The sequence below is a fragment of the Neorhizobium sp. IRS_2294 genome, from assembly GCF_050500145.1.
In the GTDB taxonomy this organism is placed as follows: Bacteria; Pseudomonadota; Alphaproteobacteria; order Rhizobiales; family Rhizobiaceae; genus Neorhizobium; species Neorhizobium soli.
Genome location: NZ_CP191440.1, coordinates 1211592 through 1324686, shown reverse-complemented (window position 1 = coordinate 1324686; position 113095 = coordinate 1211592). Strand labels below are relative to the sequence as shown.

The 113095-nt window shown below is 59.9% G+C and carries 101 protein-coding genes, 5 pseudogenes and 1 other annotated feature (2 of these 107 only partly in view); of the genes and pseudogenes, 45 read left to right on the top strand and 61 right to left on the bottom strand.

What is annotated here, in order from left to right; all coding sequences use genetic code 11:
* From ACQY1K_RS23215 to ACQY1K_RS23170, 10 genes are all read left to right on the top strand, one after another.
* Positions 1-2862: the 3' portion of a tape measure protein gene (locus ACQY1K_RS23215; RefSeq protein WP_430259782.1), read on the top strand. It extends 381 nt beyond the left edge of the window; 2862 of the gene's 3243 nt are visible here — the last part of the coding sequence; its start codon lies beyond the left edge, outside the window; it ends in the stop codon at positions 2860-2862.
* A complete protein-coding gene (locus ACQY1K_RS23210) occupies positions 2859-3497 on the top strand; it encodes a hypothetical protein (RefSeq protein WP_430259780.1) in 639 nt (212 codons plus the stop codon). The genes ACQY1K_RS23215 and ACQY1K_RS23210 overlap by 4 nt, the downstream gene beginning before the upstream one ends.
* A gap of 2 nt (positions 3498-3499) precedes the next feature.
* Positions 3500-4126 carry a hypothetical protein gene (locus ACQY1K_RS23205; RefSeq protein ID WP_430259778.1) on the top strand — a complete coding sequence of 209 codons (627 nt, stop codon included), beginning with the start codon at positions 3500-3502 and terminating at the stop codon, positions 4124-4126.
* Entirely contained in the window at positions 4123-4551 is a 429-nt protein-coding gene (locus tag ACQY1K_RS23200) for a DUF6950 family protein (RefSeq protein WP_430259776.1), read from the top strand. The genes ACQY1K_RS23205 and ACQY1K_RS23200 overlap by 4 nt, the downstream gene beginning before the upstream one ends.
* Positions 4552-4554: 3 nt before the next feature.
* Positions 4555-9993, top strand: coding sequence for a hypothetical protein (locus ACQY1K_RS23195; RefSeq protein ID WP_430259774.1), 5439 nt, complete (start codon positions 4555-4557; stop codon positions 9991-9993).
* Positions 9994-10003: 10 nt separating this feature from the next.
* On the top strand, positions 10004-10207 hold the full coding sequence (locus tag ACQY1K_RS23190) for a hypothetical protein (protein WP_430259772.1): 204 nt from the start codon (positions 10004-10006) through the stop codon (positions 10205-10207).
* Complete coding sequence (locus ACQY1K_RS23185) at positions 10207-11463, top strand: pyocin knob domain-containing protein (RefSeq protein ID WP_430259770.1); 1257 nt, start codon at positions 10207-10209, stop codon at positions 11461-11463. The genes ACQY1K_RS23190 and ACQY1K_RS23185 overlap by 1 nt, the downstream gene beginning before the upstream one ends.
* 23 nt (positions 11464-11486) lie before the next feature.
* Positions 11487-11972, top strand: coding sequence for a hypothetical protein (locus ACQY1K_RS23180; protein ID WP_430259768.1), 486 nt, complete (start codon positions 11487-11489; stop codon positions 11970-11972).
* A 715-nt stretch (positions 11973-12687) separates the two neighbouring features.
* Complete coding sequence (locus tag ACQY1K_RS23175; protein WP_430259766.1) at positions 12688-13419, top strand: peptidoglycan recognition protein family protein; 732 nt, start codon at positions 12688-12690, stop codon at positions 13417-13419.
* 31 nt (positions 13420-13450) lie between these two features.
* The gene (locus ACQY1K_RS23170) at positions 13451-13975 is read left to right on the top strand and encodes a hypothetical protein (protein WP_430259764.1); all 525 of its coding nucleotides are present in this window, start codon (positions 13451-13453) and stop codon (positions 13973-13975) included.
* A 10-nt stretch (positions 13976-13985) separates the two neighbouring features.
* Here the strand turns inward: ACQY1K_RS23170 and ACQY1K_RS23165 are convergent, their stop codons facing one another.
* Positions 13986-14291 carry a hypothetical protein gene (locus ACQY1K_RS23165; protein ID WP_430259762.1) on the bottom strand — a complete coding sequence of 102 codons (306 nt, stop codon included), beginning with the start codon at positions 14289-14291 and terminating at the stop codon, positions 13986-13988.
* A gap of 672 nt (positions 14292-14963) precedes the next feature.
* On the opposite strand from ACQY1K_RS23165, the gene ACQY1K_RS23160 reads away from it, so the two are divergent.
* From ACQY1K_RS23160 to ACQY1K_RS23150, 3 genes are all read left to right on the top strand, one after another.
* Positions 14964-15245: a hypothetical protein gene (locus ACQY1K_RS23160; protein ID WP_430259760.1), complete on the top strand. Its 282-nt coding sequence runs from the start codon at positions 14964-14966 to the stop codon at positions 15243-15245.
* Complete coding sequence (locus ACQY1K_RS23155) at positions 15226-15696, top strand: hypothetical protein (RefSeq protein ID WP_430259758.1); 471 nt, start codon at positions 15226-15228, stop codon at positions 15694-15696. The genes ACQY1K_RS23160 and ACQY1K_RS23155 overlap by 20 nt, the downstream gene beginning before the upstream one ends.
* A 125-nt stretch (positions 15697-15821) precedes the next feature.
* A complete protein-coding gene (locus ACQY1K_RS23150; protein ID WP_430259756.1) occupies positions 15822-16544 on the top strand; it encodes a hypothetical protein in 723 nt (240 codons plus the stop codon).
* Positions 16545-16840: 296 nt separating this feature from the next.
* On the opposite strand, the gene ACQY1K_RS23145 is transcribed toward ACQY1K_RS23150, so the two are convergent.
* Entirely contained in the window at positions 16841-17134 is a 294-nt protein-coding gene (locus tag ACQY1K_RS23145; RefSeq protein ID WP_430259754.1) for a hypothetical protein, read from the bottom strand.
* A 378-nt stretch (positions 17135-17512) separates the two neighbouring features.
* Between ACQY1K_RS23145 and ACQY1K_RS23140 the strand changes: the two genes are divergently transcribed.
* A complete protein-coding gene (locus ACQY1K_RS23140) occupies positions 17513-18247 on the top strand; it encodes a hypothetical protein (RefSeq protein WP_430259752.1) in 735 nt (244 codons plus the stop codon).
* 25 nt (positions 18248-18272) lie between these two features.
* On the opposite strand, the gene ACQY1K_RS23135 is transcribed toward ACQY1K_RS23140, so the two are convergent.
* The 6 genes from ACQY1K_RS23135 to ACQY1K_RS23110 all read right to left on the bottom strand — a co-directional run bounded on the left by ACQY1K_RS23135 (position 18273) and on the right by ACQY1K_RS23110 (position 22545).
* Complete coding sequence (locus ACQY1K_RS23135) at positions 18273-19139, bottom strand: tyrosine-type recombinase/integrase (RefSeq protein WP_430259750.1); 867 nt, start codon at positions 19137-19139, stop codon at positions 18273-18275.
* Positions 19140-19534: 395 nt separating this feature from the next.
* On the bottom strand, positions 19535-19720 hold the full coding sequence (locus ACQY1K_RS23130) for a Flp family type IVb pilin (RefSeq protein WP_062581247.1): 186 nt from the start codon (positions 19718-19720) through the stop codon (positions 19535-19537).
* 154 nt (positions 19721-19874) lie between these two features.
* Positions 19875-20132, bottom strand: coding sequence for a hypothetical protein (locus ACQY1K_RS23125; protein WP_430244924.1), 258 nt, complete (start codon positions 20130-20132; stop codon positions 19875-19877).
* 208 nt (positions 20133-20340) lie between these two features.
* Positions 20341-20571, bottom strand: coding sequence for a hypothetical protein (locus ACQY1K_RS23120; protein WP_430259748.1), 231 nt, complete (start codon positions 20569-20571; stop codon positions 20341-20343).
* Positions 20572-20946: 375 nt separating this feature from the next.
* Positions 20947-21198 (bottom strand): hypothetical protein, encoded by a 252-nt coding sequence (locus ACQY1K_RS23115; RefSeq protein ID WP_245341396.1) that lies wholly within the window; start codon positions 21196-21198, stop codon positions 20947-20949.
* Positions 21199-21777: 579 nt separating this feature from the next.
* Positions 21778-22545: an EAL domain-containing protein gene (locus ACQY1K_RS23110; RefSeq protein WP_325264173.1), complete on the bottom strand. Its 768-nt coding sequence runs from the start codon at positions 22543-22545 to the stop codon at positions 21778-21780.
* Between the two features lie 251 nt (positions 22546-22796).
* Here ACQY1K_RS23110 and ACQY1K_RS23105 point away from each other — a divergent pair, with 251 nt between their 5' ends.
* Entirely contained in the window at positions 22797-23195 is a 399-nt protein-coding gene (locus ACQY1K_RS23105) for a hypothetical protein (protein ID WP_325264175.1), read from the top strand.
* Positions 23196-23250: 55 nt separating this feature from the next.
* Here ACQY1K_RS23105 and paoC read toward each other — a convergent pair whose 3' ends face one another.
* Genes paoC through paoA form a run of 3 tightly spaced genes read right to left on the bottom strand, consistent with a single transcriptional unit; the run spans position 23251 to position 27056 of the window.
* Positions 23251-25458, bottom strand: coding sequence for an aldehyde oxidoreductase molybdenum-binding subunit PaoC (paoC, locus tag ACQY1K_RS23100; RefSeq protein ID WP_430259745.1), 2208 nt, complete (start codon positions 25456-25458; stop codon positions 23251-23253).
* A gap of 3 nt (positions 25459-25461) precedes the next feature.
* Positions 25462-26412 carry an FAD binding domain-containing protein gene (locus ACQY1K_RS23095; RefSeq protein ID WP_062577460.1) on the bottom strand — a complete coding sequence of 317 codons (951 nt, stop codon included), beginning with the start codon at positions 26410-26412 and terminating at the stop codon, positions 25462-25464.
* The gene (gene paoA / locus ACQY1K_RS23090) at positions 26409-27056 is read right to left on the bottom strand and encodes an aldehyde dehydrogenase iron-sulfur subunit PaoA (RefSeq protein ID WP_062454375.1); all 648 of its coding nucleotides are present in this window, start codon (positions 27054-27056) and stop codon (positions 26409-26411) included. Before paoA ends, ACQY1K_RS23095 begins: the two co-directional genes overlap by 4 nt.
* Positions 27057-27418: 362 nt before the next feature.
* On the opposite strand from paoA, the gene ACQY1K_RS23085 reads away from it, so the two are divergent.
* Positions 27419-29962: a DNA translocase FtsK gene (locus ACQY1K_RS23085; protein ID WP_430260643.1), complete on the top strand. Its 2544-nt coding sequence runs from the start codon at positions 27419-27421 to the stop codon at positions 29960-29962.
* A gap of 50 nt (positions 29963-30012) precedes the next feature.
* Here the strand turns inward: ACQY1K_RS23085 and ACQY1K_RS23080 are convergent, their stop codons facing one another.
* Genes ACQY1K_RS23080 through ACQY1K_RS23060 form a run of 5 tightly spaced genes read right to left on the bottom strand, consistent with a single transcriptional unit; the run spans position 30013 to position 34232 of the window.
* On the bottom strand, positions 30013-30429 hold the full coding sequence (locus ACQY1K_RS23080; RefSeq protein WP_062454982.1) for a DUF2177 family protein: 417 nt from the start codon (positions 30427-30429) through the stop codon (positions 30013-30015).
* Positions 30430-30466: 37 nt separating this feature from the next.
* Complete coding sequence (locus tag ACQY1K_RS23075; RefSeq protein WP_062454379.1) at positions 30467-30847, bottom strand: DUF2147 domain-containing protein; 381 nt, start codon at positions 30845-30847, stop codon at positions 30467-30469.
* Positions 30840-32072: an SAM-dependent methyltransferase gene (locus tag ACQY1K_RS23070; RefSeq protein ID WP_062454382.1), complete on the bottom strand. Its 1233-nt coding sequence runs from the start codon at positions 32070-32072 to the stop codon at positions 30840-30842. The genes ACQY1K_RS23075 and ACQY1K_RS23070 overlap by 8 nt, the downstream gene beginning before the upstream one ends.
* Positions 32059-32874, bottom strand: coding sequence for a DUF1365 domain-containing protein (locus ACQY1K_RS23065; protein WP_430259743.1), 816 nt, complete (start codon positions 32872-32874; stop codon positions 32059-32061). Before ACQY1K_RS23065 ends, ACQY1K_RS23070 begins: the two co-directional genes overlap by 14 nt.
* Positions 32871-34232, bottom strand: coding sequence for an NAD(P)/FAD-dependent oxidoreductase (locus tag ACQY1K_RS23060; protein WP_430259741.1), 1362 nt, complete (start codon positions 34230-34232; stop codon positions 32871-32873). Before ACQY1K_RS23060 ends, ACQY1K_RS23065 begins: the two co-directional genes overlap by 4 nt.
* A 197-nt stretch (positions 34233-34429) precedes the next feature.
* Between ACQY1K_RS23060 and ACQY1K_RS23055 the strand changes: the two genes are divergently transcribed.
* Genes ACQY1K_RS23055 through ACQY1K_RS23045 form a run of 3 tightly spaced genes read left to right on the top strand, consistent with a single transcriptional unit; the run spans position 34430 to position 37320 of the window.
* A complete protein-coding gene (locus tag ACQY1K_RS23055) occupies positions 34430-35224 on the top strand; it encodes a DUF1295 domain-containing protein (protein ID WP_430259739.1) in 795 nt (264 codons plus the stop codon).
* A 12-nt stretch (positions 35225-35236) separates the two neighbouring features.
* Positions 35237-36265: an SAM-dependent methyltransferase gene (locus ACQY1K_RS23050; RefSeq protein ID WP_430259737.1), complete on the top strand. Its 1029-nt coding sequence runs from the start codon at positions 35237-35239 to the stop codon at positions 36263-36265.
* Between the two features lie 20 nt (positions 36266-36285).
* A complete protein-coding gene (locus ACQY1K_RS23045) occupies positions 36286-37320 on the top strand; it encodes a trans-3-hydroxy-L-proline dehydratase (RefSeq protein WP_430259735.1) in 1035 nt (344 codons plus the stop codon).
* Positions 37321-37327: 7 nt separating this feature from the next.
* On the opposite strand, the gene ACQY1K_RS23040 is transcribed toward ACQY1K_RS23045, so the two are convergent.
* Genes ACQY1K_RS23040 through cyoA form a run of 6 tightly spaced genes read right to left on the bottom strand, consistent with a single transcriptional unit; the run spans position 37328 to position 44153 of the window.
* Positions 37328-39196 carry an adenine deaminase gene (locus ACQY1K_RS23040; protein WP_430259733.1) on the bottom strand — a complete coding sequence of 623 codons (1869 nt, stop codon included), beginning with the start codon at positions 39194-39196 and terminating at the stop codon, positions 37328-37330.
* Between the two features lie 33 nt (positions 39197-39229).
* A complete protein-coding gene (locus ACQY1K_RS23035) occupies positions 39230-39985 on the bottom strand; it encodes an SURF1 family protein (RefSeq protein ID WP_430259731.1) in 756 nt (251 codons plus the stop codon).
* 7 nt (positions 39986-39992) lie between these two features.
* Positions 39993-40394: a cytochrome o ubiquinol oxidase subunit IV gene (cyoD, locus tag ACQY1K_RS23030; protein WP_062454400.1), complete on the bottom strand. Its 402-nt coding sequence runs from the start codon at positions 40392-40394 to the stop codon at positions 39993-39995.
* Entirely contained in the window at positions 40391-41011 is a 621-nt protein-coding gene (gene cyoC, locus ACQY1K_RS23025; protein WP_062454402.1) for a cytochrome o ubiquinol oxidase subunit III, read from the bottom strand. Before cyoC ends, cyoD begins: the two co-directional genes overlap by 4 nt.
* A 5-nt stretch (positions 41012-41016) precedes the next feature.
* A complete protein-coding gene (gene cyoB, locus ACQY1K_RS23020) occupies positions 41017-43020 on the bottom strand; it encodes a cytochrome o ubiquinol oxidase subunit I (RefSeq protein WP_062454404.1) in 2004 nt (667 codons plus the stop codon).
* 11 nt (positions 43021-43031) lie between these two features.
* Complete coding sequence (gene cyoA / locus ACQY1K_RS23015; RefSeq protein ID WP_244473942.1) at positions 43032-44153, bottom strand: ubiquinol oxidase subunit II; 1122 nt, start codon at positions 44151-44153, stop codon at positions 43032-43034.
* 304 nt (positions 44154-44457) lie between these two features.
* On the opposite strand from cyoA, the gene ACQY1K_RS23010 reads away from it, so the two are divergent.
* Positions 44458-45807 carry an MFS transporter gene (locus ACQY1K_RS23010; RefSeq protein ID WP_062454408.1) on the top strand — a complete coding sequence of 450 codons (1350 nt, stop codon included), beginning with the start codon at positions 44458-44460 and terminating at the stop codon, positions 45805-45807.
* Positions 45808-45891: 84 nt separating this feature from the next.
* Here the strand turns inward: ACQY1K_RS23010 and modC are convergent, their stop codons facing one another.
* Genes modC through modA form a run of 3 tightly spaced genes read right to left on the bottom strand, consistent with a single transcriptional unit; the run spans position 45892 to position 48494 of the window.
* Positions 45892-46962 carry a molybdenum ABC transporter ATP-binding protein gene (gene modC / locus ACQY1K_RS23005; RefSeq protein ID WP_325264198.1) on the bottom strand — a complete coding sequence of 357 codons (1071 nt, stop codon included), beginning with the start codon at positions 46960-46962 and terminating at the stop codon, positions 45892-45894.
* Positions 46959-47660, bottom strand: a complete 702-nt coding sequence (modB, locus tag ACQY1K_RS23000) for a molybdate ABC transporter permease subunit (RefSeq protein WP_430259729.1) — start codon at positions 47658-47660, stop codon at positions 46959-46961. The genes modC and modB overlap by 4 nt, the downstream gene beginning before the upstream one ends.
* A 48-nt stretch (positions 47661-47708) precedes the next feature.
* A complete protein-coding gene (modA, locus tag ACQY1K_RS22995) occupies positions 47709-48494 on the bottom strand; it encodes a molybdate ABC transporter substrate-binding protein (protein ID WP_113166555.1) in 786 nt (261 codons plus the stop codon).
* A gap of 464 nt (positions 48495-48958) precedes the next feature.
* Between modA and ACQY1K_RS22990 the strand changes: the two genes are divergently transcribed.
* Positions 48959-49303 (top strand): hypothetical protein, encoded by a 345-nt coding sequence (locus ACQY1K_RS22990; RefSeq protein WP_430259727.1) that lies wholly within the window; start codon positions 48959-48961, stop codon positions 49301-49303.
* Positions 49304-50465: 1162 nt separating this feature from the next.
* Here ACQY1K_RS22990 and ACQY1K_RS22985 read toward each other — a convergent pair.
* A protein-coding gene (locus tag ACQY1K_RS22985) for an IS3 family transposase (RefSeq protein WP_430259725.1) occupies positions 50466-51694 on the bottom strand; the annotation gives its coding sequence in 2 pieces (ribosomal slippage) (positions 50466-51400 and positions 51400-51694; 1230 coding nt in all).
* Positions 51297-51413 (bottom strand) — a sequence feature (AL1L pseudoknot). Its footprint overlaps the gene before it by 117 nt.
* Positions 51695-51744: 50 nt before the next feature.
* Here ACQY1K_RS22985 and ACQY1K_RS22980 point away from each other — a divergent pair.
* From ACQY1K_RS22980 to ACQY1K_RS22965, 4 genes and pseudogenes are all read left to right on the top strand, one after another.
* A pseudogene (locus ACQY1K_RS22980) lies at positions 51745-52029 on the top strand (ISNCY family transposase); the annotation flags it as partial.
* Between the two features lie 229 nt (positions 52030-52258).
* Positions 52259-52563: pseudogene (locus tag ACQY1K_RS22975) on the top strand (helix-turn-helix domain-containing protein); the annotation flags it as partial.
* Positions 52475-52657 (top strand): hypothetical protein, encoded by a 183-nt coding sequence (locus ACQY1K_RS22970; RefSeq protein ID WP_430260647.1) that lies wholly within the window; start codon positions 52475-52477, stop codon positions 52655-52657. The pseudogene ACQY1K_RS22975 and the gene ACQY1K_RS22970, both read left to right, overlap by 89 nt.
* Before the next feature lie 523 nt (positions 52658-53180).
* The gene (locus tag ACQY1K_RS22965; protein ID WP_430259723.1) at positions 53181-53966 is read left to right on the top strand and encodes an ABC transporter permease; all 786 of its coding nucleotides are present in this window, start codon (positions 53181-53183) and stop codon (positions 53964-53966) included.
* A gap of 654 nt (positions 53967-54620) precedes the next feature.
* Here ACQY1K_RS22965 and ACQY1K_RS22960 read toward each other — a convergent pair.
* Both ACQY1K_RS22960 and ACQY1K_RS22955 read right to left on the bottom strand, forming a co-directional pair.
* Positions 54621-54923 (bottom strand): annotated as a pseudogene (locus ACQY1K_RS22960) (integrase core domain-containing protein); the annotation flags it as partial.
* Between the two features lie 4 nt (positions 54924-54927).
* Positions 54928-55978 (bottom strand): annotated as a pseudogene (locus tag ACQY1K_RS22955) (IS30 family transposase); the annotation flags it as partial.
* 81 nt (positions 55979-56059) lie between these two features.
* Between ACQY1K_RS22955 and ACQY1K_RS22950 the strand changes: the two are divergent.
* Positions 56060-57198 (top strand): IS3 family transposase gene (locus tag ACQY1K_RS22950; RefSeq protein WP_430257338.1). Its coding sequence is split into 2 segments (ribosomal slippage): positions 56060-56327 and positions 56327-57198, totalling 1140 coding nucleotides; the frame shifts between segments, so codons are not numbered across the junction.
* Positions 57199-57259: 61 nt separating this feature from the next.
* Here the strand turns inward: ACQY1K_RS22950 and ACQY1K_RS22945 are convergent.
* Genes ACQY1K_RS22945 through ACQY1K_RS22885 form a run of 13 tightly spaced genes read right to left on the bottom strand, consistent with a single transcriptional unit; the run spans position 57260 to position 72085 of the window.
* Positions 57260-58681, bottom strand: a complete 1422-nt coding sequence (locus ACQY1K_RS22945; protein WP_430245366.1) for an FAD-binding oxidoreductase — start codon at positions 58679-58681, stop codon at positions 57260-57262.
* A 3-nt stretch (positions 58682-58684) separates the two neighbouring features.
* Entirely contained in the window at positions 58685-59470 is a 786-nt protein-coding gene (locus ACQY1K_RS22940; protein ID WP_430259721.1) for an enoyl-CoA hydratase, read from the bottom strand.
* Between the two features lies 1 nt (position 59471).
* On the bottom strand, positions 59472-61109 hold the full coding sequence (locus ACQY1K_RS22935; protein WP_430259719.1) for an acyl-CoA synthetase: 1638 nt from the start codon (positions 61107-61109) through the stop codon (positions 59472-59474).
* A gap of 43 nt (positions 61110-61152) precedes the next feature.
* Positions 61153-62145: an MDR family oxidoreductase gene (locus ACQY1K_RS22930; RefSeq protein WP_430245359.1), complete on the bottom strand. Its 993-nt coding sequence runs from the start codon at positions 62143-62145 to the stop codon at positions 61153-61155.
* A gap of 39 nt (positions 62146-62184) precedes the next feature.
* Positions 62185-62574 carry a rhodanese-like domain-containing protein gene (locus tag ACQY1K_RS22925; protein ID WP_430245357.1) on the bottom strand — a complete coding sequence of 130 codons (390 nt, stop codon included), beginning with the start codon at positions 62572-62574 and terminating at the stop codon, positions 62185-62187.
* 3 nt (positions 62575-62577) lie between these two features.
* On the bottom strand, positions 62578-63147 hold the full coding sequence (locus ACQY1K_RS22920) for a peroxidase-related enzyme (protein WP_430245355.1): 570 nt from the start codon (positions 63145-63147) through the stop codon (positions 62578-62580).
* A 29-nt stretch (positions 63148-63176) separates the two neighbouring features.
* Complete coding sequence (locus ACQY1K_RS22915; protein ID WP_430259717.1) at positions 63177-65489, bottom strand: molybdopterin-dependent oxidoreductase; 2313 nt, start codon at positions 65487-65489, stop codon at positions 63177-63179.
* Positions 65490-65525: 36 nt separating this feature from the next.
* Positions 65526-67076, bottom strand: a complete 1551-nt coding sequence (locus ACQY1K_RS22910; RefSeq protein WP_430259715.1) for an acetolactate synthase large subunit — start codon at positions 67074-67076, stop codon at positions 65526-65528.
* Complete coding sequence (locus ACQY1K_RS22905; RefSeq protein WP_430259713.1) at positions 67076-68590, bottom strand: FGGY family carbohydrate kinase; 1515 nt, start codon at positions 68588-68590, stop codon at positions 67076-67078. Before ACQY1K_RS22905 ends, ACQY1K_RS22910 begins: the two co-directional genes overlap by 1 nt.
* Positions 68591-68608: 18 nt before the next feature.
* A complete protein-coding gene (locus ACQY1K_RS22900; protein ID WP_430245347.1) occupies positions 68609-69283 on the bottom strand; it encodes a class II aldolase/adducin family protein in 675 nt (224 codons plus the stop codon).
* Positions 69280-70494, bottom strand: a complete 1215-nt coding sequence (locus ACQY1K_RS22895; protein WP_430259711.1) for a CaiB/BaiF CoA transferase family protein — start codon at positions 70492-70494, stop codon at positions 69280-69282. Before ACQY1K_RS22895 ends, ACQY1K_RS22900 begins: the two co-directional genes overlap by 4 nt.
* The gene (locus tag ACQY1K_RS22890) at positions 70491-71279 is read right to left on the bottom strand and encodes a CoA-transferase (RefSeq protein ID WP_430259709.1); all 789 of its coding nucleotides are present in this window, start codon (positions 71277-71279) and stop codon (positions 70491-70493) included. The genes ACQY1K_RS22895 and ACQY1K_RS22890 overlap by 4 nt, the downstream gene beginning before the upstream one ends.
* A complete protein-coding gene (locus ACQY1K_RS22885) occupies positions 71276-72085 on the bottom strand; it encodes a CoA transferase subunit A (RefSeq protein WP_430259707.1) in 810 nt (269 codons plus the stop codon). The genes ACQY1K_RS22890 and ACQY1K_RS22885 overlap by 4 nt, the downstream gene beginning before the upstream one ends.
* Before the next feature lie 295 nt (positions 72086-72380).
* On the opposite strand from ACQY1K_RS22885, the gene ACQY1K_RS22880 reads away from it, so the two are divergent.
* The 5 genes from ACQY1K_RS22880 to ACQY1K_RS22860 all read left to right on the top strand — a co-directional run bounded on the left by ACQY1K_RS22880 (position 72381) and on the right by ACQY1K_RS22860 (position 78849).
* The gene (locus ACQY1K_RS22880) at positions 72381-73550 is read left to right on the top strand and encodes an ABC transporter ATP-binding protein (protein WP_430259705.1); all 1170 of its coding nucleotides are present in this window, start codon (positions 72381-72383) and stop codon (positions 73548-73550) included.
* Positions 73547-75337, top strand: coding sequence for an ABC transporter permease subunit (locus ACQY1K_RS22875; RefSeq protein WP_430245340.1), 1791 nt, complete (start codon positions 73547-73549; stop codon positions 75335-75337). Before ACQY1K_RS22880 ends, ACQY1K_RS22875 begins: the two co-directional genes overlap by 4 nt.
* Positions 75338-75388: 51 nt before the next feature.
* On the top strand, positions 75389-76474 hold the full coding sequence (locus ACQY1K_RS22870) for an extracellular solute-binding protein (RefSeq protein WP_430259703.1): 1086 nt from the start codon (positions 75389-75391) through the stop codon (positions 76472-76474).
* 74 nt (positions 76475-76548) lie between these two features.
* The gene (locus ACQY1K_RS22865) at positions 76549-77985 is read left to right on the top strand and encodes an NAD-dependent succinate-semialdehyde dehydrogenase (RefSeq protein WP_430245336.1); all 1437 of its coding nucleotides are present in this window, start codon (positions 76549-76551) and stop codon (positions 77983-77985) included.
* Between the two features lie 120 nt (positions 77986-78105).
* Entirely contained in the window at positions 78106-78849 is a 744-nt protein-coding gene (locus ACQY1K_RS22860) for an IclR family transcriptional regulator (RefSeq protein WP_430245334.1), read from the top strand.
* 204 nt (positions 78850-79053) lie between these two features.
* On the opposite strand, the gene ACQY1K_RS22855 is transcribed toward ACQY1K_RS22860, so the two are convergent.
* The gene (locus tag ACQY1K_RS22855; RefSeq protein ID WP_430245332.1) at positions 79054-79785 is read right to left on the bottom strand and encodes an enoyl-CoA hydratase/isomerase family protein; all 732 of its coding nucleotides are present in this window, start codon (positions 79783-79785) and stop codon (positions 79054-79056) included.
* A 31-nt stretch (positions 79786-79816) separates the two neighbouring features.
* Complete coding sequence (locus tag ACQY1K_RS22850) at positions 79817-80569, bottom strand: IclR family transcriptional regulator (RefSeq protein ID WP_430245330.1); 753 nt, start codon at positions 80567-80569, stop codon at positions 79817-79819.
* Positions 80570-80818: 249 nt separating this feature from the next.
* Between ACQY1K_RS22850 and ACQY1K_RS22845 the strand changes: the two genes are divergently transcribed.
* Entirely contained in the window at positions 80819-81997 is a 1179-nt protein-coding gene (locus tag ACQY1K_RS22845; RefSeq protein ID WP_430245328.1) for a CaiB/BaiF CoA transferase family protein, read from the top strand.
* Complete coding sequence (locus tag ACQY1K_RS22840; protein WP_430245327.1) at positions 81997-82578, top strand: cysteine dioxygenase; 582 nt, start codon at positions 81997-81999, stop codon at positions 82576-82578. Before ACQY1K_RS22845 ends, ACQY1K_RS22840 begins: the two co-directional genes overlap by 1 nt.
* Positions 82579-82632: 54 nt before the next feature.
* On the opposite strand, the gene glpD is transcribed toward ACQY1K_RS22840, so the two are convergent.
* The 9 genes from glpD to ACQY1K_RS22795 form a co-directional block, all read right to left on the bottom strand.
* Positions 82633-84156, bottom strand: coding sequence for a glycerol-3-phosphate dehydrogenase (gene glpD / locus ACQY1K_RS22835; RefSeq protein ID WP_430259701.1), 1524 nt, complete (start codon positions 84154-84156; stop codon positions 82633-82635).
* 67 nt (positions 84157-84223) lie between these two features.
* Positions 84224-85282: a 2-hydroxyacid dehydrogenase gene (locus ACQY1K_RS22830; protein WP_430245323.1), complete on the bottom strand. Its 1059-nt coding sequence runs from the start codon at positions 85280-85282 to the stop codon at positions 84224-84226.
* 47 nt (positions 85283-85329) lie between these two features.
* Positions 85330-86349, bottom strand: coding sequence for an ABC transporter ATP-binding protein (locus ACQY1K_RS22825; RefSeq protein ID WP_430245321.1), 1020 nt, complete (start codon positions 86347-86349; stop codon positions 85330-85332).
* Positions 86346-87401 carry an ABC transporter ATP-binding protein gene (locus tag ACQY1K_RS22820; RefSeq protein ID WP_430245319.1) on the bottom strand — a complete coding sequence of 352 codons (1056 nt, stop codon included), beginning with the start codon at positions 87399-87401 and terminating at the stop codon, positions 86346-86348. The genes ACQY1K_RS22825 and ACQY1K_RS22820 overlap by 4 nt, the downstream gene beginning before the upstream one ends.
* A 9-nt stretch (positions 87402-87410) precedes the next feature.
* Positions 87411-88280 carry an ABC transporter permease gene (locus tag ACQY1K_RS22815; protein ID WP_430245317.1) on the bottom strand — a complete coding sequence of 290 codons (870 nt, stop codon included), beginning with the start codon at positions 88278-88280 and terminating at the stop codon, positions 87411-87413.
* Positions 88277-89236 carry an ABC transporter permease gene (locus ACQY1K_RS22810; protein ID WP_430259699.1) on the bottom strand — a complete coding sequence of 320 codons (960 nt, stop codon included), beginning with the start codon at positions 89234-89236 and terminating at the stop codon, positions 88277-88279. Before ACQY1K_RS22810 ends, ACQY1K_RS22815 begins: the two co-directional genes overlap by 4 nt.
* A 60-nt stretch (positions 89237-89296) precedes the next feature.
* Positions 89297-90862, bottom strand: coding sequence for an ABC transporter substrate-binding protein (locus ACQY1K_RS22805; RefSeq protein WP_430260641.1), 1566 nt, complete (start codon positions 90860-90862; stop codon positions 89297-89299).
* Positions 90863-90970: 108 nt separating this feature from the next.
* Positions 90971-92152, bottom strand: a complete 1182-nt coding sequence (locus tag ACQY1K_RS22800; RefSeq protein WP_430245313.1) for a mandelate racemase/muconate lactonizing enzyme family protein — start codon at positions 92150-92152, stop codon at positions 90971-90973.
* A gap of 6 nt (positions 92153-92158) precedes the next feature.
* Entirely contained in the window at positions 92159-92884 is a 726-nt protein-coding gene (locus ACQY1K_RS22795; protein ID WP_430245311.1) for a GntR family transcriptional regulator, read from the bottom strand.
* A gap of 159 nt (positions 92885-93043) precedes the next feature.
* Between ACQY1K_RS22795 and ACQY1K_RS22790 the strand changes: the two genes are divergently transcribed.
* On the top strand, positions 93044-93979 hold the full coding sequence (locus ACQY1K_RS22790) for an NAD(P)-dependent oxidoreductase (protein WP_430259697.1): 936 nt from the start codon (positions 93044-93046) through the stop codon (positions 93977-93979).
* Positions 93980-94055: 76 nt separating this feature from the next.
* Here ACQY1K_RS22790 and ACQY1K_RS22785 read toward each other — a convergent pair whose 3' ends face one another.
* Both ACQY1K_RS22785 and ACQY1K_RS22780 read right to left on the bottom strand, forming a co-directional pair.
* The gene (locus ACQY1K_RS22785; RefSeq protein ID WP_430259695.1) at positions 94056-94781 is read right to left on the bottom strand and encodes an isochorismatase family protein; all 726 of its coding nucleotides are present in this window, start codon (positions 94779-94781) and stop codon (positions 94056-94058) included.
* A gap of 70 nt (positions 94782-94851) precedes the next feature.
* Entirely contained in the window at positions 94852-95457 is a 606-nt protein-coding gene (locus tag ACQY1K_RS22780) for a VOC family protein (protein WP_430260639.1), read from the bottom strand.
* Positions 95458-95860: 403 nt separating this feature from the next.
* Between ACQY1K_RS22780 and ACQY1K_RS22775 the strand changes: the two are divergent.
* Positions 95861-96247 (top strand): annotated as a pseudogene (locus tag ACQY1K_RS22775) (transporter); the annotation flags it as partial.
* A 22-nt stretch (positions 96248-96269) separates the two neighbouring features.
* Here the strand turns inward: ACQY1K_RS22775 and ACQY1K_RS22770 are convergent.
* Positions 96270-97052, bottom strand: a complete 783-nt coding sequence (locus ACQY1K_RS22770) for an NAD(P)H-dependent oxidoreductase (RefSeq protein WP_430259693.1) — start codon at positions 97050-97052, stop codon at positions 96270-96272.
* A 219-nt stretch (positions 97053-97271) separates the two neighbouring features.
* On the opposite strand from ACQY1K_RS22770, the gene ACQY1K_RS22765 reads away from it, so the two are divergent.
* Positions 97272-98171, top strand: a complete 900-nt coding sequence (locus ACQY1K_RS22765; RefSeq protein ID WP_430259691.1) for a LysR family transcriptional regulator — start codon at positions 97272-97274, stop codon at positions 98169-98171.
* Between the two features lie 416 nt (positions 98172-98587).
* Here the strand turns inward: ACQY1K_RS22765 and ACQY1K_RS22760 are convergent, their stop codons facing one another.
* The 5 genes from ACQY1K_RS22760 to ACQY1K_RS22740 all read right to left on the bottom strand — a co-directional run bounded on the left by ACQY1K_RS22760 (position 98588) and on the right by ACQY1K_RS22740 (position 101988).
* Positions 98588-99220 carry a class I SAM-dependent methyltransferase gene (locus ACQY1K_RS22760; RefSeq protein ID WP_430259689.1) on the bottom strand — a complete coding sequence of 211 codons (633 nt, stop codon included), beginning with the start codon at positions 99218-99220 and terminating at the stop codon, positions 98588-98590.
* A gap of 107 nt (positions 99221-99327) precedes the next feature.
* Positions 99328-99741, bottom strand: a complete 414-nt coding sequence (locus ACQY1K_RS22755; RefSeq protein WP_430259687.1) for a nuclear transport factor 2 family protein — start codon at positions 99739-99741, stop codon at positions 99328-99330.
* Between the two features lie 81 nt (positions 99742-99822).
* Positions 99823-100425 carry an NADPH-dependent F420 reductase gene (locus tag ACQY1K_RS22750; RefSeq protein ID WP_430259685.1) on the bottom strand — a complete coding sequence of 201 codons (603 nt, stop codon included), beginning with the start codon at positions 100423-100425 and terminating at the stop codon, positions 99823-99825.
* 29 nt (positions 100426-100454) lie between these two features.
* Positions 100455-101207 carry an SDR family NAD(P)-dependent oxidoreductase gene (locus ACQY1K_RS22745; protein ID WP_430259683.1) on the bottom strand — a complete coding sequence of 251 codons (753 nt, stop codon included), beginning with the start codon at positions 101205-101207 and terminating at the stop codon, positions 100455-100457.
* A 46-nt stretch (positions 101208-101253) separates the two neighbouring features.
* Positions 101254-101988 carry an SDR family NAD(P)-dependent oxidoreductase gene (locus tag ACQY1K_RS22740; protein ID WP_430259681.1) on the bottom strand — a complete coding sequence of 245 codons (735 nt, stop codon included), beginning with the start codon at positions 101986-101988 and terminating at the stop codon, positions 101254-101256.
* 191 nt (positions 101989-102179) lie between these two features.
* On the opposite strand from ACQY1K_RS22740, the gene ACQY1K_RS22735 reads away from it, so the two are divergent.
* Positions 102180-103076, top strand: coding sequence for a LysR family transcriptional regulator (locus tag ACQY1K_RS22735; RefSeq protein ID WP_430245290.1), 897 nt, complete (start codon positions 102180-102182; stop codon positions 103074-103076).
* Positions 103077-103788: 712 nt separating this feature from the next.
* On the opposite strand, the gene ACQY1K_RS22730 is transcribed toward ACQY1K_RS22735, so the two are convergent.
* Positions 103789-104799 (bottom strand): YeiH family protein, encoded by a 1011-nt coding sequence (locus ACQY1K_RS22730; RefSeq protein WP_430245271.1) that lies wholly within the window; start codon positions 104797-104799, stop codon positions 103789-103791.
* 108 nt (positions 104800-104907) lie between these two features.
* On the opposite strand from ACQY1K_RS22730, the gene ACQY1K_RS22725 reads away from it, so the two are divergent.
* From ACQY1K_RS22725 to ACQY1K_RS22690, 8 genes are all read left to right on the top strand, one after another.
* Complete coding sequence (locus ACQY1K_RS22725; RefSeq protein WP_430259679.1) at positions 104908-105795, top strand: LysR substrate-binding domain-containing protein; 888 nt, start codon at positions 104908-104910, stop codon at positions 105793-105795.
* Positions 105796-106084: 289 nt separating this feature from the next.
* On the top strand, positions 106085-107635 hold the full coding sequence (locus ACQY1K_RS22720; protein ID WP_430259677.1) for an acyl CoA:acetate/3-ketoacid CoA transferase: 1551 nt from the start codon (positions 106085-106087) through the stop codon (positions 107633-107635).
* Positions 107632-108432 carry an SDR family NAD(P)-dependent oxidoreductase gene (locus ACQY1K_RS22715; protein ID WP_430259675.1) on the top strand — a complete coding sequence of 267 codons (801 nt, stop codon included), beginning with the start codon at positions 107632-107634 and terminating at the stop codon, positions 108430-108432. Before ACQY1K_RS22720 ends, ACQY1K_RS22715 begins: the two co-directional genes overlap by 4 nt.
* 3 nt (positions 108433-108435) lie before the next feature.
* Positions 108436-109287: a MaoC/PaaZ C-terminal domain-containing protein gene (locus ACQY1K_RS22710; RefSeq protein WP_430245264.1), complete on the top strand. Its 852-nt coding sequence runs from the start codon at positions 108436-108438 to the stop codon at positions 109285-109287.
* Positions 109284-110054, top strand: coding sequence for a histidine utilization repressor (hutC, locus tag ACQY1K_RS22705; RefSeq protein ID WP_430259673.1), 771 nt, complete (start codon positions 109284-109286; stop codon positions 110052-110054). The genes ACQY1K_RS22710 and hutC overlap by 4 nt, the downstream gene beginning before the upstream one ends.
* Entirely contained in the window at positions 110051-111550 is a 1500-nt protein-coding gene (locus ACQY1K_RS22700; protein ID WP_430245260.1) for an HAL/PAL/TAL family ammonia-lyase, read from the top strand. Before hutC ends, ACQY1K_RS22700 begins: the two co-directional genes overlap by 4 nt.
* A gap of 100 nt (positions 111551-111650) precedes the next feature.
* Positions 111651-112544, top strand: coding sequence for a glycine betaine ABC transporter substrate-binding protein (locus tag ACQY1K_RS22695; protein WP_430259671.1), 894 nt, complete (start codon positions 111651-111653; stop codon positions 112542-112544).
* Positions 112545-112703: 159 nt separating this feature from the next.
* Positions 112704-113095: the 5' portion of an ornithine cyclodeaminase family protein gene (locus ACQY1K_RS22690; RefSeq protein ID WP_430259669.1), read on the top strand. It continues 613 nt past the right edge of the window; the window shows 392 of its 1005 coding nt (coding positions 1-392); its start codon is at positions 112704-112706; its stop codon lies off the right edge, out of view.

The following is a 113095-nucleotide window of genomic DNA, read 5'->3' as shown; positions in this document are numbered from 1 at the left end:
GCGCAAGCCTCCGATAACTTGGGCGCGTCTCAAGACGATCTGATCAAGTTCTCTGATGGCGTGGCTACAGCTCTTCGCGTAGCAGGAACGAGTGCACCTGCTGCGTCGGGAGCTTTACAGCAGCTTGGCCAGCTTCTTGGTTCTGCCCGCGTGCAGGCGGAAGAGTTCAATTCCGTCAATGACGGTGCGCGCCCCATCCTTATTGCCGTCGCAAACGGTCTTGATGCAGCTGGCGGATCTGTCAGCAGGCTAAAGGAGCTTGTCAACGACGGCGCAGTTTCTGGCCGGCAATTCTTTGAAGCCTTTTTCAAAGGTTTGCCAACCATCCAAGGCATGGCGGCGAACGCGACGCAGACGATCGAACAGGGTTTTACCAAGGTCGACAACGCCTTCACACGTTACATTGGCTCGACCGACGAGAGCTTGGGTGCGACGCAGCGACTAGTCCAAGGTCTCAGTCTCCTTGCCGATAACTTCGACACGGTCGCGGATACGACGCTCACCGTTGCAAGTGTTATTGCCGGCGTTCTTGTCGGCCGCTCAATTGTCAAGATGATCAGCGGCCTTAAGGACGGGGCGACAGCCGCTCGCGCTCTGGTGGGGGCGTTGTCTCTCCTGAAATATGTCCGAAACGTACGTGATCTGGGGGCCGCCTTCTCTTTGCTTGGCCTCGCTGCTGGTCCGATTGGTGCTCTGGTGGGTGTCGCGGCGGTGGGCGCTGTGACCTATTTTGGCGGGAAAGCTGTAGAGACTACCGCTCGGACCGAGAGGCTCAAGCAGGAAATGGAGGCACTCGGGCTCAACGCGGAAAAGCTAGGTCCGTCCGTTGAGAGCGCCGCTACAGCTCTCGATAAGCTCGCGCCAGATCAGCTTCGGGCTCGTCTTGCTGACGTGAACGCCGAACTAGATCGAATGAACGACCGTAGCTGGTCGAACATGTTGGGGTTTGGCGATGCTGATACGCTTGGTGATATCAAAGCTCAGATCACAGCTATAACCCGAGGTCGGGTGAATGACTTCGATCGCGACGCCGCAAAGCAATTGCGCACGTTGATCTCGCAGGCGGAAAACGGAGAGCTCACGCTCGAACAAGTCCGGACGCGACTGAACGAGATAGGCAAAGTCGACGTAAGTGCAGGTGTCGCAACGCTCATTGATAAGCTGAGAGAAGTTTTCCCGTACATGCGTAGCCTCCGGACAATGGCCGGCCAGCTCGGTGACGGCATTGCAAACGGGGCTGCTGGGCGCACTGTATATCCCGCGGCCGACTATCAGGACCGCTTGGCCCAGGCAGAGACCACGCGCAGAGAAGGCGTTGGCAAGACGCTGCTCGACGAGGAAAAGCGTCGCGCCGCTCTGACAGATAGTCAGCGTGACCTTGAAGATGAGATGAAGCGCCTACGTGAGGCGATCGAGAAACAGGGCGGTATCGCAACGGATGCAGCCGTCCGAGCGCAGGCAGAGGCGAACCTTGCGTCAAAGGCATCGGCTACGGGCGGCGGAAGCCTCAACTTGCATCGGTTCCTCGCTGGCGGGAAAGACGCATCGCACATCAGCGGCCTGTCGTCGACGTTCGAAGGCAAGCTCGAAAGCCTTTTCGCGGCCCTGCCGAAAGAGCTGGCTGGACAGCTGAAGATCAACTCAGGCTACCGGTCGGTCGAGCGACAGCAGCAGCTGTGGCAGGACGCGCTGAAGAAATACGGGTCCGTGGCAGAGGCTCGCCGTTGGGTGGCGCCTCCTGGCAACAGCCAGCACAACAAGGGGAACGCCGCTGACCTCGGGTATAGTTCCGACGCGGCTCGCCAGTGGGCGCATTCTAATGCTAGCAAGTTCGGCTTGTCGTTCCCGCTGTCGAATGAGAACTGGCATATCGAAGACGCCGATGCTCGCGCTGGTGTCGTGGCCGACAAGACCAAGCAGCTCGAAGAGCAAGGGCAGGCGTATGACGACGTCATCGCGCGAGCCCGTGAGTTCGTCGCGGAGCAAGGCTTGGAGGGTACTGCTCTCGGCATGACAACTCAGGCGGCAAACCGTCTGCGGTACGAACAGGAGCTGCTCAACCAGGCCAAGCAGGCGGGACTCGAGCTTTCCCCAGCGCAGATCGATAGCATCAAGCAGCTTGCTGGCGAGATGGCGATTGCCGAAGAAAAAACGCGCCTCCTCACACAGAGCCAAGACGAAATGCGCCGAGCTGCCGAAGAGTGGGCTTCGGTCGGCAAGGATGTCACGAAGGGCTTCATCACCGATCTGATGAACGGTGCCACTGCAGCGGACGCGCTCAAGAACGCACTCTCACGGGTTGCCGACGTGCTGCTTGACCAGGTGCTGGACGCTATTTTTCAAGTCAACGGGGCCGGCGGTAGCGGCGGTGGGCTTGGTGGTCTCGGTGGCCTCATCTCGTCGATCTTCCGTGGCGGGAAAAGCTCCTCGTTCCCGGCCGCTCCGGGCGGGTCGCTCTGGTCCGACGGTGGCTATACAGGTCCAGGCGGTAAGTATCAGCCTGCAGGTGTCGTCCATAAAGGCGAAGTCGTTTGGAGCAAGCGTGACGTGAGCAAGGCCGGCGGCGTGGCAGCCGTTGAAGCAATGCGTCTTGGTCAGAGAGGCTATGACGGTGGCGGACCTGTGGCACTTCGTGCACCGACGATGCCCGTGATCCGCAACGGTGGACGAGGCGGGAACTTCAACGTCCGAAGTCAGGTCGATGTCAGCGTCAGCGACCAGGGCGAGCTTCGCGCCTTCGTGAAGGAGACATCAGTTGAAACTGTCGATGCGCGTACACCGCGTCATGTGGATGCCTTCAGCCGCAACGCCCTGCCGCAGCGGATGGCTGAGATCAATTCCAATCCTAGGAAGCGCGGATGACACAGTCTATCGACTATCTGTCGTTCTACCGGTGGGCGCCTTTCAAGTGGGAGATCAAGCGGAACGATCAGCTGAGCGGTTTGGGATCGGGCAGGACAATCGGCGCCGAACTGGCGCCGCCGCTCTGGATGGCCCAGATTTCCGCGCTGCAGATGCGCAACACGATTGCCGAAGAGATCGACGCAAAGATCAGAGCGCTGCGCGGGCCGCAGGATCTGTTCCTGATGACCAGCTCGCTGTTTCGCGGACCTCGGCTCGATCCTGCCGGCGTGGTGCTTGGCAACGCTTACGTATCGGTCGCGAGCATCGTCGAAGGTGGGACAGCCGTCGCACTGAAGGGTCTGCCCGCTGGCTACATTTTGTCAATCGGCGACAAGGTGCAGATCCAATACGGTGGCGAGCCAGAGCGATACGCGTTCTTCGAGTTCTCGCAGGCGGGTGTGGCGAGCGGTGCAGGTGTGACGCCGCAGATCCCCGTTTTCCCAGCGTTGCCGGCAGGCGTGGCCGTCGACATGGCCGTCACGCTCATCAAGCCCGCTTGCCGCGTCTTCGTCGTCCCTGAAAGCTATAAGGTCGGGCAGGTGACAGGCGGCATCACATACGGCTGCAGCTTCCAGATTATGCAGAAGAAGTAGCCATGCGCAATGTAGATCCTGATTTCATGGCCGCATTAGCCGACGCGCCAGAGCGAGGCATTGTTCCGCGTAAGCTGGTGAGCATCACCGCCCGCGAATTCGGCCACCCGACAGTCTTAGAGACAGTCTCGTTTTGGACTGGTGATGAGAACGTCGACATCACAGTCACGTCCGGCGTCGACAGCCAGCCATCAACGCGGCTGTTCTACGGCGGCGTTAACCTAGAGATCGGTTCGATCCCGCGTGTTTCCAACCTGACTATCCAGACAGTCCCTGTCAGCATCAGCCAGCTTGCCGATCCCGTTCAACAGCTCGTGCGCGGCTACGATGTACGGCTGGGCAAGGTCGAGATCTGGGACATGCTTCTTGATCCCGCAACGCGCTTGCCGGTTGGAACGCCACAGCTCGTGTTCTTCGGTGAGGTGGACGGCTCGCCGATCGACACGCCTTCGGTTGGTGGGGAAGGCTTGGTGACCATCCGCTGCGTCTCGGATGCGATCTCGATGCTGACCCGCAAGAACTACACAAAGTCGTCCTACGAGGCGCAGAAGCTGCGCGGCGGTGACGAGTGGGGCAAGTACGCCAACACCGTGAAGACCTGGCGCATTCCGTGGGGGCAGAAGCTATGATCGAGCTGCAGCGTAAGCCGCTCTGGATCTCAGAGTTCCATGCTCTCATTGATGAAATCAGGCGTCAGCCGTTCGACTGGCAAGGCCATGACTGCGTGCTGGGTCTCGGCGCCCGCACCGTGCAGGCTCTTACAGGTGTACGCTTCGGCGAAGAGTATGCCGACCAGTTCAGTGATGCCGCATCTGCTTACCGGCTTATCCGAAAACTCGGCTTCGACGATATCGCGGATCTCCTGGCAAACTATCTCCCGGAATACAATCATCCGTCTGAATCGCAGATGGGCGATATCGTCACCATCCCGGTCGATACACAGTTCAAGCACAGCCTCGGCGTGGTCAACGGCGAGCGCGTCATCACCATGACAGAGACCGGGATCGGAACTGTCGATCGCCTTTCTGCAGACCGGGCGTTCCGGGTCGGGTAATCCATGAAAATCTTCGTTCTTCTTTTGAACGTCACAAGTTTCTGGCTTTTGGCGGAGCCGGCGCATGCCGGCCCGGTGCTGGCCGCGATCCCGGCGCTGTTGTCGTCGCTCGGCGCGGTCGGATCACTGATCGCCAAGGTTCTTCTGACGGTCGCGCTCAATCTCGCGTCGACGCTTCTGCAGCGGATGACAGCGAAGAAGCAGAAGCAGCAGGCCGTTGGCGTCAAGCTGGAAATCCAGATGGGCGACGACCTGCCTGTCTCGACGACGATCGGTCGATACGCGACGGCCGGAAAGCGAAAGTATGCCGGCACTTATGGCAGTATCGGTGGAACGCCGAATGCGATGTTCGTCGACGTTATCGAGCTAGGCAACATGCCCGTGTCGGGTCTCCAAGGCCTGTGGATCGACGACGAAAAGTGCACAATCATGTGGGACGAAGAAACGTCCCGCGGCTTTCCAATCTATCAGTTCCAGGGCGCGATCAGCAAAGATCACCACGCGTGGATCAAGTTCTACGACGGCACGCAGACGCAGCCGAACGCGTATCTGCGCGCGCGTTTTGGCGACCATCCGAACCGGCCGTTCCTCGATACGATGATCGGCCGTGGCTGCCCGTATGCAGTCATGACCTTCCGTTTCAACCGGGACATGTTCGGGGGTGCGCCGACCTGCGTTTTCGAGCTGGGGCCGCTCAAACTCTATGACATCAGGAAGGATTCGAGCGCAGGCGGAAATGGCCCGCACCGGTGGAATGCTCCGTCGACCTGGGAGCCATCCACCAACCTGCCGGTGATGATCTACAACATCATCCGCGGCCTGAAATACAACGACCAGTGGATGTTCGGGGGTCAGGATCTGGCAGCGTCGAGGCTTCCTGCGTCCAACTGGATTGCAGCGGCGCAAGAAGCGTCGCGCCTCATCCGCATTACGGACCAGCCGAGCGAGCCACAGTTCCGTGGCGGATACGAGGTCACCGGCGATATGGAACCGCTCGATGTGATCGACGACCTGCGCGCCGGCTGCGCTGCCCGCATTGCCGAGAACGGCGGCTCGTTCAAGATCCATGTGGGTGCATTTGCGGCTGCGGTCTTTGCAATTTCTGACGACGATATCATTGTGACGGAAGATCAGAGCTTCGAGCCGTTCCCCGGTCTCGATGCCACGGTCAATGCAATCAAGGCCAGCTATCCGGAGCCCGACGAAAAGTGGGCATCGAAGGATGCGCCGACGCTTTACCGTCCGTCTCTTGAAATCGAAGACGGCAACCGCGTGCTGCCGGCAGACGTCCAGTTTCCGGCTGTGCCCTACAAGCGCCAGGTCCAGCGCCTGATGCGTATGATGATCGAGGAAGAGCGTCGCTTCCGCACGCATCAGTTCTACCTGCCCCCGCAGGCATGGGTGCTGGAGCCGAACGACGTCATCTCGTGGACGTCGGAACGCAACGGCTACGAGAACAAGAAATTCGTCATCCTCGCAATCGAAGGCGAGATGACGCTCAATCAGCTTGTGACGATCAAGGAAATCGACCCGGCCGATTATGACTGGTCGCCTGAATTCGAAATGCCGACCTCTGAAGGCTGGATGGGCCGTATCGAGGCGCCGGTTCAGGAGATGGACGGTTGGTCAGTTGCGCCCGCATCGATCGACGACAACGACGGCAATCCGCGTCGTGTCGCCATCAAGGTCGAATGCGCCGACGGTCTCGACGACGTCATGAAGGTGTGGGTTCAGGTCCGCAACAGCGTGACCGGCGACGTCGTGTTCGACAGCGACCAGACCCCGTATGCAGATCCTTATGAGTGGTTGCTGTCGGGCGACTGGTGCCTGCCGATCACCGACTATGAGGCCCGCGGAAAGTACGTTCCGTTCACGGCCCGCAAGACGAACTGGTCCGCCTGGCTTCCGGTCATCACGTTCGACACCCGCCTGACGCTCGAAGATCTTGAGGCGGAGATCGTCGACAGCCTGCAGACGCTCAAGATGTGGATCGACGAGGATCTCTTCTCCACGGTTGGCGACCAAGGTGAGAGCCTTCGAAAGGAGATCGAGGAACGGATTGCCGCCGTCCAGGCGCAGGCCGCAGCGTTAGCAGCCGAAGCCTCGGCACGTGCCGAGGCGATCGCCGAGCAGGCCACAGCGCTTACGGCTGAAGCATCGACGCGCGCAAACGCGATCGCCGAGCAAGCAGACGCGATCGCTGAGCAAGCCGACGCGATCGAGCAGGAGCAGCAGGCCCGGATCTCCGCCATCATTGAGCAGGCATCGCGGTTTCGCGGTGTGGCCGCTGAGATTGACGCTCTGCGTGACTATATCGCTGAGAATGACTTCGCTCAATTCGACAAGGTTGAGAAGCTCCGGACGCTGCTGACGACCCGGATAGGCCAGGTCGTTGCGACCTACGACGAGCAGATCACGCTCGCCGTGTCGCAGACAGCAGCCCTCGCTCAGCGCACGACGACCTTGGAGGTGACGTCAACGGGACTGACCGCTCAGGTTTTGTCAGTCGAGAGCGCGAGTGTCGGTCGCGACGCCGCTCTAGCTGATCGCGTCAACGCGCTGTCGGCTGGCACGGATAATCAGTTTGATCCGCTACGCATGTGGGCGTTCGACACCGATCTGATGGGCTGGACGGGCGACGTCGCGCCCGTCGTCTCGAACGGCTATCTTCGTCCCGGCGATAGCGCGGCCCCATATTCTGTCTCTCCGATCGCACTTGGCGTCGACACCAATACCTACCGGCAGATCCGGGCGCGCATTCGCAAGACCGGCAACCCGGTCTGGGAAGGTCAGGCTTGGTGGAACGGTATTGCCGACTTCGCATGGAGTGATGGCCGGCGCGTCACGATCACAGCACCTTCCTTCGATGCAAACGGCTTGTCGAACATCACCTTCGATATGCCGTGGACAGGAACGGTCGACCAGGTCCGTATTGATCTGTCGGTTGCGCAGTCCGCCACGGACTATTTTCAGTTCGACTGGATCTCGATCGGGTCGCCCAGCCCGGGCGCGTCCAGGGCGGAACTGTATGAAGAGCAGTCGGCGCGCGCATCTGGCGATAGTGCCAATGCCTCATCGATCACAGCCCTGCAGGCGCTCTTCCTTGACGTCAACGGCGATGTGACTGCGCTTGCCTCCGGTCTATCGACGATCACCACAACCGTCGAAAATCTTGAGGACAGCGTTGCTGCTCAATCGCAGTCGCTAACGGCGCTGAACACTCAGCTTGGCCAAAAAGCCAACGCCACGGCGCTTGCGCTTCTGTCTGCTCAGGTCGATGCCATGAATGGTGGCGGTGGCATTGTCATCCAGGGACAGTCAACGACGGCGCTGCGCAATGAGCTGACCGACCTTCTGGCTGAAACAACGGATGCGGCCTTTGCTGCCTTCCTGGGCCAGCAGAACGTTCGCAACGCCCTCACGACCGCGTCGCAGACGCTGACGACGCGCATCGACGCGACCAACGACAGCGTCGATATAGTTGCCAAGGCAGTTACGTTGGTACAGGCGGCGCTGCCGGGGAAAGCAGAGGCCTTGGCGCTGCAGTCGCTTGAAGCCCGCGTTACCGCAACGGAGGGCTCGATCACAAGCAGCTCGACCGCGATCACGTCGTTGCAGAGCGCGGTTGCTGGAAAAGCAGATGCAAGTGCGCTGCAGTCGCTTCAGACCGTTGTCATTGCACAGGGAGACGACCTCGAAGCTCAGGCGCAGTCGATAGGCGAGATACAGGTATCGCTGGATGGCAAAGCGGCTGCTTCAGCGCTGTCCAGCCTGCAAACGACGGTCAGCCAGCAGGGCACGACGCTCTCTTCCCAGAGTACGGCCATCACGTCGCTGCAGAACGGGCTCAATGGGAAGGCCTCGGCATCTGCAGTCAGCAGCCTCCAGCAGACGGTCAGCAACCAAGGCGATGCCCTATCGTCGCAGGGGTCGGCGATTACCAGTCTGCAAAACGCGCTGCCTGGCAAGGCCGACGCGTCTGCACTTCAGACGCTGGCAAGCACGGTTGGTCAGCAGGGTAACGCGATCAGCTCTCAGGGCAGTGCGATCACGTCGGTGCAGAATGCTTTAAGCGGCAAAGCAAACGCCTCGGCAGTTCAGTCGCTGTCGAACATGGTCACTCAGCAGGGCGACGTGATTGATGCCCACAGCCAGTCAATCGTTTCACTTCAGGTAGCGCTGCCTGGCAAGGCCGACGCGTCTGCAATTCAGACACTGGCAAGCACGGTTGGTCAGCAGGGCGACGTCATTGATGCCCACAGCCAGTCAATCATCTCACTTCAGGTAGCGCTGCCTGGCAAGGCCGACGCGTCCGCACTTCAGACGCTGGCAAGCACGGTTGGTCAGCAAGGCAACGCGATCAGCTCTCAGGGCAGTGCGATCACGTCGGTGCAGAATGCTTTAAGCGGCAAAGCAGACGCCTCAGCAGTTCAGTCGCTGTCGAACACGGTCACGCAGCAGGGCGACGTGATCGATGCCCACAGCCAGTCAATCATTTCACTTCAGGTAGCGCTCCCTGGCAAGGCCGACGCGTCCGCACTTCAGACGCTGGCAAGCACGGTTGGTCAGCAGGGTAACTCGATTAGCTCTCAGGGCTCGGCGATCACCTCGCTGCAAAACGCTCTTGGTGACAAAGCGAGCGTGTTCGCTCTCAGCAGCCTGTCAACGGTTGTGTCCGAGCACGGCGGGCAGATCACGGCTCAGGCAACGTCGCTTCAGGGCCTGAGTGCAACGGTCGGTTCGAATTCGGCTGACGCTCGGTTCAAGATGGAAGTCCAAGCCGGACCTGGGGGCTATGCCCGCATTGGCGCGCGAGCGCGGGTGGATGCCGGCAGCGACTATCGCGAGGCAGGCTTCTTCATCGACGTCCCCTACGACGGGGCAAATCCAACCCAATTCCTGGTCGACGCCCAGCGCTTTGCCTTGATCGCCAACGGCGGAAAGAACGTGCCGTTCGCAGTCGACCAGAACGGCGCCTATCTCCAGTCTGCCTATATCCGCAAGATCACGACGGATCAGATCACCTTCAAGGACGGATCTGTCCAGGACACTGCGGTCGCGCAGAACGCGGTTGCAGAGCGGCGCTTCTATGCTTCGGCTTCCACTGAAGACATCTCGTCAGTCTACACAAGCATCGGATCGGTCACGATCGACAAGTCCGGCGTCGACTACCTCGAAGTCGACGCGGTGATCCGGTGCCAGGGGCAAGCAGGCAGCGTGATCGACATCCGCCTTCGCGAGGGCACCGACAACAACGGCGTCGATGCCGATAGCTGGACGTTCACAACCAACAACGAGTTCAGGGCCATTCGTCTCAAGTACATGGTCGATAGCGGAAGCGGCATCCGAACTTACTCAATCATCGCAAGGGTTCTCAGCGGCTCGGTCATTGCCGGCCGTCGTACCCTTGCGGCCAAACGGGACAAGAAATCCAATGCCTGACGAGGGACCGATGAACACCATTACCATCACGACAGAGGTGCAGCTACAGGAAGCGAAAGCGATGATTGACCATCTGTCCCAGCGCAATTTGTTTCTCGCACAATCGCTCAAACAGTCGTTCCAGATCGGCTTCAATTACGAGAAAGAGCTCGCGGAACTCAAGGCGCGTCTCGGAGCGACTGATACGCCGGCGACGGCTGAGGAGACGGAATAATGGCCCTTCAAACGACCTACAGTACCGGTACCGCCACGATCAATGCTGGCGAGACCGTTGTGACAGGCGTCGGTACCGGCTGGCTGAACTTCGATCTTCGCCCCGGCGACCTGTTCTGGGCGGCCGGTCTTTCGGTTAGGATCGCGAGCGTTGACAGCAACACGCAGTTGACGCTTGCCTATCCTTGGCCGGGGGCATCCCGGAATGCGCAAAACTACGAGGCACGCGTCACGCCTGATGTCACACGTGTGCTCGCGTCGGCGCGTGCTGTCCTCGATGCTCTCACGAACGGAGTCCTCTACGCTTTCTCTGGCCTAGTCGGTGCGGCGGATCGGCTTCCATACTTCACGGGTGCGGGCACAGCGGCGCTTGCGACGTTCACTTCATTCGGACGGTCTGTCGTTGGCGCCGCAAACCAGGCCGCAGGGCGCACAGCCCTTGGACTTGCGAATGTCGCAGCGTCAGGCTCTGCTGCCGATCTTCTTCTGGGGCTACTGCCAGACGGACGTTTGCGTCCGGGCTTGCAGGAAATTGCACCGCTGGTGCCAAATCTCAACGTCCTCAACCAAACAGGAGTATATAAAGCTTCTGCCTCGGCAACCGGATCGCCCGGCGTTTCGGGAACGTGCCTGCATCTGCAGTATGACGCGAGCTACTCGATCCAGGTCTTCTATAACGCGGCCAACGGCGCTTCGTTCATTCGCGTCAATATCGCTGGCGCTCCTGGCGCATGGGATCCTGTCTACAACACTGCGGCACAGCTGAATGTCGCCTATGCGCAGGTTGCAGGTCCAGTCACAGACAAGGCGCAATCGATCGGATCTTCTAGCCGGCGATATTCCTCCCTTTGGGCAGCGAAAGCGAACATCGGCGGGGATACTGAAAGCAGCAGGGTGTCCGTCGTTATCAACGGCGCGGGCGAACGCGCGCTAGATTTCACTACCGCGTCCTTGCTGCGTTGGAGCTGGCGTGTTTCAGGCGGCGAGACCGGAGCCGACGCGGGATCAGTTATCACCCTTGAACCCTATACTGATGCAGGCGCGAGTAAGACGGCGGCGCTCACCATCGTTCGAACAACAGGCGTCGTAACCTTCTCCGCACCACCGAAGCTTCCACCATTTACAGTCGCCACTCTGCCTGCCGCTTCCGCCTACAGTCGGTGCATTGTCTACGTCTCCGACGGCTCCGGCGGAAAGCGTCAGGCAACTTCTAACGGCACCAACTGGGTTTGGGGCGACGGAACCGTCGTCTCCTGATCTTTCAACAAAAGGATAGTCACATGGACCTTAAAGACGTCAAAATCCCTTATGAGATCCTCATCCGCTTTGGGCTCGACGGCCTCCCGGCCGGCGCCCATTGCCAGTACCTCCGCCGAGTCACGCTCGATGGTGAGGTGCTTAAGGAGGAGATTGGCCAAGCCGAGCCGCTTGACATTGCTGGCTTCCCGACCTCGGACATCATGTCGAACACAACCCGCGATGCGCTGGCACGTGTGACTTCGCTGGAAAGCGAAAAGGCTGTTCTCGTCAAGGAGCTCGAAACGGCCGGCGACCGTGTGGCCGAACTGACGGCTGAGAAGGAAGCGCTCGCCCTGCAGCTTCGTGAGCTTCAGGCGCAAATTGCTGGCCTTAACGATCGAGCGGCGGCCGCGGCGACTGAAAAGCAGATCGTCGATGCGCAGTTGGCTGCGGCCAATCAGGAGCGTGACGGCCTCGCGGATCAGGTTCGTGAGCTTAAGCAGCAAGTTGAAGCCGGAGCGGAGTGACGAGATGGAGGAGGAAGTCGCTGCGGCGGCCTTTTGCGTTAGCACAATCAAGAATAAAGTTAACGGAGATACGAGCCGAATTGAAGACGAGAAAAACATTCTCTCAAGCATTACTTTACGCGCAACCGCAGTGATACGAGTGCCGTACGAAGTCGCAGACTGCATCAGTCAGGGGACCCCCCTAAGCAGCTGTTTCGGTTTATCTGGTGTGGATACTGAAATGGCTCTCGCCGTGCACAACATCGTAGATTAGTCGGCCCATTGAAAGAAACGGAGTGCCAAGCACTAGATCGCAACCATCGCCCCCGGCGTTATGCCCTAGGCAATCCAGTTCAACGGTCGTCGGGTATCCGTCGAATGCCAGCCTACACCTGTAAACAGCTATTTCTTCCAGCGGACCAGCAACGTTGACGGCTCCAGTATGAAAAGCAACTGGGAGACAGCCTGGCGGTATCATCTGCGAACTGATCGCGCACAGTGAGGCACCAGTATCCACAAGTGCAATCGCGTCTCTTGCTGCGTGTCTGAAAACTATAGCGGGGCCGTTCGAGCCGACTTGAACAGTGCATCTGACGCTCAGCCGTCTCAGAGCGGCAAGCAGCCGTTGATCAGACGGCAAATTGTATCCTAGCTTTATCAAACTCTACTCTCCCGTTTTAGGCAGGTAAACATCCGTCTGGCTTAGAGTCGAGTCACCCCTTAAAGGACATACGCTATGAACTCGATTCTGCAGAAAACGCAGAAGCGCATGCTGCTGCTTGGCTTTTTGCTACCGAAATACGGCGCGGACGGCGATTACGGCAAAGAGGCTGATGACGCCTTCAATCACGCACTCGACGAGTTGGAGAAGCTACGCGGCGTGGTCGCGTCGCCGCCAACCTCTCTGCCTCCAGCGGTCCCGACAACCTCGATCGACATGAAGGAGAAGGTGATCCCGGCGGTATGGATGCCGGATGCCAAGATCACTGGCATTGTCTTTCACTGGACGGCCGGCCAGAATAAGGCCAGCGAACTCGATCGCTCTCACTACCACCTCCTCATCGAGGGCGACGGCAAGCACGTCCGTGGCGCTCCCTCAATCGACCTGAACAGCCTCCCGAAAGCCAAGTCCGGATACGCGGCGCACACGTTGAACTGCAACACCGGTTTCATCGGCGTCTCGCTCTGCGGGATGGCCGGGGCTGTCGAAATCCCGTTCAGTGCCGGCAAGCAGCCGATCACGCGCGTCCAGTGGGACGAACTTGCAAACGTCCTTGCGCAGCTCTGCAAGCGCTACGGCGTCAAGGTCAGCCGCAAGACAGTTCTCAGTCATGCCGAGGTGCAAACGAACCTCGGCATCAAGCAGAAAGGAAAGTGGGATATTGCCCGCCTGCCTTTCGATACCTCGATCCAAGGCGCGGTTGCCGTTGGCGATCAGATGCGCGCCATGGTGCAGTCCAAGCTCTAAAACCAAGCCCTCAAAACAAGGAACTCATCCTATGATCCGCATCAATATGATCGCGGCGCGCTTCTTTGCGCTGCTTGCTCTCCTGTTTGTTTTCGCAATCACGCTGCAGCCGGTATATGCGCAGGACGCAGCACCCGTCATTGCCCCATCATCTGTTTGGTTCGACCTGTGGGCAATCGTCCAGCCGCTCGTCGTTCTTCTCGGCTCGATCGTGGGGCCCGTACTGATCACGTGGATCTCGGCGCGTCTGATCTCGTTGCTGAAGGTAGCTGACGAAAAGCAGCAGCTCGATATTCAAGCGAAACTTCGCCAAGCCCTTCACGACTCGGCCGCCAACGCTCTGAAGTTTGCACTTGCTCGATCCGGTATCGCTGGCGGGTCGATCGCCAGCGCGACTGTTTCGGCGATCACCAGCGCGATGCTGCGTGACGCGACAAAGTATGTCGAGGAAAAGAACCCGGAAGCGCTGCAGAAGCTCGGCGTCACGCCCAACGCCTTACAGGACATCATTATGTCGAAGGTTGCGGATCTGCTGCCGAAGCAGCCGTCTCGATAACGTCGGCTGTCTATGCCGAGCCCGCAATTTTGGTTAGGGGCCATCCGCTCGGCGGAGGGGTTGCCCCTAACTTTTCCGCCCGTTGGTCCAGCTTCTCAACAGCCTTCATGCGGGCATCTTCGACAGTGTCGGCGGTCACAGTGACGATCCAACGGCCAGCGCGAAAACGATAGGTGTTCTTTGGGGGATACATCCGGTGTCTGGAGCCTGCCACGAATGCCATCCACGCCACGCGGCGATCGATGCCCGCCTTTGTTTCGTCTGAGAGCAAGTCCCACCAGGCTTTGAAGCCCGCACTCGTGTCCGATTTCGTCATGACAATCTCACGCTTTTACGCTGTTAGTTCTGCCGAGACGCTCACCGTAGCATCTCGGCAATCTCGGCCGCTTCGCTGCGGGCCTGATTGGGTTTGTGAGGGTAGTGCTCCCAGCACCACCACTGCGGCTCACCTCGATTACTTGAAAAGCCAAAACCGCCCCCACTGCTTGCACGATGGTATGCAGCACCAATGGATGTAGAGCGTTGTCGGTCCGCTTAGGGCTGTCCTGCTCTCATCACTCATCGGCGTGGCTCCCATAGGATTTGCGCTTGCAGAAGGCAGGGAAACCTTGCCCGACATTTCTCAGTCCCGGCGTGCTCGCATCCCATTGCGAGAACCCGCCGGATCTGGACGAACTCTGCGTTCGCTCCGAATTTCTTGACCAGGCTCTTGTGACTGAACACGCCCTGTCGGGCGCATGGCGTGCAGACCATCTCGACGGTCTCGGCGCGATAGTCTCGAAGGGTTGGAAGCGGCATGGCAGGTTTCGTCTGTCTTTCGGACACGGGTTCTCGCTCGCGCACAGGGCACGTGTTCGTCTTCGGATAGGATGTTGATTGCCGACCTAATGCGGCAGCACGTTCTTACTATGTTCTAATTCTTTGACATGAGTCAACACCTGCCGACTTCGCTTTTTCTGCCATTCTCAGCTGTGGGGTTTCCGACGACATGACTAGCTCCGACAGCACTGAAATGCTGCGCAAGGATCACACGCAGCTTGCTTCAAGCCTTGCCGCGCTGACGAACGAAGTTGCCAGCCTGAAGACACAGAACGCCGTTCGTGACGAGCGCGATAAACGTTTTGAGGAAAATCAGGACCGCATTGAAGAGTCCGTGAAAGGCCTATGGAGCATCGGCAAGTGGCTCCTGATCGCCTTCTTCGGCCCGCTCATCGCAACCATACTAACCTTCATCGTGAAAGGAGGGTTCAATGTCCCGCCAACTCCTTGATGCCAGCGTGCCGCTACCAAGCGGCCTCGCCCTGATCAAAGCATTCTGTGGCACGATCGGGATCATGTGCGCCATCTACTGCTTCTTTGTCCTCGGGCCTGCGCTTGAGACACGATACAGGCCAGCGCTGAGCAAGCTGACGATCCTGAGCGTCGACGAGGTCACGTCAGAGACAAGCATGGTGCGCGCTGAATTCACAAAGCTTCGAAACTGCGAGTACATGGGGATCGCCTGGTATCGCGGAAGCGAGGCTAATGACTTCGAGCGGATCTCGATGATCCCGGTCAAGGACCCGGATGATACATCAAGCCCGAACAGGGCTGTGGGGACGCAGCGGGTCGGACCCTGGCGGTTGACGATGCCGGCCGGCGAGGTCCGGCAGAACAGTTTCGTGCAGGTGTTCCACCGGTGTCATCCGCTTTGGACGACTATGACGAAGTTCTATCCCTGATAGCGGCCCATCAAGGCGTACAGCCGGCAAGCGTTCTCAAGTATTAATTAGCATCACGCGCTCAATATCTTGCCAAATCATAAATTCGGTGGCGTAGTCATGTTCCGAATATGGAGGAGACTACAATGGATAAGTCAGCTGTAGCAGAGATTGAGGCCGCCCTTAGGAGAGATACTGCGTTGCAGAAATACGGTCCAGCGGGCCTCACGGCACTATCAATGCTCCTTTCTCTAGTCCCTGTTGCTGGCGGCCCAGCATCGATTGTGACGGAACGACTCAGGGAGCGGTTGATGGACCCGCAACTTGAGAAGCACGTTGCTTTACTCGCTAGTCTAGTTGAGGAGATGGCACCCGAAATCAGCGCTTTAGATGACCGAGTTGCTGGCGTTGAAGCTGCGCTGACCAGCAGTGGATCGGCGGCGGCGTCTATGGTTTCAATGGCAGACATTCTTGCACAAACTGTGCTCGATCCGATTGTTATACAGAGCGTTGGCGGCTCCACGGTGTTTAAAGACAACGTAATCCGCAACATGCATCTCCATTCGGTAGCTGAAAGAGGTGCTGCGTCAGAGATCTCTAATATTAATCATGAGGGGTCCGCAGCATTCCATGCTGGAGACGGTTCAAAGCAGTCCATTTCTGGAAGCGTGTTCAGCGGAGGCAAAAGAGGTGACTACACGGCCAAATCAGTGGTCGACAACGCGATTGTTCATCCGAATACGACGCTCGAATTCGCTCCTCAAAACGCTCGTACCGCGGTGCGGTCCACAACTGTATTCCGCGAAGGTGAAGGGGGAGCGGGCGTCACGATCGGTCCGAATGGTATCGAGTTTGGCAAAAAATCCTAGATTTTTCGCTTTTCAGTGCGGCCGCGGTTCGCCTTAGATTGATCAGAGACCCCGTCGATCGCAGTTCGACGGGGTCTCGTGGTAATGAAACGCTCGATTGAATTTCCTGCTTGTTTCCGAAGCTTCCCAAGCTGAATATATGTTGGAGCTGCCTCACATCACCGCGTCGTAGCCGTTTCGCGATCAAACGCTATAGAGCAGACTTGGTCATAGGTTTTTGGGGACATTGCTGTTCAAAGCGTGAGCTTCTTCAAGTGTACGTCCAACCTAGCGTATCGTTACTGACGAATAGCGGATTAAAGACCCTGCCAAACCTGCGCCACAAGCACACCTATGGCGGCGGCGTCTGCCGCTGCACCAAGCAATCTCGTAATCACGGCTGTCGCAGCTTGCTTATCTTGGCCGGACGCTTTGACCTTTTTGAGAATCTGCAATGCTTCAGCAGTGAAGTGGATATTCGAGTCCGCAGTCACGTTGATCAATACTGCGTTGTCGTCAATCTCAATGAAATTTCCTGGACCCACAAACCTATTGTTCGAAACATCTAGATTTTCAATTTTTGCGCCGCCGCCAATCTTTATAAACGCCATGATAGACCTCCAACAACATCCAGATGCTATCAGCGCATAGTTTCGGCACGTAAGCTAGTTCAATTTGCAGTAGGCATTGTGACAGCGACCTGCATGCGCGCGTCACTTCGCGTTGGTCGGAATGTGATGCGGTGCGGGGAACGTCTATAATTACGAAGCAATAACAGAGGGGCTTTAGAACCCCTCACCGGCGCAACATTTTATTGTTTTTGCTTGTGAATTCCAGCTATTTCGCCGTCCAATTGGTACTCGAATTAAAATCGCTAGTAAGCGCCGTTCCAGGCATGGATTGATGTTTACCTCTTCCGCTGGCAACATAACAGTATGGCTAAGAACAGCAGAACGGTCATGGGCGACTTAGTAGGTCGGAGCGCTTGGATGAATGACCTGCTTATTCCGGGAAGCGCGTTGTATCAGACCTTAGCCAGATACGCAGACCAGCTCTTAACGTGGAACGATGATCCCGTTTACCGCGTGTCGACTTGCGGCTCTACAAGTTTGCTCAGATACCAGGGGCGATATCTTGCGGTTTGCACTTGGCATCAGCTCAAGTATCGCGATTTGGAGTCTGTGTCGCTTTTAACCCGTGACGGCCAACTTTGCCTATCCTCTGAAGGTATCCGACATCTAGGTGGCGGGTCCGAAAATGAGTGGAGCGACATTGCTGTATTCGATTTCACTGAGCCGTGCCGCCACCACACTCAATTGAAGGAGCGCTTCTTTGAGTTTCGGAAAATTCCGCCTAATGCTGTGGCGGACGATACTCTCTTTCTCGTTGTTGCAGGGTATCCGTATAAGGACCAGGTGTACGAGTTAGAGGAGCTGAACCATCTTGGGATGGTGAAGCGGCGCCTTGTTTGTCTGTTGCATTCGCAGCCGGCCGACGATTGTCTGTTGTTGTTGAAGCTTCCGGAAGCCATGGACTTCGACCCGGATGGGCTTAGCGGTGGTACTGCATTCTCTGTGCAGGTGGTTGATGGGAAGTTCCAGATTTACTACGCCGGCATGATCATGAGGGCAGGCGGAGAATTCGTTTATATCCTGAAGTCCGGTTATATAAGGCAGTTCCTCGATATGGCGCTCTCGCAACCGTTGCAAGAAAACGCGTCTTGAGCCCTATCTGGGCGAAGCCGCGGGATCAAAGGTCGTTGTCGAACTGGTAGAGGTTGTGCCGATCGGCAACTATGCGACCAGCGTTCCTAGGGTTGGCATACGTCCCGAGAAACACCGCCACGCTCCGCCAGCCGCCCGCGTCCATGATCGATTTGATGTCTAGACCCATCTCCAGGGTATTCGTTGCGAACGCGTGCCGGCCGCAAGTGTGCGACGGCTTGTAAGAGATCCCTGCCCTGTCACATACCGCCGCGATCCGCTCGTTAACTGCATGGCGGTTCTTGTATCGAAATACCCGATCATGCGGTGCTGCACCCTCCGCAAGCTCGTACAGGCGGGCCATTAACTGATCCGGCAGAAACCTGGTGGAATTGCGATCCGTCTTCGTCTTAACGAGCAGGACGGTCCTCCCCGGAAGATCTACATCCCTCCACACGACTGAGACCGCTTCAGAGACCCTGGCTCCGGTTTCGCTCATGAAAAGAACAAGCGCGGCAAGGTGGGGGAGCCCGTCCTCTGCGCATTGCCGAACGAATGCGTGAAGCCATGCCTGAGTAGCGGCCTTCTTTCGCTTAGGTCGTTCTTGCTTGAAATTCTTGATGCTGATGGTTGGCCCCCATCCACGATCGTAGGCATGGTGGCAAACTGCTCGGACGGGCGTGACGACACAGCGATTGCGTGTGGCGTTGGAGTGCTCCGGATAGAGCGCCTTTGCCAACTCCCGTACGTCGAAAGGGTAGATCGCAGTTAGAGGTAGATGGCCGATCTTCGCTAAGATTGCGTCGAGATATTTCGCCTCTCCGCCATGCCTAATGTAGCTCTCGGCGGCTTCCGAGAACGCTCGTACGGACATCGTCCGGCTCTGTTCAACGGCACTCAAAGTCATGTTCATCGCATCAACTTTCCCTATGAGTGGAAGGTTCAAAGGTGCGGTCGGTTGTGCGAATAGCCAAAGCAAATCAATGGGTGTCAAAAGTACGGTGCGGGGATGCTATGTCATTGATATTTCGACGGCATTACACAGCGGCATGAAGTCCCACCGGCTACACTTAGGATATCCAAGCCCTCACAACTCTCCCGGATCTCGAAGGTCAGAGGGCAAGGGGCCTTGCAAGCAAAAAACCGAACAACGGAGGTCCCATTGTTCGGTGAGTTGAGTGCTGGACGCCGGAAATGGTGTCCACTTCCCGAGGTACAATCTGGACGTTAACTAGAGGTGAAAGGCTGACCCGAATACTTGAGTTCTTTCGCCATCTTTAGTCAGACTACGTTGCAGCTGACCATCGATCAGCAAGTGGTGGCAGCGGATCCACAGCTGAGCTTCTTCGAAAGGTTTGTGAACTGGTTATTCAGTGCGCCACCGAGCGTGGTCGCTCCAGCGATCAGCGCAACTGAGATAAGAGCCGCGATGAGTCCGTATTCGATCGCGGTAGCGCCCGATTCATCCTTCATAAAACGTGCAAAAACAGACATGCAATCCCCCGGTATTCGTGCCGTGGAACGGGTTGTCCCGGCGTGTCATGTTTCTACCTAGAGAACACATCCGTTCCGTTAATATGATTGGTTAAATTGTAGTTGTGTCGCGGTTTGAGATGCCTCGTGCTCGTTCGACACCTTTCCTTAAGTGTTAGTGCATCTCCGGCGGCGGATAGCTTCGACCGATCGAAACGAGATACTCAGTGATTTCCTCAAGGAGATGGTCGCGCTTACCGTAGGCATCCGTGATTTCGGATAGCTTCGGCATCACCTCCTCAAACTGGTCGTCTGGAAGGTCCGCATCGCCGATTAGGTAACCAACGCCTGCGATCCCCGTAATGTTGCAGCCGGTTGCGGCCACTTCCTCGACGAACGCGGGAATGTCTTCGGACTTCATTCTGTGCATCATCTTCTCCTTCGGTTTGTTACCGTAGCAGTGAAGGCAAGGATGATCGACTAGCAGTTCTGGCAGTGAGAGATCGACTGTACCCGCATGGAGAGCTACCATCGTTAAATGGTTGATTCTCGTTGCTGCGAGAATTACCCTTACCCCGAAGGCATTCCGGCCTTCCCCAAACTAGCCCGCTGCCCCTCAGGGTTTGCGGGCTCTTTTTCGATTATGTCGAGCTACGGTCCGACGGTAGTCGTGCCTTCCCTGCTGCGGTGAGTGTGTACACGATGCCCCCGTTCCGTCCCCGGCCGACTGTTGCAAGGCCGGTTTCCACAAGCGAAGCGATCGCCGTCGCGCCGACCCGCCGCAGGATGAAGTCTCCCTTACTGACATGCTTGTAGCGGGCAAGGATTTTGAGAGCTTCATGAACCTGGTAATCCAGTGGCATTGGTTTCAAGGATGCGGGCACCTGATACTGTTGGTTCTCAACGGCCAGCTGTCTTTCTAGTCGGCATCGATGGTGTCACGAAAAATACTGAGATCTTGCGGCTTCCGCATCGGGGACAACGCAAACGCTCGGACACTCTATCGATCGGAAAGTCGCGGCCGCGAGTTGCGACCAAGGTCGTCATGTCGAGGTTGTACTTCCAGTCGCATTTCCGGCTGCTGCTGCCAGTATCGACAAGGCCATGACGGCAGGCGGCAGAGAGCTGCCAACCTTGATTGAATGCGTCGCCTATGGTTCCGATCTCGCTCATGACGGCGAACCTAAATCGGTCGCGTAAAAAGAACAAGGCAAGAACAAACTTAATATGGGCTATCGGCGGCTGTCTCAGGAAAGAGTGTGCCGGGGGCGCTCCCATGAGGACGGTGCGGCGCGCCGACCCCTGTAGGTGCGAGGAGGTGGTAAGGCCTCGTGGGATTGCGCCAGCACTTCCAGCCAGGCAGCAAGCCCAACGGGAACCTCTTCAGTGCCCGCTTCAAGCGCCTCTATCCAAGACAGATCACATTCCAGCAGAGAGGCGATGTTGATCGGGGTCCAACGTATAACGCGTAGGCATTCCCTGAAACGGTCAGGCGACATTACCCAAACCTCGGCAGTGGTGGTTACGCATTGTCCTAAGGCAGACAAGCCTGACACGATTTTGGCGCACGTCAAGTATGCACGAGATTACTGCCCGCTGAGAGCGGTCTAGAGTGTGAGGGCGTTGCTGGAGAGAGGGTATCGGCCCCCTGGCTCGACGGCCCTTCCGGTTGCGCCCCGAGTTCAGCGGTCACTTGCCTGAATTTATGTCCTCAAGGTCTGGACACTTTTCGAAAAACCATAACGATCGCGTGGCGTCACCAAGTGTCCAGACGCTCGCTAACCCCATTGTATTCATTGATTTTAGGTGCGCCGGCATGGGGCACCACTCGCTCGTAAGAGCGTTGATTTTGCATCCCTTCTGGAAATATCCCCCACCTGCATTCCGGCGCGAAAAGTACTGTCTCGATTGACGTCAAGCTGTCTCGAACGTGAATGAACGCGCTGTTTCACTCGTCAAATCGAGCTAGCCTGAGCTTGCCCTTGCCAGCGTCCAGTAGGCATCTCTGCCTGTTTCCACTGCGTCGAAACCGATACCGGACCTTTCATTCCGCTTTGGTTCGCCTATCCCACCGTTTCTCAGGCCGCAGCAGCAAGCATCGCCTTCGCGGAAGCCGGGATGGCGAGGTGTTCGAAGCTTGGCTTGGCGAGCAGGTAGCCCTGGATGAGGGACACGCCCAAATCCCGCAGGGCCGACATTTCGCCGACGGTTTCGACGCCTTCGCAGAGCGGCACGATGTTGAGTTCTTCGAGCATCCGCAACGTGTGCTTGACGATGGTGCGCCGGACCGGATCGGTGTCGATCCCTCTGATCATGTCCATATCCAGCTTGACGATATCGGGCTGGAAATGACTGAGGAGGCCGAGGCCGGAGTGGCCTGAACCGAAGTCGTCGATCGCAGTTTTAAAGCCCATATCCCGGTATGTCCGCAGGATGTGAAGGATGTGCTTGGTATCCAACTCCTCGTTCTCGGTGAACTCGAAGATGATGCGATCAAGCGGAAAACCCGTCTTCATGGCCGTGGCAAGCGTCAGGCGGATACACGCCCGCGGTTCGTAGACGGCGTTCGGCATGAAGTTGATCGACAGTTTCACGTCGTCAGCGGGGTCGTAGAGCTGCGCGGCAAGTTCGATCGCCTTGACCCGGCACTGCTGATCGAACGCATAGCGGTTGTCGGCCTGCACCTGCGATAGAACTGACCCGGCGCCTTCTCCGTTTGGACCGCGAACAAGCGCTTCGTGGGCGAAAACCTTGCCTGTTGCGATGTCGACGATCGGCTGGAATGCCATCGAGAACGGTAGTTCGAATGCTGCGCCGTCGCGGCAGCCTTGGCAACTCGTCGTCATTGTGGAAAAATCTCCGTTTGCATCAGACTTAAGGCTCATCGATTAAACTTCCGTTTCCCGCATGCGTAGGAACCGAAGCGCTTTTCTTGCGTCACACACCCCGCAGTGATATGCGGGCGGTGCCGTTTTGCGGCCTCCCGCACCCAACTCTGGATCCGGCAGCCTCTTCAATCGCGTGCGGCTCTTGAACGAAACTGTTTGAAGGTCGCAGACCGGGGGTATCCCGAAGACGCAGGAAGCGTATCGCAAGAATGACACCAGCCATTGTCGAGGGCCGCGCGTGCGGAACCTGCACCCTTTGCTGCCGGTTGCCGGACATTGATGATCTGGACAAGCCTGCCGACGAGTGGTGCAGGCACTGCGTTGCCGGACAAGGCTGTTCCATCTACCAGGATCGACCGATGCTTTGCCGCGACTTCGTCTGTCATTGGCTAACGCGCGAAGGACTGGGCGACGAGTGGGCTCCTCAAAGATCCCACCTGATGGTCTATGGGGAAGGACAGCAGATTACGGTCCTTGCCGATCCCGACTATCCCGATCTGTGGCGTCATCCGCCCTATATGCCGCAGTTCAAGGCATGGGCATCCAACGCTGAAGCACGCGGCGGCTATGTTATCGTCTTCTGGCGCGACGAGGTTCTAAAAATATAAGGCCGAAGCATCCGTGGATGCTCCGGCCAGAGGTTTGCGTAACGGTGCCAGCGGATCAGCCGACCTGCGGCATGTCGCGCAGCAGCTTGTCGAGCGTGACAGGGTAATCCCGGATACGTACGCCGGTTGCGTTGTGCACGGCGTTGGAAAGCGCTGCCGCCACACCGCAAAGGCCGAGTTCGCCAACACCCTTTGCCTTCATCGGCGAAGTGGTCGGATCCGTCTCATCGAGAAAGATGACATCCTGATGCGGAATATCGGCATGGACAGGAACTTCGTAGCCGGCGAGATCATGGTTGACGAAGAAGCCGCGACGCTTGTCGACGGCCAGTTCTTCCATGAAGGCGCCGCCGACGCCCATCGTCATCGCACCGATGACCTGGCTGCGGGCCGTGATCGGGTTGAGAATGCGCCCTGCTGCACAGACGCTCAGCATGCGCCGAACTCGGATTTCAGCCGTGTACATGTCGACGCCGACCTCGACGAAATGGGCACCGAATGTCGATTGCTGCATCTCTTCTGCAAGATCGCCATACTCGATCGTATCTTCCGCAACGACACCATCCTTGCCAGCTGCCTCAGCGAGAGCAATGCTGCGGTTGCCGGAACGGATCTGGCCGTCGGCAAACGTGACATCTGCGGAGTTGAAACCGACCTTTTGCGAGATCGCATCCCGCAGCGCCACGCATGCGGCGTAGACGCCGGCGGTGGAGCTGTTTCCGCCCCACTGTCCGCCCGATCCCGACGACGCCGGGAAGCGGGAATCGCCTAGTTCTACGGCAACCTTGTCGATCGTTACGCCCATCATTTCGGCCGCGGTCTGGGCGATGATCGTGTAGCTACCCGTACCGATATCCGTCATGTCGGTTTCGACAGTCACGACGCCTTCGGAATCGAGCCGCACGCGGGCGCCAGACTTCATGTTCATGTTGTTGCGGAACGCTGCCGCAACACCCATGCCAACCATCCAGCGTCCGTCCTTGACGCGACCCGTCTCGGCGTTGCGCTTGTCCCAGCCGAAGGTTTCAGCACCCCGGCGAAGACATTCGACCAGCTGACGGTGCGAGAACTTCCGTTCAGGCTTTTCCGGATCAACCTGCGTGTCGTTGATGATCCGCAATTCGACGGGGTCGAGGTTGAGCTGCTCGGCCAGTTCGTCCATGGCGATTTCAAGCGCCATGAGACCAGGCGCTTCGCCCGGTGCGCGCATCGCATTGCCCTCTGGCAGATCAAGCGCCGCAAGCCGCATCGACGTCATCCGGTTTTCGCCGGCGTAGAGAAGACGAGTCTGCGCCACGGCTGTTTCCAGGCTGCCGCCCGGCAGATTGCCGTTCCAGCTTTCGTGAGCAATCGCGGTTATCTTGCCTTCCTGCGTGGTGCCGATGCGGATACGCTGGATCGTTGCCGGGCGGTGCGTCGTGTTGTTCATCACGAAGGGACGCGGAAGCGCAAGCTTGACGGGGCGTCCCGCCGCTTTCGCACCAAGCGCTGCAAGCACCGCATCCGACCGGAGGAAAAGCTTTGAGCCGAAACCACCGCCGACAAACGGCGACATGATATGGACTTTCTCCGGATCGATGCCGAGCGTGATCGCCATTTCTGACTTGTTCCAGGCAATCATCTGGTTCGAGGTCCAGACCGTAACTTCGTCGCCGTCCCACATGGCAAGAGACGAATGCGGCTCCATCATCGCATGTGACTGGTCGGGTGTCGTGTAGGTCTGGTCGAACTTGACCGCTGCCTCGGCGAACGCCTTGTCGAAGTTGCCGGCAGAGGTGTCTGCGTCTTCACCTTCGGAGCCCTCCGGCTTCTTGGCCGTGTCCTTCGCTGCTTCCAGATCGTAGGAACCGGGAGCGCGAACGTAATCCACCTTGATGAGGCTCGCTGCGGCGCGAGCCTGCTCAAAGGTTTCAGCGACGACGACGGCGATGGCCTGGTGATAATGCGAGATCTCGGGGCCACCGAGAAGCTTGGCCGCATTCATCTTGCCCTTGGAGAGCTTGCCAGCCGTTTCAGCCGTGACGACAGCCAGAACGCCCGGAGCGTTGCGGGCCGCCTGGATATCCATCGAGCTGATCCGACCCTTTGCGATGCCGGCGCCTACGGGATAGCCGTAGGCAACATTGAGGTTGGCGTGGTTCCATTCATAGGCATAGGTCGCCGTGCCGGTGACCTTTTTAGGGCCGTCGATACGCTTGATGTGCTGGCCGACCACCTTCATCTGGTCGATGGGATTGGTCGTGGCGGGACGATCGAATAGCATGGCTTACCCCTTGGTTTCTTCAAGGATGCCGGCGAGCGTGCGCTCCGCCAGTGTCACCTTGAACGAATTTTCTTCGGTTGGCTTTGCGCCTGCAAAGACCTTGGCCATCACGGCCTTGGACCCCTGCGGCAAGTCGGCTTCCGCCTCTTCGACGCGCCATGGTTTGGGAGCCACACCGCCGACCGCAACGCGACCGGTGCCATCCGGCTGGATGATCGCGGCAACCGACACAAGAGCGAACGCATAGGACGCACGGTCTCTCACCTTGCGATACACGTGCTTCCCACCCACAGGTGCCGGCAGCGTAACGGCCGTGATGATCTCGCCGCGCTCAAGCGTGGTTTCGATCTCGGGCGTATCGCCGGGCAGTTTATGGAAGTCGGCAATCGGGATCGCGCGTGTTGCGCCATCGGGCTTGACCGTCTCAACGGTTGCATCGAGGGCACGCATGGCGATTGCCATGTCGCCGGGGTGGGTGGCGATGCAGGCATCGCTGACGCCGATCACGCCCAGCTGGCGGGTCACGCCGCCGATGGCGGAACAGCCGCTACCGGGCTTTCGCTTGTTGCAAGGCTGGGCGGTGTCGTAGAAGTAAGGACAGCGCGTCCGCTGCAACAGGTTGCCGGCCGTCGTTGCCTTGTTGCGGAGCTGACCCGATGCGCCTGCGAGAAGTGCGCGCGAAAGCACGCCGTAGTCGCGGCGGATGCGCTCGTCCGAGGCGAGATCCGTATTGCGCACGAGCGCTCCGATCCGGACGCCGCCATCTTCGCTCTGTTCGATCTTGTCGAGGTCGAGACCGTTGACGTCGATGAGATGAGTCGGTGATTCGATCTCTAGCTTCATCAGGTCAAGGAGGTTGGTGCCTCCCGCGATGAACTTGGCGTTCTGGTTGTTGGCGGCCTTGGACGCAGCTTCAGCCGGTGATGCGGCGCGTTCATAAGTAAACTGTTTCATGCCTGCCTCCCCGAAACTTCCGTGATAGCCGCAACAATGTTCGGGTAGGCCCCGCATCGACAGATATTGCCGCTCATACGTTCGCGGATTTCCATCTCGGAAACCTGAGTGGGGGCGGTCAGGTCTTCCGTTACATGGCTCGGAATGCCGGCCTTGATTTCTTCAAGAACGGCGACGGAGGAACAGATTTGCCCAGGGGTGCAATAGCCGCACTGGAAGCCATCGTGCTTGACGAATGCCGTCTGCATCGGATGCATCTCGTCCGGTGTGCCAAGGCCTTCGATCGTGGTGATCTCGGAGCCCTCGTGCATGATGGCAAGCGACAGGCACGAATTGATGCGGCGACCATCGACCATGACAGTACAGGCGCCGCACTGGCCGTGATCGCAACCCTTCTTGGTGCCGGTCAGGTGCAGGTTCTCACGCAACGCGTCGAGCAGGGTCGTACGGTTGTCGAGATCGAGATCCTGGCGTGTGCCGTTGACGACAAAACCCACCCGCGACGTCGCCGTCCCCGGCCGGGGAGGCGGTGTTGCCGCCTGCGCATTTGCAGCTCTGTTGCTATTTGCCACGGCCACAGAGCCGGCAGCGGTTGCGACGAGAAGATCCCGTCGTGACATTTCAAACGAATTCGGACTCGACATGGGGGCTCCATCTTGACGACTACAGTTGACCCAATAACCACCAACTGCCCGAGTCTGTTCCGTCCCAAAGACCATTTCACCGGCGCCTTTTGTCACAGGCCATCACCGCGCTCGACGATTTATCGGCGCCGGCAACGCATGGTTAATGTTTGTTTTATATCCAAGGACGTTCGTGTCCCAGATTTGTTCATATGGTTTCATTGGTGGCAATGCGTCTCACAGGCCCGCAATTTCGCGAAACTGACAAGCTGGAAGCCCAGGCTTCCGAACTGCCGGATACCGGCCACTCTCACCCCATAAATCCGCCTGAGCCCCCGAATGCGGGGCAACAGGTGGCTTGCGACATCGTGTCGACAGTCCAGATGCAGGCCCACGAGATCGAGGCGCTGCCGGACTGGCAGAAGGCCTTCATGTTGGGCCCGACCGTTCGTTTCACCCGCACGCCGGAGAAAACCATCTCCAGGCGTGGGGCACCCTCCGGCCCGGAAGCGGAGGGCGAAGCCGTCGCTTCCCACGCCGTCCCCGAGGCTGTCACTCCCTCTATGGCGGCGCCAGCCGTTCAGGAGATTTCCGAGATTACTTTCACCCAAAGACATGACGGCGACGCGCTGTCAACCTCTATCGGCAGCTTCCTGTCGCCTGAACCCGGCGCCCGCAATCTCGTCGGCACTCTCGATCAGGCGCTGAGGGAACGCCGGGCCACGTTTGCCAGGGAAACCGTTGAACCGGTGCTGGTCGCAGTTGCGCCGCCGCAGCCTGAAGCAGTGATTGATGCTCCCGTGATTAGCACTGAAAGACAGTCTCCGATCGCCAACCTGCCGGATCATCTGTTCTTCGAGGTGATGAGCCTTGGAGAGGCCACCGGCGAAGAGTTCGCGCTGACCCCGCCTCCCCCTCCAAAGGTCGAGCAGAGACCTGTGTTCGTTGCTCAGCGTCCGCTCCCGACCTATCCGAAACAGCCGGTCCGGCCCGAACCTGTGCGGGTTGCCCTGAGGGCGCCGGTCATTCGCCAGCCGATCGAGACCCTGACCAAACGTCTGGTTGAAGAAATTCCGGTGGGGCCGTCGCCGCTTGATCTCTATCGTTCGATCACGTTGCGCCAGTCCGGCCACGATGCTGCGCCAAATCCGGTGGTGCCTCCAGTGCAGGATGCGCCCGTCATCGCTGCTCCGGTCATTCCTGAGCCTGTCATTCCTGAGCCTGTTATCGTTGCGCCCGTCATCGCTGAGACCGTCGTCGAGGCCCCGGCGCCTGCGGTCGCTCCCGTTGTGCCAGTAAAGTCGACGCGGCAGGTTGTCATGGCGACCCGCGCGATCTCTCCGATCCGGCCGTTTAACACCGAACCGCTGCATGCGTCCGACGACTACGAGTTCCCGTCGATCGAATTGCTGCAGGCACCGGTGGACGACCAGATCAGCCCCGTCAGCCAGGAAAGCCTGGAACAGAGCGCCGGGCTTTTGGAAAGCGTGCTGGAGGATTTCGGCATCCGCGGCGAGATCATCGACGTTCGTCCCGGCCCTGTCGTGACGCTCTACGAATTCGCCCCGGCACCCGGCGTCAAATCCTCGCGCGTCATCGGTCTTTCGGACGATATCGCCCGCTCCATGTCAGCGCTTTCGGCCCGCGTGGCTGTCGTTCCCGGTCGCAACGTGATCGGTATCGAACTGCCAAATCCCGTGCGCGAAACCGTCTACCTGCGTGAGCTGATCGAAAGCGGCACCTATGCGGGTACCGGCTTCAGGCTTCCGCTTTGCCTTGGCAAAACGATCGGCGGAGAACCCGTCGTCGCCGAGCTTGCGAAGATGCCGCACCTGCTCGTCGCCGGCACGACCGGTTCAGGCAAGTCGGTCGCGGTCAACACGATGATCCTATCGCTGATCTACCGTCTGCGGCCGGACCAGTGCAGGCTGATCATGGTCGATCCGAAGATGCTCGAATTGTCGGCCTATGACGGTATCCCGCATCTGCTCACCCCTGTCGTGACCGACCCCAAGAAAGCGGTTCTGGCGCTGAAATGGGCCGTGCGCGAAATGGAAGACCGCTATCGCAAGATGTCGCGTCTCGGCGTTCGCAATATCGACGGCTTCAACGCTCGTGTGGCGGCCGCGTCCGCATCCGGCGAGGTCATCTCGATCAGCGTCCAGGTCGGTTTCGACCGTCAGACCGGCGAGCCGATCAACGAGCAGCAGGACATGGACCTGACGCCGTTGCCGTATATCGTCGTCATCGTCGACGAGATGGCCGACCTGATGATGGTGGCCGGCAAGGAGATCGAAGGTGCGATCCAGCGGCTTGCGCAGATGGCGCGTGCTGCCGGCATCCACCTGATCATGGCGACGCAGCGGCCTTCGGTCGACGTCATCACCGGTACGATCAAGGCGAACTTCCCGACCCGTATCTCCTTCCAGGTGACGTCCAAGATCGACAGCCGTACGATCCTTGGCGAACAGGGTGCTGAAAACCTGCTCGGTCAGGGCGACATGCTGCATATGGTGGGCGGCGGACGCATTGCTCGCGTTCACGGTCCCTTCGTGTCGGACCAGGAAGTCGAGCGCATCGTTGCGCATCTGAAGACGCAAGGCCAGCCGCTCTATCTCGGCAGCGTCACGGAAGACGAAGAGGGTGAAGAGGTCGAGGAGGAAGACCAGGCGGTCTTCGACAGGTCCGCGATCAGCGAGGAAGACCGGGACGAGATGTACGAGCAGGCGATCAAGGTCGTCATGCGCGACAAGAAGTGCTCGACCTCCTACATCCAGCGCCGCCTATCGATCGGCTACAACAGGGCCGCATCGCTTGTCGAACGCATGGAGAAGGATGGGCTGGTCGGCCCGGCCAACCATGTGGGCAAACGAGAGATACTCGACCAGCGCGGTCAGCCGACCGTGGCCGAGGAGCCTGAACAGTAATAGCTCAAAGATATGGCCGGGATTTCCCGGCCATATTGTTTTCGAAACGCTTAGTGGTGTTTTGTTCTGAAGAACCGCAGAACGATCCAGGTGGCAAGACCGCTGGCGAGACCCGAAAGCAAGGTTCCCCAAATGATGTCGGCCACGGAAAGCAGCGTCGACCAGTTCTTCATGACCGCATGGTTGGTGAGATCGTAGGTCATGTACGACATAAACCCGATCGCTGCTCCCTGCCGCACCGCTGCTCCGACACCGCCTGCAATCAGGGCCGGACGCACTGCCATCAGCGTCAGTCCGCCGATGTAGAGAAGGTAGAAGATCACGGCAGGCGCGAGACGGAAACTCGGCAGAAGCATGTCGCCCATGACCGGCCGGTAAAGCAGGCTTGTCATCGTGCTGAGCCAGACGGAGTCTATCGCGCCGAACACGATGAACGTGGTGATGTAGGCAAGAGCCAGCGTCTTCAGCGAGATCTTCGCCATGGGTTCGTTCCCTCTTTCTGTGTCAGTCGATGCGGGACCAGTTGACGGCACGGCAAAGAATACCGCCAGCAACGCAGCCTTTTGTCGTCATCTTCTTTTCCGCGACAACGACCGTGATCTTGAACGTCATGTTGCGTTGTGGATCAAAGGCGGTACCGGAATAGGATCCGTCAGCTGTTCGGTCGATCCTCATGACCAGCTTGTCGCCGGCCTTCTCGCTTCCCGATCCGGGCTTGATCCATGTGTTGGTGGCGCAGATCTGGGCGCCGCAAGGCGCGATCTCGACCTTGGCATTGCCGTCGCCACGAGCCCAGTTGCCGTCCAGATCGGCGGCAAGAAGCGGCCCTGCCGACAGTGACAAGAGTGCTGCGACAGCACCGCCTCGCAAACCCAGATTACGCATGTTCAATCGTATAGAAGCCAACATTGATCGCTTCCTCCTCGAAGCCAGCCTCGCAATAGCAAAGGTAGTAGTCCCACAACCTACGGAAACGGCTGTCGAAACCGAGTTCCGCAATCTTCGGCCAGGCGGCGTGAAACCGCGTCCGCCACTCGGCCAGCGTCCGCGCATAGGACGCGCCAAAATGTTCGATGTCGCTGACGACAAGCCCGGATTTCTCAACGGCTGCCGTGAACGCGCTGTCCGAGGGAAGAAACCCTCCCGGAAACACGTATTTCTGGATGAAATCCGGATTGCGCCGATAGGAATCGAAGCGGTCCTCGTTGATCGAGATCACCTGCAAAACCGCACGGCCACCGGGCTTCAAACAGCGACGGATGGTGTCGAAATAAGCTGGCCAATAGGCCTCTCCGACCGCTTCGAACATCTCGATCGAGACGATCCGGTCGAATTGCCCTGATGTATCGCGGTAGTCCTGCAGTCGTAGATCGATCTGCCCCTCCACACCGGCCTGCCGGATGCGCTCGTTTGCAAAGGCCAGCTGCGAAGGAGAAAGAGTAAGGCCGGTGACCCGGGCATTGACGTTCTGTGCGAGGTCCAAGGCAAGAGCGCCCCAGCCGCAGCCGATCTCGAGCACGCTGTCGCCTTGGCTCATGGCGAGCTTTTCGCGGATACGCTCGAGTTTCTGACGCTGGGCATCTTCGAGAGACTGTCCCTGATGCTCGTAGAGCGCCGAGGAATAGAACATCGAAGGGTCTAGCCACTCAGCGTAGAACTCGTTGCCGAGATCGTAATGGGCCTCGATATTGCGTTTGCTGCCGCGCTTGGTATTGGCGTTGAGAAGATGCGACAGGCGAACCGCGATCCGGCCGAGATAGCCCCCATGGGTCGCAAGCGTCAGCCCATGCCGATTGCGTGCCGCAAACCGGATCACATTGGTAAGATCAGGTGTCGTCCATTCCTGCTTGAGATATCCTTCTGCAAAGCCGATGTCGCCCGCATGCAGAACGCGGCTCAGCATCCGCCAGCGCTTGATGACGATAACGGCGTCCGGCCCTTTTTCCGGCCCGGCCATCTCTATGGTGCGACCGGAAGGCAGCACAACGCGAATGGAACCGTAGCGGATACCGCTCAGCAGCCGGTTCACGACGCGCGCGCCGAAGCCGGCAACGCCAGCTCCGGGTGTGCGATCGGTCGTTACGGAGGTGAATTCGTCAGATTGGCTCATGGATTTCCACTTTGCGTAGGGGAACAGCAGGAGTGACGGAGACGGGGTTTTCCGGTGGCTTTGGACGCTTGCGCAAACGCACGCCCTTGAGCCAGATTTTCAGTGCCTCCCAATGGATGCCGCCGACGACCCGGAGCGTCAGGAAGGGAATGGCGAAGAAGGCCTTCAGAAGCGCCCGGTCTGTCAGATCACGGCGGTGCGCGAGATGACGGGCAGTCAGCATCGGCCCCTCGGCATCGAATGTATCGATCTTGATCGACAGCCGTTCGGACGGCGGCGTCACGCGAAAGGTATAGCGCTGGTCCATGTCCATGAACGGCGAGACATAAAATGCCTTGTCGCAGTGCTGGACGATCTCGCCGCCGACACGATTATCGGCCGGGATGAGGTAGCCATGGCGTTCCCCGAATGTGTTGTCCACTTCCCACAGGATCGCCTTCACCTCGCCGTCGCGTCCGTAGCAGAAGAAGATGCTGAGCGGATTGAAGGCCCAGCCGAGGATTCTCGGCATGGTGAGAAGCTTGATCGCCCCGCCATCCGGCTCCAGCCCGGCTTCGCGCATCAACTGCTCGATCTGGCCCCGAAGATCGGTTCCCGAGCGGTCGCCGCGATCTTTCCGACGAAACGAAAAGAGATTGAACCGATCGACCGAAAACAGTTTCAGACCACGATCGAGCGCGTCGAGCTCATCGAGATCGATCAGCAGCGAATAGATCCTGTAGGCCAGCCGATGCTCTTTCGGCCGCATGCGTGCATGCGTGACATGACCGGGATAAAGCGCCGACCGAAACGAAGCCGTCATGCCGTGACCTCGATCGGAACGGTAGCGCCGAGCGGCCGGCGCACGATGCGGGCGCTTTCCTCCGCGACCTTCCAGGGACGCCGCGTACCGCCAAGGTCTTCGGCAACCGCGAGGCCTGCCTGAAGGCCGTCCTCATGAAAGCCCGAGCCGAAGTGGGCGCCGCAGAACCATGTGTTGCGCACACCCTGAAGCGACCAGATTTCCCGTTGTGCCCGTTCGGTTGCCATGTCGAAGATCGGATGCTCGTAGATCTCGCGCCGAATGACGGCGTCCTCGCGGGGCTGACGTGGGGGATTGAGTGTCACAAAGGTCGGCGGCGCATCGCCAAGCGGCTGCAGCTTGTTCATCCAGTAGGTGATGGCAGGCTGGACCTGCGCCTCGCCGGTCTTTGCCGAATAATTCCAGCTGGACCATGCGCCCTTGCGCTTCGGCATGAAGCTCTGGTCGCTGTGCAGAATCGCCTCGTTGCGGGAATAGCGGAAGGCACCCAGAATGCGTGTCTCGTGGTCATCAGCGTCCGACAGAAGACGACGTGCCTGATCTGCGTGGGTGGCGATCACCACCTCGTCGAATGCCTGCCATCCGTCCGGTCCGGTAGAAATTTCAACACCGCCACCGGTTCGCCTGATCGCCTGGACGGGTGTCGACAGGCGAATGCGATCGCGAAAGTCAGCTGTCAGGCGATCCACATATTCCCGGCTTCCGCCCGTCACCGTGCGCCAGATCGGACGGTTCCAGAGTTCGAGCAGCCCGTGATTGCCGCAGAAGCGGACGAAGTTGACCGCGGGATACTCACCCACCTTACCCGCGGGCATCGACCAGATCGCAGCCGCCATCGGGTAGAGATGGTCGTCGCGGAACGCCCGGCCGTAGTGATGCCGGTCGAGGTAGTCATCGAGTGACAAACCGCCCATCGTCGACAGGTCACGCGGCGCATTGCGGTAGAAGCGGACGAGATCGCGCATCATCGACCAGAAGCGTGGGCTGACGATGTTGGACTTCTGGGCGAACAGTCCGAACCCTGTGCCACCAGAATATTCGAAACCGCCATCGTCGAGAGAGACGGCGAAGGACATGCTGGAGGCCGTGGTTGGAACATCCAAATGACGGAACAACGCCGTCAGATTAGGATAGGTCACCTCGTTATAGACGATGAAGCCGGTGTCGACGGAAACGGTTCTTCCCGATGCGTCGAAATCCACGGTATGGCTGTGGCCGCCGATACGATCGGCTGCCTCGAACATGGTAACATCGTGGGCCTTGGCCAGAAGCCATGCAGCGGACATGCCGGATATTCCACTCCCGACAACTGCGATGCGTCGACGTCCCGAGGTCCTATGCGTCTCACGAAATGCCATACAATTCCCCCAGCTCCCAAAGCAATCGATCACCTGCCCTGTGGGCTCTGTAATCATTACGAGAGATTGAGATAGAGAGTTTCACGCAATATCACTTCTTTTTGCGACATTTTTTCCAAGTCCATGAAACTGATTGGCTATGTCAGCCGTAGAGGGACACAAAGAACGTGTCGGGCTTTCTACGTTCGAGGAGACCAATGGATTACATTCACCTCATTTTTCTGGCGATAGGCCTGTCGCTGGCCATGGCAATCTCCTGGGCCGTACAGCGCGCGACGGGTGCGAGCGGCTGGATAGACACGATCTGGTCGCTGGCCGTCGGCGTCGGCGGCGTGGCTGCGGCCTATCTGGCGGCCGGTCCCGTCGAGCGCCGCGTGACAGCAATCGTCATCGTTGCGGCCTGGTCGCTGAGGCTTGCCTTCCATATTGGCGCCCGCACGCGGCTCGGTGGCGAGGATCCCCGCTACGAAAAGCTTATCAAGGAATGGGGCGATCGCGCTTCCTTCCGCCTGTTCTATTTTCTCCAGATCCAGGCGGTCGCTGCCTTCATTCTTGTGCTTGCAGTCTACTGCGCCGCTTCGAACCCGACAGAATACCCGCAGGTGGGCGATCTTCTCGCGCTTGCCGTGGCAGCGATTGCCGTTATCGGCGAGATGGTAGCCGACGTTCAGCTCTCGAGATTCCGCAAGACGCCGGAAGCCAAGCGGGAAATCTGCCAGAAGGGGCTGTGGGCCTATTCCCGCCACCCTAACTATTTCTTCGAATGGCTGTTCTGGTGCAGCTGGCCGCTGATGGCGCTTCCGGCGCTGGGCTTTGCCGCGATCGCGCTTCTCGCACCGGTGATGATGTACTGGCTGCTGGTGCACGTCTCCGGCATTCCGCCGCTTGAGGAACACATGCTGAAATCCCGGGGTGACCAGTTCCGTGCTGTCCAGGCACGCGTCAACGCATTTTTCCCCGGTCCGCGTCGATCCAAACTCTCAACACAATAAGGGAACGCCACGATGAACATGCTGGCCTTTGCCATCAATACGGCTGAACGAGCACCCTTAAGCGATGGCGTGACGCTTGCCGGGATCGACTTTCTATGCGGTCGCACCAAGCGGAAGCTGGCCTCCACGCCGGCAACCGCCGAGGACGCGTTCGCAAGGTCGATGGCCGACTTTCCGATCGCCACCCATACGGATGATGCCAACCGCCAGCATTACGAACTCCCGCCAGAGTTCTTCAGCCTCGCTCTCGGTCCACAGCGGAAATACTCCTGCGCATTGTATCTGGCTGACGATACCACGCTTGCGGAAGCGGAATCCTACGCGCTGGCCGAGACCGTGCGACACGCGGAACTGAGTGATGGAATGGACATTCTCGAGCTCGGCTGCGGCTGGGGTTCGCTGTCGCTCTACATGGCCCAGCATTTTCCCAATGCCCGGATCACCTCCGTCTCCAACTCGGCCCCGCAGCGTGAGCACATCCTCAGCGAAATCGAGCGGCTGAAGCTCGACAACCTCACCGTCATCACCGCCGACATGAACGACTTTTCGACGGATGAGACCTACGACCGGGTCGTTTCGGTGGAAATGTTCGAACACATGTCGAACTGGCGAGGCCTTATGGAGCGCACAAGAGGCTGGCTGAAGCCCGACGGAAAGCTGTTCCTGCACGTGTTCACCCACAAGGATCGGTCCTACCGGTTCGAGCACGACAACCCAGCTGACTGGATTGCCCACCATTTCTTCACCGGCGGCATCATGCCCGCGCACGACCTGCCGCGGCGTTTCGATGATATTTTCACCGTCGAACAAGACTGGCGCTGGTCGGGTCTCAACTATCGCCGCACCGCGATGCACTGGCTTGAAAATTTCGATCGCGAGATCGGGCAGATCCAACCAATTTTGAAGGACGTCTATGGGAAGAACGCCTGCCTCTGGCAGCGTCGCTGGCGTCTGTTCTTCCTTGCCACTGCCGGATTGTTCGGCCATGACAAGGGAGAGGTCTGGGGCGTCGGGCATTACCTGATGACACCCAAGCGGTAACATCTGCCGGGGGGTCGCGTTTGCGCACATCAAAGGTCATCCACATCGTCAGCTGCCATGCGGAGGGCGAAGTCGGGGATGTCATCGTCGGCGGTGTACTCCCGCCGCCGGGCGATACACTCTGGGACCAGTCCCGCTTCATCGCCCGTGACGAGACGCTGCGCAACTTCGTGCTGAACGAGCCCCGTGGCGGTGTCTTCCGGCACGTGAACCTGCTGGTGCCGCCGAAGGATCCGCGCGCCCAGATGGGCTGGATCATCATGGAGCCCGCCGACACGCCACCGATGTCCGGCTCCAACTCCATCTGTGTTGCGACCGTACTGCTCGACACCGGCATCATTCCCATGACCGAGCCGGTGACACGCATGACGCTCGAAGCGCCAGGCGGCCTGGTCGAGGTCACAGCGGAATGCCGCGACGGCAAGGCCGAACGGATTACGGTGCGCAACGTGCCATCCTTTACGGACAAGCTCGCAGTGTCGCTGGAAGTGGCCGGCTTCGGAACACTGACGGTTGACACAGCCTATGGCGGCGACAGTTTCGTCATCGTCGATGCGGCTTCACTGGGGTTCGAGGTGAAACCCGACGAGGCACGCGAGATTGCAGAAGCGGGCGTGAAGATTACCGCGGCCGCCAACGAGCAGATCGGCTTTACCCATCCGGACAATGCCGGCTGGGACCACATTTCCTTCTGCCAGATTGCAACTCCCCTCACCCGGGAAAACGGCGTGCTGAGCGGTGCAAACGCCGTCGTCATCCAGCCCGGCAAGATCGACAGGTCACCCACCGGCACGGGCTGCTCGGCGCGTATGGCGGTTCTCTACGCCCGCGGCGAAATGGCGATCGGCGAGACCTATATCGGACGCTCGATCATCGGTTCGGAATTCCACTGCCGTATCGATTCGACGACGCGTGTCGGTGATCGCGAGGCAATCTACCCGCTGATCTCCGGCCGCGCCTGGATTACCGGCACGCATCAGCTGATGCTCGATCCGTCCGATCCGTGGCCGGGCGGCTATCGTCTGTCGGATACCTGGCCGAAGCTCGGAGCGTGACGCCGCGTCAAAACACGACCGGATGGGTTTTACCGGTCTGGACGTTGACGAACCCCTGCGGTGCATAATCGCTCGGGGCGACCAGCACCCAGCGCCAGGGAGCGCAGGTCAGCGTCGCAAAGGCGAGACGCTCCGGGAAGCCGGCGGACCAGCGCGGATGGAAACTCGGCTCGAACATCCACTCGACCTTTTCGCCCTCGGCATAGAGCGCCTGCATCTCCTCGTGCAGCGCTTCCGCCGACCGGCAGCTCATCAGCCCCGCCACCTCGTAGCGAACCCGTGCAACGACGTTTCCATCGCGGACCAATGCCCATCCACCGTCATTGGCGGCGACGGCGTTGACGGCGGTGGCCATGGCCTCATCCGACGATCCGACGCACCAGATATTGTGCTTGTCATGCGCCATGGAGCAGGCAAGCGCCGTGTCCGGCGTTCGTGGACCGCAGCCGAGCCAGAACATTTTCGACACCGCTCCCTTGCCCGAGAAGCGGTCGACGATCGAGAACTTGGTGATGTTGCGATCGGCATCGCGCTGGACGAGCCCATCTTCGACGGGAAGCTCGAAGGTCAGGAAATCATCGGTCCAGTGGAACGGTCGCAACACCGCAGCCGTCATCGTTTCGCGGCCGGGGTGAGCGGCGATCGCGAAATCCGCGGCCGTCAGCTCGCGGCCGATATTGATGGTCTTCGTTGCCCAGTCCGGCCAGTCGATTTTGGGCACCTCGGGCAGATAGCGCTTGCCCTCCGAGACCTGGATGCCATCGGCCCAGACCTTGGCGATCTCGAATTTTTCGACATCGGACAGAAGCACGATATCGGCATAACGTCCCGGCGCGATCGTACCGACCCAGGGCGTCAGGCGCATGTGACGGGCCGGGTTGATCGTCACGCATTGGATGGCGATCTCGGGCGCCAGGCCTGCCTTGATGGCGAGGCGAACATTGTAATCGGTGGCGCCGAGTGTCAGCGTATCGGAAGCGCTGCGATCGTCGGTCGTCAGCGCGATCTGCGACCAGTCCGCGAGGCCCTTCTCGAGAAGACCGGCGATGACCTCCGGCAGACTGTGCGGGCGCAGTTCCATGAAGAGGCCGAGGGTCAGCTTGTCCCAGAACTCCTCGACGGTCCAGGCTTCGTGATCGGAGGCAAGGCCGGCGGCGGCGAAAGCGTTGATGGTCGGAATGTCGCGAATGCCGGCCGCGTGACCTTCGACGACGCCGCGCTTCTCAAATGTTGCTCTGATCATGCCCCAGAGCCGGTCGTAGGAAGGGCTGGTTCTGTCCCACACGCCCGGCCAGTCCATCACCTCGTCGAGACCCGCAACCATCAGGCTTTCGGTCATGAACTGCTTCTGCTCGTCGTAGCCGAGATAGCCGCCACCGTGCTCATAACCTGTGGGCGGCACGGCCGAGCCGGGCAGCGGAAAGATCTTGAGCGGCGAACCGGCCGCGCGGGCCTTCAGCCAGAATTCAAGCGTCCTCGCGCCGTTGACGTTCGAAAACTCATGGCTTGCCTCACAGGTCCAGGTATTGCCGCGGGGAAGAACGAGTACTGCTTCCCATTCCGGTGTCAAATGCGAGCTTTCGATATGCTTGTGCACCTCTCCAAGCCCTGGAATGGCAGCCAGATCGGGTTCATGCACCCGGTGAGAGACGGTGCCCGGATAGGATCCCGCATCGCCGACATAGGCAATGCGGCGGCCCTTGATGATGATTTCCTGATCGGTGCGCCATATCCGGGTGCTGACATCAAGCAGCCGCCCTACCCGGAGCGATGTATCCGCCGGCAGCTTGCCAAGTGCGACGAGCGTCAGTTCCTGGCGAACCGCGATCTCGACATCAGAATCGAGGCCAATATCGCTGATGGCGGGAGTATCCAAGGCGCGTTCTCCTCAAGATGAAATCGTTGCGGATCAACCGGCCGCGCGCTGCAAGCGTCCGAAGAAGATCGCAGCACCGAGAGACATGATTGCGAGCGCAAACCAGGTCAGTGCGTAACTCAGATGGCTGTTGGGAAATTGGATGACGGTCAGGCCGCCGACCGGATAGCCACCCGGGTTCGACGTTGCGTCCGCATCGATGAAATAGGGCATGACGCCCTGAAGACCGCGCGACGCGCTGATCGCTGCGACATCGCGCGAATACCAACGCTCGTTGCCCGGATCGTTCTCCCGCAGGAAGCCGCCGCCGGGTTCGGAGAGGCGGACAAGACCTGTGACGGCGGCTTCGCCGACGGTCTGGCTTTCAACCCGGGTTGAGGGATCCCTGCGGTCAGGGGGCACGAAGCCGCGATTGATCAGGATCGTCCTGCCGTCTTCAAGCTTCAGAGGCGTCACGACCCAGTATCCGGGCCCTAGCTTCGTCACGGCCTGAACCAGCGCTTCCTTCGTGTGATCGAAGGACCCGGAGATGGCGACGTGGAGATATTCGATATCGTCAGGTGACTGGCCGGCTGCCGGAGGTGCCACCGGCGTTGCATGCACACGGGCGTCGACCCTTGCGATAAGATCGAGCTTCCAGAACAGGCGTTGCACCTGCCAGGATCCGAGCGCCACGAAAATCAGCGCCGCGAAGACCAGAAACGCCCGCATGGTATGGGAGCGAGAACGGGAAAGTGGCGCGGAATGACCCGCGCCACTTTGATTGGTGTCTGTCTCAACCGGTCTCATGACCGCCTCAAGGCATGTTCTTCATCATCTCCGGCGACATGACCATCATGTTTGCATTGAGATGGTGCATGACCCAGAGCGAGCCGGAGAGAGCGATGACCACGATGACGATCGTGAAGATCAGTGCCATCGCCGTCCAGCCGCCTTCGGACTTGGTGTTCATGTGCAGGAAGTAGATCATGTGCACGACGATCTGGATGACGCCGAAGATCATAACCAGAGCGCCGGTGACAGCCTTGTTGTCGAAGACGTCGCCCATCACAAGCCAGAATGGTATCGCCGTCAGGATCACCGACAGGATGAAGCCGGTCGTATAGCTTTTCAGCGAACCGTGGCTCGCCTCGTGCCCGTGGCTATGGGCGTGATGCGCTGCGTGCGCATCTTCGTGCGCGGGTGCTTTGTCGGTCATCCGAGGACTCCCATGAGGTAAACGACGGAGAAGACGCCGATCCAGATGACGTCGAGGAAGTGCCAGAACATCGAGAGGCACATCAGGCGACGGCGGTTTTCCGGGATCAGGCCATGCTTGGAAACCTGCACCATCAGCGTGACCAACCAGATGATACCGAAGGTGACGTGCAGACCGTGGGTTCCGACCAGCGTGAAGAACGCCGACAGGAACGCAGAGCGCTGCGGGCCGGCACCTTCGTGCAGGAGATGGCTGAATTCGTAAAGCTCGATGCCCAGGAAGGCGAGACCGAACACGCCGGTCACGCCCAGCCAGAACAGCGTCTCCGCCTTGGCGCCACGCTCCATCTGAAGCATCGCGAACCCGTAGGTGATCGACGAGAACAGCAGCATCGCGGTATTGAGCGCGACGAGCGGCAGGTCGAACAGATCCGCCGGCGATGGGCCGGCCGCATAATTGCGGCCGACGACAGCGTAGGTGGCGAACAGGATCGCGAAGATCAGGCAGTCGCTCATCAGGTAGAGCCAGAACCCAAGATTGGTGCTGTTCTCCGGATGATGATCTTCTTCCAGGTAGAATTGCGGGTTTTCCGCCGTCTCTGTTTTAGAAGCACTCATGGTTATCACACCTGCCTAGCGAGCAGTTCGGTCCGCTTGTTCTCTTCCGCGACAACGTCGTCCGCCGGAATGTAGTAGTCGCGGTTGTAGTTGAACGTATGGACGATCGACACAACGATGATGGCGATGAAGGACAGGGCAGCAAGCCACCACATGTACCAGATCAGGCCGAAGGCGAGTGCCACGCTGATGCCGGAGAGGATCGCGCCGGTGCCGGTGTTCTTCGGCATGTGGATCGGCTTGAAACCCTGAAGAGGACGCGCATAACCGCGGTTCTTCATGTCGTACCAGCTGTCGTGATCGTGGACCACCGGAGTGAAGGCGAAGTTGTAGTCCGGTGGCGGCGACGACGTCGACCATTCCAGAGTACGGCCGTGCCATGGGTCGCCCGTTTCGTCCCTCAGTTCATCACGCTTCCAGACGCTGACGCCGATCTGGATGATGAATGAGGCGATACCGATGGCAATCATACCTGCACCGCATGCTGCGATGATGAACCAGATCTGCAGCGACGGATCTTCGAACTGCGATACGCGGCGGGTGACGCCCATCAGGCCAAGAACGTAGAGCGGCATGAAGGCGAAGTAGAAGCCGACGAACCAGAACCAGAACGATACCTTGCCCCAGAATTGGTTCAGCTTGAAGCCGAACGCCTTCGGGAACCAGTAGTTGACGCCTGCGAGAAGGCCGAACAGCACGCCGCCGATGATGACGTTGTGGAAGTGGGCGATCAGGAACAGCGAGTTGTGGAGCACGAAGTCGGCAGGCGGAACAGCCAGCATGACGCCGGTCATACCACCGATGGCGAAGGTCACCATGAAGCCGACCGTCCAGAGCATCGGGACGTCGTAGCGAATACGACCGCGATACATCGTGAACAGCCAGTTGAACATCTTCGCGCCCGTCGGGATCGAGATGATCATCGTGGTGATGCCGAAGAAGGCGTTGACCGAAGCACCCGAACCCATCGTGAAGAAGTGGTGCAGCCACACGAGGTAGGACAGGATCATGATCACGCAGGTCGCGTAGACCATCGAGGCATAGCCGAACAGGCGCTTGCCGGAGAAGGTCGCAACGATTTCCGAGAAGATCCCGAACACCGGAAGGATCAGGATGTAGACTTCCGGGTGACCCCAGATCCAGATCAGGTTCACGTACATCATCGGGTTACCGCCGAGGTCGTTCGTGAAGAAGTTGGTGCCGACGTAACGGTCAAGCGACAGCAGCACGAGGGTTGCGGTCAGGATCGGGAACGAGGCAACGATCAGGATGTTGGTGCAGAGTGCCGTCCAGGTGAAGATCGGCATCTTCATGAAGGACATGCCGGGAGCACGCATCTTCACGATTGTCGCGATCAGGTTGATACCCGACAACGTCGTGCCGACGCCCGCCACCTGCAGACCCCAGATGTAATAATCGACCCCGACGCCCGGGCTGTAGTCAGCGCCCGACAGTGGTGGATAGGCCAGCCAGCCGGTACGTGCGAACTCGCCGATGAACAGCGAGATCATGATGATGATCGCACCGGCCGTCGTCATCCAGAACGAGAAGTTGTTCAGGAACGGGAACGAGACGTCACGCGCGCCGATCTGCAGCGGCACGATATAGTTCATGAAACCGGTAACGAAGGGCATCGCCACGAAGAAGATCATGATCACGCCATGGGCGGTGAAGATCTGGTCGTAGTGGTGAGAGTTGAGGTAACCCTCGTTGCCGTTGAAGGCGATGGCCTGCTGTACGCGCATCATGATGGCGTCGGCAAAGCCGCGGAACAGCATGATGATGGCCAGCACGATGTACATGATGCCGATTTTTTTGTGATCGACACTGCAAACCCAGTCGCGCCAGAATGGCCCCCAGAGCTTGAAGTAGGTCATGAGACCCACCACGCCGATGCCGCCCAGACACACGGCCGCAAACGTCACGATCAGGATCGGTTCGTGAAACGGCAGTGATTCGAAGGACAACCTTCCGAAGATAAACTTCAGGATGTCAGGATTGGAAAACATGGGACAACCCGTTAATTGTTGATCTGCGCAGGCGCCGGATCGGCGTCGCCATTGTTCGTGTCCGGCATCGAGTGGTTGCCGTGACCTTGCTCATTGTGCGGCTGTTCATCGCTCTTGGCAGGTGTGCCAGTCGCGGGGAAAGTCGCGGCGTTTGTACCTTCCGCATCTCCGATACGACGATTGTCATACTGAAGTTTCGCGCGGTTCTCGTGGCTCTCAGTGCCGGCACCACCCATCATGTCGATATGCATCATTTCGTTCATGCACATCTTGCCCGGTTCGGCACACATGTTGAGGATCGCGCTGTAGAGATCCTTGTCGGCCGCCGCAAAGTAGCGGATCGGCTCGCGCTCGGACGGCTTCTCAAGCTTCAGATAGGCATCGCGGTTGAGTGCGGTACCCTGCTGCTTGACCTTTGCGATCCAGCCGTCGAAGCCTTCGGCCGTGTAGCCGTGGAACTTGAAGCGCATGTGCGAGAACCCGGCACCGCTGTAGTTTGCCGAAAGCCCCTCGAACTCGCCTTCCTTGTTGATGACGGCGTGCAGTTTGGTCTGCATCCCCGGCATCGCGTAGATCTGGCCGGCGAGCGCCGGAATGTAGAACGAGTTCATCACCGAGCTCGAGGTGATCTCGAACGTGATCGGGCGATCGACCGGTGCGGCCATCTCGTTGACCGTGGCGATGCCGTATTCCGGATAGAAGAACAGCCACTTCCAGTCGAGCGCCACGACTTGAACCGTCAGAGGCCGCGTTTCGGCGGGAACCGGACGTTCCGCATCTAGGCGGTCGAGAGGACGATACGGGTCAAGACGGTGGGTGCTGATCCAGGTGATCGCACCGAGCGCGACAATGATCGCCAGCGGCGCGGCCCAGATAACCACTTCGAGCCGTGTCGAGTGATGCCATTCCGGATCGTATTTTGCTGTTGTGTTCGCATGACGATAGTGCCAGGCGAAGTAGAGCGTGAGAAACACGACCGGCACGATGATCAGCAGCATCAGAACGGTCGAGACGATAATCAGATCTGCCTGCTGCCTGGCGATATCGCCTGATGGCGACATCACGACGAGATTGCAGCCCGAAAGGGTGGCCAAAAGCGGCAGCAAAGCGATTTGGATGAGACGTTTCAACATTGGGAACATTGGTCTGCTCGAAACTTTCGATGTGTCCAGTCGGCCTAACGGAGCAAGCAACTGATCTCCATGAGGTGTTTCGTCGCAGTGCAATAACTTTTTCGCGCTGCAATGCAAGCGGGGTGTGTGGATTGATGATGGTCGTTGCAAAAACATCAACTCCGCCTCAATGTCCATCTGTTGCCATGGGTGCCTCAGAAAACACCAAAATCCGCCCAAAATATGCTTTTTGCGCGACGTCTTGATTGACAGCTGGTACGCCCGACATTCTCATGTGGAAACAGACGTGCAGGAGAACACATTCATGAGCCAACTTGCCAATCCTACATCCACAGAGATGGAACGGGATGCCCGGCAGATCCACGACGACAAGCCGGTCGAACCGAGCAATATTGCTATCGGGGTCGTCATCGGCAGAATGTCGGAATTTTTCGACTTCTTCGTGTACGGCCTCGCCTCGGTCCTGGTTTTCCCTCGCGTGGTCTTTCCGTTTGCCGGAGACCCGGTCACCGCCACGCTTTACTCGTTTGCGATCTTCTCGCTCGCGTTCATCGCGCGTCCTGTTGGCTCGGTGGTCTTCATGTGGGTCGACCGTACCTATGGACGCGGCACGAAGCTGACGATTGCCCTTCTCGTGCTCGGTGGCTCGACGGCCTCGATCGCCTTCCTGCCCGGCTATGAGACGATCGGATACTGGTCGCCGGCTCTGCTGGCGCTGTTCCGTCTCGGCCAGGGTTTTGCGCTGGGTGGAGCCTGGGACGGTCTTGCATCGCTGCTGGCACTGAATGCACCCCCGAACCGCCGCGGCCTTTACGCGATGATCCCGCAGCTCGGCGCGCCATTCGGGTTTGCGCTCGCGAGCGTCCTGTTCGGCTATTTCGTCTTCAATCTCTCCGACGCCGACTTCCTGAGCTGGGGCTGGCGCTATCCGTTCTTCGTCGCGTTTGCCATCAACGTTGTGGCCCTGTTTGCTCGTCTGCGCATTGTTGCATCGAAAGAGTTCGGCGATGCGCTCGAAGCGCACGAATTGCAGGCAAAGCCGGTTCTGGAAGTGCTGCGCGTTCACGGGGGCGACGTCGTTCTCGGCGCCTTTGCCCCGCTTGCAAGCTTCGCGATGTTCCACCTTGTAACGATCTTCCCGCTGAGCTGGGTGACACTTTTCGGTGGCCAGAGCGCCGGGAAATTCCTGTTCGTCCAGGTCATCGGTGCTTTGCTCGGACTCGTGACGGTCGTGATCTCCGGTCTTCTTGCAGACAGGATCGGTCGTCGCCGCCAGTTGATCATTGGTGCGGTGATCATCGCCATCTTCAGCTTTACGGCGCCGTTCCTGCTGAATGCGGGCGGTACCGGCCAGGATGCATTCATCATCATCGGCTTTGCCATCCTCGGCCTTTCCTTTGGTCAGGCCTCCGGTTCGGTTTCGTCGCGCTTCAGCCAGCCTTACCGTTACACCGGTTCGGCCCTGACCTCCGACCTCGCATGGTTGGTCGGCGCAGGTTTTGCGCCACTGACCGCGCTCGGTCTCGCGAGCCAGTTCGGCATCATCTTCATCGGCGGATACCTGATTTCGGGTGCCATCTGCACGATCGTCGCCCTGATGCTCAGCCGTGCACCCGACAGGTCGGCCGACAGCCCGCAGGGTGTCGCGACCTGATCGAACGGGTTAAAGCCTATAGACAGACGAAAAGGGTCAGCCAGCGCTGGCCCTTTTTATTTCGGGCACAGCTTACCCGGCCAATTACCGTGCCAGGGCGACGGTCTTGATCACCGCATAGACGGGAAGTCCGGCTTGAAGTGCAAGACGCTCAACCGACAGGCCGGTGATCCGGGCAAGCACCACGTCTTCGCCACACCGGATCTTGACGCGCACCATGCCCTCCCCTTCGGCATCCATCTGGGCGATCTGCCCTTCCAGAATGTTGAGGGCGCTCAGCCCTTCGGGCTTCCTGGTGGCGAGCATCACATCTCGCTCCGGCACATGGAGCCTGACGCTCTGTCCAACCTGCGCCCGCGCGTTCGAAACGACGAGAACTTCGGACGAAAGCCGCACAGTCGCCAAGCCATGCGCCGAATCGATTGCTTCGACGGTTCCGGAAAGCACCACGCCGGCTTCGCGGCGCTCTGTGGCCAGCACTTGGCTGCCGGACAGCACGTCCGACGGTGTGCCTGATATCTCCACCCGACCGTCGCTCATCATCACGACGCGGTCCGAGAGCCTCGCCACTTCCGCGACCGAATGGCTGACATAGACGATGGGCATCGCGGTCTCATCGCGCATCCGCTCCAGATAGGGCAGGATTTCGGCCTTTCGCTCGTCGTCGAGCGCTGCGAGTGGTTCGTCCATCAGGAGCAGTCTGGGTGACGACAAAAGCGCTCGGCCGATCGCCACGCGCTGCTTTTCGCCACCGGAAAGGTTGCCCGGCCGGCGGTCGAGGAGCGGACCGATGCCGAGCAGTTCGACAACATGCGAGATATTCTCGACCTGCCCTGACTTGGGCGCGAACCATTTTCCGTAAAGAAGATTCTGACGGACGCTTAGGTGCGGGAAGAGCCGTGCTTCCTGGAAGACATATCCGAAGCGACGCCTGTGCATTGGCACGAAGATGCCACGGTCGGTATCCAGCAAGACATCGCCGTCAATCTCGATCCGTCCGCGCTGCGGTTTGGAGAGGCCGGCAATGGCGCGCACCAGCGATGTCTTTCCGGATCCCGAGCGGCCGAACAGCGCCGTCACGCCGCCTGTCGAGGTGAAGGATGCGTCGAGCACGAAGCTCTTGAACGACTGCCGCACGTCCACGATCATCGTCATTCGACCGCCACCTTGCGTCCGACCAGATAGGCCATGAATTCGGACGCGAGCAGCGCCGCAAACGAGATCGCGATCGCCACGATGGTAAGACGCATGGCGCCGACATCACCGCCGGGAACCTGCGTGAACGTGTAGATCGCCGCCGACAGCGTCTGCGTTTCGCCGGGGATATTGGACACGAATGTGATCGTCGCACCGAATTCACCCATGGCCTTTGCGAAGGCGAGGATCATACCGGCGATAATGCCGGGAAGAATGAGCGGCAGGGTAACGGTCAGGAAGACCCAGAGGGGACTGGCGCCAAGCGTTCCGGCCGCCTCCTCCAGCTTCCGATCGACAGTCTCGATCGACAGCCGGATCGAGCGGACCATCAGGGGAAATCCCATCACCCCGCAGGCAAGGGCGGCACCCGTCCAGCGAAAGGAGAGGACGATGCCGAGATAGTCCGCGAGGAACGAGCCCACCACGCCACGTCTTCCGAAGACGATGAGCAACAGGAACCCGGTCACAACAGGCGGCAGGATCAGCGGCAGAAGCACGATGCCGTTGAGGATCGATTTGCCCCAGAATTTTCCGCGCGCCAAGACATAGGCGACGAGAATGCCGAGGGGCAGGCTGACAAGGACGGCCACGCTCGAGACCCGAAGGCTCAGGCGCACCGCCGTCCATTCCTCCTCGCTGAGTACCAACCAGTCCAACGCTGCTTCCCTTCAGACATCAGCCCAAGGGGGCCAAGTCAAACTGGCTTACTTCAGAACCGTAAAGCCTTCCTTCTCGAAGAAAGGCGCGGCTTTGGCGGACTTCAGGTAATCAAGATATCCCGCGGCATCCGGCGATTTTGAATCCGATAGAATCGCAATCGGGTAGATAATCGGCGCATGGCTGTCCGCGGGGAAGGTTCCGACCACCGCGACACCCGGATCGGCAGCGGCATCGGTTGCATAGACGATGCCGTAAGGCGCTTCGCCGCGCGACACCAGCGCGAGCGCTGCCCTCACACTTTCGGCACCGGCGACGCTTTTTTCGACCGAAGACCAAATGCCGAGCTTTTCCAGCGCCGACTTTGCGTATTTGCCCGCAGGCACCGAATTCGGCTCACCCATGGCAAGCTTGCCGCCGTTCAAAAGCCGGGCAAGGTCGAGACCCCTGATGATATCGACCGGTGCGGCATTCTCTTTGGGCGCGACCAGCACGATTTGATTTCCGAGCCAGTTGGACTTTGTGTCTTCCTTCACCAGAGCCTTGCCGGACAGATAGTTCATCCAGTCGAGATCCGCGGAGACGAACACGTCTGCCGGCGCACCGCTTTCGATCTGCTTGGCGAGCGCCGAGCTTGCCGCATAGGAGGCGGTCACCGGCTTGCCATAGGCCTTGTTGGCAGCGTCGAGCGCATTCTTCATGCTGGCTGCAGCAAACACCGTCACCTTCTCATCCGCCGCGGCCGGAGCAGCCAGCAAGGTGAGAGACAGGGAGGCTACGAGGACGGTCAGCAACCCTTGAAAAACACAGGAACGTCGTGTCTTATCATTCATCCAATCGCGCGCCCAGGCATAAGCAAGATATCCATCTCGATATATCGCACGCGGAATTTTTGCCAAGGGATATATTCGGCGAAATATCTCGCTGGGTAAGCCAATCCAGAACGCTCCTGTTGTAGGTCACGTAAAATGTCCGAAAATCAAATTATGTCCTAACAGGCAGCCGTGCCGTCTTTATAGGATTAATGTCCTAGATAACGTTTGCGATCACCGCTTTTGGTGCGGCCGTGATCGAGAAGCCTGCCGCCAACTGAGCCGTGGCGAAGCCCCATGACGTCGCCTTCAACTATCCGGGCAAATGAGGGCTTGATTCGACGTCTGCTCTCCCGAACCAAATGACTGTAAGCAACACCCAGTGTAAACGTCGTGATGGGCTGGCAGACACCGGCAAGCACCGCAACAGCCTTCTTCCTTGCAACCGAAACCGGAAGACTCCTGTTCGAACACAGGAGTTAGACATGAACCAGCTTCATCCACGCCGATATCCGGAAGCTTTCCGCGGTCAGCTGCAACGGCTTGAACGCCTCGCACCCGGTATCACCACACCGAGCGCGGACTTCCAGCCCGACACTCGTCTCCTCGATATCGAGCAAACTGGCATCCCTGACGATGAGATGGTATCGGCACACGCTCGCCTACAGCACTTGGAGCGCTTAATCGCCGACTGGTGCAGCGATGGCGAAACCTCGTTTGAAGTGGCGTTCGGGTGCAATCCAGACGTCATCTCAATCGAATTCTCAGAGGCGCCGCCGACGGTAACCTACGTTCAATTCACAGAAAGCTCCGCACTCGGGCTTCAATAAATCAAAGACCTTCGGATTGAAGGCGTCTACATGCGCGAAGTGGTTGTTCGCGGAGCATTTTCCGTTGAGCTCACTTTTGTGTGCCAAGAGCCCGGCTGGAAAACAATGGACTGCTGCCTTTACGCGGAGGCAGTGAAGATCAGCTCCCGAGCTTGTATCGGCAGCATTCCCCTTAGTCTAAGCCATCGGTCTCCAACATGATTGAACGCTTTGAAGGGGATCCGCGCCTTCTCGATGAACCAGCACTCGCATACGCGCTGCTGTGTGCTTCTGACTTCGCTGCATCGCGCCCATGGAGCGGATACAAGTTCTAACCATGAACGTATATTCAATCGTCCCGCTCGTTTCGAGAGGCATAGCAGACGGACTGACGAAAGTGATCGTTCATCCGCGACTTGAAGGCGTTAACGCTCGGCGGCAACGCCTTACAAAGTTGATTGGCATATCAACGGGCGCGATAACGGCTACGGAAGCAGTTCACTCAATCTTTGATATGGCTCTTGAGGCGAGAGCGACTCGTCATTTTCTCTAAGACTGCTTGCCATATAGATACGGGTGCCTTCTTGAGAAGCTGAATCGCGAAAGACCGGCAATCCAGGTGCAAGATCTGCGATGTCGTAGAATAGCACAATGAAGAGGCCACGTTTGATCGCATACCGGAGAACGGCATACAGGTCGTGGAAAACTTAATTTCGTGGTCGTGTGCGGCGTCCTCGTCGACGTGGAACATCCAACCAACATCGCCATATGGACCGCCGAGCATCGGCCAGTCCATGCAATCAGTAGATGCCAGGAAAGCGTTCGTCGCATCGGTTAGATGCGCAGTGCTAAGGACCAATATCTTACAAGAGTTCACGGCGTCGATCCGCGTGGCGCTATCCTTATGCTTCGGGCCCTTCCGAACCCGTGTCAAGCAGTGATCTAGAAAAAAATGCCGCAACTGTTCATCAATTAGACGCCAGACAGCGACGAACCTGGGGTCGCCGGGTTCATCGACTCGTCAAACGATTGGCAAGTTACTTTTCCGTCCAACTCGGTAGCGCACAGAAAGCCGATAAGAACATCATCATCGAATATCGCAGCGCTGATACGGCCCGTTTGATACGATCCAGAATCTAGAGCATGAACCGCGCCGGGTTTGCCGGAGGCCATTTCGTTTAAGTTATGCGGCCATGGCTGCTTCGTCCAGCATGGCGTAATATCGCTCCTCGGCTTTGGCTGGCGGTATATTCCCAATCGGTTCGAGAAGTCGTCGGTGGTTGAACCAGTCGACCCATTCAAGAGTGGCGAATTCCACTGTCTCGAAGCTCCTCCATGGTCCACGCCGATGGATGACCTCGGCCTTGTAGAGACCGTTGATCGTTTCTGCGAGCGCGTTATCGTAGCTGTCACCGAAACTCCCGACGGACGGCTCGATGCCTGCCTCTGCCAGGCGTTCGGAATACCTGATCGAAACGTATTGAACACCGCGATCCGAATGATGCACAAGGCCGCCGCCATGCGCAGGACGCCGATCATGAAGTGCCTGCTCCAGCGCATCGAGGACGAAGCTTGCATGTGCTGTCCGGCTCGCCCGCCAGCCGACGATGCGACGAGCAAAGACGTCGATGACAAAGGCCACGTAGACGAAACCCTGCCAAGTAGCGACATAGGTGAAATCCGAAACCCACAGCCTGTTTGGCGCAGGGGCTTTAAACTGGCGGTTCACCCGGTCAAGCGGGCTTGGAGCCGTCTTGTCCGAGAACGTCGTGCGGATCGGCTTTCCCCGAATAACAGCTTGCAGGCTCATCGACCTCATAAGCCGAGCAACGGTGCAGCGGGCGGCGTCGAAGCCTTCACGCTTCAACTGCCGCCAGACTTTACGAACGCCATAGACCCGAAAGTTCTGCTCGAAGACGCGACGGATCTCGATCTTCAGGCTGATATCGCTGCGGGCGCGGACCGACAGGCGATCCACGTCCAGTCGTTTGGCGACATTCTCATGGTAGGTTGATGGGGCAATCGGCAGCAGCTTGCAGATCGGCTCGACCCCGAACACGCTACGGTGTTCGTCGATGAACGAGATCATCGCTTGAAGGGGCGGTCGAGCTCCGCCATGGCGAAATATGCAGAAGCTTTGCGCAAAATCTCGTTGGCCTGACGAAGCTCCCGGTTCTCCCGCTCAAGAGCCTTCATCTTCTCGGCCACATCGCTCGGCAGGCCTGCTCTTTTACCGCTGTCGACCTCGGACTTCTTCACCCATTCATGCAGCGTGGCTGGCGAGCAGCCGATCTTGGCCGCAATAGATGAAACGGCAGCCCAGCGGGATGGATGCTCGGCTTCGTGATCCAGCACCATACGAATGGCACGTTGACGGACTTCAGGTGAAAACTTGTTCGTTGCCTTGCTCATGATGACTCCACTTTCTCAGAAGTTGGAGCCTCCAGCAAACCCGGCGCGGTTCATTGCGCTCTGTGCATCGCGCTGAGGTCGTCGACAATAAGCGGCTGGACGACATGTTGTCGATCGTCACTGAGATGCAGGCAGGGCGGGAACTTGAGCGCAGCAAAAGCGGTCCACGCCGCACCGGCCAGACGGATCATATGTTTGGCATTCGTGACGGTAGCACAGCCAACGGCTACCAGAAGCGCGGCCGCAAGCCGGGACCGAGGACGGATTTCATGAACGATCCGGAAGTCATCGCCAAAAGGCAGAAAGCTCTGGCGCGGATGGAGGCTGCAGAATGACTGGGCCTAAAGCCCAAGGAGAATGTTATCAGCCGCCCCAGCTCCTCCCTTGCAACCCGGCCGGCCGGTCAGATCGGGGGCTGACCACCAGAGCAAGTGTCGCGTTTCTAACTGGCGAACAATGTCGCAGTCCTTTTTAGCTTTGACATAGATTGTATTGGGGTAGGTTCAAGGATGAAGTGCGACTGGCGACAGATAACAGTAGCTTATCGGTTGCAAGGAACGACCCATGAAGCGCACCTACTCCAAGATTGAGATAAATGAACGCTGCAAGATTGCTCGTTGGCGAATGGCCGGCATCTGTGTTGAGGTGATTGCCGAGAAACTCGGACGGCATCGGTCGACGACTTTCCGCGAGCTCAGACAGAATCCGTTCGAGGATCAGAAGATGCCGACCTCAGCGGCTACTACTGCGTGACGGCGAATTCGATGGCACGTGAGCGACGTGGCTAAACTACGTAAGCTCGCGCGGTTCTCGGATCTGCGTCAGTCGGTTATCGACCACATCCTGCTGGCTGGCCGCCGCAGCAGTTACATATGCCTCGGGGCCGGATCGAAGGCGTGGGAAGAGAGTGAGAAGGTCTACGGTTATCTCAGCCCCAATGACGTTGAAACCAAAGTGGGATAGCTTAACTCAGCGTCCGAAAAACCAGCGGCACGCAACTTTGGCTGGAATTTGGTCGGAGGTGAGTGGCCTCCGCTTGGCCGAGAGTTGCGGAATGAACACAAATAACCTTGAAATCTCCCTAACCTATGATCGCAAAGCTTACGTGGTCGGTCCAGACGGAAATCATGAAGATCTTTCTTAGCTCCACTCGAAAGAGAAATTAGGGCTTGCCAAGGCTGTGCAGAAGCGCTGGCGTGATTATTGCCAGCCCGCTATCCTTGAGTATGCTGCCGACCAGACGGGCGGTGAGCACGACCCAGAAATGTTGGAGTGGGCGCGAAATCGCGTTTTTGACCGGTAATTGACTCTTCAGAACTGCCGCATCGATCTATCGCTAAGTGGACGTTGGCACTCTTCCAGGTGAGCTACCTTTCGACTATGGCCGGCCCCCGTGGAGTTTGACCACACCCTGCACCTTGTTAAGTCCGTCGAACAGGCGTAACGGAGCAGCTACTTACTTGGAGGAGCACCGTTGCAAGGGATATTGCGCAATCTTTCCGTAGGCCTTCGACGGCAGACCCAAGTTCTCATCGCGCTCACGATCAGAGAGGTCCGACTGAGGAACAGCAAGCATGCTTTCAGCCAGTTGATGGATCTCGGCGAAGCTATCATTTTCATTCTGGTGCACTGGGTCCTATTCTACTTCCTCCATAGGAAGCTTTTGATAGGGGACAGCTTACTGCTATTCATAACTACCGGGATCTTCCCCGTTCTCTTCTTCCGAACGATAAGCATCAGAGCGGCCTCGGCAATCGAGGCGTCAAAATCGGTTACAGCTATTCCTTCTATCGAGCCGATCGACTATTCGATTGCCCGGACAGTCGTCGAGGTTCTAGCTTTTTCGGTCACGTTTATTACATTTTTCGCGACCATCGCGTTTTTCGAGATTTCGAAGCTCGCGATTCCTTATAATATACTGGCGCTTATTCAATTCATTTTCTTGATAATACCTTTTGCGTTTGGCATTGGGCTGATCAATTCGTTTCTTTCATACCTTTTTCCGCTTTGGAAAACGCTGTGGTCTTTTGTTTCGCGTGCCCAAATCTTCTTCAGTGCCGTCTTCTACATCCCTGAATATATGCCGCCGGCCGTCAAAGAGATAATTGCGTATAACCCGATTCTGCACTTCGTCTCCTTGTTCCGAACTGCTTTCTATCCGACCTATCCGACGCATCTCTTGTCCGTAAGCTATGTCGCTTGGTGGACCGCGGGGACGCTAATTGTGGGCTTGGCTCTAGAGCGAGCGCTCCGAATACACAGGCACGGCTGACTCGTGGCGTGCTTCGTTGTTTTCCTCGTCACCCCGATGGCCATACTGGTCTGCGCAGTCGCGATTTACCTGAGGGCCCTTCGGGTAGTTTTTGCGTTGCCGCTTGCGGGCGCCGCTGCATTTTGGGGGAGCCCGTTCTTGGCAACCAGCGCTGCCCCAGGAATGGGGGCGATGATGTGGCTCGCCTCCTTCTGTGCTCTGACGTGGGCCGCATGCGAGGTCACAAGGCTACATTAAGGCGGGACTGTAGCGAGCGCTTCATTCCGGCGCTCCTCGACTGATCATCAAGATAAGCTCGCTTCGGCGGGCCTTTTTGTCGCCCACCAATACCGGAGACCACCATGACCACGCTTCGCACCAGCGCTGAGATCAGGTACATGGCAGGCGAGCCGGCTGGGGTGGGAAAATGAGCCATCAGCACATGGCACCGGCTTATTGCTGCGGAACGGGAACCCACTGTTGATGGCTGTTCTGATGAGCCAAGCCCAAGCTTTAATCGGGCTTGAGCCTTGCTTCTTGATCTCGATGAAGATCGGAGCGCCACCTAGCGGAGATACTGCCCAAGCGTTCACTTTTGAACCGTCAGCTGCGGTGACAGCGCCGGGATTAAAGCCCTGAACCGCGCCGGGTTTGCCAGAGGCCATTTCGTTTAAGTTATGCGGCCATGGCTGCTTCGTCCAGCATGGCGAAATATCGGGCCTCGGCTTCGGCTGGCGGTATATTCCCATTCGGTTCGAGAAGTCGTCGTTGGTTGAACCAGTCGACCCATTCAAGAGTGGCGAATTCCATTGTCTCGAAGCTCCTCCATGGTCCACGCCGGTGGATGACCTCGGCCTTGTAGAGACCGATGATCGTTTCTGCGAGCGCGTTATCGTAGCTGTCACCGACACTCCCGACGGACGGCTCGATGCCTGCCTCTGCCAGGCGTTCGGAATACCTGATCGAAACATATTGGGCAGATTCAAGCGGTCGTCGCAACAGTGTCCTTTCTACCGCCTCGCCAGGAATTAGTCGAGGATTCCAGCAGGTGTTTTCCAGCTGAGCGTTTTGCGCGGTCTTGTATTTAGAGAGTGAGCTACAGCATCCAGCTCTCCACTCGTATGGCGGCTCAGATCCGTGCCTTTAGGAAAGTACTGGCGCAATAGACCATTCGTGTTCTCGTTGGAACCACGTTGCCATGGGCTCTGCGGATCGCAGAAGTAGACCGTCAAGCCGGTGTCGATGCGCAGCTCGGCATGTTGGGCCATTTCCGCTCCCTGATCCCATGTGAGCGATTGCCATCGAGCGAACAATGCTTTGCGGACTGCTTCCGCGCCATGTCCCGCGAGCGCGGGTCCGTTCTTCACTCGCGGACCCTGTTGATGCCCTTCCATGCGGGGGACGTGTAGGAGCATCGTGAAGCGTGAACTTCGCTCGACAAGGGTGCCGATGGCCGAGCTCCCAAGACCCAGAATAAGGTCACCTTCCCAATGACCTGGCACCGCCCGATCCTCGATTTCGGCGGGCCGGTCGCTGATCATGACAGCATCACCAATGAAGGACTTGTTCCGAGATCGTGATCGTTCGCGTGGCACACGCAGCGCTCGGCCGGTGCGTAAGCAGGCGGTAAGCTCCCTGCGCAACGCTCCGCGCCCCTGGATATACAGCGACTGATAAATCGCCTCGTGACTGATCCTCATGGCCTCATTCTCTGGATAGTCAATCTTAAGGCGGTGCGCGATTTGCTCTGGGCTCCACGCCGTCGACCACCTGCGGCTCTGACGGTGAACCGCTCGCCGCTTCTTCCACATCACTACCGGGCCGTCGAAAGCGAGCCCCCCTCCGTTGAAGGCTTTACCAGCCAAACGCTCCTCAACATATCGGCGGAGGATCGGATTGCTCGCTAATTTGCATGCGCGCGGTCGACGGGCAGCGCGGTCAGCATGCCATTGCACCGTGCTTGGTCGGTAGTCCAGCCGACTACTTCGGGTAGCAGCATTACGGCGGATTTCCCGTGAGACTGTGCTTGCAGAGGTGGCTCGGGAAATCTGCACAGCGGGGATAAGTGGAATTTCTGCCTGACTTCGGCTTAGATGCCAGGAACAGGAGATACCATGACGAGACGACCGCGCCGGAACCATAGCCCGGCTTTCAAGGCAAAAGTGGCGCTCGCCGCCATTCGAGGCGAGCAGACGCTGGTGGAACTGTCCCAGCAGTTCGACGTGCACGCCAACCAGATCAAGCAGTGGAAAGACCAGCTCCTTGAGGGAGCGACAGGCGTTTTCGGCGATGAAGCGAAGGCGGAACCGGCGGGTCCAACCGTCGATGTCAAAACGCTGCACGCCAAGATCGGGGAGCTGACGCTGGAGAATGATTTTTTAGCCGGAGCGCTCGGCAAGGCGGGATTGCTGAGCGGAAAGAAATGATCGACCGCGAGCATAAGCTATCCGTCGTGCGCCAGGCGAAGCTTCTCGGCTTCAGCCGTGGCAGCGTCTATTATTCGCCGCGTCCGGTGTCTGACGGCGATCTGGCTCTGATGCGCCGGATCGACGAGTTGCATCTCGACTACCCATTTGCCGGAAGTCGGATGTTGCAAGGGCTCTTGAGGGGAGAAGGGCTGGAGACTGGGCGGCTGCACGTCGCCACGCTGATGAAGAAGATGGGCATCGAGGCGATCTACCGTCGCCCGAACACTTCGAAACCGGCTCCCGGTCACAAAATCTATCCGTATCTCCTCCGCAAGCTGGCGGTCACCCGCCCCAACCAGGTCTGGGCGATGGACCTGACCTACATCCCCATGGCGCGGGGCTTCGTCTATCTTTGCGCGGTCGTCGACTGGTTCAGTCGGAGGGTTTTGTCGTGGCGGCTGTCGATCACGATGGAAGCAGCCTTCTGTATCGAAGCGGTCGAGGAAGCGCTTGCCCGCTACGGAAAGCCGGACATCTTCAACACCGATCAGGGCTCGCAGTTTACCTCCGTCGACTTCACGGCGGTGCTGAAAAAGGCTGAGATTGCCATCTCGATGGATGGCAAGGGTGCGTGGCGGGACAACGTCTTCGTCGAGCGGCTCTGGCGTTCGATCAAATACGAGGAAGTCTACCTCCACGCCTATAAAACAGTGTCCGAGGCCCGCGCTGGCATCCGCCGCTATCTGACCTTTTACAATAGCCGACGCCCACATTCATCCCTTGACCGGAGGACGCCGGATCAGGCCTACTTCAACGCGCTGGCACCAATGATGGTGGCGGCATAATCGAGGCGGAAATCCACTTAGCGAAACGCCCGAAACTGTTCAGACAAACCGAGCCAGCTCTCTATCCGATTTTCGCGACCCCCACCTCGCCGGGCGAGGTGACCGCCTTTAGGCCCCGTGCCAGACGCTTGAGCGTGTCAGGCGTATAAAGATCGTAGTAGGCCTGGTTTTTGCGACCAATGCCGTGTTCGGCACTAAAGCTGCCGCCGAATTCTTCCACTGCGACCTTGAACACCCAGTCGCGCAACCGCTCTTGGAAGGTCGGGTCCGCCGCCTGCGCACCAGTTTCTGACACCACGACATTCAGATGCACACCGCCATCGGCGATATGGCCGAAATCGCAGATGGTGGTCTCGGGGAAGAGCACCGGCATGTCGCGTTTCATCCGCTCGCAGAAATTCATGATCTCGCCGCGTCGGAAGGACACGTCCAGCGCCGTGAGTTTTCCGGCATGCTTGACGCCCTCAGACAGAGCATGCCGCATCGCCCACATCTCGTGGGCAGGCCCGACGAGAGCGTCAGCGAGCGGCGCTTCCGCGCTTTCCCAGATTTCGGCCAGCACCGCATTCAGCACGTCCTCGAGCGCCTCTTCACCGTCGCGGCGTTTCCAGGTGCGGCTCAACTCCATCAGGATCGTGTAGTCTGGCACCACTCCGCCCTGAAACGGATTGCGCAGGCTTGGAAAATGCGCCAGCGCTGCGCGCATTGAGTTGCCGGACATGCCCTCGAATGCCGAGAGATAGGCGCCGAGCCGGTCCTCCATCATCCGCAGCAGCGGCATGACGTGGACGGCGCTCTGCGGCACGAGATAGGCCGTCGCAGACTGTTGCGGCATCTGTTCCAGATTGAGCACGGCCTCCGTGACGATACCGAACACGCCGAACGTTCCTATGAAGACCTGCTTCCAGTCGAGGCCTGTGTTGTTTTTGCGCAGGTCCTTGCCCAGGTCGACCACCGTGCCGTCCGCATCCGCCATCACCGCCGTCAGGCCGAGGGTATTGCGCCGGACATCGCCGTATTTGAGAAAGCGCGATCCACCGGTATTGGTCGCCAGCATGCCGCCGATGGCCGGATCAGCACCGAGGTCGATCGGGAAGAAAAGCCCGTGCGGTTCCAGTCGCCGGTTGACCTCGGACAGCCGCATCCCCGCACCCACGCGCAGCGATCGGTTGTCGACATCAAGTTCGAACACCTGCGTCACACGGTCGAGGCTGAGCACGACCTGATTGCCGGATTGATCCGGCGTCGACCCCGAAACCACGCCCGTATTGCCCGATTGCGGGACGACCGCGATGCCCGCGCCGACACAATAGGCCAGGCTATCAGACACCTCTTCCGTACTGCGCGGTCGCAGCACGAGCGCGGCGACCCCCCGGTCGAACCGAATGCCGGTCTGGTAAGGCGCGATATCCTGCTCATCGGTAAGCATGCCCTTGTCGCAGAGGATCCGCCCGAGAGCGTCGATATGCCGTCGATCGATCATCCTCTATTCCTGCATGATCGACCATTGCGGTCGCCGTTTCTGCAGGAAGGCGTCGATGCCTTCTCGCGCGTCGTCCAGCATCAGGTTGTCGGTCATGATCTGCGAGGCCAGCCGGTAGGCATCCTCGACCGAGAGTTGCGCCTGCGCCGCGAATGCCTGTTTGCCGATGCCGACGACCGTACCGGACTTCGAACCTATGTTTTTTGCCCACTGCAGGACTGTCGCCTCCAGTTCGGCATGTGGCACGGCACGATTGACAAGCCCGATCTCGACCGCCTTCTGCGCGTCGACGGTTTCGCCCGTCAACAGCATTTCCATCGCCGCCTTGCGGCCTACTGCCCGCGAAAGCGCCACCATCGGCGTCGAACAGAACAAGCCGATATTGACCCCCGGCGTCGCGAACCGCGTATCGTCGGCGCAGATCGCCAGATCGCAGGTGGCGACGAGCTGGCAGCCGGCAGCCGTGGCAATGCCGTGCACCTGAGCAATCACCGGCTGCGACAGGTTGCCGATGGTCAGCATCAGCCGCGAGCAGGTGTCGAAGATGCGGGCTGCGGCGCGGTCATCGCTGGCGCGCATTTCCTTCAGGTCATGGCCGGAGCAGAAAGCAGGCCCTTCGCCGCGCAGGATGACCACTCGCACGGAGCGATCTGCGCCAATCACCTCCAGCGTCTCGCAAAGCACGTCCATTAGGGCCAGCGACAGGGCATTGCGCTGGGCCGGGCGATTGAGAGTAAGCGTCGCGATGCCGTTCGCGTCGGAGCGGATCAGAAGATCGTCCGGAGTCATTTCAGAGATCCATCTTGCGCATTGCATACTTCTGGATCTTGCCAGTGGATGTCTTGGGAATCTCAGCGAAAGCGACGCGCGTTGGGCACTTGAACCGGGCGAGAAGCCCCCGGCAATGCTCGATCAGTTCCAGTTCGCTGGCCACACTCCCGGGCTTCAGCTCAACAATCGCGACGGGCGTTTCTCCCCATTTCTCGTGCGGCTTGGCGATCACGCCCACCACTGCCACCGCCGGATGTTTGTACAGGGCATCCTCGATCTCGATAGAAGAGATGTTCTCGCCTCCGGAAATGATGATGTCCTTGGAGCGGTCCTTGAGCTGCAGATAGCCATCAGGATGCATCACCCCAAGGTCGCCCGAATGGAACCAGCCAGCCGCAAAAGCGTCTTTGGTCGCCTGCGGATTTTTCAGGTAACCTTTCATGACGATATTGCCGCGCATCATCACTTCACCCAGCGTCTCTCCATCGGCGGGAACCCGTTCCATAGTCAGCGGGTCGAGCACCGCAAGATCGGCAAGCGTCAGATAGGACACACCCTGACGCGCCTTCTTGGCCGCCTTCTGTCCGCCATCCAGTGCGTCCCAGTCGGAATTCCATTCATTGACCACGGCCGGACCATAGGTTTCGGTTAGTCCGTAAATATGGGTGACCTCGAAACCAGCTTCTGCCATGGCGGCAAGGACCGCCTCGGGCGGCGGGGCGGCGGCGGTGTTGAAGGTCACGGTCTGGGAAAAGCTGCGGCGATCGGAGTCCACCGCATTGACCAGCGCTGACATCACGATCGGTGCGCCGCAGAGATGCGTGACGCCGTGATCGGCAATGGCGTCGTAGATGGATTTCGCCCGCACCCAGCGAAGGCAGACATGGGTTCCAGCCTGGACGGAGATCGCCCAAGGAAAGCTCCAGCCATTGCAGTGGAACATGGGCAGCGTCCACAGATAGATCGGATGCTTGCCCATGCCCGCATGGATATTGTTGGCCAGCGACGCCAGCGCGGCGCCTCGATGGTGGTAGACCACGCCTTTGGGACTGCCGGTGGTGCCGGACGTGTAGTTCAGCGAAATGGCATCCCATTCGTCTGACGGCGTCGTCCAGGCGAAGACCTCCTCGCCACCTGCGAGAAATTTCTCATAGGTAAGGTCGCCGATCGTGGCCGCCCTCGGATAGGGCGCATCGGCCGGATATTCCGTATCCTCGAAATCGATCACCAGCGGCGTGACCTTGGCGTTTGCAAGAGCCTGCTTCATCACGCCGGAAAACTCCGTATCGACGATGACCACCCTGGATTCCGCATGATCGAGCTGGAATGCAATGCTGTCGGCATCAAGCCGTGTGTTGATGGAGTGCAGTACCGCGCCGTTGGCCATCGGCACGCCGTAGTGAGCCTCCAGCATGGGTGGCGTGTTCGACAGCATCACCGTCACAGTATCGCCCTTGCCGATGCCGTGCTGCGACAATGCGGAGGCCAGTCGCTGGCAGTTGGTCCAGAACTGCGCATAGCTGATCTGCCGTGATCCATGGATCACGGCGATGCGGCTGGGAAAGGTGCGCGCCGCCCGTTCCAGATACGTGATGGGGGTCATCGCTCTGTGATTGGCCTCGCAGCGCTCAAGGCCGTCCTCGTACTTGTTCGTCATCGCAACCCTCCCAGATGCACTCAAGCTGCCGGTTTGTGGAACCCTATGCAACCTTGATGACGACGCGTCCGCGGATTTTGCCGGCCACGATGGCCTCTGCCAGAGCCGGGAGATTGCTCATCGGCTCCACGGTCGTCATTTCCGCAAGCTTGGCGGCATCCAGGCTTTCAGCAAGGAGCTGCCAGGCGCGCTGCCGCTTGGCATGCGGCGCCATGACGGAATCGATTCCGAGCAGCGCCACGCTGCGCAGGATATGCGGCAACACCGTTCCGGGAAGATCGGCACCGCCCGCCAGTCCGCAGGCGGTGATACCACCGCCATAGACCGTCTGGGCCAGCACATTGGCAAGCGTGATCGAACCCACCGTATCGACGCCACCGGCCCAGCGTTCCTTCTGGAGACCACCGCCCTTCTCAGACAAGGCCGCACGATCCACGAAGGACGTCGCGCCGAGCGACGTCAGGTAGTCATGGGTCTCGGGACGACCAGTCGAGGCGGTGACGGTGTAGCCGCGCCGCGACAAAAGCGAGATCGCAACCGACCCGACACCGCCCGCCGCACCGGTGACCACCACCTCACGTCCGCCCTTTTCGATCACGCCCCAGTCTTCGAGCGCGTTGACGCAAAGCGCCGCCGTATAGCCAGCGGTGCCGACCGCCATGGCCTGCTCGAAGCTCAGCGCCTCCGGCAGGCGGATCAGCCACTCCGGCTTCAGACGCTGGAACCGGGCATACCCGCCCCATTCGGTCTCGGACAGGCCCCAGCCGTTGACGACGACGCGGTCGCCTTGCTTCCAGTCGCCGGAGCGGGACTCCATCACCGTGCCAGCCAGATCGATCCCCCCGACCATCGGCAGCCGGCGCGCGATGCGGCCCTTGCCCGCAATCGCGAGACCGTCTTTGTAATTCAGGCTGGAATATTCGATTTCGACCAAAACGTCGTGGTCCGGCAGGGCATCGATCGAGAGCTCGCGCAAAGCCGCTTTCGGCTTGCCGTCGACGTCCTCAATCATCATGGCGGTGAAGGTCTGGGTCATCTCGTGTCTTTCGTTTTCAAATCTTGCTCATTGGAAAAATCAGCGCGGCTTGCGCTCCGCGACCGGTTTTCCGGCCGCCTTCCAGGCGCTGAAACCACCGCGCATGCTGCGCGATTGCAGCCCCATCTCCTGCGCCGTGCGCGCCGCCAGCAGCGACCGCCAGCCGGAAGCGCAGTAGAAGACGAAGGTCTTGTCTTCAGCGAAAACCGGCTTGTGATAGGGGCTTTCCGGATCGATCCAGAATTCCAGCATGCCGCGCGGGGCGTGGACAGCATGTTCGATCATGCCCTCCCGCTCCAGCTCGCGCACATCGCGGATATCAACCAGAACGAGATCGCTTTCGCCCGCCTGTGCCGAAACCTCCTCCACATCCACGGAGGTGACAACCGCGTCTGCCTCCGCCAGCATATCCTTGTAGCCTTTCTGCATGGCTCAGCGTCCCAGCGAATAGAACTCGTCGTTCGGGCGCATGCTGGTGACATTGGCCAGCCGGTTCGACATCCCGAAAAATGCCGAGATCGCCGTAATGTCCCACGCATCGTCATCGGTGAAATCATGCGACTTCAGGATGGCGATATCTTCGTCTCCGACCTCGTAGGCGCGGGTCGAAACCTTCATGGCGAAATCGATCATCGCCATCTGCCGCGGAGTGATATCGGCCTTGCGATAGTTGATCGCCACCTGATCCGCCATCAGCGGGTTCTTCGCGCGGATGCGCAGGATCGCGCCATGTGCCACGACACAATACTGGCACTGGTTGGCATTGCTGGTCGCCACCACGATCATCTCGCGCTCGGCCTTGGTGATGTTGCCGGGCTTGTCCATCAGCGCATCATGATAGGCGAAAAACGCCCTGAACTCATCCGGTCGATATGCGAGCGTCAGGAATACGTTCGGCACGAAACCGGATTTCTCCTGCACGGCAAGGATCCGGTCACGGATATCCTCGGGCAGATCCTTGATCTCGGGTACCGGGAAACGGCTGATTGCTGGGGCGTTCATAATATCCTCCTCCAAAGATGGTCATTCTTTTAGCTGCCGACGGAAACCGACAGCTCCTGCTGGTAATGGGCAATGGCATCCGGCACATCGCCGACATAGGGCTCGATGCTGACGACGCAGGTATGCGCCGAGCAGCCCTGCCCGAATTTCGATGTTGGAACGTCGAGCGTCAGCACGTTGGGATTGCCCGAGATCTCGAGCCCGTTATTACCGGTCGGCGTGAACCAGGCTCCGGTCGGCAGCACCACGACGCCCGGTCGCACGCTGTCGGTCACATCGGCGGTCGCCAAGCACTGGCCGCGGTCGTTCCACAACCGCACCGTCTGGTCCGGCCCGATACCGAATCGCGCCGCATCCTCCGGGTTGACGCGAACGACCTCCCGTCCGTTCTTCTTGTGCCGGCGGCTTTCCGATCCGGTTTCGAGCTGGCTGTGAAGCCGCCCGGCCGGCTGGTGCGACACCAGATGCAGCCGGTTTTCCGGATTAACGGTTCCGAGCCATTCGGCCGGTTCGATCCAGGCCGGGTGGCTGCGGCAGTCGTCGTAATCCAGCTTTTCCAGCAGCTTGCTGCCGAGCACGATCCTGCCGGACTCGGTCGCCAGGGGATGCGCTTCCGGGTCCGCCCGATAGTCATCGAGATAGGTGTGGTTCTCCTTCACCGGCACCCGGGCGTAACCCTGTTGCCAAAAGGTGTCGAAGTCCGGCATGGCAAAATCGAGCCGGTCCTTCGCGTCCTTGCGCGACAGTTCGTAGACATGCCGGATCCAGCCCATTTCGTCGCGGCCTTCATTGAAGGCATCGCCGACACCAAGCTTTTCCGCAAGGCCGTTGAAGATGTCGAAATCGGAACGGGACTCACCGATCGGCGAGATCGCCTGATGCATGGCCAGGATAAAGTCGGAGCGTTTGTTGCCTGCCAGATCATTCCGCTCGATCGAGGTCGATGCCGGGAGGATAATATCGGCGCGACGGACGGTCGGCGTGAACATCGGGTCCTGCACGATGATCGTTTCCGGCCGCTGCCAGCCTTCCATCAGCCGGTTCAGGTCCTGATGGTGATGGAACGGGTTGCCACCAGCCCAATAGACCAGTTTCGCGTCCGGATAGGTTCGCTCGTTGCCCTCATAGCTGTAGACCTTGCCCGGATTGAGCAGCATATCGGTGATCCGCGCGACCGGAATAAAACTGTCGATCGCCTTGCGTCCGGCAGACATGGCCGGCGACTTTCCGATGCCGAAGGGCGCGCCGACACCGCCGAGCGAAGCATAACCGTAACCGACACCGCCGCCCGGCAGGCCGATCTGTCCAGCCACCGCGGCCAGACCCAGCCCGGCCCAGAACGGCTGTTCGCCGTGATGCGCTCGCTGTAGGCTCCAGCTGACAGTGATCATACTACGGGTTTTGACCATCACCTTGGCAAGTTCGGCAATCCTGTCGCGATCAAGCCCGGTGATCCGCGATGCCCAGCGGGCATCCTTGCGCTCGCCGTCGCTCTTGCCGGTCAGATAATCAAGGAACGTGTCGGAGCCGCTGCAGCAGCGCTCCAGGAACTCGGCATCATGGGCATCGGCTTCGACGATCTCGCCGGCCAGACCGAGCATCAGCGCCGTATCGGTATTAGGCCGGATCGGCCACCATTCGGCGTCGATCCAGTCCGGCAGATCATCCTTGAGCGGTGACACGAGAATGACCCGGACATTTCGCTCGGCGATCCGATGGAGATAGCCTTCGAGCCTGTGCGCGCCCACTCCGCCGGCCTCGCTTTGCGCTGTGCGCGGCGACAGCGACCCGAACACGATCAGCGTTTCCGTATGCTCGCTGATGCCGTCCAGCGTGTTCGCCTGACCGCCGCAGGCTACATCGCTGCCCAGTGTGTGGCGCAGGATAACGGGACCGGCGGCAATGCTGTAGGTATCCACATGGCCGGTAAAACCGCCCACCAGATTGAGTGTCCGCTTCAACAACGTCGAGGCGTGATGGAACCGGCCGCAACTAGTCCAGCCGTAGGAGCCGGCAAAGATCGACTCATTGCCGTAAGTGCTACCCACACGGGTGATCTCGCCCGCCACCAGATCCAAAGCCTCGTCCCAGCTGACGGGAACAAAGGTTTCGCGGCCACGACCACTTGTATCGCTTTTCTCGCGCTGTTCCAGCCATCCGGAGCGCACCATCGGCCGCAGCACGCGGCGTTCCGGGTTGGCCCATTCCTTGACTGAGTAGATGATCGGCGAAGGCGCCGGATCATGCGCGAACGGTTCGGCGCCGATGATCTCCTCGCCATCCACCAGAAGGGTGTAGGCGCCCCAATGGCTGCAATGCGGAATTCGCTTGATGTCACCCATGTCGCTGCACCTTGCCTTGTTCTGGAATCGACTTGTTCATATCACGGCCTCGATCAGGAAAGGCCCTTTTCGCCCGCAGGCGCTCTTCAGGATATCTGCGAATTCCCCGGCCGACTCTGCCCGCGCCGCGTCGACGCCCATGCTGTTGGCCATGCCCACCCAGTCAAGCGTCGGGTCGACGAGATCAAGCATCCGGCTGGCATTGTGACCGGCGGCCCCCGCCCCGACATTGATCAACTCGCTATGCAGGATCTGGTAGCGCCGGTTGGCAAAGACGATGGTCAGCGTATCCAGTCTTTCGCGTGCCTGCGTCCATAGCGCCTGCACCGTGTACATGCCGCTGCCATCCGCCTGCAGGCCGATCACCTTGCGATCCGGGCAGGCAATCGCTGCCCCAGTGGCCAGCGGAAGTCCCATGCCGATCGCACCACCGGTCAGTTGCAGAAAATCGTGCGGTTCGGCGCCGTGGGTGTGGCGGAAGAAATCCCGGCCGGACGACACCGACTCGTCGCATATGATCGCATTTGCCGGCATGTAATGAGCAAGCGCGATCGAAATCGCCTGCGGCGTCAGGGTCCCGGCCGGCATCTTCGGCTTTTCGCGGGATGCCAGCAATGGCGACGCCGAGGCAGAGACGCCCAACTCGTCCGCCAGCATGGCGATCGCCTGCGGGATATCTGTCGATTCCGGCGCGAGATCGAGCACGGCGCAGGCATCCGGCAACATGCTGCTCGGCTTACCCGGATAGGCAAAAAAACCGACCGGAGCCTTCGCGCCGATCAGGATCACCTGCTCGGTCTGAGCAAAACACGCGACCGCCTGGTCGATCACATAGGGCACGCGATCCACCGGCACCCGACCGGCGCCGCGCTGCATGCGCGCATTCGATTGCTGCGCCAGCAACCGCGTCCCGGTCGCGATCGCGATCCGGCTGAGAATTTCGAGGTTCTTTTCCCGCAAGGCCAGACCCGAAACGAGGATCGTCGTATTCTTGCCTGACCGCAGAGCCTCCACTGCCTGAAGCAGGACGGCAGCCTCAGGCCTCGACGCGCCGGCAAGCTCGGCGGCGGCAGGGATCGGCACAGTAATTTCACCCCAGGCGGTATCTGCTGGAAGGATCAGCGTCGATATCCTTCCCGGCGGCGTTCGCGCGGCGATGATGGCCTCGCTGGTCGCTCGCCCCACCTCGTCGGCGGCATCGATCCGCCCGACCCAGCCGGACATCGGCCGAGCGAGCGATTCGATGTCGGAGGTCAGGGGTGCATCATATTTCAGATGATAGGTCGCATGGTCGCCGACGATATTGACGATCGGTGTATTGGCCCGCCGCGCATTGTGCAGGTTGGCAAGCCCATTGGCGAGGCCCGGTCCCAGATGCAGCAGCGTCGCGGCCGGTTTGTCGGCCATCCGCGCATAGCCGTCGGCAGCCCCCGTCACGACGCCCTCGAACAGACCAAGCACGCAGCGCAACTTCGGCTGTCGGTCGAGTGCCGCGACAAAATGCATTTCCGACGTGCCCGGATTGGCGAAGCAGACGTCGATTTCGTTTGCGAGCAAAGTTTCGCACAGGAGGTCGGCACCGTTCATCAGGCATTGTCCTTGGTCTGTTGGGCGCTCAGTTCGGCCAGCGCCGAAAGTTCCGCCCATTGTGGCTCGATCGCCCCCACCAGAGTGAGGAACAGCTCGTATTTGCGCGCCGCATATTCGGCGACAGCACCTGTCTCCGGAACGGCCACATCATCGGCGCGGCCGATCCAGTCATCGTCGAGACTTTGTCTGGAGGCGCCGAGCAGATGCATCGCCCCCAAGGCGCCGACACCCTTGAGACTGGCATGGCCGGTGGTGGTGCGATGCACGGCGCGAACTGTAGCCGTGGCCATGAACGCGGCAAACGCCGTATCCGCCGCGAGCCCGCCGCCCAGCGCGATGTCACCGGCGCCTTCGCTCATCATGTCGTGGCTCTTGCGGGCAACGAAAACCAGCGCCTCGCGCGCCGCCCAGGCCACCTGCTCATGCGTCGTCGCCGATGTCAGTCCGACCATCGCGCCCTTGGCATGCGGCGTTGTATAGGGCGAACGCTCGCCGCCGGGTTCGAAGAACGGGTGCACGACAAGACTGGAAAAAGACGGTTTTGAACCGCGTGCGAGGTCCGGTCGGCCGGTCAGCCGTGCCACGTGTTCGAACAGGGTCGTGCCGTTGAAACTCGGATAGGAGCAGAAATATCCGCCGATCGCAAAAGGCTGGATCAGCGCGCCCGACGGCTTGTTACGGATTTCCGCGGGGTCATCGACAAGGCTGGCATGGATGGCGCTGGTGCCGAACACCGAACAGCGAGCGACTTCGTCGCGCAGGCCGAGGCCAAGCCCGATCATGCTCGCCTGCACATCGCCCGGCCCCATCAGCACCGGCAAACCGACAGGCAGACCGAGATCCGTTGCCAGATCATTTGACAGCGTCGCGACACATTCGCCGATCGGCTGCATCTCGGGAACAAGCGATGTGCCCCGCTTCAGCCCCAGAACCTGGTCGATCTCGGGCACCAGCGCGCCGCTGCGCCAACTCCCCCAGGTATGCAGCAGCGACGTCGGTTCGGCCCGTACTTCTCCCGTCAGGCAGAGGAACAGCCATTCCTTGATCCGCATCACATGCGCGATCTGGTTGTAACGTTCCGGTTGGTTGCGCTGCAGCCACAGCAGCTGAACGCTCTGGGCCGCCGCCGTCGGTCGCACCGAAGTCAGCTGTTCAACGCCGGTCAGCACACATCGTTCGTTCAGTTCCGACACCAGCGAGGCGCTGCGGCCGTCCAGCCATGTCATCGCCCGACCGACAGGTTCGCCATGCCGGTCAACCGGCCACAGCCCGTCGCCCTGACCGGTCACCACCAGGCCGATCGCCGTACCCTGCGTTTGGGAGACACAGTCCTTCAGCACCGCAAGCGCATCGTCCAGCGATACCAGCATGTCCTGCTCGACCTTCAACCCGTCGCGGCGCAGGGCGCCGTTGGCCCGCTGCGCCACGGCGATCAGCCGGCCGCGCGTATCGAACGCGGCAGCCTTGACTGTTGTTGTGCCTGAATCGAGGCAGAAGATCAGATCGTCCACGGAATTTGCCTTTTGAGGTCAGGATGCGTGCCGCAGGCCTTCGAGCGCCGTACTGCTCTGCTGGCCGTAGGTCTTGAACTTTTCCAGCACCGCCGCGATCTGGTCGTCGGTCAGCACCGGCGGTTCACCGAACGGCAGGCACAGCAGATATTGATGCGCTAGTTCCTCGACGGTCACGGCCAGAGCTAGAGCCCTTGCGATAGACACGTGCCCGGCGATCACCCCGTGATGCGCCATCAGGCAGGCACGCCGGCCTTTCAACGCTTCCACCACCCGGTCGGCCAGCTCCTGCGATCCGAAGATTTCGTAAGGCGCGCAGCGGATCGACGGGCCACCGGCACCGGCAATCGCGTAATGGATAGCCGGAATGTCCTTTTCCAGAATGCTCACCGAGGTCGCATAGGTCGAATGGGTGTGCACCACCGCCTGCAGATCAGGCCGTGCCATCAGGATATCACGGTGAAAACGCCACTCGCTGGAGGGCAGAACGTCGCCCTTGTAACTTGCGTCCCACTGCATGGCGACCACATGGTCCGGCATCAGCTTGTCATACGGAATACCGGTCGGCGAGATCAGGAAACCGTCACCATGACGGACGCTGATATTGCCGGACGTACCCTTGTTGATGCCAAGCCGGTTCATGGCCCGGCAGGATTCGATCACTTCGGTGCGGAGAGAAAGTTCGTCGCTCATGCGGTTTTCGCCCTGTTTGGGATATTGGCTTCGTGGCCGGGCAAAACGTCGGCATAACGCTCGGCTTCGACACCGTATTCCTGGAGAATTTCCGACGTGTGCTGGGCATAACCCGGCGGCTTCATGCGGTAGCTGGCCGGTGTGCGCGACATCTTGATCGGGCTTCCGGTGCCGCGAAAGTCATCGATATCGATCACCATCTCGCGGTGGATCGTATGCGGATCGGCCACCACCTGATCGATGCTGCGCACCGCGCCGCAAGGCACACCCGCCTCGATCAGATCCTTGGCAATGGCCTTGCATTCGAACGAGGACAGGCCAAGTTCAAGTTCCATTTTCAAAGCATCACGATTGTTGTTGCGGTGTTCATTGGTGGAAAATTTCGGATCATCCGGCAGATCCGGCCGGCCGATCATCTTGCACAGGATGACGAACTGGCGGTTATTGCCGACTGCCAGGAAGATCGGATCGGTTGCTGTCGCGAACGTATCGTATGGGCAGATATTCGGATGCGCATTGCCGGACGTGCCGGGAACCTTGCCCGAAAGATAATAATTGGGCAGATGCGGGTGCAGCAGGGAAATGCCGCAGTCATAAAGCGTCGTTTCGATGAACTGGCCCTTGCCGCTGACGTTGCGCTCGTTGAGCGCCATGGTAATGCCGATGACCGCGTTGAGGCCCGTCACCATATCCACCACCGGCAGACCGACCCGCAGCGGATCGCCGCCGCGTTCGCCATTGACACTCATGATTCCGCACGCCGCCTGGATCGCCGCGTCGTAACCCGGCAGACCACCCAGCGGACCATCTCCGCCGAAGCCGGAAATCCGGCAATGCACCAGCCTCGGAAACCGCTCCGTCATCATCTCCCGTGTCAAACCCCACCTCTCCAAGGTTCCGGCCTTGAAGTTTTCGATCAGGACATCGGCAGTTTCAAGCAGGTGCAGCAACAGTTCCTGTCCAGCCGGTTTCGACATGTCGAGCGCCATGCCCCGCTTGTTGCGGTTCAGCCCGAGAAAATAGCTGGCGGCACCATCATGAAAGGGAGGCCCCCAGCCGCGCGTCTCGTCACCTCCTGGCGGCTCCACCTTAATCACATCGGCGCCATGATCCGCCAGAACCTGACCGGCATAGGGACCACCCAGAACGCGGCTGGCATCGATCACCTTCAATCCGGACAACGAGCCCATATTCGGTATCTGTGCTGTCATGCTCTCATTCCCATTGTTTCTATGGCCGGTCCCGATTGCATAGCGATATCGCGGCGCATCTGGATGGCAAATTCCGGGTAGGTCTCGGCAAGCTCGTCGAGAACGCGGCCCCGCAGCAGATCGAAGGCGACTTCGTCGGGACCGGACGTCGTCTCCGGTTTCTCGGCATGTTCGAACGAAAATCCGGTCGCCTCGGTGACATCAGCCAGGTCGCTGCCGTCATGCACGCTCTGCAGCGTGAAACCCGGCCGTTGCTTGTCGAACTGGAACAGCGCCTTGCTGGTCAAAAGCGCATAAGGCCCGCCGGTACGATAGACACCCGGCTCGCTGGTGCCCGGCGCGCTGATGAAATCCACCTTGTCGACAAACACCCGCGGCGAATGTTCCTCACGAAACAGGATGACGCGCGGCACGACGAAATAGAGATAGGCCGAACCGAACGATCCCGGCCAGCGCACGCTGGACTGGGGATACTCTCCGACACCCACGAGATTGACATTGCCCTCGCCATCGATCTGGCCACCGCTGAGAAAGAACGCATCGATCCGGCCCTGCCCCGCACAATCGAACAGCTCCACCGATCCGTTGGTGAAAAAATTGTGTTCGACCGAACCGAGGATCGAGATGCGGACCTGCTCTTTCTGCTGATGCTCATTCAAGGCGCGGCGCAACATGGCGCCGGCGGCCGGCATCGGCGACGAGGCGCCGACAGCCACATGCCGCACGCCATCAAGGAGCCGGGCAATGGTGTAAATCAGGGTTTCACGGGGAAGCGGCGTTCTCATTGCGCCGGCTCCAACAGCTTGGACGCCATATAGTCGGCAAAACCTTCGGCACTGCGGCCCGCCTTGGCATAGGTCAGCAACTCTGCCGCGTCGACAGGATATTCGCCCCACAGGCCGTAGGGCCAGGCACCCCGCGGTGCAAGCCCGATATGATCGACATAAAGCGCCGGCAGGACACCCGCAGCACTCTGTTCGTCGGCCAGCAGGCTGTGATCGACGATCCTCTCGACCGTGACTATGGTCCGGGCCGAGGCATAGGCCATGCTGGCAAGCTCACGCCGACGGCCGATCCAGACATTGCCGAACCGGTCCGCAACGGCGGCGTGGAAGATCGCGATATCGGGGTGAATGGCGGGTATTAGAACCACCGGATCCGGGGTTTCCGCGAAAGGATTGTCGATCACCTTCCAGTCCGGCCGGTTGGCGAGAACGTCGGTGCCGATCAGCCCGCGCATGGCGGTGAAAGGACTGCCCTTCTGGGCGGCCAGCAATCCTGCATGGATGGCCGGGCATGTGGCATCGTGAATGGTAATCGCTCCATCCTTGACCGCCTGGTTGAAGCGCGGCGCACCACCGGCCTCGCCAAGCGACATCGCACTTGTTTCGACGGACGCGATCAACCCGGCGCCGATCAGCATATCCGCCTGCAGACCGCCGGTCGGCACACAGACAAGCCGCAGGTTGCGGGCGCCATTGTCGATCAGCGGCCTCGTCATCGCCATCGACACACCCGCGTAATCCACCGGCAGCGCAATGCGCATGCCATCCGTCACCTGTCGTGCAAGTTCGTGCAGATCCTTCAGCACACTGTCCTCCAACCCTGCCGGCCAGAACCGGCTTTTTGCTGCAATACCTCGTCAAGGGTCCTCCACTGCAGCAAGCTGTTCCGATTAGCGTTCCACTATATAGAACATCATTCCGAAAAATAAGGTACGCTCCGGCTCGGGTGTCTGTCAATCACCGTTTCACACTCTCTCGCCAACAGTGGCGTTTCAGGCCTCTCTTTCATTCGTCGGTTCAACCCGCTTGACAAGTGAGATATCCAGAATAAGCTGTTTATGAAATATCGTTCTAAATATTAGAACACGCCGGGAGGAGACCATGGCAGATAATTCGACGTGGCGCGCAGAGCGCCGCGAGGGTTCGCACGACTCGCAAAACACCACCGTGCCGGCATCAGGACAGAAATCAGCCATCGCACCCGCCATCGGCGCCAGCATCCAAATAGACCATGTCGGCAAGACCTATGGCAGTTTCGTCGCGGTGGACGATGTCGCCATGGACATCGCAGCCGGTGAGTTCATCACCCTGCTCGGCCCCAGCGGCAGCGGCAAGACCACATTGCTGAACCTCGTTGCAGGTTTCCAGAAGGTAAATTCCGGCCAGATCCTGGTGGATGGCAAACCGGTCCAGCATGTCCCCCCGCACAAACGCGGTTTCGGCATGGTGTTCCAGAGCTATGCACTGTTTCCGAACATGACCGTGACCCAGAACGTCGCCTTTCCGATGCGCATGGCCGGCGTCAATCGCCAGACCACGGAGCGGCGCGTTGCCGAAACGCTGGAAGTGATGCGGCTTTCGGAACATGCCAACAAGATGCCGAACCAGATGAGCGGCGGCCAGCAGCAACGCGTGGCGATTGCCCGCGCCATCGTCATGCGGCCGCGCGTGGTGCTGATGGACGAGCCGCTCAGCGCGCTCGACCGTCGCCTGCGTGAATCGATCCAGATCGAGATCCGTGAACTGCACCGCACGATCGGCAGCACCATCCTGTTCGTCACCCATGATCAGGGCGAGGCCCTGACGCTCAGCGACCGTATCGCCGTGCTGGATGCGGGCCGCGTCGTGCAGGTCGCGAGCCCGGTGGAAATCTACCGCCATCCCGCCACCAAGTTCGTCGCGTCTTTCGTCGGCGAATCCAATCTGATCGATGCCGAACTGGTGCAACGCCGCGGCACTCGCCTGGTGCTGAAGAACCGCGCCGGTTTCACCTTTGAAGCCGAAAGCCGCAATCCTGACATGGTCGGCCGCGCCACTGTTCTGGTTCGCCCGGAGCGCATTGCCATCAGCAATACGCCTTCACCCAACGCGCTTCCCGTCACCGTCACATCCGCACTGTTCCTCGGCGAACTCTTGCGCATCGAGGCGGAGATGGAGGGCGGTGAAAAGCTGCTGATCCGTTGCGCCGATACTTACGCAAGGCGCCTGCCCGATATCGGCGAAAAGCTCTTTGCGAGCTGGGATGCGGAAGATTGCTGGGTGCTGTCATGACCATGGCTGCAACCGACCTCCAGACAATCAAACCACAAGCGGCGAGCCTGTCGGAACGGCTGAAGAACCCGGCCCTGCTGCTGGTGCCGGCCGCCGCCTTCCTGGCCTTCATCTATGTCTGGCCGCTGATCGACCTGTTCCGCCTCAGCGTCGGCGGCGAAACCTGGACCACCCATTTCGAACGAGTGTTCTCGGTCCCGCTCTACTGGCAGTCGCTGGTGCGCACCATGCAGATTTCGTTCACCGTGGCGGGCCTTTGCCTGGTGTTCGGTTATCCGACGGCGCTGCTCATCCACCGCAGCCGCGGCATCGTTCAGGTGCTGATCGCAACCGCAGTTGTGTTGCCCTATTTTATCGCCATCCTGATCCGCACCTATGCCTGGATGGTGCTGCTCGGCCGCAACGGGCCGCTCAACAAGATGGCAATGTGGCTCGGCATATCCGATGAACCGGCACAGTTGCTGTTCAACCGCGGCAGCGTGCTGCTCGGCATGACCGCTGTGCTGTTGCCGCTGATGGTGCTCAGCATCTATTCCAGCATTTCGCGCATCGACCAGAGCCTGACCCGGGCGGCCCTTGCCAGCGGCGCCGGCCCGATCGCCGTCTTCTGGCGTGTGCTTCTGCCACTGACCATGCCGGGCATGGGTGCCGGTTTCCTGCTGGTGTTCGTCACGGCGCTCGGCTTCTTCATCACGCCTACCCTGCTTGGTGGCCCCGGCGACCAGATGTTTGCCATGCACATCACGCAGCAGGCGGACTTCCTCACCAGCGAAGGCTTTTTGCAGGCGCTGGCCGTGGTGCTGCTGCTGATCACCCTGATCGTCGTCGGCATTGCCGGGAAATTCCTCGGCTTCGAATTCATCTGGGGTGGCGGCAAGCTGACCGATGCCAGACCGACGATCGGCAAGGCCAGCAAGGCGGCGCGTGGCAACTCGCTCGGCATGATCGCCGCCGACACGATCGGCTGGCCCTTGCTGCGCCTGCTCGGCAAGCTTCCCGCCAGCGCCGGCGAATGGACGGTGCGCGCAATGGGCGGACTGGTGATCCTGACGCTGATCCTGCCGATCGTCGTCGTCATCATCATCTCGTTCAGCAGCGCCAGCTTCCTGACCTTCCCACCACCCGGCCTGTCCTTGCGCTGGTACGAGAAGTTCTTCTCGGATTCGGAATGGATGGCGGCGTTCACCTCATCCCTGACGATCGCCGCCATGTCCGCCTGCATGGCAATCGTTCTCGGCGCCTCGGCGGCGATGGGCATCGTCCGCAGCTCGATCAGGGGCAAGACGGCGATCATGCTGTTGCTGGTCAGCCCGATCATCGTGCCGCCGGTGGTGCTCGGCCTGTCGCTTTACAGCCTGTTCCTGCATTTCGACCTGATCGGTTCGATGTTCGGGCTTGCCGGTGCGCATGCGATCGGCGGCATTCCGCTGGTCGTGGTGATCATCGCCGCCAGCCTGCAGGGCGTCGACACCAAACTCGAACAGGCCGCCGCCATCCACGGTGCTTCGCCGATCACGGTGTTTCGCAAGGTGACGCTGCCGGCAATCGCGCCGGGGCTCTCGGCCGCCACCTTCTTCGCCTTTCTGCATTCATTCGATGAACTCGTGCTGTCGCTTTTCCTGTCGAGCGCGCAGCTGAAGACACTGCCCCTGCGTTTGTGGGCAGACGTGAACTACCAGCTCAATCCCGTGCTCGCCGTCGTGTCGACACTGGAAGTTCTGCTGGTCGTCGGTGGCATCCTGCTCGCGCGGCCGGTCCTGGCCGGCCCCAAGCGTGCCGTCGTGTGACACCGCATACGATCTCAAGAGGAGGAAACCAACATGCTGAGGAGACATGTCATGGGAGTATTGAAGGCAAGCGTAGCAACCGGATTGCTGGCAACGGCAATCACTTTTGGCGGCATTTCGGGAGCGGTCGCCCAGAGCAAGGAAGTCATCATGCAGGATCCCGGCGGCGCTTATGGCGAAGCCCTGCGCAAGATCATGTACGACCCCTTCGAGAAGGAAACCGGCATCAAGGTTGTCACCGTGCAGGAGGCGCGCAGCGGCCCGAAGATCAAGGCGCAGGGCGCCACCGGCAAGGCCGGCTGGGACCTGACCTTCATCTTCGATCAGGAAACCAAGCTGCTGGGTGATTGCTGCCTGCTTGATATCGACTACAGCAAGCTGTCCGAAAGCGCCCAGAAGACGCTGGCCACCATGCCGGACAATCTGAAGCGCAAGAAAGGCGTGGCGCTGCAGGTCATCGGCGTCGCCATGGCCTACAACACGGAAAAATACGCCGACGCAAAGCCGAACAACTGGGCGGATTTCTGGGACGTGAAGGAGTTTCCCGGCAAACGTTGCATGCCAGGCTGGTCGCGTTTCGTGTTCGAAGCGGCGCTGATGGCGGATGGCGTGCCGAAGGACAAGCTCTATCCGGTGGATATGGACCGGGCGCTGAAGAAGATCGCCGAGATCAAGCCAAACGTCAGCAAATGGTGGACGACGGCCGCTCAAGCGCCACAACTGATGCTCGATGGTGAGGCCGACATGTGCATGGCCTATGCCGGACGCATCAACAATCTCGTCGTGGTCGAAGGCGCGCCGGTTGACATGACCTGGAACCAGGGTTTCATCTATTACGACTTCTTCTCGATCCCGAATGGCTCGCCCAATCCGGAAAACGCACTGAAACTGCTGTCCTACCGGCTTGATGCCGACCGCGCCGCGGCGCTTTCCACCGCCTATCCGGTGCCGGTTCCCTCGCAGCTGGTCTACGAGGCCGCCGATCCGAAAATCAGCCGCCTGTTGGCCAACAACCCCGACAACGTCAAGCAGGCAGTCGAGTGGAGCGCCGATTATTGGGGTGCTCCGTCGCCTGACGGCAAGTCCACCAATGAGGAATACGCCCAGGAGAAGCTGAACGCGCTTCTGGCCCAATAACCTCGTCGGAGGCCGCGGCCCAAGTCGCGGCCTTCTCTTTTCAACACCTTCCCGAACGGAAATCCGGTATTCCCATGCAGACCTATCCTGACGTCCTGCTCTTCATCAACGGCGAGTGGCGCCATGCGCTGAAGGGCGAAACCCTTCCCGTCGCCGACCCGGCCACCGAAGAAGTCATCGGCAACATTGCCCGCGCCCGTAAAGAGGATCTCGACCTTGCTCTCGAGGCCGCCGAAAAGGGTTTCAGGATCTGGCGCGACACCTCGCCCTTCGAACGCTCGAAGATCATGCGCAAGGCTGCCGACATCCTGCGCGAGCGCGCCGACCGCATCGCCTTCCTGATGACCCGGGAACAGGGCAAGCCGCTCGCCCAGTCCAGGGCCGAGGTGTTGAGCGGTGCCGACATCATCGACTGGTTTGCCGAGGAAGCCCGACGCACCTATGGTCAGATCATTCCGGCCCGCATCAGCGGTGTATCGCAGATGGCGATCAAGCTGCCGGTCGGCCCGGTCGCCGCTTTCACGCCGTGGAATTTCCCGATCAACCAGGTCGTGCGCAAATTGTCTGCCGCAGTCGCCACCGGATGCTCGATCATCGTCAAGGCGCCGCACGAGACGCCGGCCTCGCCTGCCGAACTGATCCGCGCCTTTGCCGATGCCGGCATTCCGGCCGGCGTCGTCAATCTGGTCAACGGCAAATCGTCGGAAATCTCCGAATACCTGATCCCGCACCCGGTCATCCGCAAGATTTCCTTCACAGGCTCTACCCCGATCGGCAAACATCTGGCAGCCCTGGCCGGCCAGCACATGAAGCGGGCAACGATGGAGCTTGGCGGCCACGCCCCGGTTCTGGTGTTCGACGATTGCGATATCGACAAGGCGATCGAGGTCTCCGCCGCCTCGAAGTTCCGCAATGCCGGGCAGGTCTGCGTCGCGCCGACCCGGTTTCTGGTTCAGGATGGCGTTGCCGACCAGTTCCTCGACGGCATGGTCAAGGCGGCGCAGGCGATCAAGGTCGGCAATGGTTTTGATGCCGATACTCAGATGGGACCGCTGGCCAACGAACGCCGCATGACGGCGATCCAGACGATGATCAACGATGCCGTGTCTCGCGGTGCGGAACTCAGGACCGGCGGCCGCCGAATCGGCAACAAGGGCCATTTCTTCGAACCCACCGTCCTTGCCAACGTGCCCGTCAGCGCCGAGATCATGAATGACGAGCCGTTTGGCCCGGTCGCCATAGTCAACCGTTTCTCGGATTATGATGAGGCCATCACGGAGGCCAACCGCCTGCCCTTCGGCCTTGCATCCTATGCCTTCACCGGCTCGGTCAAGACGGCGCATGATCTAAGCCGGCAGATGGAGGCCGGTATGCTCAGCATCAACCATAACGGCCTTGCTCTGCCGGAAGTGCCGTTCGGTGGCATCAAGGACAGCGGCTACGGTACCGAGGGCGGCTCCGAGGCTACGCAGGCCTATCTCGAAACCCGCTTCGTCAGCCAGCTGAGCTAGTGACCGGCGCTCCGGGCAATCGGCTCCGGAGCGCACCCTCGCTCGGGGCTTTATATGAGATGCCTTCGTAACGGAATGGCGATACAATGCGAGCCTGGTTTAGAAAGCAGTGCGCAGGTTATGGATAAGGCATTCGTCAAAGGGTTGCGGCTTCTGGAAACGCTGGCCAATAGCGACTGTCCGCGCAGCGTCACCGATCTTTCGGTGGAGCTGGAGCTGACCAAGAGCAATGTCCACCGCATGCTGACGACGTTGACCGATCAGGGATATGTGCGCCAGCTGCCGCGTTACAGCACTTATGAGCTGACCACCAAGATCTGGCAGCTTGGCAGCAATGTCATCCGGCGGATGGACGTCACCTCGCTTGCCCGCCCCGCCATGCTGAAACTGGCGGAGAAGACCGGCGAAACAATTCACCTTTCGGTTCTGGAAGACACCGATGTGGTCTACCTCGACAAGATCGAAGGCGCCCACCACATTCGCGCCCATACCAGCGTCGGCTCGCGGGCCCCAGCCTGGACAGTGGCGACCGGAAAGGCGATGCTGGCGGAGCTGCCCGACGTCTATCTCGAAAGGTTCGAGCCGCTCATCAAACCCTACACGCCCTCATCGAAAAAGAGCCTTGCCGAACTGTTGAACGATATCAAGCTGGTGCGCCAGCAGGGATATGCCGCCGTCTATCACGGCGAGTGGCGCGAAGGCATCTCCGCCTGCGCCTGCGCCATCACCGACCGAGCCGGAGAACTTGTGGGTGCGATCGGCATGTCGGGTCCGGATTCGCGCCTGAAGCGCAAGCAGATCAAGGAATTCTCCGGCGACGTGATCGAGGCTGCAAGGACGATCCGGCTGGCACTCGGCGGGTAAGATTTTTGGCGGGGAAGCTGCCGTCCTTGCTGACCTCGCCCGAAGCAAATTGCCCTCTCAGTCTCAAGGCAACATTAGCGTCGTAGTTATTTCTCCAAAATTTGGCGCTGATTAGCACCGATGCTGTCGCGCCTTGCGCGTATCAGCAACATCCGGAGCCCATGTTCCAAGGTGAATGAGCCACCACCCCTGAACGGCCCCCTCTCAGGCAGCCCTCACCTTGTCCCGATAACTCCTGATTCGCTCCCGAACCCCGGCCCGACTTGCGGAGCGCACAAGATTGGCAAGATCGCTGTCATAGTCCGCGGCATCGGTTGCCGCATGAAGCGCCCGCACCGTGTCCGCCTCCAGCCGGTGGCCGGCGAGGCCGATTGCCGATAACAGCCCCTCCAGCCCATCCGCCGCAACCAGATCCGTTGCCAGTCCCTGCGCCAGAGCCACGGTGTCGGTCAGCGTCAAACCGCCCGTCAGGCAGGCCCGCGCATGATCGCGCCCGATCCGCCCGGCAAGCCGCGACGTCCCAAGTACCAGCCCGAAGGCTGCGCCCGGGAAGGCAAAACTCGCGCCGTCCAGCGCAATCCGACGGTCGCAGCTGGCAAACAGATCGGCACCTGCGCCAAAACACCGCCCCTTGCCGATCGCCACCGTCATCACAGGCGAAGAATGCACTTTCTGCAGCAGTTTTTCGATTTCCACGAACCGCAAAAGCAGGCTCGCATCCGTCTCGCTGTCCAGCGTCGAGAGGTCGAAACCGGTACAAAAGTGTTTTCCTTGCCCCTCCAGCACGATCACCCGCGCCCCCTTGTCCAGGCACCGGTCGAAACCGGCGCTGAGATCGGCAACGATCTCCGAACTCAGTGCATTGCCCTTGGCGGCCCGATCGACGATTAGATGATGCCGCCCCTCCCTTTCGAGCACCGATACGCTCGCAGACATTTGGCCTCCGCCCGCAGTCACAACTGCCATGTTAAATTCCTCTCCCGCTTCCTCCGACCGATCGCGATACGGCCTGCGCCGCCTCCACGACCATCGCCCCCCATGACTTGATCTCGCGCGGCTTGAACCGCGTGCCAGGCCCGGAAATGCCGATCGCTCCGACTACCCGGCCCGTCGCGTCCGAAATCGCCGACGCGATGCCGAACACGCCGTCGCGCCATTCTCCCCGATTCACCGCATAACCCTGCTTGCGAATGGTAGAAAATTCCGCCGCCAGGGCATCGGAATCGGTGATCGTCTGGTCGGTGAAGGCGGTTAGTGGTTGCGGCAGGCGCAGGCTCTCGGGCGGCAGTTGCGCCAGCATCGCCTTGCCGGTCGCCACGCACCAGGCCGGTGCGCGACCGCCGACGCTGGTATAGGAGCGGATCGGCTGCAGGCTCTCGATCTTGTCCATATAGACCACCTCGGCCATGTCCAGCACCGAGAGATGGACGGATTCACCGGTCAGTTCGGCAAGCTGGGTCATGCGCGGACGGGCAATCTTGGCCAGATTGAAGCGCGAGCCGACCTTGAGCCCGATCTCCCAGACCTTGGACGACAGTTCGTAGCTGGCATTGGCATCGTCGCGGCGGACGTAACCGGTCGCCACAAGCGTCGTCAGCAGCCGGTGGACGTTGCTCTTGGTCAGATCCAGTTCGCGCGCAAGGCTGGTCACGCCGCGTGGCTCGTCACTCTTGGCAAGAAGCTCGATCAGGGTGAGGCCCTTGACGAAAGTCGTATCCATAAGCGCCTTTCAAACGGAAAATTCATGCCGGATTAACCGCGATACCGGTCCAACATCCGATCCGCGGTTTCATTTAATAGAATATGCCACCGCAAATGTCACGCTCCGCGCGCCGCTGAAGGCGCAAGTTTTTATGGACAAACGGCCTCATCTAATCTCTAATAGACAATATTCGATACGACGTATCACTATTTGGAACATTTGGAGCTGCAGTCAGATTAGATCGCGCTCCGCGGGAGGAGAGCCTGGATGAGCGGACGTGAACTGCCGTTAGTTGGCATCAAAGTGATAGAATTCTGCCAGGTCGCGGCCGGCCCCTTCTGCGCCATGCTGCTGGCAGATTTCGGTGCAGACGTGATCAAGATCGAGAATGTCGCCGGCGGCGACGGCATGCGCAAATGGCCGCCGATCAACAATGGCTATAGCGAGAATTTCGCCTCTCTCAACCGCAACAAACGGTCGCTGGCGCTGGATCTGAAGAGCCCTGAAGGCAAGGAAATCGCGCTGAAACTGTGCTCCGAGGCGGATGTCGTGGTTGAGAACAACCGGCCCGGCGTCATGGATCGGCTTGGGCTGGGCTATAGCCAGCTCAGTCAAATCAACCCGGCTCTCGTCTACGCCTCGATTTCCGGTTTCGGCCAGACCGGACCGCGCGCCTTCGAAGGTGGGTTCGATGTGACGATCCAGGCCATGGCCGGCGTCATCAGCGTTACCGGCGAAGAGGGCGGCGGCCCGGTCAAATGCGGCGTGCCGATCAGCGACTTTTCGACCGGACTTTATGCCGCCTTTTCGATTTCCAGCGCGCTGCGGCAGGCAGGCATCGATGGAAAGGGCCGGTTCATCGACATTTCCCTGCTTGGCGCTACCTTGGGCGTTGCGGCCCTGCAGACTTCGGAATATTTTGGAACGGGAGATTCGCCGAGAAAAATGGGAGCTGCGCATCCGCGCAACGCGCCTTACGAAGCGTTCAAATCCGGCGACGGACATTTTGTCATGGCAGCAGGAAACGACAAGCTCTGGCGGTCCGTCTGCGAGATCGTCGGACAGGGCGATCTGCTCCTCGATCCGCGATTCGCGACCAACAGCGACCGGGCGATCCATCAGGTCGAGTTGCGCATCCTGCTGGAGCAGGTCTTCGCCACAGGCTCTTCGGCCGAGTGGCTGGAAAAGTTCCGTGCCGCGGGAGTTCCCTGCGCTCCGATCAACGATTATGCAGCGGCGCTTTCCGACCCGCAGGTCGAGGCAATGGGCTGGATCCAGAACATCGACCTGCCTGGCGGCGTCACCGCCCGCACCTTCGGTTCGCCGGTCAGGCTGGATGGCGAAACGCTGAAGATCCGCCAGAACCCTCCGGCGCTCGGCGAACATAACGCCGAGATCATCGCTTCGCTGGAGCCTGCAATGCAGCCAAAAGAAAAGGTGGCGTGATGAGCATCAAGACCTTCAGGGACTTCGTGACGAATCTGACCGAGCTTGCCGACCGCGATCCCGACGAGGCTGTGATGCTGCAGGCGGCTCACCCGCTGATGGAGGACTTGCTGCGCGCCGACCAGTGGCTGCCGGACATGTATGCCCAGCCCAATCCGGATCGCTACAGCCAGTATCTGCTGCATTGCGACCCGAAAGAGCGCTTCTCGATCGTCAGTTTCGTCTGGGGCCCGGGACAGGAAACGCCGATTCACGACCACACGGTCTGGGGCCTGCTGGGCGTGCTGCGCGGTTCGGAAATCTCGCAGCGTTACGAACAGGAAGCCGGCGCCATGCACAAGGTCGGCGAGCTGGAATATCTCGAAAGCGGCCAGATCGACATGGTCTCGCCGACGATCGGCGATATCCACCAGGTCCGCAACGGCCTGAAGACCAGGCCGTCGGTGTCGATCCACGTCTATGGCGGCAATATCGGCCGCATCAACCGTCATGCCTTCAAGAATGACGGCAGCCAGAACTCCTTTGTCAGCGGCTACAGCTCTGAAACCGTGCCGAACATCTGGATGGCCGACAAGCCATAACGGCGAGGCCGACGATCGGCCCGCCCCTCTTCATCCGGTAGCGGGATAAGCGCCTCAGGCGACCGGAGCCGGCCCGCGCGCCTCGGCATGATCGCGCAGATATTCAGCGAGGGCCTGAACCTCTTCGGCCACCAGGTGCAGACCAAGCTTGGTCCGCCGCCAGAGAATATCCTCGGCCTTGAAGGCCCACTCCTTGGCCATCAACCAGCGAACCTCGCATTCGTATAGATCGGCCCCGAAATGCCGGCCGAGGTCGGCCATGCTGCCGGCCCCCGTCAGGATCTGACGGACATCGGTGCCGTAAAGCCGCAGCAATCGCCTCGAATGGGCAGCCGTCAGGAACGGATAGGTCTTGCGCAGATCGACAAGCGCATCGGAAAATCCGGTTGCCGGAAAATCACCGCCCGGAAGGTGCGAGGACGCCGTCCACGGCTTGCCCTTTTCACCGATCCCTGCGGAAATCTTCTGCAGCGCATGTTCGGCAAGGCGGCGATAGGTGGTCAGCTTGCCGCCGAACACATGCAACACAGGCGCTTCGCCTAGCTGCTCTTCCAGTTTCAGGACGTAATCGCGGGTTGCCTCCTGCGCCGCCGTTGCGCCATCGTCGAACAGCGGCCGGACGCCGGAATAGGTCCAGACGATATCCGCAGGCGTCACCGGCTCCTTGAAATATTCGCTCGAAGCCTTGCAGAGATAATCCACCTCGTTATCGCTGATCGCGACTTTGGCCGGGTCGCCCTGATAATCGCGGTCGGTCGTGCCGATCAGGGTAAACTCGCCCTCATAGGGAATAGCGAAGATGATCCGTCCGTCCGGATTCTGGAAAAACAGCGCCCGCTCATCCTCGAACTTGCGGCGGATGACGATATGGCTACCCTGCACCAGCCGGACATTGCGGGCGTCGTTGCGCCCCATTGCCTGGCCGAGGACCTTGTCGACCCAGGGGCCTGCAGCATTCACCAGCATCCGCGCCCTATGAATGGCCCTTGCTCCGTTTGCCTCGACCTCGATCCGCCAGAGATCGTTTTCGCGGTGAGCGGAGATGACGCGGGTACGGCTGAGAATGGCAGCGCCCCGGGCCTGTGCGTCACGGGCATTGAGGACCACAAGCCGCGCATCGTCCACCCAGCCATCGGAATATTCGAACGCCTTGGAAAAGATCGGCTTCAGCGGTTTGCCAAGCGGATCGCGCCGCATGTCGATCGACCGTGTCGGCGGAAGCAGCTTTCGACCGCCGATATGGTCGTAGAGGAAAAGCCCCAGCCGGATCAGCCATGCCGGCCGAACACCGCCTTTGTGGTAGGGCAGCACGAAGCGCATCGGCCGGATGATGTGCGGCGCCATCGCCCACAGGATCTCGCGTTCCATCAGCGCCTCGCGCACCAGCCGGAACTCGTAATGTTCGAGGTAGCGCAGCCCGCCATGGATAAGCTTCGTTGCCGCAGACGACGTGCCGGCGGCAAAGTCCGTCATTTCGGCCAGAGCCACCGAATAGCCGCGCCCTGCCGCATCACGGGCGATGCCGCAACCATTGATGCCGCCACCGATGATGAAGAGGTCGTAGATCGGATCGCTCACTGCTATTACCCTGTAATCACCGTTACGGCGTACCCCCAATGGCACGCCGTCTGTCTTGGAGGGACTGTTAATTGCACGGGTACCGAAGCGCCTCTTTGTCGAGGAACCTTCGCACATCACCGGCAATTTGGGAGGCCGCCTTGCGGATGGTAAAGCGCGAGGCGCCGGCAATATGCGGTGACAGCGTCACGTTCTGCAGCTTTAGTAGCGGCCAGTCCGCCGGTGGCGGCTCCTTTTCGAACGTGTCGAGGGCGCAACCACGCAGCTTACCGGACGTCAGCGCCTCATAAAGCGCGTTGTAGTCGACCAGCGGCCCACGCGCGGTGTTTACGAAATAACTGCCGTCCCTCATCAGCGCGAACTTTTCGGCGCTCATCATGCCCCGGGTCTCTGCCGTGACACGCGGATGCAATGTCACCACATCGCTTTCTGCCAGAAGGGTATCGAGATCGGCAGTCGTCACGCCATCGTCGGCATCTTCACGGGTCAGTTGCTTATAGGGATCGCAGACGATGATCTTGCATCCGAATGGCTTCAGCATCTTGACGACGCGGCTGCCGACTTCGCCGTAACCGATCACGCCCACCGTCATCTCGCACAGTTCGCGACCGGTGATTTCCTCATGATACAGATCGCCGCGGTACTCGCCGTTCATCAGCGCCACATGGCCGCGGGTGAGATTACGGATTTCCGCCAGCATCGACGCCATCGCGAATTCAGCTACCGCCGACGCATTGCGACCTGGCGAATTTGACACCTTGACGCCGAAGTCCTTGGCTGCCGCCATGTCGATATTGATCGGCCCGCCGCGCGAGACGGCGATGAACTTCAGGTCCGGCGAGGCCTCGAACGTATCGCGGATGATGGGCGCCAGATGGCAGATCAGGATCTCGCAACCGCTGATGAAATCGTAGAACTGTTCCGGGCGTCCGACAAATTCGCCGATCGGCAGCGTCGGATCGACCTTGGTGATGTTGCGCTCGATCGGCCAGCCGAGTTCCATCGTCTCGATCGTGAATGCCCGGCCGGGCATCTCGCTCTCAAGCGCCTCCTTGAAATAGGAGGGTTTCATGAAGCCGTCGCCGATGATCCCGACACGGATCGGATTAGCGTTGTTATTATCCATTGTGTATTCCCTTCCCTTTCATTTCAAAACCGTAACCGTCGCACCGCTCACGCCGGCTCGCCCACGTTGCTGCGCTCCGGCATGAGACCCGCCATCGGCGGCCCCGAAACATCGTCGCGCCAGCAGGCCTTCAGATGCCCCGGCGAGACTTCGACCAGCGGCGGCACGCCCTGTCCGCACATCGGCAGCGCGTGCGGACAGCGGGTCCGGAACACGCAGCCGGAGGGCGGCGACAGTGGTGAGGGAATGTCTCCCTCCAGCATCTGGCGCTTGCTGGCAGCGCCGACATCGACCGACGGGATGGCCGACAAGAGAGCTCGCGTATAAGGATGACGGGCATCCGAATGCAGCCTGTCGCCCGGCGCAATTTCCATGATCCGGCCGAGATAGAGCACGATGATCCGATCGCAGATATATTCGACCACGCCGAGATCATGGGTGATGAACAGCATGCTGAGGCCGAGCTTGATCTGCAGGTCGCGCATCAGGTTGATGATCTGCGCCTGGATCGACACATCGAGCGCCGAGACCGGCTCGTCGGCCACGATCAGCTCCGGTTTCAGGGTCAGCGCCCGGGCGATGCCGATACGCTGCCGCTGGCCGCCGGAAAACTCGTGGGCGTAACGCTCCATCACGTCGGGCGAAAGTTCGACCACCTGCAGGGCCTCGGCCGCGGTCTGCATGCGCTCGGCACGGGTACCGATCTTCTGCAGGCTCATGCCTTCGGTGAGGATTTCACCGATCGTCATGCGCGGCGAAAGGCTGGCGAACGGGCTCTGGAAAATATACTGCATCCGCCGCCGTTGCAGCTGCATTTGTTTCTGCTTCATGCCGATAAGATTGACGCCATCGAACAAAACCTGGCCGCTGGTCGGCTCCACCAGCCGCAGAACCGATCGCCCGATCGTCGTCTTGCCGCTGCCGGATTCACCAACCAGGCCGATCACTTCGCCCTTGGCGAGATCGAAGGATACATCATTCAGCGCCCGCACGACCTGTTTGCTGCCAGGCACGGAGAAATGTTTTGTCAGGCCTCTGACCGAGAGCAAGGGGTTCATCTTGGTCATAATTCCTTCCACCGTATGCAGCGGCTGATATTACCTTCGTCGGTCACTTCGAGCGGCGGCACCTGCGCGCGGCAAGCGTCGATCGCCAGCGGACATCGCGGCGCGAATGGACAGCCCTGCGGACGGTTGGCAATGCTCGGCACCGAGCCGCTGATGGTCGGCAGATGTTTGCCTTCGCGTCTCAGCGCCAGCGCTTCGCCTTCCCGCGCCACGCAGGCCAGAAGCCCCGCCGTATAAGGATGGCGCGGGTGCGCGAACACCTGATCGACGCGACCGTATTCGACCACGTAGCCGGAATACATCACCGCGACTCGATGGGCGATCTGCGCGACGACGGCAAAGTTATGGGTGACGAACAGCATCGCCATCTGCCGCTCGCGCTGCAGCGATTGCATCAGGTCGAGGATCTGCGCCTGCGTCGTCACGTCGAGCGCCGTGGTCGGCTCATCGGCGATCAGCATCACCGGATCGCAGGCCAGCGCCATGGCGATCGTCGCGCGCTGGCTCATGCCGCCGGAAAACTCGTGCGGATATTGCAGGGCGCGGCGCGGCGCGTCGGGAATGCCCACATGCGCCAGAAGCTCCTCCGCCCGCTTCCAGGCGGCACGGCTCGACAGGCCCATATGCACCCGGATCGGTTCGGCAATCTGCTCGCCCACCCTTTGCACCGGGTTGAGGCTGGAGGACGGCTCCTGAAACACGATGCCGATGTCCCGGCCGCGGATCGAGCGCATCACCCGCGGCGAGGCCGTGGCAAGATCATGGAAATTGCCGTCCTTGGAGCGAAAGCGGATCTTCGATCCCTGCCCGGTCTTCAAGGTCTTGGGCAGAAGCTGAAGCACCGACAAGCTGGTCAGCGACTTGCCCGATCCGGACTCTCCCACCAGCGCCAATGTCTCGCCAGGGCGGATCGAGAAGTTCACGTCGTTGATCGCCTTCAGTGCGCCGGTCTTGCCGGCCAGATCGATGGAGAGATCCTCCACCCGCAGTACCGCATCGTCCTGCGCCTCGTTTGCCAGCATGTCGGATGGCCGGATTTGTTCGATGATCATGGACATCTCCTATTCCGCCCGGGGATCAAAGGCGTCGCGCAAGCCGTCGCCGACCAGGTTGATCGCGATCACGGTGAGCACGATGGCACAACCGGGGAAAAGCCACTGCCAGGGGTAATTCTGGAGCACCACGGTGCTGCGCGCGGCGTTGAGCATGTTGCCCCAGCTTGCAGCCGGTGGCGGCACGCCGAGACCAAGAAAGGACAAGCCGGCTTCGAGCAGGATCGCATTGGCCACCTGCAGCATGGCGTAGACGACGATGATATCGAGCGTGTTCGGCAGGCCGTGCCGCATCACCAGATGCCATGTCCCAGCACCTGCCCCCCGGGCATAGACCACGAAGTCGCGTTCGCGCAGTTCCAGCAGGCGGGAGCGCACGAGCCGGGCAAGGATCGGCCAGGACAAAAGCGAGATCACCATAATCGTCGAGCCGATGCCGGCGCCGGTGATCGAGGCCAGCACCAGAAGCAGGATGACCGGCGGCAAGGTCATGGCCAGATCGACGATGCGCATGATGATACTGTCAGTCCATTTGCCGCCGAGCGGCGCCGCGGCGCCGATCAGGAAGCCGGCAATGGTGGAGATCACCGTCGATACGAAGGCGACGAGCAGCGAGATCCGCCCGCCTTCCAGCACACGCGCCAACACATCGCGGCCAAGACCATCGGTGCCGAGCAGATGTGTCAGGCTCGGCGCCTTGTTGATCGACATGAGGTCGATCGTATTCGGATTGAAGCCGAACAGCGGCATCACCAGCACGGCGAGCACGACGCCGAGCACCAGGACCAATCCGAAGATCGACGACGTGCGGCCAAGAAAGCGGCCGGCTGCGCGGGCCGTCGGGCCATTGGAACGGATGGGAAAAGCAAAAGCCATCATGCCACCTTTACGCGGGGATCGATCGACCGGTAGGCCAGATCCGTGACGATGTTCATGAAGATCACCCAGGCGCCGATCACCAGCGTCGCCCCCATGACGACCGGGTAATCGCGAAGCTCGACCGCATTGACCAGCAGCAGGCCCATGCCCGGCCAGTTGAAGACGCTCTCGATGAAGATCGCGCCGCCAACGGCAAGCCCGAGCGTCGAGCCGATCAGCGTCACCACTGGCAGAAGCGCATTGCTGACCACATGCCGGCGGATGATTCGCCACTCGCTGAGGCCCTTGGCACGGGCGGTGCGGACGAAATCCTGATTGATGACTTCCAGCACGGAGGAGCGCATGTAGCTCATCACCAAGGCCGTCTGGTAGAAGGCCAGCAGCAGGGCCGGCAGGATCAGATGGTCCAGCAAATCGGCCATGCTGAACGGCGTTGCCGGGGTCAGCATGCCGCCGGCGGGCGACCAGCCGAGCACCATGGAAAACACGTAGAGACCGATCAGCGCCGTCAGAAACGCCGGACTGGAGACGCCGACCGACCCGAACAGCATCAAAAGCCGGTCGATGATCGATCCACGGAAGACCGCCGCCAGAACCCCGAAACAGACACCCGCGACGATGGCGATCACGAAACCGGTCAGCATCAACAGCAGGGTCGGGCCGATCCGCTGTCCGATCAGTCGCACCACCGGCTCGCCGTTTCGTTGCAGCGAGCGCCCGAGATCGCCCTGCACCGTGGCACCCAGCCAGGCGACATATTGCACCGGCAAGGGTTTATCGAGCCCGAACTGCGCCCTCAGCTTTTCCATGTCCTCCTGCGACATCGACACCATCGGGTCGACATAGGCATCGACCGGATCGCCCGGCGCCAGCCGCAACAGGCTAAACACGAGCATGCTGAGTGCCACGACCAGCATGATCCCTGTCAGAAGCCGTCTGGCGATAAAACCTGCCATGATTTCTCCTCCTGGGCACGGGCGAGCCTTAGCCCACCCGCGCCGAATTCCGGATTGGGTTTAGTTCGCCACGTCCCAGAGCTCCGGATGGCTCTCGTAAGGTCCACCGCCCGGTGCCGGGATCCAGGTGAAATCCTTCAGCTTGGTCGATGCGACGCCGTAACGCTGGGTGACCCAGAGCGTCGCCCACGGCACTTCGCTGTTCATCGCCTTGCAGACATCTTGGAAGTTCTTCTCGAAATTGCCGGTATCCGGATCGGACAAAGCTTTGTCGAAAGCGGCGGTGACCGGAGGAATATCGGCCCGGTAATAATTGGCACCATTCGGCGGGATCTGCGCCGCGTTGAGACCAATATTCAGATTGCTCGGGTCTGGACCATTGGTCAGGCCGGCAAATACCAGCGAGAAGGATTTGAAGTCGGGCTTCTGGGCATAGATGGTCGAGTTATAGGTGCCCGAGTCGGCCACTCGCGGCACGACATTGATCCCGACTTGACCTAGCATTGCCTGCATCGCGCCCATGACATTGTCGGAAAGCGGCGTGTTGTAATAGGTCAGCATCGGGATCGGCGCGGAACCGTTGATCTTGTCCCAGCCGGCTTCAGCCAGCAGTTCCTTTGCCTTTTCCGGGCTGTATTCGTAAGGGTTGAGATCTCCCGGCACGAAACGATCGGCAACGTAACCGCAATTGGCAAGCTTTGCCTTGCCGCCATAAAGGCTGTCGACGATCGTCTTGCGGTCGATCGCATACATCACCGCCTGGCGGACGCGGGTGTCCTTCCAGATCGTGTCACCGAAGTTGAAGCCGAGATAATTGACGACATAGGAATCGCCCGGGATGACGGTGTAGTTGGTGTCCTTCTCGAAGCTCGCGACGTCGTCGGATTCGATATAGGACGTCTGGATCTCACCCGACTTCAAAGCGGCAACAGCACCGGCCGTGGTCTTGAAATATCGGTTCACCAGCCGGTCGAGCTTCGGTGCACCGCGGTAATAATCCTTGAAGGCGGCGTATTCGACATACTGGTCGGTGACGTATGTCTTGAACTGGAAGGCGCCGGTGCCGACCGGCTCCTTGGTCCAGTATTCGTTGCGCGGCAGCGTGTCCGGCTTGAACGAAGCAAGCTTGTGCTCCGGCAGCATCATCACCTTGGTCAGCGTGTCGAGCTGCGATACGTTGGGCTTCGACAGGTGCAGGACAACCGTCTGGTCGTCCGGCGTATCGATGCTGCTGATCGCGCCGAGCCGGGCTGCATAGACCGACCCGGATTCCTTGTTGGACGCCAGCGTCAGCGTGAACTTCACATCCTTGGAGGTGAACGGCTGGCCGTCATGCCACTTGGCATTCGGCACCAGCTTGAACGTGTAGGTCAGTTGGTCGGGGCTGATCTCGTAGCTCTGCGCGAGCTTGCCGACGACGTTCTGCAGCGCCTTGTCGTAGACGACCAGCGGTTCATAGGCGAGCGCCATCGCCATATAGCCGGTGGTCGCCATCAGCGGGTTGAAGTTGCCAGGAAATCCGCCCGGGCCGACGTCGAAACCGCCGGTCAGCGTCTTGTCGGCGGCAAAGGCCGTGGTGGCCATCGGCACCATGGCCACACCGATTGCGATCGACGCGGCAGTCATTTTCAATGTCTTCAGCAGCACGATAGTTTCCTCCCTTGTGCGCTCAACTTTTCACAATCCCGACCGTCCTCACGCGGCCGGAATTGCGCCTCCTCGGATGTCTTATGCTTATGCCTTCATGACCATGTTCGGAGATTTGTAGACGACCGCATCGTTGAGACCGATGCCGAGCCCCGGGGTTTCCGGAACAGTGAAGGTTCCCCGCTCCGGCTGCAGATCCACATCGCAGAGTTCGATATTCCAGGATTTCTGCGCGTAGGTATGGTGCTCGTGGATGGTGAAGTTCGGAATCACCGTTTCCAGATGCAGGGCTGCCGCCGTCGAGATCGGGCTGCCGCAGACATGCGCCTGCACGCCGACATCATACATATGGGCGTAATCGCAGACCTTCTTTGCTTCCGTCAGGCCACCCGTCAGGCCGATATCCGGCTGGATGACGTCAAGGCTCTGGTCTTCGAGATAGGGCCTCAAGCCTGAGCGCGTATAGATGCGTTCCCCGCCGGCTATCGGGATGCGGGTACCGCGCGCTACCTTGTCGTGCAGACGGGAATTCTGGTAGTTCACCGGCTCTTCGTAATAGAAGATGTCCAGGTGTTCGCAGGCACGTGCGACCTGCAGCGCCGAGGTGACGCTGGTGGCGCCATGCACTTCGAGAATGATGTCCACATCGCTGCCGATTGCATCACGAATGGCCTCGAGACGCTCCACATACATGCGGATCTGCTTCGGCTGGAACATCCGGGTCAGGTCGTAGTGACGCTTGCCACCGGCGTCGAACATCAGCGGATCGACCTTGACGCAGGTGTAGCCTTCGGCAACGGCGCGAAGAGCCGCATCCGCATAGTCCTTCGGATCGGTCATGCTTTCGACCTTCTCCTGCCCCCAGCCGAACTGCAGCTGGCTGGCATAGGAGCGCAGCGTCGGATTGGTCTTGCCGCCCAGCAGCTTGTAGACCGGCAGTCCGGCAGCCTTGCCCTTGATGTCCCAGCAGGCCATGTCGATGGCGCTGATGCCGGCGAACACGACGGCACCGCCACCGAGACCCCAGAAGGATTCGCGGTACATCCGTTCCCACAACAACTCGTTCGACATCGGGTCGGCGCCCATGGCGAACGACTCGACCAGGTTCTTGACCATATGCGCCGCCGCACTGCGGCCAATACCATAAGCCATGGCCGCTTCGCCGACGCCCGTCAGACCTTCATCCGTCTCCAGTCGCAACAGCACCGGGTGCCATGGCGGCCGCTTGGGGCATTCGATGTCGAAAATTTCGGCCTTCACGATTTTCATGCGTAGTTACCTCTCCCGTTCGGCTTGCGCCGTCCTTAACTCCCGGAACCTGGCGGAAAACAGCTCCGTCTCCCTCCCATGCGTTTGCACGATCTGGCGTGCGACGAGCCATGAGCTCATCAGGTGCTGCTCCAGCACCGCGCCAAGACCTGCACCATCACGCTGCCGCAGCAATTCCACGATCTGCCGATGCTCCTCCTCAGAGCTTTCCCAGCGATCAGTGGTGGTGACGCCCAGACGGTTGAAATAATTGTAGACCGTCATGCGCAGTGAAATATTCGCGTAATAGTCGATCAGCATCGGATTGCCGCTCAGTGCCACGATCGTCTTGTGAAACAGACGGTTGGTCGCCCACCAGTCGTTCGGATTGTTATCCAAACGCAGCGCATCCATCTTTTCGCAGAGGCCGGCCAGATGATCGACCTCGGCGCCGGTGACCCGCCCGACCGCCAGTTCGCCAGCCCGATATTCGAACATGCCGCGCACTTCGAGCATCGACTTGATGTCGGTATCGGTCAGCGTGGTGATGATCGCGCCGCGGTTCGGCGACATCTCGATCAGCTTCTCACCTACAAGGATCGACATCGCTTCACGCAGTGGCGTGCGGGTGATCCCCATCCGGTCCATGATCTCGCGCTCGTTCAGTTTCTGCCCGGGTAAAAGTACACCATTGGAAATGTGATCGCGGATCTGATCCGCAACGAGCCGGGAAAGTGGCTGGCGAATGTTCATGCTGAATTTCCTCCTGACGACCTTCATATACGAAAATTTCCTACTTCATATATTAAAAACTACATCCCGTATATTTTTTCTGTTAAGAGCACTTCACGGAGGCGGCGAGGCCGGGTCAGGCAGCGCTGTGTGTATTGAATGAAACGGGAGGCATCAGTGGTGAATTTGGCAAATGGCTTGGGCGAGGAATTTGGCGCGCTGATTACCGAGCGGTTTCCACAGGTTGCGATCACCAATGTGGCTCAGAGCGAACCGTGGAAAATTCCGGCCGGAACCGAGGTGGCCTTTGTCGGCCCCGGCCCCGGCTGGCGCAATCCGCCAAAGGACCTGCCGGACCATTGGGGGGCGCTCAAATGGGTTCAGGCCGTCTCCGCCGGCGTCGATTTCTTTCCGAGCTGGCTTCTCTCAGTTCCGTTGGTCACCTGCGGCCGCGGACTGACCGCCGAGCCGATCGCCGAATACGTCATCTGCGCGATGCTGAACCACGAAAAGAACTTCCTCACCGCCCGCGTTCGCCGCGCAGAAGACTGGGGCATCCCGTCAATGGGGACATTGCACGGGCGCAAGCTCGGTCTGGTCGGCTATGGCGCGCTGGGCAAGGCAATCGCCCGGCTGGCAAAGGCTTTTGGGATGGAAATCGTCGTACTCAAGCGCTCGGGCGGCGAGACCTCCGCGGATTTCACCGCAGCGACGGACATCAAATCGCTGGTCGCAACCGTCGACCACCTCGTGCTCGCCGCGCCACTGACCGACAAGACCCGCGGCATGATCAACGCCGATGTACTGAACCACGCCAAAAAGGGCCTGCACCTGATCAACATCGCCCGCGGTGCGCAGATCGTCATCGAGGATCTCTATGCTGCTCTCGACGCAAGCCAGCTCTCGGGCGCCACGCTCGACGTGACCTCGCCGGAACCGCCCGTGCCAGGCGACCCGATCTACAGCCATCCGAAGATTTTCCTGACGCCCCACTGCTCATGGCGCGGTCGCGAAGACCTGCAGGTGCGCCAGGACGAACAGATGCTGGATAATATCCGCCGTTATTTGGCGACCGAACCGCTGAACGACATTATCGACGCGGTGCGCGGCTATTGATCGCCACGTCGGCCGTCTCTGAGTTAGCGCTCCAGCAGCAGTGTCTCTGGGCAAGTGCCGCTGGTCAATAAGCCCCTCAACCGATTGGAGTTTCGGCACAGAAAGTCCGCTGAATGCCCGCATGACCGAGCTCCGTAAATTGGACAGATGCATAGTCCAGGACCGCTTCCGTCGGCTTTGCCTCGTAGTCGGGTAAAATGCGCAACGGAGTGCCTTGAGCGATTTCGTCGTTCACCATCAGCTTCTGAACGGGGCCCGCAGAATGTCCTTCCATCAGCGTTGACGAGATTGTGTTTCGGCGTGGAATGTTCCGCGCCGAAACACAGACGCCCGCCGCAGCCATCTGGTCGAGTGCCGTCGCCTCGGTCGAGCTGCTCAGTCCCCCGCAGCAATCGATCAGAACCGAAACTTCATATCCGGCACGTCGCGCATCGAGCGCTGTGTGCAGGATCGCAATTTCGCTGGAAACGCCGGCGAATAGTATCGTGTTGCGCCGATTGCTGGCGATTTGGTCACAGCATGGTGCGTCTGCCAGAACGCTGACCGTACTGCGGACAAGACAGCTGTGGGAGCCAAGTTCCTCAATCGCCACCGGTGCCTCTTCACCGAGGCGAACAAATGAGGCCGTCCCAGGTATCGCCAAATCACGGGCAATTTGCGTTAGGGCAGCCGCCGCACGCCTGATCGAATCTGGAGGATGCGTCACTGAAGAAACGACAATTGGCTGCGGCATTACAGCAAACAAGATTTGGACGTTGTCCGTTTCGGTACTGAGTACCTTGAACTTCGGAGGCGGGATCACGGTACGCCTTGCGCATAGAGGTATCCCCGTGACACACTCTCCCCGGCTTTTTAAAGAAGATTTTTACTCGTCACGCCTCGAACAGTTCTATGATTTCATCATTAGGACCCAGCACATGTGCAGCACGCACGACAAATGGTCGCTGGAAGGGTGGCCTGGCTTGCAGCTTTATATTTGTCGGCCCATCCCACACACCGCCTGATCCGTCTTCTATTGGGAACGGTTTGGCTCCTGCGGCCAGCGCCTTGGCGTAGGTTTCATCGAGACTGGATACACGCAGACCGATGTGATTGAAGCTAGACGAACGATCGTCGGGTGGAATTGCATCTTCAGGGGCAGGGATCAGCTCGAGGACTGCCCCATCTCCCATATCGAGATGTGCACCCTGAAGTGGGTTGCGGAAGTATACGGTTCTATCTTGCGTTGCTTCAACACCATCCCATCGAAACAGGAGGTCAAAGCCAAACGACTTCTCATAGAAATCGATTGCCTTGCCCATGTCGCGAACCCGCACATTGACATGGTGGAGACCGGAACCATGGAGAAGGTGAAGAGGCTTCATCACGTCCGAACCAGCAGCACCACCTTCAGCAACTACGGATGGCTTTTCACCGTCCTCCGCCTTGACCAAGATTGGACTGACGATCGCGGCGGCCGCGCCACCGTGGGCGATCATCTTCACTATATGTCGCCTCAGGAAATTCATGGCTCATTCTCCATAAGAAACAATGTTGTGTTCAACTGATCATCGTCAGTATCTCAATGCCTACGCGGCCAGACGCGATTTTGTTACAAAGCAAGTCTTTCCAGGCGCCAGCCAGAGCATTCGCGATGACCGCTCCGTCAATCTTCGACTGAACGGAAGTCTTATCGAACAGTTCATCGTTGCTAGTTGCGCACCTGATACGACATTGCTCGGTGGCAAGCCGAACTTCTCGGTCACCTACTTGTCCGCTCATACGAAGACATCGGCCGATGCAAGTATCAGATCAATTCGTGTAGGAATTTCCGATGAGCGCGCTGGTTTGAGCGATCTATACCCCACAGCGCAGATCTTCTGAAACTCCGGCACCAACAACTGGATGTCCGACGTAGCTGGGAGCATTCCGACAGGCTTCTACGATGCCAACAGGCTAGCCAATATCGGCATGGGCCATGCGGCGATCGATCTGGGCGGGGCGTGCAGCTATCTCGATCCTCAGACGGGATGGGAGTTTTCTGTGACTGCTGGCCTTACCAAAAATCTCGAGAACCCATCGACGGACTACACCAGCGGGATGGACGCACACGTCGATATGAGCATGGCAAAGCTCTTGACCGAGAAACTGTTCGTGGGTGTGGTCGGACACGCCTATGAGCAAACTACGCCCCACAAGAGTCAGGCTCCCATCGTTGGCGACTTTAAGTCGAGCGCAATCGAGATTGGTCGGCAGCCCTGCCCGAACCCATCCGCCCGAGCCCGATAAATGATAGATTCATTCCATCTCCTTATGCGTCTCCCGGATCGGCAAAGTGCGCGGCGAGGCCAGTTTGGCCCGGAGCAACGTGTTGGGCCATGCTGTGGCGATCGGGGAAGTCGCCGCCGTTTTGCGATCGGAAGGCGATCGGCTTGTCGGTGAATAGCCCGGCGAGACGCACACGCCATGCTGCCTTGATCGCCTCCACTTCCTCCGCCGTAGAAACATGACCCGCGCCATAGACCGCGTGCGTCGGGAGCACGTCCATGCCGGGGTAGAACAGCGCGCCATGGGTTAGCGGGAACAGCAGTTGATCAAGCGGCCCGTTGATACCCCGCGGGCCATAATCGGCCGCTGGGCCGCCTGCCTGCACGTTGACCAGTGCTCGCTTGCCCTTGAGTATGCCCTCCCCAAAGCGGAACTGGTTGGAGCCATTCTGATAGCCGTAGGCAAAGCCGAAAGCATAGACCCGCTCTAGCCAGCCCTTTAAAATGGCGGGCACGCCGAACCACCATAGCGGGAATTGCAGGATCACAGCATCGGCCGCGAGCAGCTTCTGCTGCTCAGCGATCACGTCGTGCGTCTGATGCCCGCTTGCGTAAGCATGGCCCGATTCCATGATGAACGACAGCCGTTCGGGATTGTCACGGACTGGAAAGTCATCGGCATCGTAGACCGCCGTCCACTTCATGCCGTAAAGGTCCGAATGGACCACGGTGTGTCCCCCTGCCGACAACGTCTCGGCGGTCACGTCGACCAACTGCCGTGTCAGCGAAGTGGGCTCAGGGTGCGCGTAACCAATAAGAACTTTCATGATGATCTTTTCTGATAGTTGGGGGTGTCAGCATCCGACGACAATCTTGCCGAAACGGCCGTCGAGACCCTGCTGCGGATGAGCCTGAATAGCTTTCGTAAGCGAACTGGTCTTCGTGCCGTCGATTGAAGCGCCGCAGGACTTAGCCCGCTTTCAATTAATGTAGTGCGGCAACTTCGGGTGTTGAAATCAAACGTTTTATGTGCCGTTATCCATACGATGGATACCAGAAACCTCGATCTCGGACTTCTCGTGACGCTTGAGGCACTGCTTGCGGCGCGCAACGTTACACACGCCGCGCGCCGGCTAAACCTCAGTCAGCCGGCCTTGTCGGCACGGCTGGCAAGACTTCGTGATGCACTTGGCGATCCGCTCCTGCTCCCGGGTCAGCGCGGAATGATCCTCACTCAGCGGGCACTCGAGCTGATGCAGCCACTGCACGAGGCACTGGAGGGTGTTCGCCGCGTCGTCGAGCAAGGAGCGACGATCAATCCGGAGACCCTGCGTGCGACCGTGGTGATCGCGGCGAGCGACTACGTGCAGTATGCGCTGCTGGCACGCTACTCGGTCGCCTTGCGTGCCGAGGCGCCGATGATCCGCATCGCCTGGCGGGGGTTAGACATGATGGCACTCACGACACAGTTGGAGCGTGGCGAGGTGGACCTGGCCTTGGGAACGCCCGAACAGGCGCCGGCTGCGATGCGCCAGCGCCAACTCTACGAGGAGGAGTATGTGGTCGTCGCGCGACAGGGGCATCCAGCCGTACGCGGTGTCCTTGATCTCGACTTGTTCTGCGCGTTGGACCACGTCGTCGTTTCACCTCAGGGCGGCGGCTTTGCCGGGCCTACCGATGCGGCTCTTGAGGCGATCGGCCGCCGTCGTACCGTCGCCTTGTCCACATCGGGCTTCCTGATCGTGCCGGAGATCGTGTCACGATCCGATATGATCGCGCTAATCCCACGCCGAATCGCAGACGGTTGGTCAGACCGGTTGCAGGTGCTGGAACCGCCGCTCCACATACCCGGATTTGCCATCGCCAGTATCTGGCACGAACGCACAACCAGCCATCAAGCACAAAGCTGGCTGCGCGACAGGCTCGCTGCGTTGGCACAAGGGTAGCCACCCTTCCCTCTTGTTCACCAACGACCGCAAGGTTGGGCGAGACCGTGACCGCCTCCATGCTTCTGGTCGCCGCATGGCAGCGTGCGTGGTGCCGAAGCGTGCTGACCGGCAATCAAATCGCCTCTTTCCGCGCCGTCACACAGGCGTGGCTGCGCCTGCCTGCAATGAGCGCGGCTGGAGTGTAGATAGAAGGAGCAGCCAGCGATAGCCGCCAGCGCTCAGCACGGCTCCGCCGGGCACATTGCCGAGGCTGCGCCGATATCGGCAGGGCCGAACTCACGCCCGAATTGATCGGCCACCGAAGCCATTGGCCCATGCCCAAGCGATGGATCTAGCCGCTTTGACGATCACCGCGGCTATCGCCTTGAACGGATCTGAACCGACGGCAGACTTGAGATTGGCGCCGGCCCTTGTCATGGCTTCACAAACCGATAGGCGAAGCGATCGGTCATGCCCTTGATCGACGGATCGAACACCTTGATCGAGTGCTGATCGTCGCTGTTCGCGAGCATGGTACTATCCGCGTCAAGGATGAAGCCGGCTGCCTCGACCTCTTCGCGAAGGGAAGCAGGTTCAATCCGATGCAGCGACTGGGTGTCCGTCGTGCCTGAGCCGACGGCGGCGGCGTGATCGACGATGACGTAGGACCCGCCGGACTTCAGCTGTTCGTAGACGGCTCGATTGAATTTGGCCGCCGTCGCGCCCCCGGCCTGGATCAGCGCGGTGTGGAGGTCGTGATAGAACAGGTGCAGCCACACGACATCCGCTGGCTGCGTGACCTCCGGCATATTCACAAGGTCCGACGAGATGACTTCGACGTTCTCTCGGCCCGGTTCCTCCGCAAGCGCCTGCATGCGGCCGACCGGATCGTTTTTGAAGTGGGCGACTTCGGAAGGCACGAAGCTGTAAACCCGCCCTTCGCGTCCCACGACGTCGGAGAAGAGACGAGTCCAATCGCCTTCGCCTGGGTAAACGTCGATGACGGTGGAGCCCGCATCGACACGTGCGAACCGCGTCAACTCGGATAGCTTGGATTGATCGTACATGGGAAATCTCCTTTACAGTTGAGGGCATCGGACACGCGGCTTGCAATGAAGGATTTTCGGCTGATCGACCGTCTCCTCAGAGAGCCAATGGCCGCGAATGGCCAGCGCTACGCAGGCCCGGATGCGTCGATCCGCGAGGCTCGCGCCAGTGCCTGGGTGTCGATATACTCTCGAATGCTCGTCAGCTTACCGTCGCGGACCGTGATGGCGAATACCCAATGGTCCTCAAACGTCTTGTTCGTGGCTTTAATCCTTCCGCTCGCGAAGCCGAGGACGAAAACCCGGTCTCCCTGCGCCACGAACTCCCGGGGTTCCGTGGAGGTTTCTATCGACCTGGCTGCCGTCTCCAGCAAATCCGCCAGCCCGGCGTGACCGTTGCGCGTGCCGGCCAGCGGCCAGTCCTCGCCCGGAATGATCCACTCGATATCCTCGGTGACCAGCGCCACCAGAGCCTGCCTGTCGCCTCGGCCGATCGCGGCAAAGAAGTCCTTCACGGTCTGGATGTTCTTCTCAATGCTCATGGGAATGTCTCCATTTCGCACGGATCGGTTCGATTTCCATCCGATCCGTACATTGTCGCCGTGCCGGTTGGCACGTCGTGTTCATCCATCGAACTTGACCAGGTCCTTGAAGATCAGATGACCCCAGCTGTTCCCGTGCGCTTGGACGAGCAGTCCACCTTCCGACAGCCCGCCAAGTTTGATCGGCCAGAAGCCGAGATTTTCCGCGAGCGTACCGATCTCCGATGCGGCTGCGTCATCGTCGCTCGCCAGGAACAAGACCCTCCTGCCGCCCTGCACGGCCGGGTCCTGGTCCATGACGGCAGCGACCAGATGGTTGAAGCCTTTAACGAGCCTTGCACAAGAGAATGCCTGTGCGACGACCTGGGCCGAAGGCTGTCCTCCCAGCTCCTCGGAAGACACGCCGTAGGCATTGGTCACATCGACGATTGTCTTGCCCTGCCAACTGGGCAGTGCCTTGGCGACCTCCCGGTGCTGCTCGAAACGAACAGCCAGGAAGACGATGTCCGCCTTGAGCGCATCCGCCAGCTTTTGGGGAATGATCGTCGGTCCGATCGCGGCGGCTGCGGCTGCGAATGTTTCAGGGTCGCGCGTGGTCGCGACGGATACGTCGATGCCCTTGCGGGCAAAGGCCTTGGCCAGGGCCTTGCCGATAGCGCCAAAGCCGATAATTGCGTAGCTCATGATGGTTCTCCTATCGTGTGATGCCGGGGTCAGACTTGCGCCATGCCTCCATCGACGGCGAGATCGACGCCGGTGATGAAAGAACTCTCGTCGGACGCGAGGAACGTGACGGCAGCCGCGACTTCCTCTGGCTTGCCGCTGCGACCCATCGGGATCTGCGAAGCAAACTGGGAGGCTGCTTGCTCGGCTTGCTCAGGGGTAAGGCCCGTCGTTGTCGCCAGGGCGGGGGTGTCGATAGGTCCGGGGCTCATTGAATTCACGCGGATTTTGCGGTCTTTCAGCTCCAGTGTCCAAGCGCGGGCGAAGTTGCGCACCGCCGCCTTACTGGCAGCGTAGGTGCTGAATCCTGGCAGCCCCAACACGTTGGAGACCGAAGAGGTCAGGATTATCGAACCGCCGTCATTAAAGAGGGGAAGGGCCTTCTGCACCGAGAAGAACAGCCCCTTCACGTTCACATCAAAGGTCTGGTAAAAATGGGCCTCGGTTGCTGCCGTGAGCGGTGCGATTGTCCCCGCGCCCGCGTTTGCAAAGAGAATGTCGATGTGACCATGTTTCTCTTTCACGACGGCGTAAAGCCGGTCCAGATCTTCCAGGCGCGACACGTCACCCACAACCGTCGTAACGTTTTTCTCGATGAAGCGCGCAGCCTCATTCAACTCTTTCTCCCGTCGCCCGGTGATCACGACATGCGCACCCTCTTCCACGAAGCGCTTGGCGGTGGCCAACCCGATCCCGCTGCTTCCGCCCGTGATGACTGCGACTTTGCCTTCGAGTTTTTTCATGATGTTTTATCCTTCGTTGTGTTGCCCGGGCGCAGGATCGCGCCGGTCAGAGTTGTGCAAGCCCGCCGTCGACGGCGACTTCGCTGGCGGTCATGAAGCTGCTGTCGTCCGAGGCGAGAAAGGCGGCAACGGCCGCGATCTCCGAGGGATCGGCCATGCGCTGAAGCGGCGTCATGGCGCCATAGGCCTTCTGGCCTTCCTCGCCGAGTGCTTCCTTCGCAAGTTCGGTCGCTGTCGCTCCCGGTGACAGCACGTTGACGCGGATCCCGGTGCCCTTCAGGTCCTCGGACCAGGTCCGGGCCAGGTTACGCACGGCCGCCTTGCTTGCGCTGTAGGCGGTGAATCCGGGAGCACCCGTGGTGCCAGCGCTTGACCCGGTCAGGACGATCGAGCCGCCCTTGCCCATCAGTGGCAGCGCCTTCTGGACCGTGAAGATCGTACCCTTCACATTGGTGTCGAAGGTGTCGTCGATATGCTTGGCGGTGATCTGCCCTAGTGCAAGCGGGCCTCCCGAGCCGGCATTGGCGAAGACGATGTCGAGCGTCCCGCGCTCGGCCTTGACCGCCGCGAACAGCCGGTCGAGGTCGGCCTCATCGGAGACCGAGCCCTTTACCGCGCGGGCATTGGGCCCGAGGTCGGCGACAGCCGCGTCGAGCGCTTCCTGCCGACGGCCATAAATGAAGACGAAGGCGCCTTCCTTGATGAAGCGCTTTGCAGCAGCGAGGCCGATGCCCGTAGCGCCGCCGGTGATAACGGCGGTCTTTCCATTCAATCTGGTCATGTCATGCATCCTTTTGTTGGTGAACATCAAGATAGGCCCGCCGAGGTAGGATGCTCAGTGCGTAAGAGCGCATATCGGTGGTGCAAAAACGATCCGGGTGGGAGAATGAATGCGGCGCCCCTCGCGTGCATTACGTCTCATTGTGTTATGATGGCGTTCGGAACGCACAACTGGCGGCGCGGGAATGCACCATGATCGACTGGGACGACATTCGTTACTTCCTTGCCGCCGCGCGTGGTGGCTCAGTGCGGGCTGCCGCCAAGCGCCTCGGGGTGAATCACGCGACCGTACTGCGCCGCATCGCCCAGCTCGAGGAACGCCTTGGCACGCAGATGTTCGAAAAGCTGCCCGCAGGCTACCGCCTGACGGCTGCAGGCGAAGAGGTCCTCGAGTTCGCGGAACAAATGCAGGCGTCGTCGCACCAGCTGGAGACGCGCGTCTTCGGGCGCGACCAGAGCGTGCGCGGGCTTCTGCGCGTAACATTGACGCCGATCCTTGCGACACATCTGCTCATGCAAGACTTCGCCGATTTCGTGCGTCTGCATCCTGATATCGAGATGGAAATCCTATCGTCCGGCGAGCTGGCAAACCTGACCAACCGAGAAGCCGACGTCGCGATCCGCGTCGTTTACGATCGCCAAACCCTGCCGCTCAATCTTCATGGCTTGAAGGGACCAGAGCTCTTCGGCGGCGTCTATATATCCCGCGATCGTCTGGCCGCATGGCATGCGGGCGCGCCTGATCCCATCCGATGGATCGTCATAAGCACGCATGGAATTCCAGATTGGGCCAGTGCGGGTGAGGTTGTTACCACAGGGGCACCCTTCAGGGTCACGGACGCCGCGGCGGAGATCGCGGCGGTACGGCAAGGGCTCGGGATCACGACATTGCCGTGTTTCGTTGGAGATGCCGACCCACTGCTGGTAAGGGTGCCGGGCACTGAGCTAAACATGTACGGAACGCTCTGGCTTCTCACACAGGGGGAGACACGCAAGACGAAGCGCGTGCGGCTCTTCACGGAGTTCATATCCCACCGGCTTGCCGGGCACGCTCAGCTCCTCGCCGGACTGTCCATGTCGCGCGACTAACGCCCAGTTCTGCATGTCAGCCGATTCCGGCCAATATCGCCGTCCCACACCTTGAACCAAGTCGAACTTACGACCCGCCGTTTATTCCAACCACAATGCGGCCAGCGCCCCACATAAGATGCTCTCGGACGCCGTCTCAGCTATGTTTGGCGATCTCAATACCGACGAGCACCGCCACGGTTCATAAAGCCAATGCTGCATATCAACTTTCACTCATCAGTGCCGCTGGCGGACCCAACGCCTTCTACGAAACTGTGGAACGCATATTCGTAGAAGGGGCCTGAAGACAGGGACTGCGGTCGCCATGGACACCGAGCTCGTGGCGTCCGCAGCCAACGTGATTGTCAATGGTATCATTGAGGAATGAGCGTTCGAGCTTAGTGATTTCCGCACACCCCCTACGGCAAAGTCTCGGTCTGCACGCTGTTGCAAGGTTTCGTAACGTAGTCCCCGGCAAGGACACGGCTTGGCTTCCCAGGCATCTGGGAACGCTCGCTGACGTTAGCTTGCGCTAAGTTGCGGACCATCGGAACCCCAAATAATTAAGAAGACCAACTTGTCTGGATTTGGCTGTCAGTCAGCGTGTAGATTATGTGAGTAAGTGCCTGCGCCCGACGGATGACTCCGATATCCGATGATCTCTATCTCGAGAACCATGAATGGGACGATGTACGAGGCGCAGATGTTGGGACGGGATCGCGTCCGCCGGTTATCATGCCACGACTACTGTCACCAAGAGGTAGCTCATGCCCGCCAGCAACACCAACGAAGCCAAAGAGGCCAGGATGACGCGACCGCCGGCGCTTGCAACAGTTCGCACGTTCACGCAAAGGCCAAGCCCTGCCATAGCGATAACCGTAAGGGCGCTGGACACTGACAGGATGACAGGGATGACGTCGACAGGGATCAATCCGGATGACCGGGCGATGACCATGGCAATGAAGCCGAGAATGAACCAGGGAACTAGGTGACTGCGCCGGTCCCCGGCTTCTTTTCCGACCATCTTCTTCTGCAGGATCCCCAGTGTGAATATAACCGGTCCCAGCATGAGAACACGCAGTAGCTTGATGACCGTCCCGGCTTGCACAGCAACCAGGCCGGCGGGTGCGGCGGCGGCAAGCACCTGCGGTACAGCATATACGGTAAGCCCAGCAAGGGCACCGTACTGCGCGACGCTCAAGCCCGTATAGGTATAAAGAACCGGGAGCGCCAGAACCGCAAATACACCGAGGACCGCAGTGAAGGCAAGAGCTGCGGCGATCTCATCGGAGTCCGCATGGATGATCGGGGCAACGGCAATGATGGCCGAATTGCCGCAAATCGAATTTCCGCAGGCGATTAGCACAGCGAGCCGTGGAGGCAGTCTCAGCAGCCGCGCCACGGCAAAACTGACACAGATCGAGAGCACGACGACGACGATGACGCAGACGATAACCAGTAATCCGGCACCTTGAACGGTTCCGAAGCTGATCGATGCTCCAAGGAGAACAATGCCGATCTCTAGTAATGTCTTTGCCCCAAAATCGATGCCGGGCTGCCAAGATTTTTTGCCAGGTATGGCTGTTCGTGTCGCTATGCCGATGACAATCGCGAATACCAGCGCTTCGAGCAAATTAGCGCCGAACAGGACATGCTCAAGACGCTCCAACAGATAGGCGACACCTGCAACTGCGAGACAAACCATAAGGCCGGGAACAATTCGGGCGCTGTCGACCAATCTCATCTACACACCCGCATTCAGCAACATTAACCCGCAGATTATTCAACTAATGACGTCGACTTCCATCGAATATTCTTCTACGTTTCGTTCGAAGAAATAGAATGATTTCCCATGACATTTGAACAACTGGCAATCTTTGTGGCGGTTGCTGAGCGCGAACACCTTACAAAGGCGGCGGCTGCAATTAACCTCACACCGTCGGCGGTCAGTTCGACGATCAAGAACCTCGAACATCACTACGGTGTCGAACTTTTCAATCGTGTCGGCCGGCGCATCGAGCTGACGGAAGCAGGCCGGATCTTTCTAGGAGAGGCAAGGACGCTTCTGGCTCGGGCGCGCTCGACGGAGCTCGTCCTTGGTGAGCTCGGGGGGCTGCAAAAAGGAACGCTGAGCGTCTTTGCAAGCCAGACAATCGCCAGCTACTGGCTTCCCCCTCGCCTCATGCAATTTCACGCCGCACATCCTGGGATTGATCTTAGGCTAACAATTGGCAATACCCGGACGGTCGCGGATGCCGTCATCAATGGCGAGGCCGATATAGGCTTCGTCGAGGGGGAGCTTGATGAGCCCGCGCTTGCCGCAGCCGTCGTCGCAGAAGACGAGCTCGTCGTCGTGGTTGGGTCGTCTCATCCCTGGGCCAGCCTGGGCACGCTTTCGGCTAGTGATTTCATTGGAGCGAGCTGGTTGATGCGTGAGGTCGGGTCAGGGACCCGCTCCGTATTTGAAGATGCGCTCGCCGAGATCGGCATCTTGCCCCGCGATCTTGATATTGCCCTGGTTCTGCCCTCCAATGAGTCCGTGCTTTCAGCCTTGCAGGAAGGTTCGTGTGCAGCGGCGGTCTCACGGCTTGCGGCGCAACAACACATCGAAGCGGGAAAACTGCTTGAAGTTGAGTTCTGCCGACCGGTCAGAGAGTTCCGTCTTCTCAAGCACAAGGAGCGGCACAGCAGCAAGGCGGCCATGGCGCTGATCGACTTGTGCCGCCAGCTGAAAGGCTAGCAAGACCTCGGAGGTGAGGCAGTGCCCAAAGCGTGCTTTTAACAAGCATCGCTTTTGTAAAAGACCGGTGGCGGCGGTTGACGGCACTGATCGGCCTCCACTGGCCGGACGAACCCACTCGCGAAAAACAGCGTCTAGGATTGCCATCGCATGTTCAGCCGCGGAATTTCATACGGCGAAGATGGGCATGCTGCGAACGGAAGCTCAATTATTAGACGAAGCCAGAATCTGCCTTGCAAATGATCAAACTCCGTGCCTGTATATACAGGTGCCGCATTCGGAAAGTCATATGAAGGTAATTTCCTCAACTCAAGCAGCAGGTCTTTTGCGAGACAACATGACTGTTGCCGCGTCCGGCTTCGGCGGCTGCTGCCATCCTGAGATGATCTCGGCCGCTGTCGAGGAACGCTATCTTTTAGAGGGCGCACCCCGGGATCTGACGCTGCTGTTTGCCGCAAGCGCGGGTGACCGCAAGACGCGCGGCATGGGCCATTTCGGTCATGAAGGCCTGGTTTCGCGGGTGATCGCCGGCGGTTGGCGCGGGACGCCGCGGCTTGGAGAGCTCGCGCTATCGGAAAAGATCGATGCCTATTGCTGGCCGCAAGGCGTCATTGCCCAGCTCTATCGGGCGATTGCCGCAGGTCAGCCGGGCGTTGTCACCCATATCGGTCTTGGCTCGTTCATGGATCCGCGCCATGGCGGCGGCCGGATGAACGCCCGCACTACGGCCGAACTTGTGGAGCGCATTACCTTACGCGGCCGCGACTGGCTTCTCTATCCGTCAATGCCGCTCGACTGCGTGCTGCTGCGCGGCACAACGGCGGACGAGGACGGCAATATCACCATGGAAGACGAAGCCTTTCCGGTCGACGTCCTCGCCATGGCTCAGGCCGGCCGAAACTCGGGCGGGATCGTCATCGTGCAGGTTAAGCGCATCGCCGGACGCGGCTCGATGCCGGCGGCCGACGTGCGGATCCCCGGAATGCTTGTCGACTACGTCGTGGTCTGTGACGATCCGGCACAGCATGGCGTCAGCTTCGGCGAGACCGACAACATGGCCTATACCGGCCGTTTCCGCGCGGCGGTCAGCAGCATAACCCCGCTTCCGCTATCCGTCGACAAGGTTATCCAGCGCCGCGCGTTTCAGGAACTGGCAGGGCGCGGCCATCCGACCATCAATCTGGGGATCGGCATAGCAGCGGGAATCTGCCGCATTGCCAGCGAAGAGCACTTCGAGGGCTATACCGTGACGATCGAATCCGGCGTCATCGGTGGAATTCCGGCCGAAGAGCTTTCGTTCGGGGCAGCGGTCAATCCGCATGCGATCATCCCGCAAGCCTCGCAGTTCGATTTCTACGATGGCTGCGGCCTCGACATCGCCTTCCTCGGCATGGCCGAAGTCGACGTGCGCGGCGCAGTCAATGTCAGCCGGTTCGGCAACTCCATCATCGGCGTCGGCGGGTTCACGAATATCTCACAGACTGCCGGAAGGGTCATTTACATGGGATCGTTTTCCCATGGGGGCGCCGATATCCAAGTCGCTGACGGCAAGCTTTTGATCGTTACCGACGGCCGGTTCTGCAAGATCGTCGAACGGGTGGCGCAGGTCAGTTCGGATCCTGCTGCAGCGCCGGAAAGCCAGACCCAGATCGTCATCACCGAGCGCGCCGTTTTCCATGTAATCAAGGGCCGCCTGACGCTGACGGAAGTGGCGCCGGGCATCGATCCGAAGACGGATGTCATCGACAGGCTTCCGGCCGGTGTCCCGATCGCCGACCAGCTCACCCAGATGGACCCCCGTCTCTTCGTCCTGTCCGCCATGAAGGATTTCCAGCCATGATCATCGAAGGTGCTGTCGTCATCGTCACGGGATCGGCCACCGGCGTCGGGGCCGCCTGCGTGCAGATGTTTGCCGAAAAGGGCGCCCGCGTCGTCGTCAACTACACCCGCAGCCGCGAGGAAGCGGAGGAGACTGCCGCTGCCTGCCGGGCAATCGGCGCCGAAGTGGAAGTCGTCCAGGCCGACGTCTCGGACGATGCCGCCTGCCGGGGGATGGTCGACAAAGCCGTCGCGCGCTGGGGTCGGGTCGATGCGCTCGTCAACAATGCGGCCGTCACCGTGAAGTCGGACCCGTTCGACCTCGAGACGCTGTCGGCGGAGGATTTCCAGAAGGTCTTCGGCGTCAACGTCGTCGGCGCCTACCAGATGTGCCGGGCCGCCATTCCCTCCATGCGCGCAGCCGGCGGCGGCGCGATCGTCAACGTCTCCTCAAACGTCGCCTTCACCGGAGGCGGCACCTCGCTCGCCTACACCGCTTCCAAGGGTGCGCTGAATGCGCTGACCATGGCACTCGCCCGAACCTCCGGCCCGGATATCCGGGTCAATGCGGTCTGCCCGGGTGTCATCGATACGCGCTGGATGCGCCAGACGCTCGGGACCGACGCCTACGACGCGCTTGCCACCCGCTTTTCCGACACCGCGCCGCTCGGCCGGGTGGCGACGCCCAAGGATGTCGCAGGCGCCGTCGTCTGGCTGGTAGAAGGCGCCGATTTCATCACCGGCGAGCTGCTCTCCGTAGATGGCGGCATTCGCCTGGCCGGGGGCGCCCGCAAGCCTGCTCCGAAGACGGGAGCCTGACCCATGGCCATTTCCGCAGATGCGCTGATGGCGTTTCCGATCCCGCAAGCACGGCAGGCGGTCTCCGCGCGTGATGCAATCCTCTATGCGCTTTCGGTCGGATACGGCGCCGCGCCGGTCGACAAGGCTCATATGAGGCGGACGACGGAAACTGACCTCCTGCACGCCCCGACATTTGCGAATGTCGTCGCCCATGCCGGTCCGTGGATGAAGGACGCCGGTGTCGACTGGCAGAAGCTGGTACATTCGGAGCACCGGCTGACCATCCGTCGGCCGGTTCCGCTCGATCAGCCGCTACTGTCGCGCTCGCGCATGCTCTCGGTCGTCGATCGGGGACAGGACAAGGGCATGTTCGCGACATTCGAGCGGGTGATCTTTTCTATGGCGGACGAGCAGCCAGTGGCAACGATTATCCAGACCAATGCCTGCCGGAGCGATGGCGGATGCGGATCGGCCGGAACGCCGCCCGATGCCCTCCCCGCAGCACCCCAACGGGATCCCGACGCCGTCTTTTCGATCGAGATGCGTGAGGATGCTGCCCTTCTCTACCGGCTGAACGGCGATCTCAATCCGCTTCACTCCGATCCGGACTATGCCAGGGGCGCCGGCTTTGCGCGGCCAATCCTGCACGGTCTCTGCACTTTCGGGCATGCGGCTTATGCGATCGGCCGGGTATGCGGTTCGGCAGGCCTTGCGGATGTGAGTTCGATTGCCGCCCGCTTCACCGGCATCGTTTATCCGGGCGAGACGCTCGATTTCGAAATCTGGCGCGACGGTCAAGACATAGGCTTCCGAGCAAAGGTGGCTGCACGCGGCGTGACCGCGCTCGACAACGGAACTGCGAGGTTGGCATGACGATACCAAGGCCCAGATCGGCGAGCGATGCGCCGCAATATCTTCGGATCAAGGAAAATATCATGGAGCTGATCGCCGACGGCAAGTTTAAGCCGGGCGATCGCGTCTATTCCGAGAGCGAGCTGGTAACCTCCTTCGGGGTCAGCCGGATGACCGCCAACCGGGCACTGAGGGAATTGATGTTCGAGGGTGTGCTGACCCGTTCGGCGGGTCTTGGAACCTTTGTCTCGTCGCAGCGCCAGGACATCGATCTCCTTCAGATCAAGAGCATCGCCCAAGAGATTTCAAGTCGCGGCCGGCGTCACACCGCCAAGGTACTCTTGGCCCGCCGTATCGTCGCCGACGCAGATGTCGCGCAATCACTGGAGCTTGATCCCGGCATCGAGGTGATGGAGACGCTGATCGTGCATTTCGAGGACGATCAGCCGATTCAGATCGAGGAACGCTACGTCAATCCTTTCGTCGCACCCGATTATCTGTCGAACGACTTCACCCTTGCCACGCCCAACGAATACCTGACCAAAGTTGCACCGATCACCGAGTTCGAACATTTCGTCGAGGCAATCAAGCCTGACGCCACGGTGCGGAAGCTGCTCGGAATCAAGGCAGACCAGCCGTGCCTGCGGGTCTTCCGCCGCACCTGGTCGGGCGATGCAGTGGTGACCTGCGCCCTGCTCTCCTATCCGGGCGACAAATACCGGCTCGAAGCCCGATCTGAGAAGGCCCCGCAAAAACCACTGGCTCTTCTCGAAGGGAGGGAAGAATGACCGCACCCACCGATATCATCACGTTCGCCGGCACGGCCCCGACAATCGGCGATATCGTCGCCATTGCGCGGCACACGGCTCATCTGGTGATATCGCCCGAAGTGGAGGAAAAAATCCTCGCTGCCCGCACTGTGGTCGACCGCTACGTTGCATCCGACGTGCCGGTCTACGGGCTGACAACGGGGCTCGGTGCCGGCGTCGATACACGTCTTGCAACCGAAGACCTGGTTGCCTTCCAGCTGCGCGTGCCGCAGGCCCGTGCCGTCGGCGTCGGATCGGCGCTGCCGCGCGAAGCCGTCCGGGCAATGATGGCCGTCCGGATCGCCGGAATGGCGGCCGGCGGCGCAGGCGTATCGCTGCCAGTGTTTTCGGGTCTCGTCGCCGCACTGAATGCCGGCGTCCATCCCGTTGTCCCGTCGCTGGGCTCGATCGGTGCCGCCGATTTGGCACCGCTCGCCCATATGGGCCGGGCACTGCTCGGAGACGGCGAGGCGGAATTCGGCGGAACGGTGATGGCGGCAGCGGAGGCTTTGTCGAAAGCCGGGCTTGCGACGCTGCCTCTGGCGCCGAAGGACGGCCATGCCATCGTCGTCGCCAACAGCCTGTCCGTCGGCAGGGCCTGCCTCTGCCTAGACGATGTCGAGCGTCTGTTCCAGTGGTCGCTGGCGGGCATCGCGCTCAACTTCGAGGCCTTCCGCGCCAACGTCACCGCCTTCGACGACCGGGCACTGGCAGCACGGCCGGCTTTCGGCCAGCGCGAGACCGCCGCACGGCTTCGCGAACTACTTGCCGGAAGCTCGCTGCTAGCCGATGGCGCGGCGCGGCGGTTGCAGGATCCCTTGAGCTACCGGTGCGCACCGCAGGTCTGGGGCGCCCTCCTCCACGCGATCGGCGAAGCGCGCCAGGTGACCGAGATCGAGATCGCCAGCTCCGGCGACAATCCCGTCGTGCTCCCCGACGAAGGCCTGATCCTGTCGCACGGCAATTTCGACATGACCGCTTTCGTGCTCGCCTGGGAGCGGCTCGGCCAGGCGATGGCGCATTGCGCGGCCGGAACCGCCTACCGGACGATGAAGATCATGTCGGCCGGCATGTCCGACCTGCCGCGCTTCCTGACGCCGCTCGGCCAGAGCCGGACAGGCTTTGCGACTGTCCAGAAGACCGTGTCAGCGCTCGAGGCCGAGATCCGCCATCTGGCGGCGCCCATTTCACTGACGCCCATTCCGGTTGCCGACGGCGTCGAGGATCAGGCGTCGCTGGCCCCGAGCGTGATTGCCAAGACGGGGTCGATCGTCGAACGGCTGCGCTATCTGGTCGCCATCGAGCTGATCGCCTCGGCCCAGGCCGTCGAGCTGCGTGGCGTTGCGGACGAGCTCGGCACCCGCACGCGGCAGGCCTATCAGGCCGTCCGCGAACGCGTTGCGCCGTTGGAGGAGGACCGCGCCCAGGGGCCGGATTTCGAACAGATTGCCGCGCTCATCCGCAGCAGTCCCTGACCGTGCGGGAAAGCGAAGCAGTTCAACAACGAGAAGGCCGCAACGGCCCGAGTGCAAGGCAAAAAGCCAAGACCACCTTCCATGAGCTGAACCAGAGGGAATGAAGATGAAAAGATCGATCCTTTCCGCCATTGCGGCGGCCGTATTCGCATCCACCGGCCTCCAGCCGGCAGCCGCCGCCGACACGATCAAGGTCGGCAGCAAGAACTTTACCGAGCAGTATATTCTTGCCGAGATGTACGCAAAGCTACTCGAAAACGCTGGCTTCGAGGTCGAACGCAAGATCAACCTGGGTGGTACGCTGATCGCTCATCAGGCGCTGACTACCGGAGAAATCGACATATATCCCGAATATACCGGCACGGCACTGTCAGCCGTCGTCAAGGGCGCGATGTCAACCGATGCCAACAAGGTCTACGCCGACGTGAAGGCCTTTTATGCAAAGGAATTCAAGCTCAACTGGCTGAAGCCGACCGGTATCAATAACGGCTATGTTATCGTCGTCCGCAAGGAAACGGCCGATGCCAATAAGCTCAAGACGCTGTCGGATCTCGCCAAGGTATCTAAGACGCTGGTCTTCGGCGGCGGTGCCGAGTTCCCTGACCGTGCTGATGGCTTGCCGGGCCTGAAGCGCGTCTACGAAGCCGAGTTCAAGGAGTTCAAGCAGTTCGCCAAGCTCGGTTTACGGTATGACGCGCTCGGCCAGAAGGATATCGATGTCGCCAACGGTGCCGCGACGGACTGGCAGATCGGCGCTCAAGGCCTGACGGCGTTGGAAGACGACAAGGGCCTTTTCCCGCCCTATTACGTCGCTCCGGTCGTTCGCCAGCAGACCATCGATGCCAATCCGAAAGTCGCCGAAGTGTTGGAAGCGCTTGGCTCCCATCTCGACAACTCCACCATGCGCGTCCTTAACGCAAAGGTCGAAACCGACCATGAGGAAGCAAAGGACGTCGCCGAGGAGTTCCTGAAGGACAAGGGCCTGATCAAGTAAGACCAGTTGCAAGCTATGGGCGGCGGTCGCAAGCTGCCGCCCACCTTAAGACAAGTGGCAACGCGGCCCCAAGCCGGCAATGTTGTTCGCGTGCAGACGGCACTGTCGCCATAATCGAAATGACCGGCAAAACCGGTGACAAATCCCTGGAGAACGGGAATGCAGGAAATCTGGATAGACTATCTCAACGGACCGGACATCAAGGCCATGGCCCTGACCAATGACGAGATCCTTTCGGCCGTGGAGAAGGCACTCGAGGCGCAGGGACGTGGCGAAACAGTCATTGAGCCGCGTGTCCACCTGGTGCCCGAAAGCTCCGACAAGGGACATTTCAATGTGCTGCGCGGCTACGTGAAGGCGTTGGGTTATGCTGGCGTGAAAGTGGTGGGCGATTTCGTCGATAACTACAAGGTCGGCCTGCCGTCGGAGATGGCACTCCTCAACCTGTTCGATCCGGAAACCGGCATGCCCAAGGCCATCGTCGATGCGACGGCGATCACCGACATGCGGACCGGCGCCGTTACCGCGCTCGGAGCCAAATATCTTGCCCG

What these genes read in the sequence shown, in the direction of transcription:
- ACQY1K_RS22840 (WP_430245327.1), top strand. Translation starts at nt 81,997, where the DNA reads ATGAGCATCAAGACCTTCAGGGACTTCGTGACGAATCTGACCGAGCTT.
- ACQY1K_RS23175 (WP_430259766.1), top strand. Translation starts at nt 12,688, where the DNA reads ATGAACTCGATTCTGCAGAAAACGCAGAAGCGCATGCTGCTGCTTGGC.
- ACQY1K_RS23160 (WP_430259760.1), top strand. Translation starts at nt 14,964, where the DNA reads ATGACTAGCTCCGACAGCACTGAAATGCTGCGCAAGGATCACACGCAG.
- ACQY1K_RS22865 (WP_430245336.1), top strand. Translation starts at nt 76,549, where the DNA reads ATGCAGACCTATCCTGACGTCCTGCTCTTCATCAACGGCGAGTGGCGC.
- ACQY1K_RS22720 (WP_430259677.1), top strand. Translation starts at nt 106,085, where the DNA reads ATGAAGGTAATTTCCTCAACTCAAGCAGCAGGTCTTTTGCGAGACAAC.
- ACQY1K_RS22915 (WP_430259717.1), bottom strand. Translation starts at nt 65,489, where the DNA reads ATGGGTGACATCAAGCGAATTCCGCATTGCAGCCATTGGGGCGCCTAC.
- ACQY1K_RS22805 (WP_430260641.1), bottom strand. Translation starts at nt 90,862, where the DNA reads ATGACTGCCGCGTCGATCGCAATCGGTGTGGCCATGGTGCCGATGGCC.
- ACQY1K_RS23125 (WP_430244924.1), bottom strand. Translation starts at nt 20,132, where the DNA reads ATGATGCACAGAATGAAGTCCGAAGACATTCCCGCGTTCGTCGAGGAA.
- ACQY1K_RS22990 (WP_430259727.1), top strand. Translation starts at nt 48,959, where the DNA reads ATGAACCAGCTTCATCCACGCCGATATCCGGAAGCTTTCCGCGGTCAG.
- ACQY1K_RS22930 (WP_430245359.1), bottom strand. Translation starts at nt 62,145, where the DNA reads ATGACCCAGACCTTCACCGCCATGATGATTGAGGACGTCGACGGCAAG.
- ACQY1K_RS23195 (WP_430259774.1), top strand. Translation starts at nt 4,555, where the DNA reads ATGAAAATCTTCGTTCTTCTTTTGAACGTCACAAGTTTCTGGCTTTTG.
- modC (WP_325264198.1), bottom strand. Translation starts at nt 46,962, where the DNA reads ATGACGATGATCGTGGACGTGCGGCAGTCGTTCAAGAGCTTCGTGCTC.
- ACQY1K_RS22925 (WP_430245357.1), bottom strand. Translation starts at nt 62,574, where the DNA reads ATGCAGAAAGGCTACAAGGATATGCTGGCGGAGGCAGACGCGGTTGTC.
- ACQY1K_RS23140 (WP_430259752.1), top strand. Translation starts at nt 17,513, where the DNA reads ATGAATGACCTGCTTATTCCGGGAAGCGCGTTGTATCAGACCTTAGCC.
- ACQY1K_RS23035 (WP_430259731.1), bottom strand. Translation starts at nt 39,985, where the DNA reads ATGAGACCGGTTGAGACAGACACCAATCAAAGTGGCGCGGGTCATTCC.
- ACQY1K_RS22910 (WP_430259715.1), bottom strand. Translation starts at nt 67,076, where the DNA reads ATGAACGGTGCCGACCTCCTGTGCGAAACTTTGCTCGCAAACGAAATC.
- hutC (WP_430259673.1), top strand. Translation starts at nt 109,284, where the DNA reads ATGACGATACCAAGGCCCAGATCGGCGAGCGATGCGCCGCAATATCTT.
- ACQY1K_RS22735 (WP_430245290.1), top strand. Translation starts at nt 102,180, where the DNA reads ATGATCGACTGGGACGACATTCGTTACTTCCTTGCCGCCGCGCGTGGT.
- ACQY1K_RS23165 (WP_430259762.1), bottom strand. Translation starts at nt 14,291, where the DNA reads ATGACGAAATCGGACACGAGTGCGGGCTTCAAAGCCTGGTGGGACTTG.
- ACQY1K_RS23155 (WP_430259758.1), top strand. Translation starts at nt 15,226, where the DNA reads ATGTCCCGCCAACTCCTTGATGCCAGCGTGCCGCTACCAAGCGGCCTC.
- ACQY1K_RS22715 (WP_430259675.1), top strand. Translation starts at nt 107,632, where the DNA reads ATGATCATCGAAGGTGCTGTCGTCATCGTCACGGGATCGGCCACCGGC.
- ACQY1K_RS23210 (WP_430259780.1), top strand. Translation starts at nt 2,859, where the DNA reads ATGACACAGTCTATCGACTATCTGTCGTTCTACCGGTGGGCGCCTTTC.
- ACQY1K_RS23200 (WP_430259776.1), top strand. Translation starts at nt 4,123, where the DNA reads ATGATCGAGCTGCAGCGTAAGCCGCTCTGGATCTCAGAGTTCCATGCT.
- ACQY1K_RS22795 (WP_430245311.1), bottom strand. Translation starts at nt 92,884, where the DNA reads ATGAACATTCGCCAGCCACTTTCCCGGCTCGTTGCGGATCAGATCCGC.
- modA (WP_113166555.1), bottom strand. Translation starts at nt 48,494, where the DNA reads ATGAATGATAAGACACGACGTTCCTGTGTTTTTCAAGGGTTGCTGACC.
- ACQY1K_RS22825 (WP_430245321.1), bottom strand. Translation starts at nt 86,349, where the DNA reads ATGACCAAGATGAACCCCTTGCTCTCGGTCAGAGGCCTGACAAAACAT.
- ACQY1K_RS22855 (WP_430245332.1), bottom strand. Translation starts at nt 79,785, where the DNA reads ATGTCTGCGAGCGTATCGGTGCTCGAAAGGGAGGGGCGGCATCATCTA.
- ACQY1K_RS23055 (WP_430259739.1), top strand. Translation starts at nt 34,430, where the DNA reads ATGGATTACATTCACCTCATTTTTCTGGCGATAGGCCTGTCGCTGGCC.
- ACQY1K_RS22820 (WP_430245319.1), bottom strand. Translation starts at nt 87,401, where the DNA reads ATGATCATCGAACAAATCCGGCCATCCGACATGCTGGCAAACGAGGCG.
- ACQY1K_RS23070 (WP_062454382.1), bottom strand. Translation starts at nt 32,072, where the DNA reads ATGAGCCAATCTGACGAATTCACCTCCGTAACGACCGATCGCACACCC.
- ACQY1K_RS23170 (WP_430259764.1), top strand. Translation starts at nt 13,451, where the DNA reads ATGATCCGCATCAATATGATCGCGGCGCGCTTCTTTGCGCTGCTTGCT.
- ACQY1K_RS23180 (WP_430259768.1), top strand. Translation starts at nt 11,487, where the DNA reads ATGGACCTTAAAGACGTCAAAATCCCTTATGAGATCCTCATCCGCTTT.
- ACQY1K_RS22900 (WP_430245347.1), bottom strand. Translation starts at nt 69,283, where the DNA reads ATGAGCGACGAACTTTCTCTCCGCACCGAAGTGATCGAATCCTGCCGG.
- ACQY1K_RS22860 (WP_430245334.1), top strand. Translation starts at nt 78,106, where the DNA reads ATGGATAAGGCATTCGTCAAAGGGTTGCGGCTTCTGGAAACGCTGGCC.
- ACQY1K_RS22940 (WP_430259721.1), bottom strand. Translation starts at nt 59,470, where the DNA reads ATGACTCCGGACGATCTTCTGATCCGCTCCGACGCGAACGGCATCGCG.
- ACQY1K_RS22895 (WP_430259711.1), bottom strand. Translation starts at nt 70,494, where the DNA reads ATGACAGCACAGATACCGAATATGGGCTCGTTGTCCGGATTGAAGGTG.
- ACQY1K_RS23085 (WP_430260643.1), top strand. Translation starts at nt 27,419, where the DNA reads ATGCAGGCCCACGAGATCGAGGCGCTGCCGGACTGGCAGAAGGCCTTC.
- ACQY1K_RS22880 (WP_430259705.1), top strand. Translation starts at nt 72,381, where the DNA reads ATGGCAGATAATTCGACGTGGCGCGCAGAGCGCCGCGAGGGTTCGCAC.
- ACQY1K_RS23185 (WP_430259770.1), top strand. Translation starts at nt 10,207, where the DNA reads ATGGCCCTTCAAACGACCTACAGTACCGGTACCGCCACGATCAATGCT.
- ACQY1K_RS22810 (WP_430259699.1), bottom strand. Translation starts at nt 89,236, where the DNA reads ATGGCAGGTTTTATCGCCAGACGGCTTCTGACAGGGATCATGCTGGTC.
- ACQY1K_RS23075 (WP_062454379.1), bottom strand. Translation starts at nt 30,847, where the DNA reads ATGCGTAATCTGGGTTTGCGAGGCGGTGCTGTCGCAGCACTCTTGTCA.
- ACQY1K_RS22830 (WP_430245323.1), bottom strand. Translation starts at nt 85,282, where the DNA reads ATGGATAATAACAACGCTAATCCGATCCGTGTCGGGATCATCGGCGAC.
- ACQY1K_RS22850 (WP_430245330.1), bottom strand. Translation starts at nt 80,569, where the DNA reads ATGGATACGACTTTCGTCAAGGGCCTCACCCTGATCGAGCTTCTTGCC.
- paoA (WP_062454375.1), bottom strand. Translation starts at nt 27,056, where the DNA reads ATGTCGAGTCCGAATTCGTTTGAAATGTCACGACGGGATCTTCTCGTC.
- ACQY1K_RS23145 (WP_430259754.1), bottom strand. Translation starts at nt 17,134, where the DNA reads ATGGCGTTTATAAAGATTGGCGGCGGCGCAAAAATTGAAAATCTAGAT.
- cyoC (WP_062454402.1), bottom strand. Translation starts at nt 41,011, where the DNA reads ATGAGTGCTTCTAAAACAGAGACGGCGGAAAACCCGCAATTCTACCTG.
- ACQY1K_RS22845 (WP_430245328.1), top strand. Translation starts at nt 80,819, where the DNA reads ATGAGCGGACGTGAACTGCCGTTAGTTGGCATCAAAGTGATAGAATTC.
- ACQY1K_RS22700 (WP_430245260.1), top strand. Translation starts at nt 110,051, where the DNA reads ATGACCGCACCCACCGATATCATCACGTTCGCCGGCACGGCCCCGACA.
- ACQY1K_RS22760 (WP_430259689.1), bottom strand. Translation starts at nt 99,220, where the DNA reads ATGTACGATCAATCCAAGCTATCCGAGTTGACGCGGTTCGCACGTGTC.
- ACQY1K_RS22730 (WP_430245271.1), bottom strand. Translation starts at nt 104,799, where the DNA reads ATGAGATTGGTCGACAGCGCCCGAATTGTTCCCGGCCTTATGGTTTGT.
- ACQY1K_RS22770 (WP_430259693.1), bottom strand. Translation starts at nt 97,052, where the DNA reads ATGAAAGTTCTTATTGGTTACGCGCACCCTGAGCCCACTTCGCTGACA.
- ACQY1K_RS22745 (WP_430259683.1), bottom strand. Translation starts at nt 101,207, where the DNA reads ATGAAAAAACTCGAAGGCAAAGTCGCAGTCATCACGGGCGGAAGCAGC.
- ACQY1K_RS22945 (WP_430245366.1), bottom strand. Translation starts at nt 58,681, where the DNA reads ATGATCGATCGACGGCATATCGACGCTCTCGGGCGGATCCTCTGCGAC.
- ACQY1K_RS23190 (WP_430259772.1), top strand. Translation starts at nt 10,004, where the DNA reads ATGAACACCATTACCATCACGACAGAGGTGCAGCTACAGGAAGCGAAA.
- ACQY1K_RS22935 (WP_430259719.1), bottom strand. Translation starts at nt 61,109, where the DNA reads ATGACGAACAAGTACGAGGACGGCCTTGAGCGCTGCGAGGCCAATCAC.
- ACQY1K_RS23205 (WP_430259778.1), top strand. Translation starts at nt 3,500, where the DNA reads ATGCGCAATGTAGATCCTGATTTCATGGCCGCATTAGCCGACGCGCCA.
- ACQY1K_RS22870 (WP_430259703.1), top strand. Translation starts at nt 75,389, where the DNA reads ATGGGAGTATTGAAGGCAAGCGTAGCAACCGGATTGCTGGCAACGGCA.
- cyoB (WP_062454404.1), bottom strand. Translation starts at nt 43,020, where the DNA reads ATGTTTTCCAATCCTGACATCCTGAAGTTTATCTTCGGAAGGTTGTCC.
- cyoA (WP_244473942.1), bottom strand. Translation starts at nt 44,153, where the DNA reads ATGTTGAAACGTCTCATCCAAATCGCTTTGCTGCCGCTTTTGGCCACC.
- ACQY1K_RS23135 (WP_430259750.1), bottom strand. Translation starts at nt 19,139, where the DNA reads ATGAACATGACTTTGAGTGCCGTTGAACAGAGCCGGACGATGTCCGTA.
- ACQY1K_RS22725 (WP_430259679.1), top strand. Translation starts at nt 104,908, where the DNA reads ATGACATTTGAACAACTGGCAATCTTTGTGGCGGTTGCTGAGCGCGAA.
- cyoD (WP_062454400.1), bottom strand. Translation starts at nt 40,394, where the DNA reads ATGACCGACAAAGCACCCGCGCACGAAGATGCGCACGCAGCGCATCAC.
- ACQY1K_RS23105 (WP_325264175.1), top strand. Translation starts at nt 22,797, where the DNA reads ATGACACCAGCCATTGTCGAGGGCCGCGCGTGCGGAACCTGCACCCTT.
- ACQY1K_RS23115 (WP_245341396.1), bottom strand. Translation starts at nt 21,198, where the DNA reads ATGTCGCCTGACCGTTTCAGGGAATGCCTACGCGTTATACGTTGGACC.
- ACQY1K_RS22800 (WP_430245313.1), bottom strand. Translation starts at nt 92,152, where the DNA reads ATGAAAATCGTGAAGGCCGAAATTTTCGACATCGAATGCCCCAAGCGG.
- ACQY1K_RS22755 (WP_430259687.1), bottom strand. Translation starts at nt 99,741, where the DNA reads ATGAGCATTGAGAAGAACATCCAGACCGTGAAGGACTTCTTTGCCGCG.
- ACQY1K_RS22780 (WP_430260639.1), bottom strand. Translation starts at nt 95,457, where the DNA reads ATGATCGCCCACGGTGGCGCGGCCGCCGCGATCGTCAGTCCAATCTTG.
- ACQY1K_RS23010 (WP_062454408.1), top strand. Translation starts at nt 44,458, where the DNA reads ATGAGCCAACTTGCCAATCCTACATCCACAGAGATGGAACGGGATGCC.
- paoC (WP_430259745.1), bottom strand. Translation starts at nt 25,458, where the DNA reads ATGCTATTCGATCGTCCCGCCACGACCAATCCCATCGACCAGATGAAG.
- ACQY1K_RS22765 (WP_430259691.1), top strand. Translation starts at nt 97,272, where the DNA reads ATGGATACCAGAAACCTCGATCTCGGACTTCTCGTGACGCTTGAGGCA.
- ACQY1K_RS22920 (WP_430245355.1), bottom strand. Translation starts at nt 63,147, where the DNA reads ATGAACGCCCCAGCAATCAGCCGTTTCCCGGTACCCGAGATCAAGGAT.
- ACQY1K_RS23050 (WP_430259737.1), top strand. Translation starts at nt 35,237, where the DNA reads ATGAACATGCTGGCCTTTGCCATCAATACGGCTGAACGAGCACCCTTA.
- ACQY1K_RS23150 (WP_430259756.1), top strand. Translation starts at nt 15,822, where the DNA reads ATGGATAAGTCAGCTGTAGCAGAGATTGAGGCCGCCCTTAGGAGAGAT.
- ACQY1K_RS22710 (WP_430245264.1), top strand. Translation starts at nt 108,436, where the DNA reads ATGGCCATTTCCGCAGATGCGCTGATGGCGTTTCCGATCCCGCAAGCA.
- ACQY1K_RS22740 (WP_430259681.1), bottom strand. Translation starts at nt 101,988, where the DNA reads ATGACCAGATTGAATGGAAAGACCGCCGTTATCACCGGCGGCGCTACG.
- ACQY1K_RS23060 (WP_430259741.1), bottom strand. Translation starts at nt 34,232, where the DNA reads ATGGCATTTCGTGAGACGCATAGGACCTCGGGACGTCGACGCATCGCA.
- ACQY1K_RS22695 (WP_430259671.1), top strand. Translation starts at nt 111,651, where the DNA reads ATGAAGATGAAAAGATCGATCCTTTCCGCCATTGCGGCGGCCGTATTC.
- ACQY1K_RS23065 (WP_430259743.1), bottom strand. Translation starts at nt 32,874, where the DNA reads ATGACGGCTTCGTTTCGGTCGGCGCTTTATCCCGGTCATGTCACGCAT.
- ACQY1K_RS23110 (WP_325264173.1), bottom strand. Translation starts at nt 22,545, where the DNA reads ATGACGACGAGTTGCCAAGGCTGCCGCGACGGCGCAGCATTCGAACTA.
- ACQY1K_RS22750 (WP_430259685.1), bottom strand. Translation starts at nt 100,425, where the DNA reads ATGAGCTACGCAATTATCGGCTTTGGCGCTATCGGCAAGGCCCTGGCC.
- ACQY1K_RS22875 (WP_430245340.1), top strand. Translation starts at nt 73,547, where the DNA reads ATGACCATGGCTGCAACCGACCTCCAGACAATCAAACCACAAGCGGCG.
- ACQY1K_RS23130 (WP_062581247.1), bottom strand. Translation starts at nt 19,720, where the DNA reads ATGTCTGTTTTTGCACGTTTTATGAAGGATGAATCGGGCGCTACCGCG.
- ACQY1K_RS23095 (WP_062577460.1), bottom strand. Translation starts at nt 26,412, where the DNA reads ATGAAACAGTTTACTTATGAACGCGCCGCATCACCGGCTGAAGCTGCG.
- ACQY1K_RS22890 (WP_430259709.1), bottom strand. Translation starts at nt 71,279, where the DNA reads ATGAGAACGCCGCTTCCCCGTGAAACCCTGATTTACACCATTGCCCGG.
- ACQY1K_RS22815 (WP_430245317.1), bottom strand. Translation starts at nt 88,280, where the DNA reads ATGATGGCTTTTGCTTTTCCCATCCGTTCCAATGGCCCGACGGCCCGC.